Here is a 104,662-nt window from a genome sequence, read left to right on the forward strand (position 1 = left end):
TGGCGGATTATTATTTTCGACTTTTGCCGTATTACTAATCCTGCCTCTTATCTTTGCCTGGGCACAAGAAAAAACAACAACACAATCTGTTTCTTTAGATCCTGAAGACGAAGAAAGCATCCATTATATCTCATCATTAAATCCAAAAAATGAAAAATAACATTATACAATCGACCGCATTATTTTTTGTAGCCGTATTTTTTCTAACTAGTTGTAATAATAAGAAAGAAGAAGCTCCTGTTGCAGAATTAGAACCTAAAACAGAAACCATTTCTTTAGAGAAAGAAAAACTTACTACAGAGTTGCGTTTACCAGCCGAATTAACTGGTTTTCAACAAGTAGATTTGTACGCTAAAGTAAGTAGTTTTGTAAAATTACTAAAAGTAGATATTGGTACAAAAGTAAAAAAAGGACAACTTTTGATCGTTCTTGAAGCACCGGAAATCAGCTCTCAATTGGCTGCTGCCGAATCAAGACTAAAATCGATGGAAGCTATTTATGCGACAAGCAAAAGTACTTACAACCGTTTGTACGAAACGAGCAAAGTCGAAGGAACAATTTCTAAAAATGATCTGGAAATGGCAAACGGAAAGAAAAACTCAGATTATGCACAATATCAAGCCGCAGTTGCAGCCCACAAAGAAGTGTCGATTATGAGAGGTTATCTTGAAATTCGTGCTCCTTTTGACGGAGTTGTAGCAGCTAGAAACGTAAATTTAGGAACGTTTGTTGGTCCGGCAGGAAAAGGTTCTGATTTGCCTTTATTGACGATTCAGCAGCAAGATAAATTGCGTTTGGCGGTTTCGGTTCCTGAGCTTTACACAGGATATTTACACAACGGCGACGAAATGAGTTTTAATGTAAAATCATTACCGGAAACCTTCAAAGCTACAATTACAAGAATGTCCGGAGCTTTAGACCTAAAACTTCGTTCTGAACGCGTAGAAATGGACGTACACAATACACAAAAAAACTTATTGCCAGGAATGGTTGCCGAAGTGCTTTTACCGCTTAACGCAAAAGACAGTACATTTGTAATTCCAAAATCGGCATTGGTGAGTTCTGCTGAAGGTATGTATGTGATCAAAGTGATTGACCACAAAGCAACAAGAGTAAACGTAAAAAGAGGAAGAGAAATCGACGATAAAATTGAAATCTTCGGAGATTTGAACCTGAAAGATAAACTGGTAAAAATTGCCAGCGAAGAAACTAAAGAAGGCGATATCATAAACGAATAATACCGATTATGTATTCAATACAGTCTAATAAAAATTAGACTGTTTTCATACTATATCGGCATTAATAACCTGCGTTTAGTCTTCATTTTAGTGATTACCAAAAACTGTACGCTTAATGCGGCATTCTGAAATCTAATTTTAGAATGTGAATTAAATTCACCTTAAAGGACGATACTTGATATAGTATCGTCCTTTTTTTTGTTTTTTGTTTTTGCCACGAAGGCACTAAGACGCAAGTTTTTTTTGTAACGATTAAGCCTTTTTTGTCATTTCGATCCCGAAACTTCGGGAGTGAATGACAATAGAAGCTCGACAAAGATTGGCGATTTTGCATGCGTAGAATGGATTAAAATCCATCCCTACAATATGATCCGTTCCTCAGGAACTCTCTATAAAATTGCGTAGGAATAACTTATTTTATAGGTAGGTCCCGAGGCTTTAGGATTAATCCTTTGACACAAAAAGTAACCCAATATTGTCATTTCGAGGGACGAGAAATCTCCGTAAGAAGCTCGACAAAGATTGACGATTTAGCATGCGGAGTTACTTGCGAGGATTTCTCGTTCCTCGAAATGACAGGCTTTGTGGTTATATTCTTTTAAACTTTTGCTTAAATAAAAACTCTTAGAATTTTTAGGAGCTATTTCCTGCTATCATTCCGTGTCTGCAAAGATTTGTTAGTTGTCTTTGTAAAAAAACATTCGCGCAGATATATTTCCGCAACGATAGCGCGGATTTGCAATCCGTGCCCACAAAGTAATTTCTTCAAAATATAAATAAAAGATTAAAATTCTCGCTATACTTTTTATTTTTGTAAGAAAAAAGAACGTGTCGACAAAATACAAAGCAACAACAACTGAGGAAGCATATTTTATAACTATAACTGCTGTTGGATGGATAGATATATTTACAAGACTAAATCAGAAAAACATCTTAATAAATGCTTTAAAGTATTGTCAAGAAAATAAAGGTTTAGAAATTTATGCCTATAGTATTATGAGCAGCCATATTCATTTGCTTTGCAAAGGAACGAATGGTTTTGTATTATCTGATATTATTAGAGATTTTAAAAAATTTACATCAAAAAAAATAATACAAACTATAATAGATGAACCTGAAAGCAGAAGAGAATGGATGCTTGAATACTTTCAAAAGGCATGTGAGCATTTAAAAAAAGATCAGACTTATAAAGTCTGGCAAAATGGTTACCATGCAGAACATATTTACAGTAATAAATTTATTAAGCAAAAAATAGATTACATCCATAATAATCCTGTAAAAGATAAAACTGTTAGTTCAGCTGAAGATTATTATTTTAGTTCGGCAAGGAATTATTCAGGCTTAGAAAATGATTTAGATGTTGTTTTGGTAGATCTGTTTTGAAAAAAAATCTATAGCCTTCTAGAGAACATCATCGACAATTGAAATTTTTTGATTTGCATTGTGTCAAATCTTTGCGGGCACGGATTGCAAATCCGCGCTAACGATTGAAAGTAAATCTGCGCGATCGGATTACAATTAAACATAAAAAAATTGCTTCACTTGAAGATATTATCATTTCGTATTTATCAGAAGATCCCAAAAGAACAATTACAAATAAGGTTGTAAGAGCATTAAGTGGTGAAGATGATGTGAATAAAGTAAAAAAAGCTTTTCAAAAATTAAGAAAGCTTGAAAAAATTGTAGCAGTTAATGAAGAAGCATCCGCTTTTGATTTTGCTTATAAAATTAAATCTCTTACTATCTAACGTGTCCCCCCTAGCTATGCGAAGTTACACATCCCTATATTCCATTCTTATCTAGATTTGCAATGTCTCATTATAACAGGTATGAAGTCGGGAGACTTCAGACAGCATAAATAATTAAACTGGCAAAAACAAAAAAAATGCAAGACCAAAATTGATCTTGCATTTTTTGTAACTGATAAATAAAAATATCTTTTTATACGGTCTGACGCTCGTGTTTTCCTTCTTTAATTTCTTCCACCATTTTTTTATTGAAAGCGGGTAAATCATTTGGGTTTCGGCTGGTTACTAATCCATTGTCTACGACAACTTCTGAGTCTTCCCATTGCGCACCCGATAGCGCGGATTTGCAATCCGTGCCCGCAAAGTAATGAGTACATTATATTTCTAAGAACTAAAACCTCGAACTTAAAAAATCGAGGTTTTCTATTTTAAAAATCTTACTCCTCACCCCAAACGCTGTGCGAAGTCTCCCGACTTCGTACATATTCCTATATTCCATTCTTATCTAAATTTGCAATGTCTCATTGTAACGTGTATGAAGTCGGGAGACTTCACACAGCATAAATAATTAAACTGGCAAAAACAAAAAAAAATGCAAGACCAAAATTGATCTTGCATTTTTTATAACTTGATAAATAAAAATGTTTTTTACACTGTTTGACGCTCGTGTTTTCCTTCTTTAATTTCTTCCACCATTTTTTTATTAAAAGCGGGTAAATCATTTGGTTTTCGGCTGGTTACCAATCCATTGTCTACGACTACTTCTGAGTCTTCCCATTGCGCTCCGGCATTTTTTAAATCGTTTTTGACAGAGAAAAACGAAGTCACTTTTCGACCTTGTAAAACATCAGCATCTACCAGAATTTGTGGTCCATGACAAATAGCTGCTACTGGTTTTTTACTTTCAAAAAAGGAACGTACAAAATTTACTGCAGCTTCTTCTCTTCTCAATAAATCAGGGTTTATAACTCCTCCCGGAAGAACCAAAGCATCATAATCTGCTTCATTTGCCTGATCTAATACTACATCAACATTGTATTCTTTGCTCCAATTACCGTCTTTCCAGGATTTGATTGTTCCTGATTTCAGACTGATGATATCTGCATTCCAACCTTGCTCTTCAAGATAAGCTTTTGGTGATGATAATTCTGATTCTTCAAAACCGTCTGTGGCTAATATGGCTATATTCTTTTTCATAATTTTAAGTATTTAAAATGTTATTAATTTTGATTTAGTTAAAATTAATAATTTCATACAGGCAACGAAAACTGAACATGTTAAACCTTTCTTTAATAAAAGTTAATTAATTGAATTTCAAATTCATATGAAAAAATAAACTGAAATTATATAAGATTGATGTTAAATTGCTTAATTATTTTATAGGATGAAAACTAAGAAAATAATGTACTTAATAAAAAAACCCCGACCATTTTAAGATCGAGGTTTTTACATTATTTAATAATCCTAAAAGAAATTCTACTCTACGTCCAGATAAGGATTTAAAACCTCAGCTAATTCATTCAGCCAATAAAAGCTGTTTTGCAAATTGTCCATTTCATTTTGCAAGGTTGCATGTTGTCTCAAAGCTCCTAAAGCAAGAACATAATTTACTTGCCTGATCGATTTAGCCATTTCTTGTGGATCGATTGTGTTGTTGAAAAAATTCATAAGCCTGATTTCGGCTTCTTTTGAAATTGTGTTTGCACTCATAACTCTGTAATTTTAGGAAATATAAAACCCATATGGCTAAGGTGTCCTACACTTACAGAAGTGTTACGGTTGTTTCCAATACCGTCACCATACCACATGGGCAAAAGTTTTTTAGATGTCATGATTCTGTAAATTAGGAACGGCAAATATAACAAAAAAGCCTTGTAATCAAAGGGGTTTCTTATTAATGCTGAGGAATAATCGCGCAAAGACGCTAAGGCGCAAAGTTTTGATTCTGCGAATGTGTGAGATTACTTTTTAGAACATAAATCTTCTCATTAAACCTACTGCCCTAGCCCCGATGGTCCCGAAGACTCGGGAGAAAATCCTTTTGTGCCGGTCCCGAGGGTTCGGGAGCCACAAAAGATTGGAACGTACAGCGGGAAATAGCTGCTAAAAAAAATTAAACTTCAAAAATCAAAATTTCAAAAAAAAAGCTTTCATTTAAGTTTTGCTTTCATAAACCTTTCGACTTCGCTAAGGGTGACAATTGGGCTCTTCTTTTCCTACAAAATCGAATTTTAACAGCAATTGCGATAATTAATTGCTATTTTTGATTCTCTCTCTTTAAAAACGATTCATCAGGTAATTTCACTTTCATTTTTACTTGCTGATCAATACAAAAATCAACATTATATTATGAATGTTCTACTCATTGAGGATGATAAACGCATTAGCGAATTTATTATAAAAGGTCTGGAAGAAAACAATTTTACGGTGCATCTGGCTGAAACGGGCGAGATTGCCAGGGAATTAATTCAGGACAATACCTGGGATATTATCCTGATGGATATTATGCTTCCGGGAATTGATGGTATTCAGCTAACGAAATTAATGCGTTTCAAGAAAATTCATACTCCTATATTAATGCTCAGTGCATTGAGCGATACTGATGATAAAGTAAATGCGCTGGATTCTGGTGCAGATGATTATTTGGTTAAGCCTTTTCATTTTAAAGAATTGATTTCGAGAGTAAACGCATTAACCCGAAGAACCAAATTTAATTATGATAATGAAGAGACTTTATATTCTATAGGAAGTTTAACCATAAATCCTGAGGAACATAAGGTTACAGAAAATGATGCATTGATCGATTTGTCGCCAAGAGAATATAAATTGCTGCTTTTTTTATTAGAAAACCGAAATAAGGTGATGTCAAGAACGCAGATTTTAAATGCGGTTTGGGGCATTAATTATGACAATAACACAAATGTTGTCGATGTATACATTTCTTATCTGAGAAACAAAATCGAGCAAAACCATAAATTCATCCATACCATAAAAGGAACGGGATATATGCTTAAAGAATAGTTATGAAAATACGCAACAGATTTACCTTAATATCTTCTTTGACTTTTAGCATTGTATTTGTCATTGCTTCTATCATCACGTATTTTTCTTTCTACAGCTATTCTGAAAAAATTATTTATAATGAGCTTCAAAAAACGTGTTTACTGACGGGGATTTTTTATCTGGAAAAAGATGAATTGCCTCAAAACCAACATTTGATAATTGGTCAGCAATTTAAAGAAAATTCACTTGAAATTATAACGCGCGTTTACAACAAGAAAAATCAGATTGTATATGGCGAAAAACAGGTTGATGCCAATATAAATGCAGAAAAACTGGATTACATAAGAAAGAACCGAAAGCTTAATTTTAAATCGAATCATCATTTTTATTTCGGGAGTTATTATCATGACAATCAGGGAGATTTTGTAGTTTTTGTTAAAAAGAATGATCAGGAATTTAAAACTATTACCAATAGATTAATGATTATCATGATTTTGGTTCTCATTACCGGATTAATCACGATATATATTGTGAGCCGTTTACTTTCTAATCTGGCGTATAGTCCGATAAAAAATATTATTAATCAGGTGAACGAGATCGAGGCTTCGTCGCTGGATCGTCATATTGTTTCGCCCAATACAAAAGATGATATTCAGGAATTAATAGAAACGTATAACAATTTGTTTAAACGACTTTCGGATACTTTTATCATTCAGAAGAACTTTATCAATTATGTATCGCACGAATTTAAAACGCCTTTGACCGCTATTTCCGGAAATCTGGAAGTATTTGCCCAAAAAGACAGAACAAGTGCCGAATATAAAGAAATGTCTGAAAAAGTATTAGAAAATGTATATCAAATCGAAGATACTATGAATACGCTTATGATGCTTTCCGGATTAAGGGACAATACTGAACTTAATGAAATTTTCAGGGTCGACGAATTGGTTTGGGATATCAACGATCAATTACCGGATGTTTATAAACTAAAGAATTCTCAGATTCAAATTGCAATCGAAATCAAGAATGATAAACTGCTTTCTATAAAAGGAAACAGCAACGAAATTAAAATTGCCTTATACAATATTATAGAAAATGCCGTAAAATACTCGAACGGAAATCCTATAAAGATAAGTTTACTGCAACAAGATAATCAGCTTAAAATTGTAATCGAAGATCACGGAACCGGAATTAGCGAAGAGGACTTAAAATTTATCAAACAAACCTTTTACAGGGGCAAAAATGTCAATGATATAAAAGGCAGTGGCGTGGGACTTTCTCTGGCTAATATTATATTTAAACAAAATAATATTGATTTTGCCATTGCTTCCAGAAAAGACGAAGGAACTACGGTTACTTTATTATTCCCTAAACTCTAATCGTTTTCTAATGTTGCTCTAACCGCTTTATAACATACATCAAATTACCACTTAATATGCCGCAGGTAGCTTTGCATCATATTAAAACACCTTAATTTGAAACGTATACTTTTAACCCTTCTCGTTATTGTAACACACAAAAGTGTGGCACAAAATGCAACAATAAACGATACAATTGTTCTTTCCCGAACTCAGGCCGAGGCTTTATTTCTGGACAAGAACCTTTCTATAATTTCTGAAAAACTAAATATCGACATTGCCGATGCTCAGGTTATTCAGGCAAAATTATGGCCAAATCCTACACTTACTATTGGCGAAATCAACCTTTGGCACAATGCTACAGCGGGAGAAGTTCCTGCTTTATGGGGCAATTTTGGTAAAACAACCCAAGTTACCGCAGAGCTGGAACAGCTTGTTCAGACTGCCGGAAAGCGAAAAAAGATGATTGCCATGGAAAAAGTTGGCGTAGATATCGCCAAAGAATACTTTAAAACCTTTTTGCGAAATCTAAAAATCGAGTTTAGAGGTAATCTTACTGAGCTTCAGTACACTCAGGCTCAGGAAGCGATTTACAAAAAACAGGTTTCTTCAATGCAGACCATGCTAAAAGGATATAGCAATCAGGTTTCGCAAGGTAACATTGGCAGAGGCGAATATATAAGACTAAAAGCATCTGAACTAAATTTCCTGAAAGAAATAAGCGATTTGCAAAAAGAAAATAACGCGCTGCAAAAAGAACTTAAAGTCTTAATGAACCTGCCTGCAACAAGTTTCATCAAACTTACGGATGAAGGTTTTGTTCCCGATCAAAAGAATATCGACAATATCAACTTAGGTAATCTTATGGCTTCGGCAGTAGAAAACCGACCTGATATGAAGGTTATCAAACTGGGAAATGACTACAACGAGAACAAATATAAGTACGAAAAAGCAATGCGAACACCAGATGTTACTCTTGGTATTAGCTATGACCGTGGTGCGAGTACGATGAACGATTTTGTAGGTCTTGGTTTTGCTTTAGATCTACCGTTTTTTAGTAGAAATCAAGGAAATATAAAAGCTGCAAAAGTTGCTATAGATCAGGGTAAATTATTGACTCAGGAGAAAACAATCAGTGTACAGGCAGAAGTATTACAAGCCTATGAAGACTTGATTGTTACCAAAAAATTATACGAAAGTGTCGATGCCAATTATGAAACCGATCTGGATAAACTTCTGGAAAGCTATCGTAAAAACTTTATGCAGCGAAACACAAGCATGTTAGAATATCTTGATTTTGTAGAAGCTTATCTTGAAAACAAATCAATACTGATAAATTCTAAAAAAGACCTTAATAAAAACCTGGAAGAATTGCGCTATATCGCTGGTGAGGAAATCAATTAAATCCTAACTGAAAATACGGCTCACATTATATGAAAATAATAACAAATACAATGAAGAAATTTATTTTACTCCCAATACTTGGGTTAATGCTCGTTTACGGATGTGGCAAAAAAGAAGAAACCAAAGATACAAAAGACGAAAAATTTTGTATTGACAAAGACCTGAAAGAAAAAATTACAATCGAAGCGGTACAAAAACGTGCTGTTAGCGAATCTATAAATCTTACCGGAAATATTACTTACAATGCAGATCACGTAGTTCAGTTTAATAGTCTTGTAGAAGGAATTATTACCAAAACTACATTCTCACTTGGTGATTATGTAAAAAAAGGGCAAGTTCTGGCAGAGATAAAAAGTACAGAACTAAACAGCATGCAATCAGAAAGTAAATCATTGCAATCTCAGATATCTGTAGCACAACGTCAGCTACAATCCAGCAAGTCAATGTTTGAGGACGGAATCGCGTCACAAAAAGACCTTATGCAGGCACAAAGCGAACTGGATGTTTTAAAATCTTCTCTTGAAAACGTAAAAGCAAATCTTGCAATGTTCAGTGCGAGCAGCGAAAGATCTGTTTTCCAGATAAAAGCTCCAACTGAAGGATATATTGTAGCAAAAAACATTAGCCCGGGAATGCAGATTACAGAAGGAAGTGAACCTTTGTTTACTATCTCTGACCTTAAGGAAATCTGGGTTTTGGTAAACGTATATACCAGTAATCTAAAAAATGTAACTCAAAATATGCTTGTAGATGTTACAACTCCAGCTTATCCGGGTGAGATTTTTAAAGGACAAATATCGATGCTTTCCAAAGTTTTTGATGCTGATGAACACGTTCTAAAAGCAAGAATTGTGATGGAAAATAAAAACTTAAAATTAAAACCGGGAATGACTGCCGATATCATTATCGATAAGAGCAAAGGCGGAGAAATGTTAGCTTCTGTTCCTGCAAAAGCAGCCATTTTTGATAACAATCGTGATTATATCCTGATTTACAAAGACGATTGTACGATCGAAACCAGAGAAATTAATCCTGTAATAAAAAATAACAACTGGATTTATTTTGATAAAGGAGTTAAAGAAGGTGAAATGGTAATTACTAAAAACCATTTGCTAATTCACGAAAGATTAAAAAACTAATTATCCCTAAAAACGGATAAATACAAGACAAGACATGAAAAAATTTGTACAAGGTCTGGTTGCTTTCTCGTTAAAAAACTCGCTTATAGTTTTTTTCCTGACAGCCATACTACTAGTCGCCGGAATAGTCAGCTATATCCATACGCCCATCGAAGCTTTTCCCGATGTAACGAATACCAGGGCAAGAATCATTACCCAGTGGCCGGGAAGAAGTGCCGAAGAAGTAGAAAAGTTCATCACACTTCCTATTTCAAAACAGATGAACACAATTCCTAAAAAAGCAGAAGTACGTTCTATTTCTCTTTTTGGATTATCTGTTGTTACCGTATTGTTTGATGATGATGTTGAAGATTTTTACGCACAGCAATATGCCTCAAATCGCCTAAACGGACTAGATCTTCCGGAAGGTGCAGATGTAGATATTGAACCGCCATCCGGTGCAACAGGCGAGATATTCAGGTATGTGATCAAAAGTGATTTGCCAATCAAAGAAATCAAGGCCATTCAGGATTGGGTGATCGAAAGAGAACTGATCTCTGTTCCCGGTGTTGCTGATGTGGTAAGTTTTGGTGGTGAAGAAAAAATCTTCGAAATCAAAATCAATCCTACGCAACTTGAAAACTATAATCTGTCTGCATTAGATGTTTATGAAGCCGTTTCTAAAAGTAACGTAAACGTTGGTGGAGATGTAATTCAGCGTGGCGATCAGGCTTACGTTGTAAGAGGTGTTGGACTTATCAATAAAGTAGAAGATATTGGTAATATTTTGATAGAAACCAAAGGTTCATCTCCAATATTGGTAAAACACGTAGCTGAAGTTACAATATCAGCCAAACCAAGATTAGGACAAGTAGGCCTAGATGGCGACGATGATGTTGTAGAAGGTATTGTAGTAATGTTACGCGGAGAAAATCCCGGTGAAGTTATCAAGAGACTTAAAGATCGTCTGACTGAACTTAACGAAAGAGTGCTGCCGGATAATGTGAAAATAATTCCATTTATCGACCGTACCAAATTGGTAGATACAACTGTAAAAACAGTAACAAAAAACCTTGTCGAAGGTATCGTATTGGTTTCCCTGATTGTATTTATTTTCCTTTATAACTGGAGAACATCCTTGATTGTGGCTTCTGTAATTCCGCTTTCTTTCTTGTTTGCGATTGTAATGTTGCGAATTCAGGGATTACCTGCGAATTTAATATCTATGGGAGCGCTGGATTTTGGGCTTCTGCTCGAAGGAACGCTGGTTATTGTCGAACAGGTCTTTGTGTCGCTCGAAAAGAAAGCGCATAAAGTAGGTATGGAACGCTTTAACAGTATGAGTAAAATGGGACTTATCAAGAAAAGTGTGGGCAGCGTAGCTACTTATATTTTCTTTGCCCTAATTATTTTGATTGTTGCCTTGATGCCAATTTTCTCTTTTACTAAAGTAGAAGGAAAAATGTTCTCTCCCCTGGCCTTTACATTAAGTTATGCATTATTAGGATCGTTGATTTTGTCCCTTACCTATGTTCCTGCAATGTGTAAAGTGATGTTGACAAAAAATATTGTAGAGAAAGAAAATATGATTTCGCGTTTCTTTAGAGTAAACCTTTTTAAATTATTTAAATGGAGTACAAAACATCGCAAAACAACCTTATATGCGTTCTTGATTTTACTGGCAGTATGTTGTGCCAAGTTTGCTTTTTATGGTTCAGAATTTATTCCGAAGCTGAATGAAGGAGCAATTTACGTAAGAGCCACTTTACCCAACAGTATCAATCTTGATGAAGCGGTGAGACTTACCAAAGAAATGAAAGGCAAAATAAGAAAATTTGAAGAAGTAAAATTTGTCCTGACACAAACCGGACGGCCAAATGACGGAACAGATCCAACCGGATTTTTTAATATCGAATTACATATCGAATTAAAACATCAGGACGAATGGAAACGGGACATCAGCAAAGAGGAATTGATTGCCGAAATCAAAAAAGAACTGGACGTATATCCCGGAATTGGGTTTGGGTTTAGCCAGCCTATTCAGGATAATGTCGAGGAATATGTTGCCGGAGTAAAAAGTCCGTTAGTAATTAAGATTTTTGGTAATGATCTTTTTCAACTGGAAGCCATGGCTGCAAAAGTTGCTAAATCGATCAAAGATGTAAAAGGAATTGAAGATATCAACGTTTATAAAAACATTGGTTTACCGGAATTAAGAATTCAGCTTGACGACGAAAAAATGGCGCGTTACGCCATTACAACCGCAGATGCACAAGCTGTAATCAGAATGACAATTGGAGGTCAGGCCGCAACTAAGTTTTATGATGACGAAAAGATCTTTGACATTACCTTACGTTTTGAAAAAGAATATCGTGACTCAAAAGAAAAAATCGAAGAAATTCTTATTCCGACAATGAATGGCAAAAAAGTTCCATTAAAAGAAATTGCTACTGTAGAATATAAAACAGGCCCAACCTTTATTTATCGTGAAGGAAACAGCCGATATATTGCCGTAGGATTTAGCATTGAAGGACGAGATTTAGGAAGTACAATCGATGAAGCTCAGAAAAAAGTAGCAGATGAAGTAAAACTTCCTAAAGAAAATGTAATGAAATGGGCAGGAGAATTCGAAAGTAAAGAAAGAGCTTCTAAACAATTAGCAATGATTGTTCCGGTAGTTTTAATTTTGATTTTATGTCTTTTATATTTCAATTTTGGTAATTTCAAAGATACATTAGTTGCCATTAGTGCGATGCCATACGCCTTTATTGGTGGTTTCTTATCATTATGGGTTACAGGAACCGTATTTGGGATATCAGCAGGAATTGGTTTTATTATTTTGTTCGGGGTCAGCGCAATTGACAGTATTGTCCTGATTGGGATGATTAGGGAAAATATGAGGTCAGGAATGCCTTTAAAAGAGGCTATTTCAGATGGTATTTACAGCAGGATTCGTCCTATTGTTATGATTGCCCTTATGGGATCATTAGGATTATTGCCTGCAGCATTATCTACAGGAATGGGTTCTGAAGTTCAAAAACCATTAGCCATAATGATTGTTGGGGGATTAATAACCTGCATGATTTTATCCATAATGGTATTGCCACAGGTATTTTATCTGGTATATCGTAAAAAAGACACGAACACAACAGATTCATAATTATCCTACTATTTTTTATATTAAAAAGCATCTTTAGACGTCAGGTTTAAAGGTGCTTTTTTCATGAATAACAGTAAATTACAAAAAAAACAAATAGCTGAGATTAAACATCTACCTTTGAAAAAAATATAAATGAATAAAGGCGGACCAATTATTATAATTGAAGATGATTTAGATGATCAGGAAATTTTAACTGATGTTTTTAAGGAACTTAATTATAAAAATGAAATTATCTTTTTTGCAGAAGGCGAAAAAGCATTAGAATATTTGACTTCTACACAAATTGAACCTTTTATCATTTTCTCTGATATCAATATGCCAAAACTAAGTGGCATGGAATTACGTGATAAAATTCATGAAAACGAAGATCTGAGACTTAAGTCAATCCCATACTTATTCTTTTCGACAAGCGCAGAACAAAAAAATGTTATTGATGCCTATTCAAAATCGATTCAGGGATTTTTTGTTAAACCCAGCGGTTATAACGAAATTAAAGATACAATTAAAATAATCGTAAGTTACTGGGAAACCTGTGTGTCACCAAATTATGTAAAGTAAATAACAAACATAAATTATTGTTTGATAATAAAAAGTTAAGAAACACCTTTAGACCTAACGTTTAAAGGTGTTTCTTAATTTTTGTAAAAGACGTTTCTGTAAAACACAATAAATTTGTAAAATCTCGTCTTTTATTTTAAATCCTTTTTAATTACCAGATACTTCAAATCTGTATCACCAACATTACTGATACCGTGCTCTACATTTGGCGGGCAATAAAAACTGGTATTAGGTCCGGCGACTACGGTCTTTCCGTCAAGATAGAATTGCGCCTTTCCTTCGAGAATGTAAAAAAGTTCTTCTTCAATATGATGATGTGGCGCGTGTGTAGATTTTCCAGGTTCAACAATACTCATTTTGAGTGTATTTTCCTGAGTAAAGTTTTTATCAGCAAACCAATATTGGTAACCTACTTTTGTTTTTGTCGCTTTGTCCAAATCAAAATGATTCACACAATTTTCAATGGTATATTTTACTTCGGGTGTATTTACTTCTTTTTTCTGCTGCTGAGATTGTACAGATTGTTGCACCATTATCATAACAATTGCAACCTTGATAGCTGTTGTTGTTTTCATTCTTTTTTTTGTAATAATACAAAAAAATACAATTGCTGTTTAAAATTATAATAATCTTGTAAAGGTGCATTATTCATTATAAATAAAACTTAAATTTTGAATTTCGTTTTGAATATATGTAGTTAACTACATATATTTGTACACAAATTATTTTTGACTGAAACGAAATAAATCAAAAGCTGAAAAATGAACAACAATACCAATCAAAACGCTAAAGAAAATATCATTAAAGTAGAAAAAGTTACAGATCATAACCAAATTGAAAACGCATTTGCAATTAGAAAACAGGTATTTGTAGAAGAACAGAATGTGTCTCCGGAGCGTGAATCGATGGATGATGAAGATGCCATACATTATTTGGCAACAGTAAATGGTGAACCAGCCGGAGCTGCAAGATATCGAAATATGGAAAAAGGCGCAAAAATTGAAAGAATTGCTGTTTTAAGCAGCTTTAGAGGAAAAAGGATTGGTGAAGCGATTCTGCTTAAAATATTAGACGATCTAAAAGACGAAAAGAAAGTTTATCTATATGCTCAGGTCAACGCAAGTCAATTTTACATTAAAAACGGGTTTAGACAAACTGACAATTATTTCCTGGATGCCGGAATCGAACATGTTGAAATGGATTTTATAAAATAAATATTAAAAACATTATTGATGATAAACCGGATTAAAATCCGGTCCTACAATATGAATCATTCCTCCGGAATTTTAAAATCTATTTGGATAATCATTAAAATGATTTAAAAGAGCCGTAGGCTTGAACTATATTGTAAGGCCGGATTTTAATCCGGTCTAATAGACGTTATTATACCGATTTCTATTACGAAATACTTAATGATTTTTTAAATTCTGACGGAGAAATTCCAGTACTCCGCATGATGAATTTATTAAAATGACTACTATCAATAAAACCTAAATCATTACTAATTTCAGAGAAAGTCAAATTGCTTTTGCTTAATTTTTCCGTAACTACTTTCAACTTTGTTTGTTCGATGTAATCCCTTAAAGTAATATTGAGATGGGTTTTAAAATATTCACCAATATAGTGGATAGAAACATTAAAGTGATTCGCCATTTCTTTTTTCTTCAATAAATGCGGATTGGCAATATTGGATCGAATGTAACTTAAGATCGTGTCAATTTTCAAAACTTCTGTAGTTTGAAAATTCAAATTACTTTCGTTTATACTGGCATTTCGCCTAATAATGTGAATCAGCGACATCATCAAACTTTTTATTATGATTTCGTTTTGCCCTTTTGGTCTTGCGACTTCTTCAAGGATTTTCAGAATAACCATTTCGCAAAAGGCTTTATCATCTTCAAGGAAAATCAAATTTCCGTTAATCTGATTGTGGTAATAAAATAATTTTTCGATTTCTTCTATTTCTTTTTTATTCGAAAAGAAATTAGGCAGAAAGCGTAAACAATGAAACTTTGTAGGCTTTAATGTTTTAAAGGAATGGTAATCCTTTGGCGTAAGTAAATAAATATCGTGCTTTTTATAATGATGATGAATCGAATTTAAAATATGATTTCCCGTTCCATATTCGATATATAACAATTCAAAAAAGTTATGTCGGTGAACTTCTTTTTTCCAGGTGAGTTCTTCGACCGAATAAATTTCGAAATCTTTATATATAAAAAAGGTGTTGTTCATAATCCTTAATTTTTACAAATATAACCGATATTTTTACATCAGTTAATAATATCGAACCTCTTTACTTTGCATCAGAATTAAAACCCAAAAACTATAATATGAACTCAGATACATTAAAAATAGGAATTCTTGGAATTGGTGGCATTGGTGGATTTGTTGGTGCTCCCCTAGCCAAAAGATATAAAGACAGTAATACAAAAATCATATTTATTTGCAGAGGCGAAACCAAAAACGCCATACAAAATCAAGGTTTATTATTTGAATCTAAAGGCAGTAAAGAAACTATATTTCCGGATTTAGTATCTGATAATTCGATAGAAATAGGAATTCTGGATGTTTTAATACTGACTTCTAAATCTTATTCTATAAAAGATATATTATCTATTTATAAAGATTGTATAAAACCTGAAACTACGATAATCACATTGCAAAATGTGGTGAATGCAAAAGAAATAATCCATGAGACTTTACCAAATGTTGGTAATATCATGCAAGGTTGTATTTATGTGGCTTCGAATGTAAAACAACCTGGACACGTTCAGCATGTTGGCGGACCGGGAAAAATATTCGTTGGAGGAAAAGAAAACAAACCTTTAATTGATTTATTAGTTTCCGGAGGTTTAGACATTACATATGTCCCAAATATCAACGAGATCTTATGGAAGAAATATCTTTTTGTTGCTCCCGTTGCAGCGATAACTTCAGCATATAAAGTGACATTTGGTCAACTTTTAGAAGATCAAAAACTAATGCATATTCTAGAAAATATGATGAGAGAAATTCAGTTACTTGCCAACAAAAACAATATTAGCTTAACAAATGAAGATATTGAAACGGCTAAAGATTTATTGACTAAATTTCCTTTTGAATCTAAATCATCCTTACAATTGGATTTCGAAAACCACAATCAAACCGAAAAACAATTCTTAGTAGATTACGTGATTGAAAACGCTAAAAAATATGGAATTGAAACTCCTTTTTATAATGGCGTGAATGAACAAATAAAAACGTCTTATAACGTTTCATAAATTATTTATTTTCAACCGGATTTTAATCTGGTTACGTTATGATTATTCGCATTTTTGTCATCCTGACGAAGGAAGGATCTCCGCAAGAAACTCGACAATCAAAATCGACAATCTTTGTAGCGCTACTAACGGAGATCCTTCCTTCAGGATGACAAGATTGCCTATAAATTAATATTTATCCCTTAAATTAATCATTATATCCTTAAAATACAGTTTATAAAAAGTGGAGATTGAAATAAATTATTCTCATTAACATGAAAACAAGAGTTTTATCTTAACTTTGTTCATCAACTTTAGTAAACTAATATCATGCAAGCAATTAACATCACAGCATATACCGAAGATGCATCTCAAATAGAAGCTGTAAAAGCTTTTATGAAAGCCCTAAAGATAAAATTCGAAATAGCAAATGTAAAGCCCTATGAATTATCTACTGAACAGCAAGAAATTTTAGACAGTCAAATTAATTCAGACAAAAGTTTATACACAGATGCTGAATTACTATATACTGATTTAAAAAAGAAATATGAATTATAAGGTTATCGTTTCTCCAATTGCATTAAAAAATATTGAAGAAGCTGTTGAGTATTATATTTTAAAAGCGACTAAAAAAGTAGCTTTAGATTTTCTTAATGATTATAAGAGTACTTATAAGGCTTTAAAAGTAAATCCGTTTTATCAATTTCATGATAATAATTATCGCTTTTTACCTTTTAAAAAATTTCCTTACATAGCTTTTTTCATTGTCGACGAATTATCAAAAACTGTTTTTCTGAATGCAATTTTTCACACTTCTCAACATCCTGAAAAATATCCCACAAAATAAAAATATTACATAGTTTAAAACTAAAAATCTCCTAAAAAACATATTTTCTCGCTTAGCCCCGATCGAAACGGCATCCTTTTATCCGCCGCGGCGGATAAAAGATATAGTGTAGAGCGGGACAAATGGTCTTAAAAACACGAAAATGATCTGCTCCTTAAAAAAATTAAAATCAAAGAAGGTCTTATTACTAAAGGCTTTTGGCGGATTTTAATACTTGTCTATACAACAATAAGAAAATATTATGACAAATTTATTTCATAATCAGAAAAACCGCCATACATTTGCCTAACGGTGTTAAACAATTTAATACTTAAATAAAATGGCTAGTAAAGATCGTATTTTAAGACAAAAAGAAGAGACAAGAAGTAACATTCTTGAGGCTGCTTATGCTATCGTGAAAGAAGAAGGATGGCAGGGTCTGAGTATGCGAAAAATTGCTGACAAGATTGAATATACGGCTCCTATCATTTATGAATACTTCTCGAATAAGGAAGCTATCCTTAATGAACTAACCGGAAAAGGTTTTATCAAGTTAGCGAAAGAACTTCAGGAAGCCCGAGATAAATTTGAAAAACCGGAAGAACAATTAGAAGCCATGTGGATGGCATATTGGGATTTCGCTTTTACAGATACTGAAATGTATCAGGTAATGTTTGGGGTGCAAATGAATTGTTGTTCTGACCGATGTTCTGCTGCCGAAGCACCTTATAAATTGTTTACTGCAGTAATTGGTGAAATAATGAAAAACAGCAACCCTACTGATGAAGTTATCAAACAAAAGTATTTTACTTTCTTCTCTGTAATACATGGTTTGATTGCAATTAATATCATCAACAAAAGCGAAATAATGGAAACTATCAACAATCAAATCCTAAAAGATGCGATTGGAGGAATCATAAAATCAATTCAATAAAAAAAATTTCATTTTAACTTAACAGTGATAAATGATTTAATAGGTAATTTAGCAGCTATTTTTTTACTACTTTACTTAACAGTGTTAGAAAATTTAATAGAGTAATATAAGGGGCTTTTTTTCCAGTTTTACTTAACAGTGATAAATAATTTAATACCGATTCTTAAATAGATTTGGAATGTACTGTTATTTGAATTTTTGCACAATTTTACTTAACAACGTTAGATAATTTAATATAATTAAATATGAATGCCGAGAATATCAGAATACCACAAAATTTAAACAATAAGAATGTCCAACAAATTAAAACCAATACAAAAATGAAAAATGTAATTATAACCAGCTTTATTCTGGCACTCGTGCTAAGCAGTTGTGCAGATAAGTCGCAGGCTCCGGCAGCTCCTGCGCCACCATTATTACCTGTTTTAGCGATCACAAGTGAAAACACTACTACAGATGCTGAATATCCTGCTTCGATACAAGGAACTGTAGATGTTGAAATTCGTCCTCAGGTAAGCGGAAACCTTGAAAGAGTTTTTGTAGACGAAGGTGCTTATGTAAGTAAAGGTCAAACTTTATTCAAAATAAACGAACGTCCGTTTCGTGAGCAATTAAACAATGCTTTAGCAAGTCTTCATGCTTATGAAGCCGCCCTAATCAACGCCAATTTAGAAGTTGATAAATTAACTCCTCTTGTACAAAACAAAGTGGTTTCAGATTATCAGTTAAAAACAGCTAAGGCTTCACAAAAAATTGCTGCTGCCAACATCGAACAAGCAAAAGCAATGGTAGGTTCTGCCAGAATTAATTTGGGATATACCAATGTTACGGCTCCAGTAAGTGGTTATATTGGAAGATTACCTAAAAAACAAGGAAGTTTAGTTTCTGCAAGTGATATTGAGCCATTGACAAACTTATCTGATGTGCATGAAGTTTTTGCTTATTTCTCTTTAGGAGAAACAGATTTCATCAACTTTAAAGCACAATATGCAGGAAACAGCCTTGGTGATAAATTAAAAAAATTACCTCCGGTTACTTTAATCCTTGCAGATAACAATGCTTATCCTCAAACAGGAAAAATTGATATGGTAGACGGTCAGTTTGATAAAACTACGGGTGCAATTACTTTAAGAGCTACTTTTCCTAATACTGGCGGTACTTTACGTTCTGGAAACACAGGAAAAATTCGTTTAGGCCTTCAACATGACGATGCTGTTTTGGTTCCTCAATCGGCTACTGTAGAAATGCAGGATAAAGTTTTTGTTTTCACAGTAAACAAAGAAAACAAAGTTACCAAAATGCCTATCACGGTTTCTGGTAAAAGCGGAACAAACTATTTAATTAAAGACGGTGTAAAATCCGGTGACCAAATTGTATTAAGCGGTATCGATAAACTACAGGACGGACAAGTGATTCAGCCTGAGAAATCATCGCCTGCAAAAGTTGCCCAAATAATTAATAAAAAATAATTTTTACGAAAATGTTCAAAATATTTATACAAAGACCTGTACTGGCAACCGTTATTTCCATTTTATTGGTAATATTAGGTATACTTGGTCTTACGAAGTTGCCCTTACAACAGTTTCCTGATATTGCGCCGCCATCGGTTTTGGTAACGGCAGTTTATCCCGGAGCTAACGCAGAAACGGTTTTACGTTCTGTGGCACCATCTCTGGAAGAGTCTATAAACGGTGTTGAAAACATGACTTACATGAGTTCTACAGCCAGTAATGACGGATCTCTTGCTATTACAGTTTTCTTTAAATTAGGAACGAATGCAGATCAGGCAGCGGTTAACGTGCAAAACAGAGTTGCTCAGGCAACGAGTCAATTGCCTGCAGAGGTGGTACAACAAGGTGTAACTACTGCAAAACAACAAAACAGTTTCATCATGGCAATTGGTATGTATACCGATGATGAGTCAAAATACGATCAGACTTTTGTTGCCAATTATGCACAAATCAATATTATTCCGGAGATCAAACGTATTCCCGGAGTTGGTTCTGCCAGTATTTTTGGAGGTGTAAAAGATTACTCCATGCGTGTTTGGTTAAATCCAACCCAAATGTCTACTTACAAAGTGACACCAAACGAAATCATGAGCGCTATTCAGGATAAAAGTTTGGAAGCTGCTCCGGGTAAATTTGGAGAACGAAGCAAAGAAGTTTTTGAATATGTAATTAAATACAAAGGAAAATTAACCAAACCTGAAGAATATGAAAACATTGCTATACGTTCTAATACTGACGGTTCAATACTTCGCCTCAAAGATGTAGCCAGAGTCGAACTTGGCGCTTACTCTTATAACAGTTTAACACGTTTAAATGGTAAAAAAGGAGTTGTAATAGGTATTATTCAGTTAGCAGGTTCTAACTCTAATGATATTCAGGTTGCGATTAACAAATTGATGGTGAAAGCCTCAAAAGATTTTCCAACAGGAATAAAACACAACATTTTCTATAGTACAAAAGTTGCCTTAGACCAGTCTATTGAGCAAGTTCAACATACTCTACTTGAAGCGTTTATATTAGTATTCATCGTAGTATTTATATTCCTTCAGGATTTTAGATCAACATTAATCCCGGCCATTGCTGTACCTGTAGCAATTTTAGGAACGTTCTTCTTCATGCAGTTATTCGGATTTTCGATCAACCTTCTTACGCTTTTCGCTTTAATTCTGGCGATTGGTATTGTGGTAGATGACGCGATTGTAGTCGTCGAAGCCGTGCATGCGAAAATGGAGCACAAACATTTGTCTCCAAAAGTAGCCACTCATGAAGCAATGCACGAAATAACGGGTGCTATTATCTCGATTACGCTGGTAATGGCTGCTGTATTCCTGCCGGTTGGTTTTATGGAAGGCTCAACAGGAGTTTTCTATCGTCAGTTTGCCTTTACAATGGCAATTGCAATTGTAATTTCGGCCGTAAACGCTTTAACTTTAAGTCCTGCACTTGCTGCATTGTTCTTAAAAGACAATCACTCGGCTCATGGAGATGCTCCTTATGAGAAAAAAGGATTTAAAGAGAAATTCTTTAACGGATTCAACAAAAGTTTCGATTCCCTTACCAACCGTTATGTTGGAGGTTTGAAATTCTTAATTCGTAGAAAATGGTTAAGTTTAGGAGGTTTAGCTTTAATTACTGTAGCAACTATCGTAATGGTAAAAACAACTCCTGCAGGATTTATCCCAACTGAAGATCAAGGATTTATTGCTATTGCAGTAAATACACCATCAGGAACATCACTTGACGGAACTCAAAAAGTAATGACCGAAGCTGAAAACACATTAAGAGGTTTAGATGCTTCCCGATTTGTAACAGCGATTTCTGGTTTCAACTTATTGACCAACTCTACAAGTCCATCTTCAGCCGTTGTTTTCGTATTGCTTAAACCAAATGAAGATCGTGGAGATGTTAAAAATATTGACGAAATCATGAATCAGGTTCGTGGTAAACTTGGAGCTATTTCCGGCGGAAGTTTCTTCGTATTTAGTTTCCCAACCGTTCCTGGATTTAGTAACGTTGAGGCTTTAGATTTAGTACTTCAGGATAAAACCGGAGGAAAACTGGATAAGTTTAGTGGAATTTCTCAAAATTTCATCGGAGAATTGATGAAACGTCCGGAAATTGCCGTAGCCTTTACCTCTTTCAAAGCTGATTATCCTCAATTACAATTGGATATTAATGATGAAAAAGCAGATCAGTTAGGCGTAAAAGTAAAAGACATTTTGCAAACCATGCAAACCTATTTTGGTAGCGCGCAAGCCTCTGACTTTAATAGATTTGGTAAATACTACCGAGTTGTAGTTCAGGCAGATATTGCTGACAGAGCTGATCCGTCATCAATTGACAGGGTTTTCGTGAAAAACAAAACAGGCGAAATGGTGCCAATAAATACCTTAGTAAAACTAACCCGTATTTATGGTTCAGAAACCGCTTCGAGATACAACTTGTTTAATTCAATTTCGATTAATGCAATCCCGAAACCAGGATTTAGTTCCGGAGATGCCATTAAAGCAATTCAGGAAGTAGCTGCACAACAATTACCTGCGGGTTATGGTTTTGAATTTTCAGGACAAACTCGTGAAGAGATTTCGTCCGGAGGTCAGTCAGCAACGATTTTCTTACTGTGTTTGATATTCATCTATTTCTTACTTGCTGCACAGTACGAAAGTTACATATTGCCATTGGCCGTAATCTTATCTATCCCTGCAGGTATATTTGGAGTATTCGTAGCTATTGGATTAACAGGAATTGAAAATAACATTTACGTGCAAGTTGCACTGGTAATGCTTATAGGTCTGCTCGCAAAAAATGCCATCTTGATTGTGGAGTTTGCGGTGCAAAAACGAAAATCAGGTCAGGCATTAGTAAGAGCGTCAATCGATGCAGCTAAACTGCGTCTGCGACCAATTATCATGACATCATTGGCTTTCGTAGTAGGATTAATCCCTATGATGAGCGCCAAAGGACCGTCAGCACAAGGTAACCACTCAATTAGTATTGGTGCCGCCGGAGGTATGATATCAGGAGTAATTCTAGGATTGTTTATCATCCCGGTTTTATTCATCATCTTCCAACATTTACAAGAAAAGGTTTCTGGAAAGCCAGTAGCCGTAATTCATAACGAAGAAAAATAAAAATGGAAAATTATATAACGACAATCCTCGTAGCCATTATCATGGGCGTTGGATACATATCCTATAAAATCTCAAGAGATCTAGAAACCAGAAAAGATACTTGTACAGAAATTTAATGACAACATATAAAATGAAAAATTATATAACCAAAATCGTGATGATCGCCATTTTGATCACGACTATAATATCCTGTAAAGTTTCGAAGGATATTGAAACTCCAAAAGATGCATTTCCTGAAAATTTCAGGAATGCATCGGTTTCAAAAGATACCACGAGTATTGCTGATGTGGAGTGGAAAAATTTCTTTACAGAAAAAGATATTATTGAGCTTATCGATAGCGCTGTAGCCAGAAATAATGACTTACAGATTGCTATTAAAAATATCGAAATTGCACAGTACAGATTCACGCAGTCAAAATGGGGCAATGTTCCTCAGGCAAATTTGTTTGTAAACGCAAGTACCAGTAATCCGTCTGACAATAGTTTTACGGGAATGAATTTAAATCAGGCATTAGGCCAAAAACATATTGACGATTATTCTGCCGGAGCATCTCTTACCTGGGAAGCTGATATCTGGGGGAAAATCCGCAATCAGAAAAAAGGCGCTTATGCAGGTTATCTTCAGTCAGAAGAAGTTAAAAAAGCTTTACAGACCAATATTGTAGCGAATGTTTCTAAAGGATATTACAATCTTTTAATGTTAGATGCACAATTAGAAATCGCCAGACAAAATTTAAAATTAAATGATAGTACAACCAACATCATTAAATTAAAATTCGATGCAGGTCAGGTAACTTCATTAGGAATTCAACAATCTGAAGCACAGAAATTAGTTTCGGCACAATTGATTCCTCAATTAGAGCAAAATATTGCCATTCAGGAAAATGCTTTAAGTGTTCTAACAGGATCATTCCCGAATTCTAAAACAAGAACAACTCGTTTAAGCGCTCTTGAAGTGAAGAACAACAATGCAATTGGAATTCCGTCTTCATTAGTAAGCAGAAGACCTGATGTAAAAAGTGCCGAATTAGCGCTTAAAGTAGCTAACGCAAACGTAGGAATCACAAAAGCAGATTTGTATCCGTCGCTTAAAATTACCGCTCAAGGCGGAGTAAATTCTTTCGAAACCAGTAGTTGGTTCAATATTCCGGCTTCATTGTTTGGAACCGTTGCCGGAGGTTTAACACAACCTTTACTGAACAACAAAAAAGTAAGAACCCAATATAATATTGCAGTTGCTGAAAGAGAAAAGGCAGTTATAAGCTTCAGACAATCAGTTTTGGTTGCCGTCAGCGAAGTATCTGATGCTCTGGTAAAAGTAGAAAAACTGCAACAACAAGAATCTTTTCTAAAAGAAAGAGTAAAAACATTACAACAAGCCATAAAAAATGCCAATTTGTTATTCAAAAATGGTATGGCTGAATATCTTGAGGTTTTATCAGCGCAAGCAAATTTATTGCAAAGTGAGCTGGAACTGGCCAATATAAAAAGAGAACAATTATCTGCCAATACCGATTTGTATCGCGCATTGGGCGGTGGTTGGAAATAATACCCGTACCCGTTAATTATTTATTTTTTGAGATGAAAACGCTGTGAGACTTTTAGTTTCATGGCGTTTTTTTATGATGTTGAGATATAGCACGCGGATGACACGGATTCGCTTCGCGAAAGCGCGGATTTACACGGGTTTTCTTTTACTCACAATAGATTTTGTCGTAATCTTGTCATCCTGACGAAGGAAGGATCACACAAGAAATGCCGCAAACTAAATAGCCAATCTTTGTAGAGTTCCGTGTGTATCCTTCCTCCGTCAGGATGAGAAAAAATGAGAAAAAAATCTGCGAATATCCGCGCTTTCGCGAAGCGAATCCGTGTCATCCGCGTACCATTTATTAAGCAATCCCAATATTTCAGTTTATTTTTTTATTTTTGATCAAATTACTTTTACGAACGAAAAATACCATTTCCTTAATTAAAATCAAATCCATGAAAAAAATCGCATGCATCGCACTTTTAGCAGTATTCTTTAGCAACTGTAAACAAAGCAATCCGGACGAAAAAGCAGCATCAGCAGAAAAACCAGTAGATACAGTTGCTGTTGTAAAAGAAGAAAAAGCAAAAAAAGCAGACGAAGATTGTAAAGACATTCAGGTAGAAATGGGATCCGGAAGAGAATGCATCGTAAAGACAACAGATCTAAATGCCGTTTATCAAGGTATTATCGCAAATAAAGAAGTCGAAGAAACAGAATTTTATCTGGCTACAATTCCAACCGAGAATAAATCTGTTACGATAAATAAAAACGGATTAATCTCAATAGATTATGAAATCACTAAAGATAAAGTGGCTATTGCTATGAATTATGAAGGTGGTGTTACCGAAGTAACGCTGGAAAAAATAAAAGATACCATCAAAAAAAGTATTTATCATTACGCTGATTAAACTCCATAAAAAATCTCCAATCTTTGTCGAGCTACTAGCGGAGATCCTTCCTCCGTTAGGATAACAAATAGTACGAGTACAAGATTGCGAGAAAAAACAATAAAAATCCGTTTTAAATCCGTGTTTTCGCTTTAGCGAATCCGCGTCATCCGCGTGCCATCATTCCGTATTATTTCTTTACTTTTGATAGTATATAATTATTCTCGACAATGACACTCAATCAAGATAAATACAGCAACGATTTAAAACTGAAATTTGAAAGCTACGCTCCTGTTTCGGCAACATCGTGGCAATTGATTGAAAACATAATAGACATAACCGCAATAAAAAAAGGAGAATTACTTTTAAGAAACGGACAAATTGCAAAAGAAATTCACTTTGTTGCAAAAGGTGCTTTGCGTGCTTTTATAACCGATGCAGAAGGAAATAGTTATAATAAAAACATCTTTCTCGAAGGCGATTTTGCAGGTTCAACAGTTTCATTAATTCAGCAAACTCCTTCAGAATTTTCAATTGAAGTACTCGAAGATTCCGTTTTGATTAATATCAATTACAAAAAATACAGAGAACTGATTTTTCAAAATGACGATTTAAAAAACTTCTACATTGCTTACTTAGAAAGAAATTGGGTAATCGAAAAAGAACAAAGAGAAATCTCGATCGTTATGGAAAATGCAACTGAGAGATATCTGGATCTCTTATCGAAACATCCTGATATTTCAGAAAGAATCGCATTACACCATATCGCATCGCATTTAGGAATCACTCCAACACAATTAAGCCGAATCAGAAAAACGCTCGAAAAAGATTTGTAAATCAACATATGTAACGTTTTTTGATAAAAGCTACAGCTATCTTTGCCTAATAATAGCATTGATATGAAAGATCCAAACCTCATCGAAGACAATATAAATAACCTTACCAGCTTGTGGCAAACTGTGGGAACTCCTTTCCTGTCCTATCATAAAAATGACCATTTTGAATATTGCAAAATCGAAAATTCCCAATGGCCCAATAAGCTGTGGCTGCGCAGAGATATTATTAAAAAAGATCTGCCGGATATTATCAAAACCATGCGAAATAATCCAGGTTTGGTTTTGCCATATTGGAATATCTTTGGAACAAAATCTTATGAAATACTTGACGCATATGGTTTTGAAATAAAAAGCGAACAAGTCGCAATGGCATTAAAATTAGATCAGGAATTTACATTGCAGCATAATCTTAGCTTTAAGAAAATTGATACCCAACAAGATGCCAAAATCTGGTCTGATTTATACCCGAATGCTTTTGGATATGTAATTAGCAAAGAAATCCTGATACATAATCATAAGAATGTTCATTTTTATCTGGTTTTTCATGAAAATCAGCCAATAGGAACTTTTATGCTTTTTCAAATCAAAACCAATATCGGTATTCATGGCGTTGGCGTCATCCCCGAAATGCGCCGAAAAGGCTTTGCCGAAGAAATCATGAAATTTGCCCTTAATCTTTCTATAGATTTAAAAGCTGAATATGCATTATTGCAAGCATCTGCAATGGGCGCAGCTATTTATACCAGATTAGGTTTTGAAGATTTGTTTATCATTAAAAATTATACTTTGAAGGCTGAGTGATGGCACGCAGATGACACGGATTCGCTTCGCGAAAGCGCGGATTAATACGGATTTTTTATGCTCATTTTATGTCATCCTGAGCGAAGTCGAAGAACGATAATCAAAATCTTCAATCTTTGTAGAGCTACTTGCGGAAATCCCTCGTTCCTCGGATGACAAACTGTATGGAAAATCGGTTTAAAAAATCTTCCTCCATACTCTTTCCTCCATACTCTTTCCTCCATACTCTTTCCTCTATTCTCTTTCCTCTTTCCTCTATTCTCTTTTTTCTATTCTCTTTCCTCTAATTCTCTAATTCTAAAACTTTGTCCTAAATGACCTTAAAATAGTCGCAAATAACTATTCCATACAAAAAATAACATTTGTAAGTTTGTAATACATTAACTAATAACCATTTAAAAACAAACCTATGAAAAAAGCAAAAATTATTTTTTGGATTACTACAATTATTATTTTTTTATTTGAAGGTGTTATGCCAGCTTTAACTTCGCAGAGCGAAATGGCAAAAGAAGGAATTAAGCATTTGGGATATCCTGAATATTTTGGTAACGCATTAGTCGTTTTTAAAATTTTGGGTGTATTGATATTGGTGATTCCACAGATTCCTAAAAACATAAAAGAATGGGCTTATGCTGGATTTGGTTTTGATTTTATCTTTGCATCTATTAGCCATTTTGCAGTTGACGGAGTTAATTTTCAATCCTTCTTTCCTTTAATTTTTCTGGTAATTCTCGCGATTTCATATACCTATTATCACAAAATTGAACGATATAAAAATATCGCTTTATAAATTTCAGAAACGATGATCGAAGTTTTTAAAACAAATGTTCAGGAAGTACATCAATCAAAAATGATTGTCGAGAAGCTTCTTGAGCATTTTCCAAACAGTTCCATTAATTTTGATTTGGAAGACTGTGATAAAATTTTGCGCATTCATAGTATGTCAATTTCGAACAAAATAATTATTGAGCTTCTTAATGCTCATGGCTTTCATTGCGAAGTACTTGTATAAGCAAAAAAAACACAATCACCTGATTTTTAAATTATTAAATTTAAAATTGTAAATTTATCCTGCTAATTACTAAACCAATAGAAAATGAATTTACCTGAAGGACATCAGACTATAATGCCTTATTTGATTTTAAAAAATGCAGCGCAATTTATCGAATTCACAAAAAAAGTTTTCGATTCAAAAGATTCTAACCAACAAGTTTTGCGGGATGACGGAACTATTATGCATGCCGAAATTATCCTGAACGGAAGTACTATTATGGTAACTGACGAAACAAAAGACTGGACAAGACAAACTGCTAATCTATTTGTTTATGTTCCTAATGCAGACGAAACGTATAAGAAGGCATTAGAAAATGGCGCAACAAACCTCATGGGATTAAGCGATCAGGATTACGGAAGAACTTGTGGTGTAACGGATCCTTATGGAAATGTTTGGTGGATAACCTCTGTGAGCTCCTAATTTCAATTTCAAAAAATCAACAACATGAAAACTAAACTTCAAAAAAATATTGTTGAAACGTTTAAAGAACTAAATGAAATCATCTCTTCTTTTTCTGAAGAAGAATTAAATACAGTTCCGTTTAAAGGAAGTTGGACTCCCGGTCAGGTTATACAACATATTATCCTGGGAAATTCCGGTTATACTGAATTGTTTGGAGGAAATACTAAAAAAACAATTCGAAAATATGACGAACATGTAAAAGAACTTGAAACTATTTTTCTCAATTTCAACACTAAAATGGATGCTCCAGATTTTCTAAAACCTGAAATTAAGAACTACAATAAAAATTCGCTGACTTTATCTCTTCTTAAAATAGAATCTGATCTCTTAGATACATCAGAAAACTGTGACCTAACGCTAACCTGTCTGGATTTTAATGTACCCGGTTTTGAAAATTTTACTATTTATGAATGGATCAATTTTGCACTTGTACACACTCAAAGACATACCAACCAACTGCATAAAATTAATCATTACATAACGACTTTATAAATTACAAACATTAAATCAGTTTTCAGTCTCAGTCTCAGTTTTTAGTCTCAGTATTTTGAACTTAAATAAAAAAGTCTCAGTTTTTAGTTTACGGATTTAATGTAAACTGAAAACTGAGACTGTAGACTTCCTTACTACTTATTAAACTTTTGTTCTTCCTGTAATTAATGAAATTACGAATAATACCAAAAATATAAAGAATAAAACTTTTGCAATTCCAGCAGCTCCGGCAGCAATTCCGCCAAAACCAAAAATTCCGGCTACTATAGCAAGAATTATAAATGTGACTGTCCATCTTAACATAATCGTGATTTTTTAATTTATATATATGACTTTTTACAAGTCTGATTTGTTTGTTACTCAAAGTTCTTTATTTAACAAGAAACTTTTTAACTCAAAACATCTTTTTCTTATCGCAATCAACTATAAATCAATTTTTTGACTTACTTTTATAATTCCCTCTTTTCTGTTACAAAATTCCCACACAAACGCTTTTGAGTTAATTTTTTGATCGATTGGATTAATTATGGCTATATCCATAAAGTAATTTTAGATAAAATTTTAGAGATAGAATATAATAGAATAAAAAGGTACATAAACATCTGGAATTAGCTACCCAGATTACCACAATTAATTATTATAAAAGCAGAAATATTACAAACGATGCTGTCCAGTACAAAATTGTGACAGCCTTATTGAAACTTAACGCCTTATTAACCGTATTAAAACAGAATCTAAATGAAAACGATCTCAAATAAATCAAAAATAGTTTTTCTATCTACATTTCCTCCAACACAATGTGGCATAGCAACATATACGCAGGATACTATAAAAGGAATAACAAATGTTTTTGGTAAATCCATAACTTGTCAGATTTGCGAATTGGTAGACAAACCTAAAGCAAACCCTACGCAGGCTTATACCTTAAACACAAAAGAAAAAGAAGAATATACGCTGGTTGCCGAGGAAATAAATAGTGATGAATCTGTGAAATTAGTACATATTCAACATGAATTTGGTTTATTTGGAGGGAACTATGGAGATTACTTATTAGATTTTTTAAATGTAATAAAAAAACCAGTTACCTATACTTTTCATAGTGTGATTCCAAATCCAAACAACGAATTAAAAACATTCGTAAAATTACTGCTTTCTTACAGCAATTCGGTTTTTGTGATGACCAATCAGTCAAAAGAAATTTTGATGAGAGATTATGATATCAAAGACGAAATTATTACTTGTGTACCTCACGGAACTCATATCGTAATTTATGAAGCGCCACAACAAGCAAAAGAAAAATTCAATATCCAGGACAGAAAAGTATTGTCAACTTTTGGTCTTTTAGGAGAAGGAAAAAATATAGAAACAGGTTTACAGGCTTTACCAAAAATCATCGAAAATACGCCAAACGCACTTTATTTAATCATTGGTAAAACACATCCAAATTTAATCGTTGATGGTGTAGATGCTTATCGTGATAAACTGGAAGGAATGGTAAATGATTTAAACCTGCAAAACCATGTACGTTTTATAAATGAATATCTGGATACAAATGAACTTTTAGAGTATTTGAAAGCTACAGATGTTTATTTATTCACATCAAAAGATCCAAATCAGGCCGTAAGCGGTACTTTTTCTTATGCAATGAGTTGCGCTTGTCCTATTGTTGCTTCAAAAATCCCGCATACTTTAGAAGTTTTAACTCCTGATTCAGGAATATTAGTTGATATTGGTAATGTAGATCAGTTTTCTGAAGCTGCCATCAAATTACTTTCAGATGACAATCTAAGGGAAGAAATGGGAATTAATGCTTTTAGAAAAATGCGTTCTTCATCTTGGGAAAATGCAGCCATAACACACATGAATACCTATAAACAACTGATTGATAATCCATCTGAAATAAAATTTAGTTATCCTTCAATTCAATTGTCACATATTAAAAGAATGACAACTGATTTAGGTATTATTCAGTTTAGTAAAATCTCAGTTCCGGATCTCGAATCAGGTTATACTTTAGATGATAATGCACGTGCTTTAATTGCTGTTTGCATGCATTATAAATTAACTCAGGACAAAGACGATTTAGCCTATATTTTAATTTATTTAGATTTTATTTTGCGCTGCCAACAGCCAAAAGGAGATTTTATCAACTATGTCGATCAGGAAAACCGCGAACATGTAGAACAAAATGCCGAAGTAAATCTGGAAGACTCTAATGCAAGAGCAATTTGGGCTTTAGGAACTGTAGTTGCAAACTCAAGTATTTTGCCGGAAGCGATTACTAAAAAAGCTTCTAAATGTTTATTGAACTCGTTAAAATGGGCAGAAAATATTCAATCTCCACGTTCTATTGGTTTTGCAACAAAAGGATTATACTTATACCATACTGAAATACCTAATCTATATGTAGCCGCGATTATTAATAAACTGAATGCTAAATTGCTTTCTATTTATGAAATCACCGCTACTAAAGACTGGAAATGGTTTGAAAACTATTTAACATACGGAAATGGTATTTTACCGGAATCAATGTTGTATGCTTATTTAACTACCAACAAACCTATTTATAAAAAAGTAGCATTAGATTCTCTTGACTTTTTAATGTCGAAAATGTTTATTGGTAAAAACTTCAAAGTGATTTCTAACGATGGATGGATGCATAGAAATGCTGAGGCAAAAGTAAATGAATACGGAGAACAGCCAATTGATGTTGCATACATGATTCAAACTCTGAATTCATTTTACAATGCATTTGGAACACCGGAATATAAGTCTAAAATGAAAACTGCCTTCAACTGGTTTTTAGGAAAAAATCATTTAGGCCAAATCATGTACAACCCAATTAGCGGCGGTGGTTATGACGGACTTGAAAAAGAAAACGTAAATCTAAACCAGGGTGCTGAATCAACAGTATGTTTCTTAACTGCGAGATTATTGATGGAAAACCTTAAAATATCCGAAATAAAAGTTATTCCGCTAATTAAACCTAAATCTGGAATTGCTATCAATTTATAAAGAGTAATTACACTGACTAAATATATTGAACCCTAAAAATCCCTTTTCTAAAGGGATTTTTTGTTTTTTAACAATTGCAACGCAACGTGGCTTTATTATAATTATTGTGTTTGATTATGTTAATTATATAAAGATGCAAAAAAGTTGTGTAAGATTTTTTCTGTAGTTATAAAGTAATTTTAATCTATAATAATCAAGGGGTATACAACCTTCTAAACAGTTGGTTTTGATGCATTAGATTTAACTTAAAACTATAGTATTTTGATACTTACTCTAAAAAATACATTCGCAGAAATAGGAAATGCAACCGTGTTTGCAAAGCAGTTTTTTAAGGAGGTTTTTGTACCGCCTTACGAAACGAAAGAGTTTTTGAAACAATGTTATGTTATTGGCTATAAATCACTGCCGCTTGTTGCCATAACCGGTTTTATTATGGGGTTGGTACTTACACTTCAGTCAAGACCAACTTTGGTAAAATTTGGTGCTGAATCATGGTTACCCGGAATGGTAGCGCTATCATTGATTAGAGAAATTGCACCAGTAATTACAGCGCTAATCTGTGCAGGAAAAATCTCGTCTGGAATTGGTGCCGAATTAGGTTCTATGAAAGTAACAGAACAAATTGATGCCATGGAAGTTTCAGCCATTAATCCTTATAACTATCTTGTAGTAACCAGAATTTTAGCCTGTACTTTAATGGTACCTATATTAGTTTTTTTTGCAGATGCTGTTGGTATCATAGGCGGTTATGTTGGTATTAATATTCATGGAGACGTAAATTTTTATCGTTATCTGACTCAAATCCTGCAATCACTTGAATTTTTGGATATCATTCCCGCAACTGTCAAAACATTTTTCTTCGGATTCTTTATCGGGATGATTGGATGCTATAAAGGTTTTAATGCTTCTAATGGAACTGAAAGTGTTGGTAAAGCAGCTAACTCTGCTGTGGTTACCGCTTCTCTAACCATTTTTATTATTGATATGGTCGCTGTTCAAATAACAGATTTATTTTTTTAAGATGATTAAGGAAAAAGAAAATACAGAACCCGCAAAAAAGTCTAAAAAACAAGATCCAATAATTGTGATCAAAGACTTGCATAAAACTTTTGGCAAAGACAACAAAGTCCTGCAAGGTGTTAGTCTTACCGTAAACAAAGGAGAAGATTTAGTAATCCTGGGACGTTCAGGATCAGGAAAATCTGTTACCATAAAATGTATTGTAGGTTTAATTGAACCTGATAAAGGTGAAATAAAAGTTTTTGATGAAAATGTATTAAACCTAAGTAAACCAGAACTAAATGTAATAAGAGTTCGAATTGGATTCTTGTTTCAAAGTGGTGCTTTATACGACTCAATGTCGGTTAGGGAAAATCTGGCTTTTACATTAAAAAAACATAAAAGAGACCTAACTCCTGAAGAAGTAGAAAGTGAAGTGATGGAAGCTCTGGATAATGTAGGATTGAGTGATGCGATTGATAAAATGCCATCTGAATTATCCGGAGGTATGCAAAAAAGAATTGGCTTAGCCAGGACTTTAATCCTAAAACCGGAAATCATTTTGTACGACGAACCTACTACGGGATTAGATACGATAACATCAAGAGAAATAAGCGAGTTAATTCTCGATATAAAACATAAACGCAAAACAACTTCGATCATTATTACCCATGATATGGCTTGTGCTAAACTTACAGCTGACAGAATCATGGTATTAAAAGACGGAGTTATACACGCAGAAGGAACATACGAAGAACTAGAAAAAGACGAAGACGAATGGGTTCGTTCTTTTTTTCAATAATACTAAAAATAAATAATTAGAAATCATGGATAAGCAATCTGGATATACTTGGAAATTAGGGATGTTTGTAACAATAGGTTTATTGCTTTTTATTATGGCAATCTATTTTATTGGGAAACAAAAAAATCTTTTTGGTTCAACATTCAACATCACATCGCAGTTTAAAACCGTGAGCGGTCTGGAGGTGGGAAATAATGTTCGTTTTTCAGGAATTAATATCGGTACGGTTGAAGAAATTCAATTAATAAACGATTCTTCTGTTGTAGTAAGAATGGTCATAAAAGATGAAGTTCGTGAATTTATTAAAACAGATGCGCGTGCAAGTATTGGTTCTGATGGTTTAATGGGCGACAAAGTACTGACGATTTCTCCGGGTGTAAAATCTACCAAAGTAATAGAAAACGGTGGTGCAATTGCTTCTGTAAACGGAATCGAAATGCAGGATTTAATGAAAAGCGTAAAGAAAAGTGTCGATAATGCTGCCGTAATAACTGATGAACTTGCCATTTTTAGCCATAGTATGAATACCGGAAATGGTGCATTGGCACGATTAGTACGCGATGATAAAATGGCAAACAGCGTTTCTAATACACTTTCTAATTTAGAATCCGGTACAAAAGGTTTCAGTGAAAATATGGAAGCTGCCAAAAGTAATTTTTTACTTAAAGGATACTTCAAGAAAAAAGAGAAAGAAAAAGAAAAGAAAAAAGAAGAGTTAAAAGAGCAAAAAGAAGAACAGCAGGAAAAGGCGGAAAAAGCAAAAGAAGAAAAGGCTAAGGCAGAGAAAGAAAAAGCAGAGAAAGCCAAAGAAGAAAAAGAAAAACTGGAAAAACAGAAAGCTGAAGATGCAAAAAAAGCTCAGTCTGAAAAAGGCAAATAATAATTAAAGCCAATGGTATGAAAAACTCATATAAAAATATAAGCCTTAAAATCTTAAAAATAACCGGAATAGTAATAGCAAGTATCTTGCTGTTACTATTTTTGATTCCGCTATTATTTCCCGGAACTGTTGCTGCCGAAGTAAAAAAAATTGCCAATGAACGTTTAGATACCAAACTTGATTTCTCTAAATCAAGACTTTCTTTTTTCACCCATTTCCCTTCATTAACTGTTTCCCTTGATGATTTATCACTCACCGGTTCAGCGCCGTTTAGCAATGATACATTACTAAAAGCAGAACAAGTGGCTTTTGGGATCAATTTAAAAAGACTGATTTTTGATAATGAAGTAAAGATTAATAAATTATATGTTTCTAAAGCCTTAATAAATATAATGGTCAACCAAAAAGGACAAGCCAATTATAATATTTATGTGGCTCCTGAAGATCGTGACAAAAAACCAGATGATCCTAATGCGCCTGAAGAAGGAACCGCTATTCGATTAGAACGAATTGACCTTGAAGATTGTCATGTAAAATACAATGATCGTTCAGCTAAAATTCTTGTAGATGCAAAGGGTTTTAATTATGTGGGAAAAGGAAATTTGAGCGAAGATATATTTGATTTGAATACCGATGCCAGAATTGATAATGTCGATTTTTATTACGACAGAACCGCTTATCTTAGAAAGAAAGAAGTCCGTGCTGATTTAATTACCAGAATTAATACACATGCGCTTTCATTTATTCTTCAAAAAAATGAATTAAAAATCAACAAATTACCTTTAAAGTTCACAGGGCTATTTACAATTTTAAGAGATGGCTATAAAATAAATATCAAAGCAGCATCTGAAAATACTACTCTAAAAGATTTATTTTCGGTTATGCCGCCGGAATATTTAACCTGGATGGAAGAAACAGAAATTTCCGGTAACAGTGATTTGCTTTTTACTTTTAAAGGGGATTATAATGTTGCCAAAAAACAAAAACCGGATTTAGCTTTTAATCTGAAAATTGATAAAGGAGCCATCAATTATCAAAATGCGCCTGCGCCATTAACCGATTTTCAGATGAATCTAAATGCTATTTTGCCTTCTCTTGATATCGAAAAGCTTTTAATTAATTTACAGACTTTTAAATTTAAAGTAGGAGAAAAAGATTATTTCACAGCCTATTTACGCAGTAAAGGTTTTAATGAAATGACTGTAGATGCCAGTGTAAAAGGTGCATTGGACTTAGCAACAGTTGACGCTGCATTGGGTTTGACGAGTATTGACTTAAAAGGTATTTTAAAAACAAATATTCAGGCAAAAGGTATTTTTAGTACCTCTAAAAAATTGTTTCCTAAAACAATTGGCGGAATTGCATTACACAATGGCTGGCTAAAAACGGACTCCTATCCTAACCCCATTACAAATATAACTTTTGTTGCCAATGTGCTTAATAAAGCCGGGACATTCAAGGATTTAATTGTTGCCGTTGCTCCTGCATCGTTTGTTTTTGAAGGAAACCCAATGTATGTAAACGCTACATTATCAGATTTTAGTGATCTGGCTTATAATGCTAAAATAAAGGGAGAACTTAATGTGGGACGCATTTATCAGGTTTTTTCACAAAAAGGGCTTGATGTTACGGGTTATGCCAAAGCTGATCTTTCGCTAAAAGGAAAACAAAGTTATGCTACAAACGGACAATATGATAAACTGGACAACAGAGGAACGATTATATTAAAAAACATCAAGGCGACATCAGAACTTTTTCCGAAATCATTTTTTATCAAACAGGGAAATTTCCGTTTTCAGAATGAAAAAATGTGGTTTGAAAAATTCAATGCGACTTACGGAAAATCAGATTTTGATATTAATGGATATCTCTTAAATACCATCAATTATTTTCTGGAATCACACGGAACTTTGAGCGGTAACTTCAACATGAAATCGAAGCTAATCAATGTAGATGAATTCATGGCGCTTAAAAAAGGCGAAAATAAAGATCGTAATCTTGAAGTAGAATATGCCAAAGAAGATCATCCGAAAATGAGCGGAGTTGTCATTGTGCCAAAAAATTTAAATGTTGCACTTACGGCCAATGCTGATAAAATAGAATATAACGGCTTAGTCTTAAACAAACTTAATGGTAAAATAGGGATCAATAAAGGAGGGTTTTATTTAGAAAATACCACTTTTGATATTATTGACTGTTTATTGGGAGTCGATGCAACTTATAAAGACGAATCGCCAACATCTGCACATTTTGATGCACATTTTACAGCCAAAGATTTCAGTGTTCAAAGAGCATATAAAGAGATTCCGATGTTTCATGATATGGTTACGGCTGCAGAAAAAGCACAGGGAATTATTTCGGTCGATTATAAAATCAAAGGTGATTTAGACGGAAATATGAGTCCAATTTATGCCTCTCTTGAAGGTGGCGGAAAATTGAATTTACGAGATGTAAAAGTCAAAGGCTTAAAATTATTTGACGGAATAAGCTCCCAAACAAAACAAAAAGGTTTAGATGATCCTAACCTGAAAGGAATCGAAATTAATTCTACTATCGATAATAATCTGATCCATATAGAAGATTTCACTTTTAGTGTTGCAAGTTTCAGGCCTACAATAAAAGGAACTACCAGTTTCGACGGATTATTAGATTTAAGAATGCGATTAGGATTGCCTCCTTTTGGTATCATTGGTTTTCCTATTGTTATTACAGGAACTCATGACGCTCCTAAAATTAAAATATTTAGTAAAACCGGTCAAAAAATCGATGATGCTGTTTACGATGAAAAAAACAATAAAGTAATTAAGAAAGAAAAAGTAAGTAAACAAAAAGCTAAGTAAAATGAAAACAAAAAAAACAAAAGGCAGCGGTGCTTTCGAAAAATTTGCCACGAATGTTTCTAAAGCTGCCGGAAGTACAACCGCTTTTATTGGTGCTTTTTTAATTGTAGTTGCCTGGGCAATTTCAGGTCCAATTTTCAATTACTCAGAAACCTGGCAACTGGTTATTAATACCGGAACTACGATTATTACTTTTCTGATGGTTTTCTTGATTCAGAAAGCACAAAATAAAGACTCACTTGCAATTCAGTTAAAATTAAACGAATTAGTTGCTTCAAACGAATATTCAAGCAATAGTCTGGTGGATATTGAAAGTATGACCGAAGAGGAAATGATAATTGTACAAAAATATTATCACAGACTTAGTGAGCTTGCTAAAAAAGATGAAAGTATCAGAAACTCTCATTCTATTGCAGAAGCACATGACTTACATGAACGTAAAGATAAAAACAGAACTAAATTACGCACTCGAAATATCACCAAAAAATGAAACTACGCTCATCTGAAACCTTTTGGCCTTTAAAAAGCGCCATGAGATACAGCTATCCGTCTATAAGTGAAGATCTAACCACTGAAATTCTAATCATTGGAGGAGGAATAACAGGTGCTTTAATAGCTTATAAGTTAATCACTGAAGGTAAGAAAGTAATAATGGTAGATCGTCGCGACATTGCCAACGGAAGTACTGCCGCAAGTACGGCTTTACTTCAATATGAAATCGATGTTTCATTGCATGAACTTATAAAAATACGCGGATCAGAATGTGCTGTTGATAGTTATAACAGTGGAAAAAAAGCCATTTTTGATTTAAGAAGTATTATCGATACTATAAAAAGTGACTGCCAGTTCGAGTTTAAAAAAAGTATTTACTATTGTTCCTTAAAAAAAGATATTCCGTTTTTGAGAAACGAATACAAATGCAGAAAAGAAAATGGATTTGATGTAAACTGGCTTGAAAGATGGCATCTTGAAAAAATGGGTTTGAATGCAGTTGCTGCCATAGAATCTCAAACGGCTGCCGTTATGGATCCGTATAGACTGGCTAATGATTTAATTCATTACTGCAAAAAAAAGGGAATGCAGGTTTTTGACCGTACCAATGTAACGTCAATCCAGAATCAAAAAGGAAAGTCTATAGCGCATACCGAAAATAAATTTACGATTACAGCAGAACATATTGTTCACTGCAGCGGTTATGAAAGTACAGAAACACTAACCGAAAAAGTGGTCGATTTAAAAAGCACATTTGTAATTGCTTCAGAAAGCCTGGAGGTTTTACCAACTGCTTTTAAAAATGCTATTTTTTGGGATACTTCCTCGCCTTATCTCTATTTTAGAGTAACTAACGATAACCGAATCATAATGGGCGGCGGCGATGAAGATTTTAAAGATGCTAAAAAAAGAGATAAGCTATTAGAGAAAAAAGAGCAATATTTATTGAGGCACTTTAGAAAAAAGTTCCCAAAAATCAATTTTAAACTCGATTATTCGTGGGCTGGAACTTTTGGAGAAACTAAAGATGGTTTACCTTATTTTGGCAAAGCAGAAGCTAATAAAAACGAACATTATGTACTGGCTTTTGGAGGAAACGGAATCACTTTTAGCGTTATAGGAATGAATTCTATTTTAGATTCAATCAATAATAAAAAGAATAAGGATTTAGAGTATTATCGTTTTGGACGTTAAAAGTTAGTTTGTAAGGTACTAAGTTGCTAAGATCCTAAGTTTTTTACTTAGTAGCTTAGCAACTCAAAATCTTAGCAACTTTATTTAATAATTAACTCCATCTGGATATTACAGCGCTTATAAGGTGTTGCTAAACCATATACCTTCTGGAAACCTAATTTATAATACAGGTTTATGGCAGGTTTTAAGATGGTGTTACTTTCAAGATAAATCTTCTCTGCTCCCATTTCTCTTGCGCTGTTTACTATCGCCTGACCTAATAAAAAGCCAATATTTTTGCCTTGTGCTTTTGGTGAAACTGCCATTTTTGCCATTTCAAAATCATACGCTGAATCTTTCATTTTTATAAGCGCACAAACTCCAACAGGTTCATTGCGATATAAGGCTACAAAAATTTTACCGCCTTTATCCAGGATATATTCCTTAGGATTATCTAACGCTTTATAATCTGCTTCTTCCATTTCGAAATAAGTCGAAATCCATTCAATGTTTAGTGATTTGAAGGCATCCAGATATTGAGGTTCAAAATCTACAATTTGCACATCTTCGCTTTCACGCTTTTTCTTTTCTTCGTTGACTCTTTTAAACAAACTTTTTTGTTCCAGTAAAAATTCCCATTCCTCAAGTGCTGCCCAAAGATTGTGGCTTGATTCCGCTATTAAACCATCAACAGCAGCTTCGACATCTTTTACCTGCAATTTCAATTCTTTAGAAAATTCTCGTCCCTGCGATGTCAAACCCACAATATTTCTGCGTTTATCATTGCTTTTTAGACTTTCTTCGATTAGTCCGGCAGTAATCATTTCCTGAATAATCTTACTTACAGATGGTTGTGAATGACCAATTTGAGTAGCAATTTCTGTAATGGTAATTTCTTGTTCTTCCATCAGCATATAAAAAACCGGAAACCATTTGGGGATAAAATTCATACCATATGATTTGTATATTTTAGCAGCATCATCAGTAATTATCGCTGTCATCAAACGTAAACGGCTTCCTAAAGCCACTTTACCTACTTTATTATAAAATTCCATATATAATCAATTACATAACTAGTTATACAAATATATGAAAAAAAATTAGTTACAAAATAACAAAGATTCAAAGAACAAAGTTTTTTTGTAAAGGTGCACTGCTGTACGTCTCTATAAGATCTTTGTCCCTTTGAATCTTTGCAACTTTGAACTTCTCCTTAAGCCGTTATAGCTAAAGGATTCAAATTGAATTTATATTCTTTTGGACTGCAGTTAAATTTTTGTTTGAATATTTTTGAGAAGTAACTTCTACTCGTAAAACCTATACAATACACAATTTCTGAGATGTTCAGGTCTGAAGTTCTAATTAGAATTTCGGCTTTTAAAACCCTCATATGTGTGATATAATCGTTTACGGTTCTATTGTGGATCATTTTGAAACCCTCCTGAAGTTTGTTTGGCGATAAACCTGATTTTTTGCTTAACGATTTGATTGTAAAAGCTTCTTCTGGATTGGCTTTTATAGCTTCAGAAAGTTCTTTGATTTCTTCCATTTCGCGTAAAGTCAGACAGTTTGTATCTTTTGAGAAAGAACATTGATCGTCTGTATGTTGTTGAATCTCCATTGCCAGAATAATTCTTAGAATTCCTTCTTTTAGAAGATTTCTAACGATTCCGGTTTGCGTAACGGCATTTAATTGTTCTATTTTTTCTGCGATTTTCAAATTATATGAACCTACATAAAAGAAATCCTGAGCGGCATTATTTTCAAAAAAAGTTTCTTTTACCATTTGGTTCAATGAATGCATTTGGTCTTGTACAGAATTTTGGGTTCCAACAATAATCAAAGTGAATTTTGTTTTTGTATCCTTTTCAAAAAACAAAACATTATCCTGTTTTTCTTTTGAAGTTACTATCGCAGTCTGAAAAGTCTTAAAAGCTCTTTCTTCGCCTGTCAAGCCAAAACTATGAGATAAATTTCCCTTAGAACAATAAGCAAAATATATTGGTGAAGACTTTACATTTATAATATCCATTCGAACATCTACAGAAAAAGTCATGTCGAATTGTACGTATGAAATATTATCATTGAAAGAAGCACCAACAATAGACCCTTTTGCAAAATTATTATTTGTTTCAAGTGTATATTCGTCTAAATCAAAAGTTACTTTTCCTCCAAAGTTTTTATTTAACTCTTCAAAAATATTTTGAGTTTTTTCTGTATTTATAGTAACTATTTTCATTTTGCAAGGATTTAAATTCTACTTAATTTCAGTGTAGATTTATAAAAAAAGAAAGTCCGTTTTGTGGTAACAGATTTGTAAAATCTACGGTTCAAAGTTCGCTCAATGATGCAGGAAAAATGTTATATAATTTTTCTAAATTGTTTTATAATTACTTCTGAGTTATGATTTTAACATTAAAAATTATTACCTTCCTATTATTACAAATCAATATATCATGAAAAGTTTTTCTTTCTCACCTATATCTAATGATGATGCTAACATTTTGATTCTGGGCACAATGCCGGGAACAAAGTCATTAGAACTAAATCAATATTATGGTCACAACCAGAATAATTTCTGGAAATTTATGTTTACTATTTTAAAAGAGGATTTTACGAAAGACTATGAAACAAGAAAATCCCTGTTGCAAAAAAACAAAATTGCAGTATGGGATGTTCTTCAATTTTGTGACAGGGTGGGCAGTTTAGACAGTGCCATAAAAAACGAAACAGCAAATGATTTCGAGACGTTTTTAAAACAACATCCTAATATTAAGACGATATTATTTAACGGACAAAAAGCCGCGGCTTTTTTCAAGAAGTATGTACATTTAAATAATCCGTATCGCCTAATTACTTTACCCTCTACAAGTCCCGCGAACGCCAGTAAAACTTATCAGTCTAAATTAGAAGAATGGCAGATTATTGCCAGTTTGATAAAAGATTGAAATTTTATAACATTTCGATTTTAAAATATAACATAAAATCCTACAATATCTCTAATTTTACTAAACACAAATAAAGCCATGAAAAAGAATAATCATGCAATTGAGGCTTTTTTTAAAATATAGATATTACTAAGAAAACTTTAATAAGTTTAATTATAAAGAGAACATTGGTTATGTTAGTTTATTTTTGGAAAAAAAGCTATTCTATTTTTTTAGGGTAGCTTTTGTTTTTTAATCCCCCTAAAAAAACAAAAAATTATGAAAATTCAAACCTATTACAATCATATACGATTTTATAATCCGCATCATTTTGTTTACTATCCCATTTTAACAATTTTCTTAGCAGCAAGTATTTACTTTGCTTTTACAACAAGCGACACGCTAATATGGTTGTTTATAAGCGTTGGGTTCATATTCTTGTTTTGTCTGGCCTTTATGCTTCGTCAGCATTATGCGCTAATTCTTCAAAACCGCATTGTAAGACTGGAACTTCGTTACCGTTATTTTACCCTTACCGGACAAAGGTTTGAAGAATTTGAATACAAATTAACTGATGATCAACTATTTGCCTTGCGTTTTGCACCAGACGATGAATTATTGCCACTTATAGAGGATGCTCTAAAAAATAATCTTACAGGCGATGCCATCAAAAAAGCAATCGTACATTGGAGAGCTGATTACAACAGGGTATAAATTTTAATAATTAAGCGATCTTTCGTTTAAAATTAAATACGATATATATTAAAAAACCAATTAGCCAGGCTCCTGTAACAACACTGAAAAAGATCGTTATAATAGAAGGATGAAGATAATTGGGTTCGTAAAATAATCGTTCTAAAGTATTGAACTTGTCTGTCAATGCTTTTCTGTCAAAATTATTCCTGATTTCATTTAATAATTCACCGTTGTGATTCTTAAAATACTCCACATCTTTTGTCAAATCTTTAGGAACAATAAAAGTCTCGATTTTGTATTTTCGCAATAATGTATCCAGTTTTTGAAAATTAGACAACAGCGAATCTTGCTTGTATTTATAAAGTAAATTATATCGTTTTACCGCAGCGTTATATTGTTGTTTCTCAATAGCCACACCATCAATAGGTTTATATAAAGCCTTATTTTCAAGAAATATACAAATATTTGGATCATATTCCGGATTCACCCTTTCACCCTTATAGATAATTTCGGTACTGTCTTTTATCACATTCTTTTTAATTACCCGCTCTAAAAGTTCCTTTTTTCCAAAACCAATACGATCCAAAATAGTACTCGTTGCAGCCGAAACTTTATTTAGATCTGCGGTAAGCATTTTCAGTGTATCAATACTATAATAAGTATAATCTACGCTGTAATATTCTCCAGAAACAAAAGTGCTGTCTGCCACCTCAATAACAGGATAAGGTTTTGGATACAAGATATTTTCTGGATTAAATAATTTCTGAGAGCTATATGAAGTATAATTATACAAAAAAGGACGCAAAACATTCAATAAAACTTTGTCCTGATTCAATTTTTTCTCAGATAATTCTGTTCTCATTTTTGCATTCAATCCAAAACTATAACTCACAAAAAATGAAAAACTAAAAAAAGAAATCAGCAATAATATGCCTCCAATTTTAAGCAAATTACCAAAAGAGTAATTTTGTTTTGAATGATTTTTTAGTAAAAATATCAGAAAGAAAAGTAAAAATAATCCCGTAACAAAAAAGTGCGAAATCGATACATCATCATAAAACTTAAACCTGTAAAACTCTGTATAAATGTCGATATTGCCAATTCCTTCAAACTTATAAAAGCCATATATAAAGTAGCCTAAATGAATCAATATTAATATTACAAAAGACTTTATCAGGTATTGTTTTAATTTTTTATCCATGTTCTATTTTAAGAAGTTACTCTCAAATATAGACAAAAATGATAAGATTGTGGTTGCGCATAAATATTGAACCAAAAAAAAGACGCACAGCAGTGCGTCTCAACATAAAATCTTTGTCCCTTTTACTCTGTACCTTTGAACCTTTAAGGCTTTCAAAAAAAACTATTTTAATTCAAAACCTTCCTTAACAATTTCTTTTTCAACCTTATCTATAAGTTTATTTGTTTTACCGCTTAATCGCTCTTTTTTCCAATCGCCTTTAGCATAAATAAGCATAGTAACGATAGCCGTGACAATAGTTGAAATTGGAAAAGCCCACCAAATACCAATTGGCCCCAAAGATGTATTGTGTGATAAAATATAAGCCAGCGGAAACTGTAAAACCCATTGCGAAACCAGTGTTAAAATCATAGGTAATGTTGTGTTGCCAACTGCTCTAAAAACACCTAATAAACACATTTGAAGTCCAAGAAATCCCCAGGAAAGACAAGTGATTCGTAAAAAAGTAGTTCCTCCTTCGATAACAGCAGGTTCATTTGGAACGAAAAAAGCAATTAAATGCGGTGCAAAAGCAAAAGCTATTAATCCAATTCCGGTTAATAAACCAAAACCTAAATACGCGCCTAATTTTGCTATTCTACCGGCACGAAGCATATTTCCGGCGCCAATATTTTGTCCTACTAAAGTTGCAATTGCCATCGAAAGTCCCAAAGCCGGAATCATAACGAGCTGAATCAAATTAGAACCCGCTCCGTAAGAAGCCACCGTAGTGGTTCCAAAATGTACAATCAAAAAAGTAATCGCTGTTAAACCAACTGCGCGCATCGACTGCTCGATAGAAGATGGGAAACCAATTTTAAATGCTTTTTTGATATGTTTGAAATCCGGTTTAAAATCTTTTAACTGTAAATGAATCCCATGTTTTCCTCTAAATAAAATGGCAAATCCTATAATAATTGCCAAACTCTGAGTTGATAAAGTAGCCAGAGCAGCTCCTTTTACTCCCATTGCCGGAATAAAATTCCACCCAAAAATAAACAACGGATCTAAAGCAAAATTCAAAATTACGGTTCCCAATACAATATAAACCGGCAAAGTAACACGACCAACACCACGCATTACAGATTGAAAAATCATAAAACTAAAACTAAAAACCAATCCGATAAAAGCAATTTGCATAAAGCCCAAAGCATCTTTATAAACTTCAGGAGTTACTTTTAGAATTTGCAGGAAATACGGACTCAGGAAATATCCAATAATCGATAAAACAATCGATGCCGAAATTACCATTAATAACGTTTGTGCCGCCACATGATTGACCATCTCCTGTTGTCCTGCACCAAAATATTGTGCAATAAGTATCGATCCGGCAATTGCCAAACCTGTTCCCAGAGCAATCGTCAGGAAAATAACCGGCGTACTTACAGAGACCGCAGCGACTGCATCTCCTCCTAAACGCCCCACCCAAAAAGCATCTACTAATTGATAGGCAGCTTGTAGTAAATTGGCAATCATAATAGGAACTGCCAATTTTAATAAGGAAGAAAGTATCGGACCTTCTAATAATTCGTTTTTATTCATTTTGTAAATTTTTCTTTAGCCATTAATTACACAAACTTCACTTATTCGTTTTCTGCTTATTCTTGCAGTAAGTAAGGATTTCGTTATAATTTGTGTAATTTCTGGCAACCTTTTTTATTCAATTAAAGCGTATCTAATTTATCTGCATAACCTTTGATTGTTTCTAAAGCTTCTGCTCTTTCTTTTGCAGAAAAAACAGCCAAAACCTCATCTTCTGCCCTATTCATTAAAATTCTAATATTCTTTGCTAAGTCAATTCCCTGATCCGTAAGACTTACGATATTCTTTCGTTTGTCGCTTTTATCTTTTTGAACCACAACCAGCGCTTTTTTTTCTAAAGCATTTACACTTCTTAAAATAGAAGATTTATCCCGCATTGTCATATCCGAAAGTTCCCTTTGAGAAAGGTTCTTACGCTGTAAAATCATAATTAAAGGAAGTTGTTCTAACTGCAGGTTTATGCCGGCTTCATTCATCAAGGCATTTGTATGACGAAAAATAGCACGTTTAATACGGTGAATCTGAAAGAAAAAACTCTCTGATATCTCCTGTTTGTATGTATTTAAGTCAGCTTCAAATTCTTTCATAAAGCAAAACTACAAAAAAGAGTGACATGTCAACTAATTTTAACAAAAATCTTAATTTATTGATATTCAGGTTAATTATTCAAATAATAAAGTCAATAAAGAGAAATGAATGATTTTTTTTGTTAACTTTAATTGTTAAAAATTTATCAATAAAATCTAAAAATAAGTCTCATGAAAAAATTATTTTATTTTTTGATAGTTTCCTTTTTCTACTCCACACTTCACGCACAGATTACTGCTGAAATACCTGTAGAAAAATCTTTACCAATTTTACAGACCAATTCAGATACACCTGTTCAGGATTATGATGCAGAAGATTTACCATGGCACGGGCGACGTTTTAAAGTTAGTGCGGGTGTATTTTTTCCTACCAATAATACCGAAGTAGAAGTAGGAAGCAATAATGGTAATTTTGGTAATCTAATAGATTTTGAAAATGATCTTGGCTTTAAAAAAAATACGGTTTCATTTGCCGGTGCTTTTGAATGGAGAATTTCAAGAAGATCAAGACTTGGCGCAGAATATTTTTATTTGAAACGAACAGCAACAAAAACACTTCAGAAAGAAATAGAATTTGGGGATCACACCTATCCAATTAATGCAACTGTTTCTGCTTTTCTGGACAATCAAATTTATCGCATTACATATGGTTATGCCTTTGTATCGAAACCTACTTATGAAATAGGAGCGCTTATAGGGGCGCATGTCATGTTTGCAGATGTTGGTTTAAAACTTGAAGGAGCGACTGCACAAGCTGAATACAGAGACAATTTTGATTTTACGGCTCCATTACCGGATCTGGGTATTTGGTCAGAGATTGTACTGGCAAAAAATTGGGGACTTTATGTAAATGCAAATTATTTTGCCCTTAAAGTCAATGATATCGACGGACGTATTTTAAGTTATAACGTATCGGTATTATACAATGTCTACAAAAATTTTAGTCTTACAGCGGGTTATACAGGATTAAATATTAGGGTTGATGTTGAGAAAGAAAGACTAAACGGTTTTTTTAAATGGGGATATAATGGTCCAACCGTAACCGCAACTTATGCGTTTGGAAATCATGTTAAGTTTTATAAACATTAATTTTTTTTTTTAAAGTTACTAAGTCTCTAAGTTGAAAAGATCTTGATAATAAACCAGAAACCTGAAACTTGAAAATAACAAACCCGATACCTTTCCGGAGATATCGGGTTTATTGCTCAAACTTAACTCTAAATAAACAAACTAACTTATTTTTGTATTGGAGTAAATTTTATAGCTGTTCCTCCTCCAGCTGCCAATTTAAGATTCAGTATTTTTTTACTGTTTACTTTTTGTTTTGAAATGGTAACAGGATATGGATTTGTCTTGTAATTTGCTCCTGTTCCGTCTGCATAAATTTCGGCTTCATACTCTTTTCCTTTATCTAAAAACGATAAATCTACTTTAAGATCCCTTGCAGAACTGTTTGTTATAGCTCCTAAATACCAGTTTTTTTCCTCCCAGTCTTTACGGACAATTGTCGTATACTCACCAATTTTAGAATCCAGCACTTTAGTATCTGACCAATTGCAAGGCACATCTTTTATAAATTGAAATTCAGGTTTGCCTTCATAATTCTCCGGTAAATCTGACGCCATTTGCAACGGACTGAAAATAATAACATACAATGCCAATTGGTTTGCCAAGGTGGTTTGTACTCTGGCTCCCGAAGGTGTTTTATAATCAAAATTAAAATTCCCGGGTGTATAATCAAAAGGCCCTGAAAGCATTCTGGTAAATGGCAAAGTTGTCAGATGTTCCGGCGTGTTTCCGCCATCTACAGACCAAGCGTTATATTCCTGTCCTCTTCCACCTTCCTGTGTCATAAAGTTTGGATATGTACGCTGCAATCCTGTTCCTTTTATAGGTTCGTGATTGTCGATCATGATATGATATTTGGCCGCAGTTTCCATCACTTTTCTGTAATGACGTGCTCCATATTGGCTATCGTGCCATTCTTTTTTATCTAAATATTTATTTACATAACCTGTTTTTACGGTATTTACGCCCATTTTCTGATACAATTTAAAAGCATCTTCTAGCTGGCTTTCGTAATGTTTGGTCGCTCCGGCAGTTTCGTGATGTCCTATTAAACGAACATTTTTGATTGCTGCATATTTTGTAATTTCTTCCAGATTAAAATCCGGATATGCTTTTACAAAACTAAACGAAGATCCATCTGCAGTCCAGTCTCCATCCCAGCCTTCGTTCCATCCTTCGACCAGAACGCCATCTAAATTATTTTTAGCCGCAAAATCTATATATTCTTTTGTGTTTTTAGTAGTTGCACCATGTTTTGGTCCTTGTCCCCAAGTATATTTTTCTAAATGCATTCCCCACCAGATTCCTATATATTTTGAAGGCGTAATCCAGGAAAGATCTTCAATTTTTGAAGGTTCATTTAGATTCAGCATAATCGCAGATGTTGCTACCTCGCCGGGAGTTTTACCTACTACAATAGTTCTCCACGGAGTTTTAAACGGAGTTTCAGCATATACTTTTACACCGTTTGCCCAAGGCACCAATTCGCTTTTATATTGTTTGTTATTTGTTTTTAATAACGTCATCGAGGTAAAATCAGTTAAATTGGCTTCGTGAATCGCCACAAATAATTTTTCTTTAGTCTCTAAAGTCGCCGGTGTATTGATCGTATCTGTTTTACTAACAGACGTTTTGCGATATGAACTTTCGTAATAACTGTTTTCGCGATGTACGGGAATCCACCAGACATCATTATCAGATTTAAAAGTAAACTGGGTAATCTCATTTGAGATTTCTACTTTATTTAAATGAGGCTGCTTTGGGAATTCGTATCGAAAACCAACACCATCATCAAAAACCCTGAAGATAATATCAACCAGACGTTCATCTCCTTTTGATTCTTTCAAATGCACGATTAGTTCATTGTGGTGATCTCTTACTTTTTTAAATTCACCCCAAGGCTGTTCCCAGGTTTCATCTGTTGATTTTTCTTCGGTAGAAACCACTTCAAAACCATCCGTCATTTTTTGGATTCCCTTAAATTCAAATCCTAATAAAGAAGGTTCTATAACTGATTTTCCGTTTGATGTAAAACTATATTGAGGCTGACCAGAAGGAGTTAATTCAAAAACTAATTCGGTATTTTTTCCGGGAGAATTTATTTTGTATGTTTTTTTAGTACTGCAGGCAAATAGTAAAATTGAAGCTAAAGCGATTAGACAGTATTTGTATTTTATGTTTTTCATTATTTAATTGTATTAATTACAACTCTTATTTAATTTCGTTTAGTAACTGTTTTGCTTTTGCCGGCTGCATAGAAACAAAATAATTAAAAGCCTGATCTAATTTTTTCTGGGCATCGGCATTGCCTTTCTTTTCTACTCGCAGTTTATACATTGCACTGATATCCGGAAAAACACTTTCGGTATTTTTAACCCCTGCAAATGCTTTTACTTTTTCGATATAGGTATAACCAAATTCTACTGTAGGTTCGAACATTGTTCCTTCTCCAAAGTCATTCCATGTAATGAGCTGCAGGTAATTTAGATTCGCATTTTTTGCCATAGAAAGCGTTTCATCAAGAGTAGCTCCATTATTGTGCTCAATTGTCCAGCCTATTGCAGCTCCGCCTCCGCCTTCGGCATAAAAATCTTTAAAACCGGGATACGCACTTCCCATTGCAACATTCAGCTTTGGTTTGTTATTCGTATAAAAATTAGTGAGATAGGTATTATTTTTATATACCCACGCATATTCTCCCGAAGCATTATCTCCAGCATCAGCAGATTCATTCCATAACGTTAAAAAAGTAGGTTTTGTGGTCAGCGTATTAAAAACGTTTGTCCATTCTGCCGGCGTTTGCAATACAATTGGCCCAAAATTCAGCAACAGCGGTTTTCCGTTTATTTTGATATAATTCTTATCATCAAAATAGTTATTTTGCAAATATGCCAAATCAGTTTTTGCAGCACCAGTGACAGAAATTGCTTTTCCTGCATTTACTACATTCGGCAAAAAGCGATCCTCATAAACAATGGCATATTCAAGCCCAACTTTGTCTAGCATGGAGATAAGCTCTTCTGTATTTTCTTTTACCATTCGATAATCGTTTACATCAAAAGTGCCATACCAATCGATCAGAACACCATCGATTCCTGAATATTTCATCAATAACAAATGATTTTCGATCACATTTTTATCACCTGAATGATAAGGTCCAATCATCGGATAATAATAAGACGCAATTTCCCTGCGATTGTTTGCGCCAATGTTGTTAGGATTTTTGTTGGCCATTGTCCAGTGATATCCCCATTTTTTATCGGTACTACTTTCATTGGTTTCAAACCAAGGCATATAATGAACATAAATTTTGGTGCTATTTGTTTTTTCAATCGCAACAGGTTCAATTGTTTCCGGTTCTGCAGGTATATCAGAATCTTTATTATCGCTGCTGCAACTTGTGGCGACTAAAATATTCAGGATCCCAAAAAACAATAATGTGATAGATCTTTTCATATTGTATTATTTATTTTTATGACTGGCTTGTGGTATTCTTGTTTTTTTACCACTGATTAAAAGGATTAAAAAGGATTTCTTATTTTATTTCCTAACAGTGTGATTCTATTATTTCACGCAGATTCAAAAAGATTTAAGCGAATTCTGCAGATTAATTGTAACTAAATCTAAATTGGATCTGCTTTAATCTGCAAAATCTGCGTGAAACTTTTTTTTAATCATTTTAATCCTCTAATCTGTGAATAAATTATCTCTCGCAGATTTGGCAGATTTAGCTGATTTTTTTTTTCACTGGTTTTAAAGATTTACAAAAAAATTTAATCCTTTTTAATCCTTTAATCTGTGGCTAAAATATTTCCCGCAGTTTCTGATAGATTGAAGCAAATCGTACAGATTTAATATTAATACATCAAAATTATATCTGCTTTAATCTGCAAAATCTGCGTTAAACTTTTTTTTAATCATTTTAATCCTCTAATCTGTGATAGAAAAAAATATAAAACATGTCAGCCTTCTACGACTAACCAACATAGAAGACTGACATTCATTAATCTAATACCCAGGATTCTGTACCAGATTTTTATTGGTAGTTAATACGGTACTCGGGATTGGGAAAATAGCCCTGTATTTTTCTGTTGGTCCTTTTTCCCACCATGATTGAAAGAAAGTTCCAAAACGGATGTTATCTGTTCTTCGTCTTCCTTCAAAAGTAAATTCCTTCAACAATTCTTTATCTATAAAATTAAGATCGATTGTGGTTGGCATTTCTTCTCCGGCGCGTGCTGTAATTTGCTGTATAAAAGGTTTTGCCAGATCTGCAGCTCCCATACGAACGTAACATTCGGCTTGCATCATTAAAATTTCGGCATAACGAATCAGGACAAAATCATGATCACGTTCCCATTGTTCCCCGGCTTTCATTTCGTATTTTCCTAAACGTACTCCCTGATTTTCTTTAGCATCAGCAACACTTGTCACTTCTTCAGTATAGGTAAGCGGTTCTCCGTTATCCATTACAATAACCTGACCTGTAGCCACATTAATCTGATCTCCGGCAACCATACATTTTCTTCTTTTATCTGTTTCAGCAAAAGCCGAATAAACTCCCGGTTGGGCACACATTCCGTTTGCACTCCACGGATAATCATTTCCTCCGGCAGAAATTGTTAATTTATGCAGATAATGACAAGACATTGAGTTCATATAATTACCTACTGTTCCTGCTTTTTGATCATAAGGAATGGCGAAAATTATCTCTGGAGATTTTTCGTTTTGTGTCGCAAAATTGGCGAAAAAATCAGGCGTTAAAGTATATCCCGTAACTTTCTGGCACATATTAATGCAATCCTGCCAACGTGCTGTACCAATAAATGCTTCAGAGTTGAGATACAATCTTGCTAATAAAGAATAGGCTACGTTTTTTGTGAATTTAGAATACACAATATTTGAATTTAAATGCGGAATTGCATCCAGTAACTCTTTCTCAACAAAATCATATACTTGTTTTCTGGTAGAATTTGATGGCAAAGAGGTGTCTTCAAAATTTACTACGATTGGCACATTGCCAAATAAATCCAGAAGATTATAGTAATAATATGCTCTCAGTGCTTTTAACTCTGCATAAATTGGTGCTTTTGCCGCATCTGTCAGGGATGATTTATCTACCTGATAAAGAATCGAATTAATTTTGGCAATTCCGGTATAATTATAACGCCATGCCGAAAGGATCAAGCGGTTATCTGTTTTCCAGGTATGTTTTTGTGCGTCCTGATATTGACCGCCATCGTACCAGTTTGTTCCTCTTGTTGGGATCGTAGCTTCATCTGATACCGTTTCATTTAAAAAGAATACATATTCAGAAGTTGGATAATTATTAGAAATTCCATCTGCAAATCCTCTTAACGAAGAATAAGCTCCGCCAACTAATGCATCAACTTCTTTTGGAGTATTCCCAAAATTTCCATCTTCAACTTTATCATATAAATCTTCATTTAAATTGGTACATGATATCGTAAAAAGCATGCTAATTAATATTGCCGCTGTTATTTTGATTTTCATTTTCTATATTTTTGAGTTAATCGCTTAGTTATTTAGCGTAAAATTTAATCCAACAGAAATGGTTGTTGGCCTAGGATAATTATTATATCTGTCAATTCCCGGAGCCGCTAATCCGGTTTCATCCAATTTTCCGGTTTGATTAATTCCGTCCTGCGCATTTAAGCCAATCTCAGGATCTACGCCTTTATAACTTGTAAATACAGCAAGGTTTTCTCCCATAAGGTATATTCTAAGCTTTGAGTTTTTATATTTTAAAGGCAAAGTATATCCTACAGAAACTGTTTGAAGCCTGAAGAAAGAAGCATCTTCGATCCAGTAACTGGAGTATTTTGGAGCAGATGTAATGCGGCTGCCAAGAAAATCATCCGGAACATTAAAAGTGGGTAATCTGTTAGGATCGTTCAACATCATGTTTGTGGCATTTAATGCTTTTTGACCAAACATTCCGTATCCTGAAACGCCAAGATCAAAATTTCCGTAAGTAAAATTCATTCCAACACCCATAGTCAAATCAGGCTGAATGTTTCCTAAATCTCTTTTATCGTCATCAACTAAAGCTGTATCCAGTACTTTGTCTCCGGCAGCATTGTAGTATAACATTTTTCCGTCAGCGCCAAGTCCTGCACTTTCAAAACCCCAGAAAGTTCCAACCGGATAACCTTCGGCAATAATTTGAGAATATTGTCCTGACATTCCCGCTAATCCGTGAAGAGAACCGCTGTAAATAACATCTGTTTTATAAGTAGGATTTGATAATTTTTCGATTTTTTGAACGTTGTGCCCTAAAGTCAAATTAGCATTCCATGAGAATTTATCTCCTTTGATAATATCAGCATTCAATGTAAGCTCCACTCCTTTATTCGACATTTCGCCAACGTTTGCCAACATTGTTCCTACTAAATATGGTGGCTGAGGCACTTCATAGGTATACAATAAATCATCTGTGTTTTTAGCATAATATTCGAATGAACCTGTAATTCTGTTGAATAAACTAAAATCAACACCTATGTTTAATTGTTTTGTGGATTCCCATTTTAAATCAGGATTCGGATTTTGTTTAGGCGAATAAGCTAAACTCCATGTCCCTGTAGTTGGATCATAGTAACTATCATTTCCAACTCCTAAGATCGAAAGCGATTTGTATTCCCCAATTCCGTCCTGATTTCCTGTAACTCCGTAACCAACTCTAAATTTAAGATTGTCCAGCCAGCCTTTTGTATTGCTCATAAATTCTTCGCTTGACACTTTCCAGGCAACAGAAGCAGATGGAAATGTTCCCCATTTATTGTTTTCACCAAAACGGCTTGAACCATCTCTTCTTACCGTACCGGTTAGCAAATATTTACCATCATACGAATAATTGGCACGCGCATAAAAAGAAACCAAATTTGATTTTCCTTTATAAGAATACACATCGCCTAAACGATAATTATATCCTGCACCAAGATTGTTATAACTAAAAGCATCTGTCACAAAACCACTGCGTTGTGCCCCAAAACCTTCATAGATATTCTCTAAATAAGAGTATCCGGCAAGAGCGCCAATAGTATGTTTATCTATTACTTTATTATAGTTTACATACAGTTCTCCTTGTGCATTTGCAAACTCTGTATATGTTTTTTGAGCGTAACCATTTTCAGTAATTCCTTCCAGAACTGCGTAACTTGGTTTATAAGTACTTCCTTTTACTGCATTGTGTTCATAGGATATATTGGCTACAGCAAGAAAATCTTTTAAAAACTTTACTTCAGTTTTAAAATAACCCAACAATCTGTGTCTTTCGTTATCGACCTTTCTATTGGTTAAAATTTCAACAGGATTTTCGTAAAGAGTTCCTGAAACCGATGAAAATTTTCCGTTAGCATCATACACCGGAATTGTTGGATTTAAATTATAAGAACGTTCAAAAATCCTGTAATCCAACGGATGCCATTTATCAACATTGGCAAATAAACCCATATCAAATTTCACCTCTTTATTATCTCCAAGATATTGATATGCATTAATGTTTCCGCTCAATCTTTCAAGACCTGTTGATTTTATAACCCCTTCATTATTCAGGTAAGAAAGTGAAGTTCTAAAACCACTGTCTGTTTTTCCGGAATTAATACTCAAAGTATGCGATTGAGAAATAGCCGTTTGCTGTAATGCTTTTTGCCAGTTTGTATTTCCGCCATAATCAACGGCATCAGTATTTCCTGTAGAACGAACATATGCTCTCCATTGGTTTGCTGATAAAAGATCTAAGTTATCTGTTACATAACCCACGCTTGATAATCCGCTGTAGGTTACAGAAACTCCTTTTGTACCGGATTTCGTTGTAATGATAATAACCCCGTTTGCTCCTCTTGAACCATATATGGCTGTTGCCGATGCATCTTTAAGGACGTCTACAGATTTAATATCTGATGGCTGAACAATATTGATATCTACACCAGCAATACCATCAACTACAATTAGCGGACTGTTGCTTGCTGTTAAGGATGTTCCTCCACGTAAACGTATCGTAGAACCTGCAGCCGGATCTCCAGAAGGACGAATGATATTAAGTCCCGCCACTTTTCCTTGTAAAACCTGCTCTGTAGAAGAAATGGTTCCTTTTACTAAATCATCTGATTTTAAACTTGAAATTGCTCCTGTTAAATCTGATTTTTTTTGTGTTCCGTACCCTACAGAAACCACCTGAACTTCAGCAAGCATATAACCGTCGTTTTGCAAACGAACATCAATATTTGGTTTTGTTGCTGCTGTTATGAGCACCTTTTGAGTAGTTGATCCAATAAAAGATACTTCTATATAACCACCTACAGCTACTGACAAGGAAAATTTTCCGTCAAAATCTGTTGTGGTTGCATTTCTTGTACCAACCTCGATTACGGTTGCACCCGGCAATACACTTCCTGTATTATCGTAAACAGTACCTGATACCTGCTTTTTTTCCTGAGCAAACATTCCTGCCGAAAGAAAAAGCATGAAAATCATGAATACCACATTTTTAGCAGTCCACATATAATGCAGGACCATTTTTTTATTTTTACTATTCATTAGAATTGATGTTTTAATTTGATCGTGAATTATTTGTCTAAAGTTTTAAGAGGGATCGTTGTATCCGAAATCGTTTTGTTTTTATTGTCTTTTACCAAAACATGTATTTCGTTTAAATTAGGAACATCCTTAAGCTCTGAAACCAAGTTGACAAATCCTTTTATCTCAGCCGTTCCTCCTGTAAATTCACCTGAAATTATTTTGGATCCCGCTGTAATGGTATAGATTAATTTGTTTACACCGGATTCATTATTTTTTCTTGACATTCCAAGAAAATCTTTTTGACTGATTTGTAAAGGGAAAAATCCAAAAACCGGAGGTGGCGGCGGCACATAAGCTCCTGCAAATAAAACCTGATCAGGAGTTGTTCCTGCCCAATTGTCTTTTACCATCAGGAATACTAAATTTTTCATTTCATAACCATCAGGTGTATTGTAATAGTCTTTAGGAACTAAATCCATTTTATAAAAACCGTTTCCTAAATCTTTTAATTTTGTTTTTTCTGCAATTTCAGGTTTCGAAGCTTCATACATTTGCTGCACATCCCAATCGTTTAATCCGCTATGTATGTGTACACTTGTTGCACCTGCAAACCCCGGAGCTAAATTCGCATTAAACAAAATGCTTACACCTTTATCAATTGTTGGTTTTGTAGGATAAGCTCTGATAAGCTCATTAGCCGTGTAAAAAGACGAAAAATCAGTATAAGTCATATTTGCCACTTCGCTTTGTTTTGATCCGTTTTTGTTTTTTAAACGAAACCAAAACCCGTCACTTGCTGCAATTTGAGCTACAGTTCTGGAAAAATATTCTGTTGGAGTTAAAGTAAAACTCCAGATTTTATCTTTTACGTGAGTCAGTTTGGCAAAATCAGAAGAGTTTTCCCAATGTCCTGCATCTGGTTCTGATGGTGACCAGATCCAGATATAAACATCTTCATTCTCTGCAAATGTGGTTGCAGACAAATCAAAGAACCAGGTTACTTTTTCATCATATTTGTATACCACAGGAAATGATGACATACTGCCCACCGATCCTGCAGTTTCTTGCGCCTGCAAAAAATTAGGAGCCATGATAAAGGCCAGTAAAATTGTATATATAAATTTTTTCATACTTAGATAATATTTATTTTTTTAACGCAATATGGGTTCGCAATTCTTAATTCCGTTTTATAATACGGAATCAATCCTGGCGGCTTCCTATTACTTTTTATTTAATAGCATTTAATTTAAATACATAAGTTACAAATGCAACACCTCCGGAAGTACGTGATAACTGGATTTCCATCTCACCGTTTTTCCCGGGAACTGATGATAATCTCAACTCGTCTGTTTTTTGTGTTTTTTGTGCATCGCTATACAAGTAGATTTTAATAGCGTTACCAGGATTTGTTGGCTGGAAGTCTGAACTTAGCTGCCAATATCCTTTTGGGGCAAATAAAGGAGGAACATTGCCTGTAACTTCATAACTCGTTGGGTTCTTCTTTTCATCTACGTTGAATTTTATTTTAAAATCTTCGTAGTTAAAATAAGTACTCAAGTTTTCTTCGCTTGGCTCGATCTTACTTGCTTTTGCAAAGTCATCGACCATTTTTAAATTTGTTAATCCCCAATTTCCATTTACTTTCTCATAAATAGTGATTGGTTCAACGTAGCTTCCGTCTTCTGTGTTATCGCAGGAAATTGCAAATAAACACATCATAACAGCTAACCAGTAAATACTTTTACATCTCATAAATTTTGGTTTTTGTTAGTTTTTTTATCCTTCTAAAAGAACAGCACGAAACTAGATGTTAAATAAATCTAAAAAAAAACATCTTTAAAAAATCAAGATAAAATCTCAACAATTTTACACTCAATTAATTAAAAATCAATGTTTTATAATATTTTTATATAAGCAAAAATCAAGACTCTGTTGAGATAAAAAAAGCATATAAATAATGGTAAAAATGACAATATGTAAATTAAAACAGATTATTTTTTCACTATACATATATTTAATTGGTTTTTATTGTATAATTGCAAGTTATTAGACTACTTTTAACAGTTCGAAACCACTTTCACCCCTTTATTTCCGCTTTTCCAGACAGATCACGAAATGAAACTGCCCGAATTTTTAAAAGTTGCCAATCATCAGCTCTTAAATTAATTTTGTAGTGAAGAACGAATTAACCCAAACAGAACTTTAACTTTTTTACCCTTAACCAAACCAAAACATGCGAAGAATAGTAATTCTGTATTTTTTCATTGCAGGTTTTTCTCTAACTGCGAAGGAGACAAATCCTGTTCTGGAAGAATTAGATAAGGTACTCCTTAAAAAGGATATTTACTTAAAACAGAAATATCGTAAAATAGAAACCTTAAAAAAAAACGTCTCAAAATTTACCTTAAGTCAAAACAGCGAAAAACTCTATGATAATTATATGTTGTTATTTGAAGAGTATAAATCGTTTAAATACGACTCAGCATATTATTATTTAGAACAGGCTAAGATTAAAGCCATAGTTTTAAAAGAGCCTAAATACCTTGCTAAAACCCGAATCAAGGAAGGCTTTGTATTATTGTCTTCAGGACTTTTTAAGGAAGCAATCGATACCCTGAATGTTATTGATGATAAAAAGCTTGACCAGAGAAACAAATTCGAGTTTTATTCTATAAAAGCACGTGCGTATTATGATTTAGCCGATTATAACCGGGATCAGCGTTTTAACATTCATTATGTACAACAAGGAAATCATTTCCTGCAAAAAGCTTTAGAATTAATTGGTACTAATACAAACGAATATTGGGCAGCAGAAAGCTTAAAACGCCTGAAACAGCAAGATTGGCGTGGTGCTGAATTTGCGTTTAGTTACTGGATTAATAACTATAAGCTGCCACCGGATTATTACGGAATTGCGACTTCGAGTCTTGGTTATATTTACTCAGAAAGAGGATATACTAAAAAAGCGATTGAATATCTCGCTCTTGCGGCTATTGCCGATGTTAAAAATGCGACCAAAGAAACCGTTGCGCTTAGAAATTTAGCGAATGAACTTTTTAAAATGGGGTATTTAGACAAAGCAAATGAGTATATAAATATTGCAATGGATGATGCTACTTTTTACAATGCAAGACATCGAAAAATTGAAATTTCATCTATTTTGCCCATTATCGAGAAAGCCCAACTGAACAATGTAAAAGACAAAAACGATAAACTGGAAAAGATTATTATTTTATTGACGATCTTGACATTGATTATTATTTTGTTCTCGATTATTATTTTCAAACAATTAAAAGAAAGAAATAAAGCCCGAAAAATAATGGCCTCGTCATATGCCCAGCTTCAGGAAATGAATATTAGCCTGAGCGAAGCAAATGCAATAAAAGAAGAATATATCACCTATTTTATCAAAGCAACTTCGGCATTTATTAATAAAATAGATCATCTTCAAAAAAGTACGCTTCATAAAATCATCACCAAGAAAACAGATGAAGTTATTGCGAGTTTAAAGCGTTATAATGTAAAGGAAGAACGCGAAAATCTCTTTCATCAATTTGATGAAATCTTTCTGAAGTTATTTCCAACTTTCGTGACTGATTTTAATCATTTATTTCCAAATGATCACAAATGCGTGGTTAAAAAAGGAGAACTTTTAAATACAGAACTCCGCATTTTTGCTTTGTACAGATTAGGAATTCAGGATAGTAGCCAGATGGCCGAATTTCTTGAACTTTCTGTAGCTACAATCTACACGTATAAAACCAGAATTAAAAGCAAATCAGATTTTAAAGATACTTTTGAAGAGAAGATTATGGCGATTAAAACGATTTAAAAAAAGGTTGCCAAATATTAAAGAATAAAAAAAATTGCCACGAATTACACTAATTTTCTCTAATTTTTATAGTATTAAAGAGATAAATAATTCATGTAATTCGTGGCAAAACAGTACTTTTCACTCTCTAATCTTTATTCTTCATTCTTTATTCTTTACTCTTTATTCTTTACTCTTTATTCTTTACTCTTTATTCTTTACTCTTTATTCTTTACTCTTTACTCTTTACTCTTTATTCTTTACTCTTTATTCTTTACTCTTTATTCTTTACTCTTTATTCTTTACTCTTTATTCTTTACTCTTTATTCTTTATTCTTTATTCTTTATTCTTTATTCTTTATTCTTTATTCTTTATTCTTTATTCTTTATTCTTTACTCCGAAGCTTCTAATTGCAGCACCACATTTTGATATCGTGTACTTAAAGAAAATAACTGCTCAGCAAAAATCATAATCGCCAGCGGAACAAAGAAAAACGAAATAAGGTCTTCCTGATATAAAAAATAAGTCGTTACTATGAATATACGTCCGTATTCGAGATAATAAATCCATTTTCTTTGTTCTAATAATGCACCGCAATTAATAAGCGTGATTAAAATTATAAATAAAACAAAGACCTTATCAACCAATTCTAAATAGGTAAAATAGTAGGTAAAAACGGTTAGAAACAAAGTACATAATCCCAACTGAACATAGAGATAATTCTTAAAACGAAGCCTTTGATGAGGATTCTCCTTATCCTGCAGGAACCTTTTTTCTAATATCGGCCTAATATCCTGATCCATATGAGCCGGGCTTCCAAAAACGGCTTTCCATTTTGCCTTAAAACCATCAGATCGTTTCCATAATTCATAGATTTCAAAGTAATAATGAAAATGCTGCCATAAGAAACTATAACTTTTTAGCGGATGTGTTAATCCGTATTTTGGCTTTTCTTCCTCCTCCTGGAAAGTCCCAAAAAGACGGTCCCAGAAAGTAAACATATCACCATAATTTTTATCTAAATATTTCTCATCAGAAGCATGATGAACACCATGAACTGATGGTGTTACAAAAACATATTCCAGCCATTTTATTTTACCAATAAGCTGGGTATGTGTAAAAAAGGAATAAGCTCCGTGAACAATAAGCATTGTAATAACCATCGAGGGATGAAAACCAACAAACGGAAGCACGCACCAAAACCCTGTTCTTACAATAGCCTGAAAAGTTGTAATTCTGGCTGCAGCAGTAAAATTAAATTCTTCGCTGTGATGATGTACTATATGTGCCGCCCAGAAAAAATTGACTTCATGACTCAATCTGTGATACCAATACCAAACGAAATCAGTGGCAAGAATCAGGGCAAACCAAATAAAAATGTTTATCGAAATATCAAAAATTCGATAATGATCGTATATCCAATAATACAATTGATAAAAACTCGCGGCGATGAATAAATTGATTAATCTTTCAGCAATACCAATACTAATATTCGAAACAGAGCTTTCATAATTGAAAATTTCCGGTCTTTTTCTACGCTGTGCTAACTTAAATTCCAAAAATAAAAAGAGGAAAAAAGCAGGCATTGCGAAGGCAAGAAAATTAATATGTTCCATTTTTAAAAATTACTTTTTTTTGATTTGTAAAAAACTCATAAATAACTCATTGTAATTTAAACGAAAAGATATTTTCATCAATCAATATTATTTTTTTCTATCAGAATAATATGAATCAATGAAAATAATCTCGCTCTCAATTTCTATCTAATACTTAATTCTGTTTGAACTTTGGCGCATCGAGTGCGACTTCTTTAACAGATTGTGTATCGGCTACTTTTTGTAAAGCAATAATGTAAGCAGCAATACGCGGCGTTACGTTATGTTTTGCTGCAACTCTAAAAACAGTCTCAAAACCTTTTTCTAAAATATCCTCTAAACGGGTATTAATCTGGTGAATTCTCCAGGACTCTAAAAGTGAGTTTTGAAGCCATTCGAAATAAGAAACCGTAACACCTCCAGCATTAGCTAAAATGTCAGGAACAACCAAAACATTATTATTGTGCAATATCTGATCAGCATCAGAAGAAACCGGTCCGTTTGCACCTTCGACTATAATTTTTGCTCGAATATCATTGGCGTTTTTTTGCGTAATAACATCTTCTTTGGCAGCAGGAATCAACACATCAACATCTAATAACAATAAATCTTCATGTTTGATGGCCACTGAGTTTGGATATCCTTTAATACTTTTATTATTCAGATTGTAATACAGGATTAATTCTGGAATATTTAATCCTTCAGGATTATAAAAAGCTTCATAAACATCGCTGACTGCTACTACTTTTAGTCCTTTTTCGAACAAAAACAAAGCCGAATGCAAACCCACATTTCCAAAACCCTGAATTGCAACACTGGATCTTGCAGGTCTTAGTTTTAGTTTTTGAAGTGCCAGCAGTGTAATAATACTTACACCTCTTCCGGTTGCTTCTACCCTACCTAAAGATCCTCCTGAATGCAAATGTTTTCCCGTTACAACAGCATGAATTGTTTTACCATGAACTAAGGAGAATTCATCCATTAACCAGCCCATTTCGTCAGGACCAGTTCCCATGTCCGGAGCGGGAACATCTTTTTCAGGTCCAAAAATATCCGATAATGCTTTTGTATACGCTCTGGTAATTTTTTCTAATTCTGTTTTCGAAAGTGTTCTTGGGTCACAAATGATTCCGCCTTTTGCGCCTCCAAACGGAATTCCTGTAACGGCAGATTTCCAGGTCATCCAGGCCGCAAGAGCTTTTACCTCATCCAGGTTTACTGCGCTATCATAACGAATTCCTCCTTTTGACGGACCTAAAGCCGTATTGTGAATCACACGATATCCTTCGAAATTTTGTTGGTTACCATTATCCAGCGTAATAGAAAAATTAACGACGATTTGTTTTTCTGGTCGTTGCAGTTTCTGCCTTATTGATTCATCTAAATTTAAAATATCTGCAGCGATATTAAAGCGATCAATCATGGATTGAAAAGGGTTCTGTTTTATTAATTCTGTACTCATGATATATATTTTTTTGAAATTTGGGTTTATTGTATTTAGAAATTGATCTATAAAAAGGCTTCCTCACAAAAGCATTTTTATTAATTTTTAATAATTAAAGCAATTGCAACATGGAATTTTCATGAGACAGCATTGCATCATAATGTTTGTATTTCTATTTGATCTCATTTCATTAATTTTTTAATAGTTCTAAAAAAAAGCCTTTCATGGTGCATGAAAGGCTAAAAAAAAAATAACTAACAAGTACTTTCTCTAATTAACGCCATTTCATCGCATCGCTCTTCATGCAACACATCGTGAAGCTGCACATAAACGGGATGATATTTGGACTATAGTTTTTCATTGTTAATGCAAATCTATAAATATAATTTATAAATTCTATAGAATTAGTCGAGTTTATTTTTAATATTATAAAAAATAACACAAAACACCTTTAAAACCAATACTTTAAAAGATAAAAAAAATTAATTAAATTGTGAAATAACAATTAAAATAATAGAAATTAAGGCCAGGAAGATTCCAATAAAATTGATTTTAGATAATTTTTCCTTAAAAAAAAGCAAACCAACAAGACTTCCTAAAATGATAACGCCCATATTCATTCCGGCAAAAACTGTCGAAGGATTATCGGCGAAAGCCTTATGCGCTTTTAAGTAAAACAGAATATTGCCGAAGTTAAAAACGCCAACCAAAACTCCAAAAATCAAATTTTTAGGTTCTAAATTTACTTTTTTAATGGCCATTTCATAAATAGAAATCAAAATCGCTACAACACAAGAAATGCAAAAAACAACAAATAAAGATGTTGGATAAGGTAAAGTTGTATAAAGTGCAATTTGTTTAAAAAGGATGTCAATAACTCCAAAACCAATTAAAACGGCAGCTGGAAAAAACCATTTATTTTGCGTGTTTCCGGATTGTTTTCTTAAGATGAATAAAAGTGCCAGAAAACCAATTACAATCCCAATGACTTTATAAGTATTAAATTCTTCCTTAAAAATAAGCCAGGCGGCAAGTATGGGGATAAATAATGATAATCGCTGAGCAGCATCCGTTTTTACAATTCCCATATGTTTTATAGAAGCTACCAGCGAAAGAAAAACAAAAGGCAACAGAAACCCAATTGCAATATAAATGTTCCAGAGTGCATTAGCATTCACTTCTGCCAGATTTGGGTTATATGTAAAATAACAAAGCGCGAGGGCAGTCACATAATTAAGCGCTACGATTTGTGTTGGATTGCCATTGTATTTTCGGGTTATTTTGAAAATTACACCTACTATTACACTACAAAGAATACTTAAAACAAGAAACAGCATAGAATTAAATTTTGAACACAAAAATAGTGTTTAAACTCCTTTGGTTTTATTTTTTTACCGCAAATCATGCAATGTTTTTTTGATTTAGCGATGTTTAATAAAAACACAAAGTTCGTAAAGCAGGTTCAACACAAAGCTTTGTAAACTTAGCTTTCCCAATATACCAATAAGTAAAAAACCTTGGCGAGCTTAGCGGTAAAAACTCTCATTTTAAAAAATCAATCACTTTTAAGCCAACCAGTAATGCTCATTCTGGTATTTTGAGTAACCAGGACTTCATGAACCAATTCGTTGCTTTTAAAGAAAACCGTTTTACCCTGAGTAGGTGAAATTTTTTGGTTATTATTTTCCTGATGAATCATCAGCTCTCCTCCATCGCTTTCCTGCCAATTGCTGTTGAGATAGCTAATCATAGAATATTTTCGGCTTGGATTATTTTTAAACTGATCTAAATGTTTCAAATAAAAATCTCCGGTTTCGTATAGTGAATAATGAAATTCGTAGCCTGTAATTCCTGTATAACAACTTTGATTGAGATAGATAATGAAAGCATCAATTTTTTCAAAAAATTCATTTTCAAATACATTATTATGCTTTTTATCTAACCAATATATAGAATCACTTCTGATAGCTCCATCGTAAGACAATTTCTCTGAATTTCCAATTCCTGCTGTCACCAATAAGCTTTTCTGATTTAAATCAATTAAATTTTGTTTTAAATGATTTGCCAGTTCAGGACTTAAAAAATGTTCTGATATACCCACTTTATTTTCAATATAACTCGCAATCAGATCTTCGAAACTATTTTCCATTTTTGTTTTGGGAAAACTGCAAATACAGCCAACGTAGCAAGGTAGACGAAATAAAACTGGTAATGCCCTTTTTTGAAATAATAAACCCGACAGTCCCGAAGCCTCGGGATTAAAAACCTGTCGGGTTTGGTATATAAGACATAAGCCTTAATTAATAATTTACAATTTACTAATATAACTTCCGTACATATCTTTAAACTGATGTCCTTGTGCAAAACGATCTTTGCTTAATTTTTTATATTCTACCAATCCCCATAAAATAAATTCTTTCATGAAATATTGGTCTTTTTTATCTAATTGTGGCTGGTATTTTTTTAATAAAGTATCTAAAGGTGTCACTTCGTCTAATATGTTTTGATATTCCTCATCTGATGCATCATCTAATAACTCAAAACCACTTTCGGCAAAAAACCATTCTATTAAATCAGAATAGGCTGTTTTTTCTCCTTGCTTTTCTAATTTTTCAATCTTTGGTAAAAGCGTTGGAAATAAAGTTCGAATGGCTGACCCAATTAAATTCTGAGCAACGGCTGCTGCTCCCTCCTGCTCTCCTTCGTAAACCAATTCTACTTTTCCGGTAATAGCAGGAATAATCCCGATAAAATCAGACAAACGCAGTGTCGTTTTGTCTAATCCGGCTTTTAAAGCGCGACGTTCTGCAGTACTCATTAAATTCTCGAAAGCCGTAATACTCATTCTCGCACTTACTCCGCTTTTATTATCAATGTACTCACTATCACGAGCTTCAAAACTTATTTGTTCCAGGATATCTTTGGCTAAACTTGGTACATGAACCAGTTTATGCTGTGTTTCGTCTAACTTCGCTTCCTGCTCTGTAATTGTTCTGGCAATTGCAACGCTTTCAGGATAATGGGTTAAAATTTGAGAACCAATTCTATCTTTTAGTGGCGTTACGATGCTTCCTCTATTAGTATAATCTTCAGGGTTTGCTGTAAATATAAATTGCATATCCAGCGGCATTCTTAATTTAAATCCTCTTATCTGAATATCACCTTCCTGCAAAATATTAAATAATGCTACCTGAATTCTAGCTTGTAAATCAGGTAATTCGTTGATCACGAAAATACAGCGGTTCGCTCTCGGGATCATCCCAAAGTGAATTACACGATCATCTGCATAAGATAATTTAAGATTTGCAGCTTTAATTGGATCAACATCTCCTATTAAATCAGCTACGGTAACATCCGGAGTTGCTAATTTCTCAAAGAAACGCTCATTTCTATGCAACCACGAAATTGGAGTTTCATCTCCTTTTTCTGCAATTAGATCCCTTGCAAATCGAGAAATCGGATTTAAAGGATCGTCATTGATTTCAGATCCTTCAACAAACGGAATATATTCATCTAATAATTCGACCATTTTACGTGCCAAACGTGTTTTCGCCTGACCACGAAGTCCCAATAAATTAATATTATGGCGAGATAAAATCGCTCGTTCCAATTCTGGAATTACAGTATTCTCGAAACCATGAACGCCTTCAAAAACAGGCTTACCCGACTTTATTTTCTCACGAAGATTATTTCGTAATTCGTCTTTGATACTTATACTTTTATATCCTGCTGCTTTTAATTGTCCTAATGTGTTTATATTTTTTATTTCCATTTTTATTGAAATATCTATGTTGTTATATTTTTATTGTGTTAGACGCATTTCTGTACGTCTCCGAAATACGTTATTTATAAAACATTCTATTAAACGCATAGCTGAGTGTCTAATTCGGGCGTGTCAGCATTTAAAAAAGGGCCTAATATACTTTGCGCTCAAGAGACCCTTTCTTAAATGCCGTCGGGCTATCCGCGCTACTTCGGTAGCCTGCTTCTATCCCTCACGCAAACCCGTGTTGTTCAATAGAATTTTATTTTCAAATTTTATCATTATTAGACCTAACAGGCTTTAAAAAACTGTTAGGGCTTTGCGTAAAAAAATGCCAATCTTTGGTTAGACGCACTGCTTTGCGTCTCTACGATATACGTTGTGTATGCGTTGTCTAAAAAATTATTTCCAAATCATCATTTTCAATATTCCCATAGACGCACTGCTTTGCACCTCTACAATGAAAACTGAGACTGAGACTGAAAACTACCTAACTCTTTTCTTCCTATTTGTTTCATAATCCTCAAAAATCATTTCTCCTAAACCTTTAAGTCCGGTATAAAATGCTTTTCCCTGATTCGCTTCCGTAAAATGATTTACAAAACGCTGCAAATACGGATCGTTTGCTATCATAAAGGTAGTAATTGGTATGTGCAATTTTCTGGCTTGTTGTGCTTGTGTGTAGCATTTATCTACAATATATTCGTCGAGTCCGTTACTGTTCATATAATAAGAACCGTCACGCTCGCGAACACAACTTGGTTTCCCATCGGTAATCATAAAAATTTGCTTGTTGGTATTTCGTTTTCTACGCAAAATATCCATTGCCAATTGCAAACCTGCAACGGTATTCGTATGATAAGGACCAACTTGCAAATATGGTAAATCTTTAATTGGGATTGTCCAGGCATCGTTCCCGAAAACTAAAATATCAAGTGTGTCTTTTGGATAACGCGTTGTGATTAATTCAGCCAGCGCCATCGCCACTTTTTTGGCCGGAGTAATTCTGTCTTCGCCATACAAAATCATACTGTGACTGATATCGATCATCAAAACGGTACTCATTTGAGCTTTGTACTGTGTTTCTTCTACTACCAAATCATTTTCGGTAAGCATAAAACTTTCTACGCCATTATTGATTTGGGCATTTCGTAAACTTTCAGTTAGCGAAATACGCTCTAAACCGTCTCCAAAATTAAATTCTCGAAATTCACCGGTATGTTCATCACCATTTCCGGCATGTTTTGTTTTGTGATTTCCGGTTCCGGAACGCTTTAAATTTCCGAAGATTTGATCTAATGCTTGTTGACGAATCGCACGTTCTGTTTTGGCAGTGATTCCAAAACCTCCCGTTCCATCCTCTTTAACCTCGTCTTTTATGTAACCTTTCTTTTTTAAATCTTCGATAAAATCATCGATTGTGTAGTTTTCGTCGGTAAGTTTATATTCTTTATCCAACTCCCGAAGCCAGTCTATAGCTTCATCAAAATCGCCCGAAGTATGGGTGATCAGCTCTTTGAAAATGCCAAAAAGTTTATCAAACGGAGACTGAAATGGGGCTTCGTATGTCTTAAAATAAAAACCTTTTTTAAATTCGTTTTTCATAATTCTAAAATTAAGCTATTTTAGAATTACGAAAAAAGAAACGTTTATTAATTTTTAGTTAAAATATTGAAATAAAACACGTTGAAATTCCTTATAAATTTAGCAATTATTCAAACTTTCCGTCGACATAATACCAGGCACTATTTTCGAATTTAAAAGTAGAAAATTCATAATGAACCTGAGGCTGATTGTTTGAATCCAGGAAATATGCCTTAAACTCTACTGTGTTTTCAGTAAAACTTAAAATCTCCAGTTTTTGCCATTTATTGCTTGTTGCCCACTTTAAAATTTCAGCTTTCGAATACTGTTTTCGTTCAGAAACATAAGTGGTTTCTAAAAGATAATCGGCATTATGAGTTGCATATCCGGAATATCTTGAACGCATTAAAGCCAAAGCTGTTGGTGCTTTTTGATTGTTTTCAAGATACAATCCGCAGCAATCTTTAAACAGTAAACCGGTATCGCAAAAGCACTTATTATTCTCCATCAACTTGCTCTTCGCCGTTAATCTTAACGTGTAACTGATTTAATAAAACCTGATATCTGCTAATTTCTCTTAGATCCTCATCTTCTTCGGCATGATCCAGCATTTCATCTAAAGTTTCGTTCACTTCCAGCAATTTGTTATTGGCTTCTCTATCATTTTTTGCAGCAATTAAATCAATAATTTCCTGTACACTTACTTTTAAATCTTCGAATTTCATATTTTATTATTTTTTTTCGCCACGAATTTCACGAATTAACACGAATTAATTTTTTAAAAATTTGTGTTAAATACAGATTAAAAATTAGTGCTAATTCGTGAAATTGGTGGCAAACTCGTTTTTACTTCTCTTCCTTTTTGTCTTCGTTGAACTTTTTAATGATTTCTTTTAGCTTTTCTTTTCTTGCAATTTCAGCCTGTTTTACTTTGTTTTGGGCTTTGTGCAATTTGTCGTTGTGCTTTTTGATATTCCTTTCGTTGTTGCGTCCCATTATATTTCTCTTTTAATTTCTTCTAACGTTTTCTCGGTATAAATTAATTCAGTGATAATTTGCTTTCGCAAATCGTCTATGTCTTCATAATCAAAATGCTTTGCCCATGAAGTTAATTGCTGTAAATTTCTAACTTGTTTGATTCGTTTTGTAGTTTCAAAACTAGTTCTTAAAACAGGTTTTCCATCATATTCCGGATTCTTTTTATGTTGATACGTTACGGTATTATTGTCAAAATCGGCCTGAATGTAATATAGTTTTTCTTCGGCATTGTCTGGATAAAACTCGTTCCAGGCTGCAAAACCTATTTTAGTTTTCAATTCGGTTTCCGGTTCGCGGGCTATTAATCTCCATTTACTGTTTGCGAGTCTTCCCCAATGGTTTGAAACGCGATACATTCCGGTTTCTGTATAATAATAGGTACTTCCGGCTTTGCTTACAAACTGTTTCTTTAAACCTTCTATTTCATTTGGCAGCACTTCATGAAAAACACAAAAGGTATTTTTGAACGAATTAGGATGTGGCTTGAAGTTTTTTTGCATGTGCAAATATACTCAGATTGTCTAAAACTCCCTAAAACAAACATAAATTGATTAACTTTGTACCTTCAATTTTAAAATAAAAAGATCATGTCTAAAGATTCACAAGAGAAAATGTTGCAAAAAGGAGTTTATACAGGCATCATGGAGAAAGATGAAAACAACAATTATTTTTGTGGTGAATATCTTTTAGATTATAAAATCGCACACGCTAATCATACTTTAGGTGAATTGATTACTATTAAATCTGTGATAGAAAATCCAAGCGATATTAGTTATGATAAATATCCAAAAAAATCTAAGAACTTTCATAAGGCAAATCAAAAATCTGAGGATAAGTAAGATTTTGTTTCAGGTTGAAATGAGAATTTAACCACAAAGAACACTAAGATTTATATCTCATATTACGTTCAAAAAACACAAACTTCGCAAAGCTGGTTCAATACTTAGCTTTGCGAATTTTTGTTTTATTAAATTCGTAAAAAAATACTTTGCGCCTCTGCGTCTTTGCGTGATTGAATTTTAAGTTTTATTAAGTATAGCATTGAGAATTTCGCGCAAAGACGCAAAGTCGCAAAGCTAGATTAATACAAAGCTTTGTGAACTCTGTGTTTTTTTTTAAGCTATTCATAAAAAACTTTGCATGCTCTGTGGTAAAAACTTTTAAAACTAAATATCTTATGAATACTGAAACTCTAGCCCCGATAGAAGTGGAAATCCTTTTGTGCTGGGGTTCAGCACAAAAGATTAGAACGAATAGCGGGAAATAGCTCCTTATTATTAATCAAATAAGAAATATTACTCTTGGCATTCAAAATCAAAACTTTAGATATTTTCAGAATATTTTTTGCATCAAAACTAAAAAGTTAAAAAAAAGTGTACCTTTGCAAAAAATTTGTCTTTTGAACAATTAATTTCAATTTCAAACTAATAGACAAGTAGTTACCTTATTTATGAAAAAAATAGTTGAATACCGCAAGTTACTAAACGTAGACAAAACTGCAGAGTTAAAAGATTTAAAAACAATCTATCGTAATGCGATGAAAGAATCTCATCCTGATAAATTTCAAGGTGATGATGCAGGTTTGAAAGAAGCAGAAGAAAAAAGTAAGGCTATCATTGAGGCTTATCACTTTTTGGTAAGCATTAATCCTGAGACGATTAAGGCTAATTTACCAGAATACACAGAGACTATCGCAACTTCATCAATTACTGATTATAAATTTGTTGAAGGTCGTTTGATCATCGATTTCTCTAACGGAAGTGTTTATGAATACATTAGTGTTCCTAAAGCAACTTACGTAAAAATGGTAAATGCTGATTCTCCTGGAAGATTCGCAAAAAGACACATTCTTAACTCTTTTACCTGGAGAAAGAAAACAAATCAAGAATAGATTTACACTAAAATATTTACTAAAGCACTCTCTTACCAGAGTGCTTTTTTTATGCGTAAAAATTAGAAAATTATCTATTTAGATTCATAATAACGATATAATTAAGAGTTTTAAATCAAATCAGATCAATAAACACGCTGATTACATGCGAATTAACCTAAAAAAAACTATAACAAAATTTTAGGTTACAAAATTCTTTATGTTTTATAATTTTAGATACTTTTGTTGCACAAATCAATTAACTAATTAATTTTTTATAATGAAAAAAATACTTTTTTTACTAACTGCTTCTGTAGCGATTATTTCATGCAGCAAAGTTAAAGACGGAGAATACCTAATTACAGGAACTGCAACAGGTATTGAAAACGGAAAAACAATCATTCTTCAAGGTCAGGATCCTACTACAAAGATGGCAGTATCTCTTGACACAGTAAAAGTTGAAAACGGAAAATTCGAAATAAAAGGAAAAGTAACAGAACCAGCATTTCATACTTTAATCCTTCAGGGTGCTAACGGACCTATCCCATTTATATTAGAAACTGGAGAAATTAGCATTGCTATTGATAAAGACAGTATTCATAAATCTAAAGTTTCAGGAACTTACAACAATGATGAGTATGTAAAATTCAATGAGGATTTAACTAAAACTCAAAAAAGTTTAGTTGATTTTCAGAAAAAAAATACTCAAAAAATGCAACAAGCTCAACAAGCTCAAGATACAGCAACTATCAACGGTTTGATGAAACAATACATGACGCTACAAACTGAAGTTCAGGAAAACTCTAAAAAGAAATATTTAGCTTACGCTGAAAGTCACCCAAAAGCTTACATCTCTGCTTTGATTATTCAAAGTATGATCGCTGATCCAACTGCTGATATTAAAAAAACTGAAAGCTTATACAATGCTTTAGATGAGTCTTTGAAAAACAGTACTCCTGGAAAAGAAATTAAAGCAAAATTAGGTCAAGCAAAAATGCCTGCAGTTGGTGCGTCAGCAGCTCCTGTTGGTAGCCCTAACTGAAGAGCAGATTTTTCAGCTCCTAATCCGGAAGGAAAAGTAGTATCGCTTAAACAAAGTTTAGGTAAAGTTACTATCGTTGATTTCTGGGCTTCATGGTGCGGACCATGCAGAAAGGAAAACCCTAATGTTGTAGCTATTTATAAAGAACTACACTCAAAAGGATTAAATATTATTGGTGTTTCTCTAGATAAAGAAAAAAGCAAGTGGACTGAAGCTATCGCAAAAGATGGTTTAACATGGACACACGTTTCTAACTTAAAATTCTGGGAGGAGCCAATTGCTAAACAATACGGAGTAGAATCTATTCCGGCAACTTTTATTCTTGATGCATCAGGAAAAGTGGTTGCGCAAGACTTAAGAGGTCCTGAATTGAAAGCAAAAATATTAGAGCTTTTAGCCAAATAATATCAATTTTAAGAATAAAAAAAATCTCCCTAGTGGAGATTTTTTTTTGTTTAATTCTATAAATAAATTGAAGAATAGTTTGAGATTCAATTTTAGTGTATGAACATCAAAGACTTTTATAATTTTTTATAAGTGACAAATACTATTTATTAAAACAATACAATAGCAGCCCTAAAAAACCAACTTAAAGAGATTCTAATTATAAACATCAGTTTCTGGATTATCCTTTTGAAAATCTATTGTAAAAAATGTGAAGCAGATCTATTTATGTTGTTAAACTTTTATGATTCATCAGGAAAATTGGCTGATCCGGACTTAAGAACACCAAATTAAAAACAAAAAACGCCTAACAAATACTAAGGAATAATCTTATATTTTTAAAAACTTTAAAAAAATATTCCTACGAGAGGTTTTTTATTTTATTCAATTCCAACGAATTAAAAAATAACTTTAAAATAACTTAAAATTAAGTTCATTTTTTGTTTGTAAACATGAAAAACGTTCCTATATTTGCAACCGCTTAGAACAACAAAGCGCACTAACGCTGAGATCGGGGAGATACTCAAGCGGCCAACGAGGGCAGACTGTAAATCTGCTGTGAAAACTTCGCAGGTTCGAATCCTGCTCTCCCCACTAAAAGTCCTAATGAAAATTAGGACTTTTTTTATGGATAAAATTTAATACTAAAAATTCTAATTCAAAAAATGCTTCTGCTGATTTTGTATTACATTGATTAACACATCTACATTTAATTTATTCAAATGGACAGTATAAAAAAATCGGAACACGATTACTCCTGTTCCGATTTAATTCACTCATTTTTTTGACACTTCTTAAAAAAATTCAATCAGTACCGATTGAGTTTTCTATGCTATCGTATATTTTTTTTCTGTTACAGTAGTGGTAGTTTCACTTGTTACACTATCTACAAATCGCCATTCAGCTTCAGAACCAGATGACGTAAATTTAAGATACGTATATCCTCGCTTATACAAATTTGCATATTCTAAATCATCTATAAGTACTGTAAATGCCTGTGCTAACTCTATCGCTTTTGAAGGGTCTGAGCTAATTCCAAGATAAGCTTCCAGTCCTGGTGATGAAACAGAACTACAGGCTATTTCAGTTCCTATATGATTTCCCTTCATATCAGTAAGTTTCCCCATCCATGCATTATGAGTATCTCCGGCTAAAACCACAACATTTTTCCCGGAAAGCATGGCGTACAGTTGTTCTCTTTCTGCAAAATAACCATCCCAGGCATCTAGATTATACGGCAAAGTTGTTGTAACTCTCGCAATTTCCTGAGCTGTTAAAGAAGGGTCATTTTGTTTATGTCTCATTTTAATAACAACAAGTGCAGAGATTGCACTAATAAGAGCTTGCATGGTCGCTGGCTGCGCACTTCCAAAATGATCTACTTCTGCCAAAACCTGGTTCAAAAGCAGCAGCAACTCTGCAGGAATCAGCATTTTTGTCATCAGGATCTGCTGGCCTAATACTTTCCATTTAGCAGTATCTGCACTGATCTGTGATCCCAGCCATGTCATTTGTTCGGTTCCAATTAATTTTCTGCTCGTGCTTAACAGATCCGTTTTAAATTTTGTCTGATCAAAATTTCCGCCATTATCAATATAATCAGCATAACTCATTTGCTTATCCCTTGCTATAACTCTGGTATCCATCATATAAAGTGAAAGAATATTACCGAAATTAAAACTTCTGTAAATTCTAAGATCTTTTCCTGTTTTAAGCGGAATATATTCACTGTAGGCTTGAAAAGCAGCCATTTTTCTCATCTGAAAATCTCCTTCGGCCGGCTGATGGTTTTCTGCACCGGATTTATAAGAATCATTAGCAAACTCATGGTCATCCCAAACACATATAAAAGGTTTTTTCTGATGAAGAAGCTGAAGATTTTTATCTCCTCTATATTGTCTGTATCGTTCTCTGTAATCACTGAGACTTGTAATCTCCCTGGCTGGTTTATGTTCTCTTCCCAGTGGATTGGTAAAAGGATTTGTTCCATACTGTCCTGGTGCATATTCGTATATATAATCTCCAAGATGAACCACAACATCAGCATCAGAAGAAGCAATCGCTCCATACACATTAAAAAGTCCTGCCGGAAAATTAGAACAGGAAACAACAGCTAATTTAATATCATTTACACTATCTGTTTTAGACGGCAGAGTGCGTGTTTCTCCGGTAATAGTAACCTGTTTGGTTTTGGCATTATAAAATCTATAATAATATTTTGTATTAGAAGAAATATTCTGAACATCTACCGCTATTGTAAAATCATTCATTGAAGATGCTCCCGCCTGCCCTTTTCTTGTTACTTCAGAAAATGCGGCATCCTTACTTATCTCCCAGGTAATTTCAGCATCTGCACCTGCTGAATATCTCGTCCATATAATCACTCCGGTTTCAGTAGGGTCAAAACTGGCTACTCCTGTCTCAAACCCTTCATTTTTCATTCCATCCGGAGCACCGCTGTTATCTGTATTATCATCGTCATTGCAGCTTTCAATAAGTGGGGCGATGAAAATTCCTCCAGCAACCAATAAAGAGTTTCTAAGAAATCTTCTTCTGCTTAAATCATTGTTATTTTCCATAAAAAAATTTTTATATCAAAAAAACGATTTAATATTATAAAGCAAGTTATGGCATTTTTAACATTACCTTTTATTAATATTAATAATCTATTTACTATAATAAATTATTAATATTTCTTGATTTTTTCATACTTAGTTTAAACTTTTTTACTACCCAGGACTTAATAAATCAAAGAACATCTAATGGATACTTTGCGTACTGCACAAGATAATTTCGAGATAAAATATAAGTTAAAGGACGAAGCAGCAAGTTTACTATAAGTTTTATAATATTCAAGTGCCAACCATCTTCTACACGCTCAAAACAATAGATTTAGCTATTCGTTACTAATAAATACATTTTGTTAACAATGTGTTAACATTACGGACTTTAATTGTTATAATTTTGCCAAAAACTAAACTGTAACAAAAGACAAAAAATGAAAAAAATTATTTTTATTTTGATTATTTTTCTATCAGCCCTTGGTCACGCTCAGGTAACGAGCTCAGCGATGTCAGGGAATGTTAGATCAAACAAGGGGGAAGCTCTTCCTGGGGCAACTGTTGAAATTATTCACAAACCAACAGGAACAAAGTACTTTTCCACAACTGATTTTGATGGTGGATATGCTGCACAAGGTCTAAGACCAGGAGGTCCTTACACTATTAAAGTAACCTATATTGGCTACAAAACAACAGAAATAACTGATATTAATGTCGGTTTAGGTAATAACGTTACTGTAAATGTTAAAATAGACGAAGAACAAAATGCTCTTCAGGAGGTTGTAGTTTCAACAAAATCAAAAGGAAACTTTAATAAAGGAAGAACTGGTGCTTCGCAACAGTTTTCAAATAGAGAAATTGTTGCAGTTCCAGTATTAGGGGCCCGTTCAATTAACTCTGTTACAAAATATAATGCCAATGCCGGAGCAAATGGAACTTTTGGTGGTCAGGATTCAAGATTAAATAACTTTACAATTGACGGTTCTGTATTCAATAACGGATTTGGTCTGGGATCAGATTCACAAGCTGGAGGTAGAACTGGTTCTACTGCAATTTCATTAGACGCAATCGAACAATTACAGGTAAATATTGCTCCTTATGATATTCGTCAATCCGGATTTTTAGGTTCAGGTATCAACGCTGTAACAAGAAGTGGAACAAATGAATTTGAAGGATCTGTTTATACTTCTACAAGAAGCAATAAAAAAGATTTTATTGGTACACATGCAGGTGCTGTAACAATCAAACCGGGTAAGTTTGAAGAAAAAATATTAGGAGCACGATTTGGAGCACCAATTATCAAAGATAAATTATTCTTCTTCGGAAACTTTGAAACTATTGACAATACAAGCCCTGCTACGAACTTTACTTCTACAGGCTCTCCAAATCCAAGCGGTCAGAATTCTCTTCCTACATACACGGAAATGCAGACTCTTTCTAACTTCATGCAGGAAAAATTTGGATACACTACAGGTCCATGGGAAAACTATGATTCATCAAAAGAATCAAAAAAATTCTTAACCAGAATTGACTGGAATATCAACGATAATCATAAGCTTACAGCTCGTTATGTATATCACGATTCCTCTTCTGATCAGTTAACTTCTAACTCTAACTCATTAGGTTTTGGTAACAGAACAAATAGCGGATTAGCAATGTCTTTTCAAAATAGTGGATATACTATTTTAGATAACACCAGATCTATCGTATTAGAATTGAACAGTAAATTAAGCAATTCATGGTACAATAACTTCATTGGAGGTTATGATAAACAAATTGAAGACAGAGGTTTAATTGGTGGCGGTTTATTCCCTACAATTGATATTAAACAAGGTGCTGCTACTTATATTTCAGTTGGTTTGGATCCTTTTACTCAAGGAAACAAACTTTCTTACTCAACACTTCACTTTACAGATAATTTAACAAAAACTATCGGAAAACACTCTTTAGTATTTGGTGCTAATTTTGAATATTTCAAATCAAGCAACTTATTCTTCTCAGGATCAAACGGGGTTTACGTTTTTAACTCTTTAGCTGATTTTTACACTGCTGCAAATCAATCTTTAGCAAACGGTGGTGCTCCATCTAGTGTAACTCTTACTTCTCCTGCTCGTTTTCAGTACAAATATTCTGCTTTACCAGGAGGTGCTGAACCAATGCAAATACTAAAATCTAACAAATTAGATTTGTATGCTCAGGATGAAATGAAATTAAGCGACAAATTTAAATTAACTGTTGGTTTAAGAGCTTCAAGAGTTTGGTATGCGGATACAGCATTAGAAAACCCTACAGTTACAGCTATGACATTTGCTAATGGCGAAAAATTTAATACTGGTACAATGCCGGATGCAGCAATCTTATTCGAACCAAGAGTTGGTTTCAACCTTGACTTAAACGGAGATGCATCAACAATTGTTCGTGGAGGTTCTGGAATATTTACTGGTAGATCTCCAGGTGTATATTTATCAAATCAAATTGGAAACAACGGTGTTCTTACAGGTGTTGTAGATGTTAGTGGTGCTGCTTTAGTGGCAGGAGGATATGGTTTTACAGCAAATCCTTCAAAATACTTTACTCCGGCTACACCAACTGCTCCATCAACTTTTGACTTGTCATTTAATGAGAAAAAATTCAAATCTCCTCAGGTTTGGAAAACAACAATGGCGGTAGATCAAAAACTTCCTTTTGGATTTACATTCACAGCTGAAGGAATACTTCAAAAGAATATCAATGCTATCAATTATTACAATGCTAACTTCGATGGTCCTGTTGGAACATTTAGTGGTACTGATAACAGACCAAGATATTCACGTAATGATAACGGAACACGTGTAAATGATAACGTTTCAAATGGTATTGTTTTAGCAAACACTGACGACGGATATTTTTATTCTACCACTTTTAAATTAGAATACCCTTATCAAAAAGGTCTTTGGGGATCATTCGCCTATACACACTCTAATGCTACAGACTTAATGTCTCCAGGATCAGTTGCTTCAGGTTCATGGACAAGTGCAAGATCTGTAAACGGAAATAACAACCTTGAAGTTTCTAATTCAAATAACAATACTCCAAATCGTTTAGTTGGAGTTATAGGTTACAGAATTGAATATGGTAAAACTCTTGGAGGTGCAACTTCTATCAACTTGGGTTATATTGGAGAACAAGCTAGTCCATTTACTTACTCATATAGTGGAGATATGAATGGAGACAGAGTCAATGGTAATGATTTACTATATGTACCAAATAGCGCAACAGAACTTCGTTTTGCTCCTCTTACAGTAACAAGTTCTCCTGCAGGTGGCCCTGTTACTACAAAAATTTATACAGAAGATGAACAAAGAGCCGCATTTGATGCTTACATTAATCAGGACAAATACCTTCGTACAAGAAGAGGACAATACGTTCAGAGAAATGAGTCTACTTTACCAATGTTACACAGATTAGATTTATCTGTTACTCAGGATATATACATCAAAATCAAAGGTAAAAAGAACAGTTTTCAATTTAGAGCTGATATCCTGAACTTTACAAACATGATCAATAAAGATTGGGGAATTTCACAAAGAGCTACAAATCCAAACGTTTTAGCTTTCTCTTCTGCGACAACGGGTAATGTGCCAATTTATACAATTGCAACACAAACTGATCCTGATGGAACAAGATATTTAATTAAAAACACTTACCAAAAAAATTCATCAACATCTGATGTTTGGCAAGCGCAATTTACACTTAGATATACATTTGGTAATTAATTATCTTAGGTTCTAAGTAATAAATAAAATATGAAAAACGGCATTAACTTTTAGTTTAATGCCGTTTTTTTTATAACATATAGTCTTGTCTTCTAGTACTTGTACTACCCGATTAGTTCAAATTCAATCTTATTTTATTAAAAGCTATATAACCCAAAAATCAACAATCTATTTTTTACACTAAAAAAAATTAATTATCTTTTTATTTTTTTAAGGTTCTATTACATCTATTTACTTAATTTCTATTTAATGAATATTCTTATTTTTGGCGCTTCAGGCAGCGGCGTAACCACAACTGGAAAAATTTTAGCCCAAAAATTAAACAGCGACTATTTTGACAGTGACGATTATTTTTGGAAATCTTCAAAAATACCTTTTACAGAAAGATATGATGTTGAAGAAAGAAATAATAGGATAAAAAAAGATCTTCTAAATTCTAAAAGCTGGATTTTAGGAGGCTCTGTTTTCGAATGGGGAGAAAATGTTTTTCCTGATTTTGATTTGGTTGTTTTTTTATGGCTCCCTGCCGACCTGCGAATTGAAAGGCTTAAAAAAAGAGAATTTGAAAGATATGGCAACATTATCCATACTGAACCTGAGCGAATTTTAAAATTTAAAAAATTCATTGAGTGGGCAGCAGACTATGATAAAAAGTCCGGTATTGCAAATCGAAATTTTTACGCTCATAAAAAATGGATGAAATCATTAAAATATCCCATTTTAAAAATTGAAGGTGATTTGAGTATCGAGGAGCGCATCCATATGATTTTATTTAAGATTAAAATGATTTCTTAAAAGACATGTTTCAATATTGGAGTCTCTTAAAATCCAGTTTTTTATACTATTATTCAATATCTATTGCAAGTATTTTAAAATTCATATTGCACAAAACAGCTGGCATATCTTTTTCGATTTTGATCTTAATGACTTCAAAAAAACGGATAATCAGTATAACCTCTTGCTTCACCCCCTCCAAATAAAGTATGATTATCTGAAATTTTGTTTAAGCTGAAATTTTGTTTTACTCTGGCAGGATAATCAGGATTGGTTAAAAAATTTCTTCCAAAACCAATTAAATCAACTAAATTATCTTCAAGTAAATTTTCACCTTCATCAGGAGTTTTATTACCTGTCGCAATAATCGTATTTTTAAATATATCCCTAAGTTTAACCCTAAAATCAATTGGAATTTGAGGTGCATCATCCCAATCTGCCTCACAAAGATGTATATAAGCAACATCTAGTTTGCTTAATTCAGCTGCGGCAAGCATTATGGTTTCTAAAATTTCAGGATCATTCATATCCTTAAAGCTTATAAAGGGCGAAAGTCTTATTCCTGTCTTTTCTTTTCCTATTGCATTTGCAACTGCACCTGAGATTTCAATTAGCAGGCGAATTCTATTTTCCATTGTGCCTCCGTACTCATCTGTTCTTTTATTACTGTTGCTTCGTAAAAACTGATCGATTAAATACCCATTTGCACCATGAATCTCGACACCATCAAATCCGGCCTCAATAGCATTTTCTGCTCCTTGTACAAATTGTTTAATTACGGTATCTATCTCAGTTTTGGTCATTTCTCTGGGTTCTTCTACCGGAACAAAAGTTGCATCTCCGTTTGGAGCACCGTCAAAAATATAAACACTGGTATTTTGGGCTGTTAATGCCGAAGGAGCCAAAGGCTGCAAACCGTTAACTTTTGAACTGCTGATTCTGCCAACATGCCACAATTGAAGAAATATTTTACTTCCCTTTTTATGAACAGCATCTGTGGTTAATTTCCAGCCTTTAATTTGTTCAGCACTGTAAATTCCGGGCGTCCTGGCATAACCTTTCCCTTGTTGAGATATCTGGGCTGCTTCTGTAATTATGATACCAGCTGAACTTCTTTGTGCATAATATTCAGCCATTAAGGCGTTTGGTATATCACCGGGCTGCGAGGCTCTTGAACGGGTCATGGGAGCCATTAAAAAACGGTTTTCTAATTGAATTCCGTTTAATTTATATTGTTGAAATAATTTCTGATACTTCATCTTGATTATTATTTTAATAGGGTTATTTTTAATTTTGTTTTTAAAATCAAATAGATAACGCTTTTGTCTGAATCATTCACGTATGATGCTTTTATCCTCATAAGCCATTTGGGCAATCTCATCTTTTCGTCTAAAACTAACACCTTTATGAAGTTGTATATAAGTAATAATTTCTGTTGCTGCTGCAACCATTTGCGGTGTCCCACCTATGCGATCGTGAAAACTTATTGACATTTGTCTGCGTTTTTTTTCAGATTCTTTATAAAGCTGATCGAATTCCATAATAACCTGACGCACAAACTGATCTGCGCTAAAATTCTTTCCTTCAATCAAAACAATATCGTTACAGCGAATCGTGTATGGAACCACAGCAAAATCATTTCCTTTTACTTTTATTAAAAACGGTTCATCGCGGCTTAAGTCATCAATATGATATTTAAAACCCAGTTCCTGCAAAATTTCCAGTGTATTGGTGCCACGTCTGAGCCAATTGGCATTATACCCAACAGGTTCAAAACCGGTTACTTTTTTAATAGCATCGGCACCATCTTTTATAAACTTTTTTTCTGTTTCATATGGCATCGAATATTCCGTTGCCCAATCCATTCCGTGAGCCGCAGCTTCGTGTCCTCTTGCTACAATCTCTTTGGCAAGTTCCGGATTTTTTAATACTGCAGAACCCACCATATGTGAGGTCACTTTGATCCCAAACTTATCCCAGTTGTCCAGCATTCTGGGAATTCCTTCCTTATATCCATACTGATACCAGGATTCGCCGGGAAGATCAATAAATCCTTTCTGCATGTTTTGCGGAAACGGACTTTCAGCATTTACAGGCTGTCCTCCTGCTTCAAACTGCATCGAAACGGATACGACCAAACGTGATCCGTCAGCCCATTTCGCATCCGGATTTTTATTCGTGAATCCTTTGTCTATTTTGAGATCGCTTGCTGACAATGTGTTTAAAGGCAGTAAGCCAGCTAAACCAGCCAGACCCGCCTGCTTAATAAATGTTCTTCTGTCTTTCATCTTATTGCTATTTTATTTCAGCGCTTTTTCAATAATTAATGTCTCTTCATACAATGAAAATTTCGAAATCAGATTATTTTCTACTGTAATATGAATTGCCAGCGGCATCTTAAAATGTTTACCTGTTTTCTTTACCGTTCTTTCTATAGTACCAAATACAGCTACTTCATTTCCTTGCAGTAAAAAGGACTGAGCTTCCAGCTTTTCGCTTCCATCAATAAAATAACCGAAGAGCGTTTTAAATAACGCTGCAACTTCTGCGCGTTTAGAACGATGTCCTGTCCAGGGCATGTATTTAGATTCGAAAATATACCAGTCAACATTTTCTGCAACCATTGAGGCAATCTTGTCCGGATTTTTTGCCCCAACATATTCAAAGAATTTATCAACAGTTTGTTTTGTCTGAAGTTCTTTCTCAGAATATTCTTGTGCCTGTACTGAAAAACCAAGTAGCAGCATTAACGCTATTAATTTTATTTTTGATAACATTATAAGTTCTTTCATAATAATCAATTTTAATTGTGATTTGCTTTACCGCTTAAAAATGAAGCTGCATGGTAACTCCGGTAAAGAATATATTTTTACCGGTACCGGATGCTTTGATATAATCTTCTGCTTTAAACCAGGTTGCTTCAAGTCTGAAATAAAGATATTGATTGGGTTCCCAGACGATTTCGCTTTCCAGCTGATTTCCTATTTTCTTTTCTGTTGTAGTATCTCCGGGATAAATTAATGATGTGTTGGGAGCATAAATTCCGTCGTAGCCGCTGTATCTCCAAAACATATCATAATCAATAATCCAATCTATATTTTTGGCAACTTCAAAACTCAAAGAAGGGTGAAAATCAATTAAATTGGAAGGCCCAATTACTGATGCAAGTCCAAAATAGGCGCCTCTTGGAAAAAGCGGATTAAAAGTCTGCAGACTTGAATCGCCTTCTTTTTTGTCTCCGCTAATTACTTCAGTTTTAAAGCCTATTTCCGGACGAAACTTTACCTCATTAAAACGATAACCTCCATTAATAGAAGCCGTCCAGGCATTAATGCTCTTTTCTGCCACATCTCCAAATTGAAAAATGACTTCACCATCATAACGCCAATTCTTAGTTTTCCCCCAAATGCGGGTTCCTAATGAATGTCTTTTTTCTTTTCCTGCTGCATCATTAAAAGCTGCATTTGCTCTTTGATATCCCAAATAATACACATCGATATTTTTGACGATTGGTACTTTATTAAAGACAAAATAACTCCCCCACAGTTGTCTGTCTTTATTCGATTCATCGTCAAAAATACCATCGTGCGCCACTACATAATGAGTGTAAAACAAATCAGCTGTTAAATTTTCCCCGCCTATGATTGCTTTTAGTCCATCAAAAGACTGCCTGTTATTGGGCCCTTCCCTAACCGCAACCAAACGTTGTGATCCGTAAGTGAGTTCCTGCCTTCCTGCTCTTAAAATAAATCTCTTACTGCCTTCGTTTATGATATCAAAATCAGCAAAAGCCTGATGTACTTCAAGCGGATTTTGCTCAACAGGATTCGGATCAATTCTTCCGTCTGCCGTACTGCTTTGTACCTGAACAAAAGTCCTGAAGTACTTTCCGGCATGAAAATCGGCGTGAAACAAATATCTTCCTAAAACATACCCATCGTTATCCTGCGGACCGTCTCCCCAATTTTCATTTTTAGCATAGAAATATTGAAACCGCATATCGCCCCCAAAACTGATATAGGTATTTTTAGAAGAAGAAACCGGCAGGAATTTCATTGTTTTATACCAATCATTGCTTACTGTATCATGCTCCAGAAAACTATAATTTTCATCGAAACGAAGTGATTTAAAATCAGGATAGCGCTGTGCAAATCCTGATATTGAAATCAATAAAACCAGTAATAGTATCTTGTTTTTCATAAATAAAATTTTAAACATTACCAGCTTGTTTACTGTTATTTAGCTGCGTTTTGTTTGATATCCTTGTACGCATTTGGAATATTGAAATTAAAATGCAGCCAGTTAAAAAGTTCATACCCTTTATCGAATTCCTTCATGGTTACCGTTGCTTTGGTTTCGTCTAAAGTGAGTCCTTTTTTTACTGCTTTTTCAACATTAGTCTGTAAAGCAGTAACATAATCGATTGTATATTTGATTCCGGCTTTATTAGTAATACGTCCGTGTCCGGGAACTACAATATCTTTATCAGAAATCATATTGTAAATTTATTCAGGTTTTGAACCGGTTCTAAAAAATACCCGTCAAAAAGCCACGGAATAGCCGGGCTTTCGGCAATAAAAGGATTTCCTGCCCATAATACATTACCAGAAGCTGATTTGAGATATACAAAAAGATCTGCCGGAGACTGTGCCGTTCCCACATTGATGATTTCTACAATTTTGCCGCCGCCTAAATCTAGTTTCAAACTTTGATTTACAGCAATCGTAAGATCAGCGGGACGATACACACTTTGCTCTATCCCGCGGTCTTTTCCAAAAAGCATGATCATAAATTGTTTGATTCCCTCGTAATTTTTAGCAAGGTTTTCTTTGCAGAATTCGTTTTGTATTAAAATAGTTTCTTTTGGAAGCAGATAATTTCCAAAACAGTGATCTCCGTGATCACTTGTATTTACAGCATAAACAATAGGTTTTTGGGTAACAGAACGAATTAATTTATACAATTGGTCATACAACCTTTTGCTTAACATAGTTTCGATTAGCAAAACTCCTTTCTCTCCCACAATAAAACCCGCAGAAGTTGCCTGCGGAATTCCTTTTGTAGTTTCGGTTTCAGTTGTTGATGGTGATACGGCATAAACATTTTCAGCTATTTTATGAAGCTGTAATGTTACTTTATTGGCATCCCAAATTGGAACTTCGGGTGGCATAGGCATTTGCGCATACGTATTTTGTGTCGAAAAAAAAGCGACTGCAAAAAGTATAGCTACTAAAATGGTTTTATAATTTTTCATAGTTTAATATTATAATGTTTTAAAAATTTGCCCACGGATTGAACGGATGAAACAGATTTTCGCAGATGAACTATAAAAAAATCAGTATCAATCTGCTTAAATCCGCGTCATCTGCGTGCAATTCTCATTTCATTTATGGTGCTATTATCTCTGATAACCGCCAAAGTATTTTACAGGAGACCAATCCGGAATTATGGCAGGAATCTGCGGGTTTAGTTCTTTATATGCTGCAGAAGCGTAAACAATTTTACCATTTACAACTGTGAGTACCGATTCGATTTTACGAACATCATCCGGTTTAACCGAAAAATAATCGTCTGATAAAATTGCCATATCGGCGTACATTCCTTTTATTAATTTTCCTTTGTCTTTTTCTTCGCCGGAAAACCATGCACTTCCTGAAGTGTATAATTGTAAAGCAGTGAATTTATCCAAAGTCTGATCTTTAGGCCAGAACTGCATACCACCAATTGTTTTTCCTGTAAGGAGCCAATGCAGTGACATCCATGGATTGAATGTTGAAATTCTGGTTGCATCTGTCCCTGCTCCAACCGGAATGCCCAATTCTAGCATTTTTTTAATTGGAGGAAGCTGTGTTTTTGGAGCTCCGTACAATTTATTATACAATTCTCCCTGATAATACATTCTAAACTGCACTGCAATACCGCCGCCTAATTTTTTGACACGATCCAGTTCTGATGGTGTAATGGTTTCTGCATGATCAAAGAACCAGCGTAATCCGTTAAACGGAATTTCCTTATTTACTTTTTCAAAAACATTCAGCATTCTGTCGATAGATTCTCCGTAAGTTGCATGAAGTCTGAAAGGCCATTTGTTTTTAGCTAATAATCGAATAATGGGTTCCAGATCTTTTTCCATTTCATCAGATAATACGATTCTGGGTTCCAGAAAATTTTCGAAATCAGCCGCCGAAGCCACAATATTTTCTCCGGCACCTTCTTCGACATAACCATTTGCCACAATCAGATTGTCATTTTTATTGATTTGAGTTTCTGCAACCCATTTCTCATAATCTTGTAATTCCCTGCCTTTTTGCTGCGCAAATAGATAATAGGAAATTCTAAGACTCAGTTTATTTTGTTTTGCTAGTTCAAGTGAAGTAACATAGTCTGCCGGAAAGTTTTGACTTCCGCCGGCAGCATCAATTATACTTGTAAGTCCAAAACGGTTGAGTTCGTGATTATACTGGATCGAACTATTCAAACGCTCTTCAGGTGTTAGCTTTGTTGTAAGTCCCAAAGTCATATAAATTGCTTTTGGCGTTTCCTTCGCATACATTAAACCTGTTAAATTTCCTTTGGCATCCTGTTCCAGAACACTTCCTTCGTATTTAGTATCTTTTGTATACCCCAGAACTTCGATTCCTTTTTTGTTTAGAAAAGCTTTTCCGTACAAATAGGTAATAAATACTGGTTTATCAGGAACAGCAGCATTTATTTCATCAATTGTTGGCTGTCTTTTTTCTTCAAACTGAAATTCGTTCCAGCCGCCAATTACCTTGGTCCAAACACCATCCGGAGTTCTTGCTGCTTGTTCTTTCAGCATTTCCATAGCTCGTTTTAAGGTTTTTACACCATCCCAGCGCAACTCAGAGTTGTAGTTTAGACCTTCCCGAATAACATGCATATGACTGTCGTTAAGTCCCGGAATTACCGTTTTTCCTTTAGCATCAACTAATTTTGTTTCCGAAGATTTATACGCAGCAACTATATTTTTCTCTGTTCCGGTATCCAGAATAATTCCGTCTTTTATTGCAATTGCCTGAACAAATTCTCCTTGTTTCTGCATTGTTGCAATTTTTCCGTTGTAGATAATCAGATCTGCTTTTTGCTGGGCCTGAGCTAGAAGCCCAGCAAAAAGTGATACTGATAACAATAATTTTTTCATGATTTTAGTTATTTAGCCAGGAAAAAGGCAAGTAAATCTTTTTGTACCTGTGCTGTGTTTTCCTGAACAAGCCAGTGACCTGATCCTGCAATTTTAGATTCGGATACATTTTCTGCCACTAATTTGGAATGCTCTTTTAAGAAAGCTGCGGCAAAATATTCTCCTCCCATAGCCAATAATGGCATTTTAAGTTTTGTTTTTGCAAAAACCAGATTGTCTTTTCCGTCTTGTGGAAAAGCTCCAAACCATTTAAAACTTGATTTTGCACCATCTTTAACAGAATATGCCCTGATAAATTCAGCTGTTTCCTCAGCTGTAAAAGCATCTTTCACGTGCCCTACTACTGGCCAAAAACTCGTTAAAAATTCTTTTTCCTTCCCGCTCACAATATCTCCTGAAGCTGGCCATGCAAAAAATCCAAACCACCATGCAGAAGCTGAAACTTGCGACCAAACTGGTTCTATACCAGGAAGCAAGGCATCCATTAAGGCTACTTTTTTAACTTCGCTTCCGTATTGTGCCGCATAAGCATAAGCCACCATAAGTCCGATATCGTGTCCTGCCAGATTTATATTATTATAGCCTAATTTTTTTACCAGTTCGTGAATATCTGATGCCATTGTTTTTTTGTCGTAACCACCTTCTGGTTTATCCGATTCGCCAACACCTCTTAAATCCGGAGCGATTACAGTAAAATGTTTCGATAATTCTGGCAATAAACGATTCCACATATACCAGTTCTGACCAAATCCGTGTACTAAAACAAGCGGATCTCCTTTACCGCCTATAACGTAATGAATTTTGATTCCGTTTACATCAGCAGTAGCATGTTTAAAATTTGAAGGCGGGTTTGCAGGTTCAGCCTGAGCCGTTTCAGTAGATGCTGCAGGTTTTGATTCCGTAACAGAAGTTTCTTCTGCTTTTTTATTGCAGGAAATTAAAGTTAACAACAGAATTCCAAAGGTCAATAAATGGGTTGTGCTATTTTTAAAGTTTAAAAATGCAGTTTTTAATAAATTCTTTTTCATGATTTTTAATTTAATTGGTTAATAAATAATTGGTTATTATAAATATTATACAGGCAATTTTGCGATCCATTCTTGTATGTAGACGGCAATTTCCTGCCAGCCGGGCTGATTTAAGACAAAATGGTTTCTTTCTGGAAAAACCTTAAAATCCGTAATTGAATTTTTATGAGTATATTTTTTGTAATTGGAATAATTGAGTGATTCCGGAATAGTATGATCTGTCGAACCTGCAATGATTAGCAATGGTTCATGCGGCGCATGAAAATCTACTTTTGCGGCTGATGTTATGGTATCGCGAACGATTAATTTAGATTCAGGAATAACGGAGTCGCAATAGGCTTTATCCTGCCACTCTTCGGGCATTCCGTTTGTAAATGCATATTGCCACTGACTAAAACTCATTAAGAAAGTTTTTTTTGCAGAGGTAAAAAAACCAAGCGGTCCCCATCCGGCTTTTAAAAATGAAAATTTAAAGGTCATGATTCCTTGAGGAGGAACTGAATGAATGGCAATTGCAGCCGATGCCAAATTACGCTGCAGGAGTATCTGTGCAGTAAGTCCTCCAATAGAGTGACCAATAATAATGGGCTTTTGAGGAAGGTTTTTAGCAATGTCCTCAAAATATTCGATTAATTGAGTTAAACGCAGACTCGCAATTTGAGGGTCTGGATGGCGATCGCGTAAAACAGTTGCAGGGGCATCTTTATACGGCCAGGCTGGAGCGAGAGTTTTAAAGCCTTTACTTTCAAAAAAGACTTTCCATTCATCCCAGCATCTGTGGCTTACAAATGCACCTGTAATAAAAAGTATTGTAGTAGGGTGTTCAGTCTGCATAATACATGTTTTAATGTTTATGCCAAAGTCTAAACTAAAACCGAACCTTTTTTATAACCAACTACAAATCAATTAATTATAATTATTTATGAAATTCTGAACAACTATATTTCGTCGTACAACGAAAATAAAGCAACTTAATATCGTTTATGAAGTTGTGAAATGTGAGATGTAGTTTAAATCACATTTAGTTTTATGACGTATATTACTTTTAACAGTCAACTTCTCAGTTTTTTAAAAATGACTTCTCTTTATGCCTAATTTCTGCATTCTTGAGGCTAATGTTGTGGGTGGCAATCCTAATATTTCTGATGCTCCGCCTGTTCCTCTAATTCTTCCGTTACATTTTTCGAGAACATTTATAATATGTTCTCTTTCATTTTCCTGAATCGTTTTAAAATACCATTCATTTGACTGGTTGTTTATTTTAACTTCATCAAAAGCCGGAAGCGGAATGTGTTCAATAGTATCTGTTTTTGCTAAAAGAATGCTTCTTTCAATAAGATTTTCAAGTTCCCGAATATTTCCCGGCCATTGGTATGCTAAAAGGCTTTTTAAAGCGTTTTCTGATATTTCCGTCACATTTTTTCCCGTTTTAGAACTATAGACAGCAATAAAATGACGGGCAAGTAATCCTATATCTTCTTTACGTTCACGCAATGGCGGCAGCTGAATAGGAAATACATTTAACCTGTAATACAGATCCAGCCTGAAACGGCCATCGGCAACTTCTTTTTCAAGATTACAGTTGGTAGCTGCAATGATACGCACGTTTATTTTTATAGAAGTATTTCCTCCAACGCGTTCAATTTCTTTTTCCTGAATGGCACGCAGTAGTTTCGCCTGCATTTCTAAAGGCATATCGCCAATTTCGTCTAAAAATAATGTACCGTTATCTGCTTGTTCAAACTTGCCTATTCGTCTTTCTGCCGCACCTGTAAAAGATCCTTTTTCATGTCCGAATAATTCAGATTCTATAAGACTTGGAGGCAATGCAGAACAGTTGATTTTTACAAAAGGCTGATTTTTTCTATTTGAGAGCTCACGGATACTATGCGCAATACTTTCTTTTCCGGTGCCGCTTTCTCCGGTAATCAAAACGGTTGTGTCTGCAGGAGCGACCTGCAAAATATGATCAAATATTTTTAGCAGAACAGGACTTTTTCCTACGATAGATTCAAAACCTGCAATTTTTATATTTTTCTTTGTATTGTGATTTACAGCAGAAGAATCTTTTTGGTTTGCTTTTTTATCATGACCAATTAAATTTTCAATTGCATAAATTAAAGGTTCCTGAAGTCTGTCGCATAATGTTAGGTGATTTTTATTGTAATTATTAGGCTGTCTGCTGAAAAAAGACAAATAGAGTCCGCCATTTTCAGTAAGTGATAAAGGTGCGGGCAGCATGAGATTGGATTTCATATTCATTGAATTTGCAAACATCTTTTTAATTGGTGTTTTATCGCAAATTTTTATAAAATCCTGATCATTATAGAAAGTAGCTTGTGTTTCGACTTTGCTTTTACTTCTTAACTCATTTATTTCAGATTCTTTTAAGGCGGTAATATTCTGCAATTCTTCAATTCCTATTCTTTGATATTCGTGTAAACCAGTTCTGGCATAACCTAAAACTTTGTTGGATAATTTATTGTCCATATAAAAAACAGCCATTACAAGATCAAAAGAAATAAGAGACTGTAAGGCCGTAATAATATTAAGCACCCTGTCATCCCATGTATCGCTTTTGGCTACAATTGTTTTTAATTCTTTTTGAAACAAAAGCTCTTTTCGAATCGAAGATTCAATTCCGTGTTGCTGATGGTATTCCGCAATTTCAATTGTTATTAATAAATCTTTTTCTCTGAAAGGTTTTACCAGAAAACCATAAGGATGAGTCAATTTAGCTTTGCTTAAAACTTCCTGATTAGAATTAGCAGAAAGATAAATAAAAGGAATATTGTCTTCTTTCAATATTTCGGCAAGATCAATACCGGTTTCTTTTCCTGAAAGAAAAATATCCAAAAGAACCAATTCTGGTTTTTCCTGAGCAATATAATACCTGGCATCTGATACAGAACGTGCCATTCCAACAATAGTATGTCCCGCTTTTTTCAGCATTAATCGCAAATGATTCGCCTCAACGAACTGATCTTCAACAATGAGAATTTTTAGTGGTTTAGCCATTTTAAAATCAGGTTAATTAGAATTATTTTCATTGAAAATGAATTCCAGGGTTATTTTAGTTCCGTTTGAACTTGTAATTAAAAACTTTCCATCGATGTCTGCAGAAAGTCCATGCATTAACTTTATTCCTAATGAAGGATTGTTATAAGGATCAAAATCAGGTGGAAGCCCAATACCATTATCTTGAATTATTAATGCATACTTATTATTTTCTACGGCTTTAAGTGAAATACTAATAACTCCGTTTTTATGATCCGGGAAAGCGTATTTAATAGCATTTGTAACTGCTTCGTTAAAAATCAGCCCAATTGGAATTGAATGTGACAAAGGAAGATTAAAACTGTCTATTTGTAAAATAATTCGGATTGTATTTCTGATTTCAAATGAATCTTTTAGATATTCTGTTAATTCGAAGATGTAAGATGGCATATCAATTATAGATAAGCTCTCTGACTGATACAATTTTTGATGAATTAAAGACATCGCCTGAATCCTGTTCTGACTGTCGTTAATGGCCTGAACCGCTTCTTCATTTGTTAAAAATTCTGTTTGACTTGCCAAAAGACCAACAACCATATGAAGGTTATTTTTTATTCTATGATGAATTTCTCTAAGCAGCCATTCTTTTTCAACGATCATTTTTTGCAGTGCACTATTTTTTTTATTGATTTCGTTTTGTTGTGTTTCGAGAATCTTGTTTGTTTTCTTCTTAAACATAAAACTTTTATAAAGTAATCCAAGAATTATAAGTAAAAGGAAAACAAAAGTTATCATGGAATTACGTAAAAATACCTCGTTTTTAAGTTTGCTTTGCTGCAATAAGGTTTTATTTTTAAGCTTGATAATATCCATGCTTTTCTTTTCTGTTTCATAAATGATATTCAGTCTGGAGGAAATAGGATAAATATCATTTTCTTTAAGATTAGCTGCTTTATAGAAAAATATCGCTCTTTTTAGTGAATTTAGAGCGTTGTGAAAATCTGAGATTGAAAAATACAATTCGCTAATTTCTCTGTAGCAGTCACCGCTTCTTTTATTGTTTCCGGACTTTTCAAATAGAGATGCGGCCTTAAAAATAGGAACTAATCTCTCTTCTATTGGTGCATCGGTACGCATTTTAGCTGACCAGACCATTACCCACGCTTCACCCAAATCATCTGTTTGATTTGTTTTACTTAACACCTCTATCGCTTTTCTGGCGTTGACTTCTATCATTGGATTGTTATTTCTCAACTCCTGCACCATGGAAAGTTGTAGATAACATTTACCAGAATAAATATTAGAATGAATGGACTGGCTTATCCAAAGAGCATCTTCAGCATATTGAAATGCCTTTGCTAATGTTTTAGGATTATTATAAGAAGCTTCGTACCAATCACTTATTTTTAATAAAATTTTGACTTTATCGATATTACTTTGTAATCCGCTTAACAATCTCTCTGCTTTTCTTACTTGCTGTTCAGTATAAGGAGGTTCATTATCAAAATCATTTTCGGAATCCAGCAGATTTTTATCTGCCGTTTCAACTTGATTTTTGTTTGTAAAAAAAGTCAATGCGTTTACTTCTCCAAATGTAAAATATACAAGGAGAAGCAGAACTATTCTGTATTTATTAGAGAGCATTTTCTTAAGGATTAAACTGGCTCTACGAAGGTATTGATAATTATGTATTGAAATTTAAAACATTCAAAAATTGACTGCCAACGAAATATCGTTGGAGGTCATTTTTTGAATGTGGTAACATTTTTAGTTTATACCAAAATCATGTCACATTTTGTTTAAAAAACTAAAAACTCAGTAAAATAGTGGCATAACGAGCTTAGGTTTGAATATAAAGCTACTCGATTTTTTAATTAAACTTTGCCCTAAATTTTAAAGGTGTCTCGTTTGTCTTGTTTCTAAACAATTTACTAAAACTTTGAAGATGCTCAAAGCCTAATTCATAAGCAATTTCAGAAACGGATAAATCAGTATTAGAAAGCTTTTCTTTTGCTTTTTCGATCAGTTTGTCATGAATATGCTGTTGCGCATTCTGTCCTGTCAAAGCTCTCAGCATATCACTGAGATAACCGGAAGTTATAGCCAGACTATCTGCTAAATTTTGCACGGTTGGAATTCCTTGATACGATTTTTTTTCATCATCAAAATGGTCATTCAGTAATTGTTCAAATTTCTGCAGCAAAGTATTGTTTATTGTTTTACGGGTAATAAATTGACGCTTATAAAAACGCTGTGCGTAATTCAATAATAACTCAATTTGGGATAAAACTACATCCTGGCTTAGCTCATCTATTCTGTTTGATAATTCCTCTTCGATGTTTCTTAAAAGACCTAAAATAATTTCTTTTTCTTTTTCAGACAAATGCAGGGCTTCATTAACTGAATAAGAAAAGAATTCATATTTCTTTATTTTTACAGCCAAAGGTGAATTCAAAAAAAAGTCAGGATGTATTAAAATTGCTGCTTCCCTTCCACTGCATCCGGGTTCTCTTGATTCGTTTTCATCTTGAGCCAAAATCTGATTAGGTGCCGCAAAAAAAAGACCTCCCTCATTATAGTCAAAATGAGTTTGACCATACCGAAGTAAACCTCCTATATTAGGGCGGAAGGCTATTTTGTAATAGCTTAGAATATGGCTTTCAGATGGAGGGACGAAAGAAAGCGTTGAATCTATACCATTGAGAACCGTAATCAAAGGATGCTGCGGAGGCGGTCCACCAAAAGCTTTTAGACCTTCTGCAAGGGATGCGAATTTACGTGGAATGCTATTTTTTTTCGCCATTATATTATTTTTGATAGTACAAATTAAGAAAATAAAAAAGCAACAGAATCTATCTGTTGCCTAATTTTCATTTTATTTAACCTTGGGCAGCTACTGCGACATCTTGCCATTCTTCCCAGACTTTGATACGATCTGAATAAGTCTGGCGAATCTCGTTCAGGTTATTACTGCCTAAAAACAGTCTTAATGGCGGCTGTTCAGTATCTACTAACTGTAAAATAGCTTTGGCAGTGGCGTCTGGATTACCTCTTTCTAATTTGCCCATGTTTTCGAAAACCATATTTCTTAATGATTCATATTGAGGGAAATTTTCAGAAAATTTAAGTGAATTTTCGCTTCCAAATTCTGTTGCGTAAGCTCCCGGTTCAATAATGGTAACATTGATACTAAAAGGTTTAACTTCAATAGCTAAACTTTCGTAGATGGCTTCAAATGCCCATTTAGAAGAGCAATAATATCCAATTAAAGGAACTACATAATGTCCTAAACTGCTTGAAGTTCCTAAAATATGCCCAAAACCCTGCTCACGCAAAATTGGCAGAACTGCCTGAATAACAGCAACCGGACCTAATACGTTTGTTTCATACATAGCACGAATTTCATCAGCTTTGGCTTCTTCAATTGTTCCTACCAATGAATAACCTGCATTGTTAATCACAATATCCAGTCTCCCAAAATACTCATGTGCCGTTTTTACGGCATTCTGCACCTGCTCAGTTTTAGTAACATCTAAAGGTAAAATTAAAACATTGTCACCATATTTATCTTTTAAATCCGAAATGCTGTCTACATTTCTTGCAGTCGCGGCTACTTTATCACCTCGTTCCAGTGCCGCTTCTGTCCATACCCTTCCAAAACCTCGGGAACTACCCGTTATAAACCATATCTTAGGTTTGTTTGTGTTTACATTTGTCATAATAATTATTTATTTGAATTAATATGACAAAATTGATAAATACCTGTTTTAAAATTTTAGTCGTAATGTGGAATTTTGTAACCTAAACGAGGATTGAAGTTGATATCTCTTTTTAAGACAAGAAGCAAATACAATATTCCTGTACGTTTTCTCAATTTTTATGTTTTTATCTTTATGAAATTAAACTAAAGAAATCCCTCACACCCTAAATAATTTCATTACTATTGAGATATAATGCGCATTTTACTTTCTTTCGATTTCTCCATTTATAAATTTCAACTTTACTATCTGGCAAATTTTTGAAACAACTTTTTATACTCTCAAATATCCAATAAAAAAGGCTGCTCCATAATTATGAAGCAACCTCTTATATTTTGTAAAGAGATCTCTAATTCAAATTCTAGTATAAATAATTCAGAGCTGTAACATCATTAGCATTGAATGCTCCAGTTTCATTTGAACCAAAACATGCTCTCATATAAGATGTTGCATCATATCCTGAAGGTGTTCCCGGAATCTGAATTGCTCCAACTCCAGCTGTTCCCTCGTTTGAATTCTGTCCACAGCTTTGACGGCTGAACCAGTCTGTATGACGTAAACCAATACAGTGACCTATTTCGTGTGCAGCAACATGCGCATTTACACCTGTAGAATAAGTATCTAACCCAGAATATAATGTAACTGAATTATAAGGTGCTCCTCCTGAAGGAAAACCTGCTACTCCACCTGCTGATCCAGTCTGTCTTCTTACAACAATGTTTGCACCTGAAGTACTTGAACTAAAAGTCAGCGTGAAATTAATAGATAATCCTAAATTATTATATCTGTTTATTGCAGCCTGCAATCCAGCGCGCATATTTGTACTTAAAGCTGTTGTACCAGTTCCTGTTAATCCAACAACTTTAATTGTTTTTGGAGCCGAAACTAAATTAGTAGTGCGGTATTGTTCTGTAGTAATACCTCCATGAAGATCCATTTTATTTAATTGATCTTGCGTTACTATAATATCTCCTTCTACTAAGAATGCATCTTCGGTAGTACCATCTAGCTTAGCATTTTTAATAACCTGTACATCAGTATTATTAAGTGAAAGTGAGCTAATTTTATTTAACACATCCTGTGTTACTTTAAGAGATCCTTGATCTGACTGAACTGTTTCATCTTCTTTATTACACGAGAAAAGTGTAAGCGCCATAAATGATAAGGCCAAAATTGATTTAATTTTTTTCATAATAGGTTTTTTTGGTTGTTTAATTAAATTGATAAATTAGGGGTCTTTACAAAATATTGTAATATTTGTCATCAAATTTATATAATTTTTAATCTTAAAATACTTATAAAATAACAATTTAACAAATTTAACATTTTTTGTTATATTATTTTATAAATGTTTTTAATAATAATTATCTGATTATTACGGCAAGCCCAGTAAAATCAATAATCTAATAAAAATCAGTTCATTAGACTTAAACATCAGTATTATGAAATTTTATTGTGTTTTAGACTGAGTTAAAAATGTTTTTTAGGTTTTTATATATAATTCAAAGAGAAAAATGGAGTTATAAAAAAGAAAAAATCTAATAAATGTTGGCAGATTTACATGAAATAAAAACTAGTAAAATATTTACAAATATTTTAATAACTTTGGTCAACCTACAAGAGATAAATATTTATAATAGAAATGATTAAATACAAATTTTATCTTTACAATTGCCCTAACATCTACAATAAATGAAGACACGAATTACATTTCTCTTTTTCATGATAACAGCAATTAGTTTTTCACAAAGTGCTGAAAAGTGGAAACAATACATAAAAAAAGAGAATGAAAGAAAATCTGAAAAATATTATTTTACATCTTTAGAAAATGCTCATTACAACAAATACAAGATTGTAAAAAAACTTGACAGTACTTTTTGTATTGTTGAGAATAAAAGTTTAAAATCTAATCAATCTTTTAAAAAAAATATTCCAGTCAATAACTTATGGAAATTACCATCAAATTTTTCAAATCATAACGAGGATAAACAGTACATAATAGCAACTGACACTATTAAAGCTTTAATTACTGAACTGAAATCAATAAACATATCTGATATCAAAATAATAAACAACCATCTTCTAATGATAAAATGCGATTCAAAAAAAATTACTGATGAGATTATAACCATGAACAGTGTATCAGCTATTTCGCAAGAAGTAATGCAACCAAAAGTTGAATCTAAAATAATAGATCAAAATTTTAGTATCAATTCTATAAATAAAGCCAATGTCAATTTTCCTATTTTAACAGGCAAGAATCAAATTGTATCTATCAAAGACGATCTTTTTGATGTAAATGATATTGATCTGTTAAATAAGCACATTCCCTCGATAATAGAATCCTATACTGTGTCGAGCCACGCAACCGATATGGCTACAATAGTTTCCGGATTAGGAAATAGTTCTGTATTAGGAAAAGGAGTCGTTCAAAAGGCCAAAATACAATCTTCTGACTTTTCGAATATTTATCCTGATGAAGTAGCAACGTTACAAGGTGCCGTAACTCAAAATCATTCTTACGGAACAGTGATAGAGAATTTTTATGGTTCACTTGCTAATGCCTATGACGCCCAATTATTCATAAATCCTGATTTGACACATTGCTTTTCTTCTGGCAATACAGGACTTCAGGGTTACAACTCTATTACGGGTAATTTCAAGCAATCCAAAAATAGTATCGTATTAGGATGTATTGACCAAAATCAAGTAATTATGCCTTTCTCATCAAAAGGTCCAGCTTATGATGGCCGAATAAAGCCAGAATTAGTAGCTTATAGTACGCAAGGAACTTCAAATTCTACCGCATTAGCTACAGGAATTATTACTCTTATGAAACAACATTATAAGACAATAAACAATACCTCATTGACAAATGCCTTGACAAAAGCAATTTTAATTAATAGTGCAAAAGATTTAGGCAACAAAGGCCCTGATTTTACCTATGGATATGGTAATATCAATGCTGATAAAAGTTTAAAAACTATCAGCGAAAATAGAATCATTACTGGTAATTTGATAACTGGCCAGACAAATTCACATGCGATTGTGTTACCGGTAAATGCTCAAAACTTAAAAATCACGTTAGTCTGGAACGATTTACCTGCCGAAATCAACAGTAATATAAGTTTGGTAAACGATTTGGATATCGAAGTCATTTCGCCCGACGCAACCACTTTTTTACCATGGATTCTGAATCCTGATATTCCCCAACAACTAGCTGTAAGAGGGAAAGATAAAATTAATACTATAGAGCAAGTTACTATCGAAAAACCTGAATTCGGATCTTATACGATTAATGTTATTGGTTCATACCTGTCGAATACTTCTCAAGAATACAGCATCGCTTACGAATATGAATTAAAAAATACATTTGAATGGAATTATCCTGTTACTAATGACAATTTTCCCTATGATGGTAAAACTATTTCTCCTTTTAAATGGAATTCTTCATTTTCTGATATCATGGGACAACTGTCTATTAGTTACAATAATGGACAAACCTGGGAAATTATCGCAAATGGTATTGATCTGAATAGTGAACAATTTACTTATATTCCCAAAGAACAAAAATTTTCAAAAGCTAAATTAAAAATGATCATTGATAATACAGATTATATTTCGGATAGCTTTACGATTTCATATGATCTACATATAAGTACCAGCTTAGTTTGTGATGGCACAACAGAAATTAATTGGGACAAACCTGCCGATGTTTCCTTATTTAATATTTATCAACTCACAGGAGATTATTTAGAGTTTAAAGAACAAACAACAAAGACTAATTATACCTACACTGATGGCAAAATTTACACTGTTATTCCTGTACTCGATACTAGCGAAGGAATAAAAAGCGAGTCAACATTACAGTATATTCAAAACTCAAATTGTTATTTCGAGTTGGCTTTCGCAGAAGTTTACGAAGAAAACAAAGTAAAAGTTAACACCAGTCTTTTCAGTTTGCACAATATTAAAAGAATTGAGTTAGTAAAAATAACAAATGACACTGAAGATATTATTAGTACAATAAATGATATCAGTTCAAAAACATTTTCTTTTATAGATACTGTACCTATAAAAGGCAGTAACAAATATAAAATAAATATAATTTTAGAAAACAATAATATAATAAGCTCTCTAATTCTTGATACAAATTATTTAGGCAATACTTTGTTTTTTGTACACCCAACGTTATTACACAAAAATGAAGAACTAAATATTGAAACCCAAAAAGAGCAAACTGCCATTTTCTATTTGTACAATAGTAATGGACAAAATACTATAACTTCCCCATTACTTTCTAAAACTACTAACGTTAATCTCAGAAATACTTCCTCAGGAATTTATATCTACAAGATAATTACAAGCTTAGGCGAAATTCAAACAGGAAAAATTGCAGTATTTTAATACCATATAATGATTTTGGCGTTTCCCTCCGGGTCGGGCTGTCCGCTAAATCTTTTGCGGAAGGTTTTGGGTAAGGCTTCGCCAGGTGTTTATGGACCGCAAAAGGATATCGCTTCCATCCCTAACGCAATTCCAGGGTAAACAGGGGATTTATTTTGGCATGTATTTTTTCATCTAACAATTGAAAATCGGAACTATTATAACCTAAAAAATCCGCATCATTTAGGTGATGGGGATTTTTTAAAGCAAATTCGTTTTCGATAGTTGCCGGATTGCGGTATAATTGCGGTTTTTTATAAAAACAAAAAACCCTGATTCTTTCGAAACAGGGTTTTAAAAAGAAAGGCGACGACATACTCTCCCACATAACTGCAGTACCATCTGCGCAGGCGGGCTTAACTACTCTGTTCGGGATGGGAAGAGGTGAGCCCCGCCGCAATAACCACCTTAAGGTCGTTTTTGCAATGGGTAACCAGATTAACTGATCAACATTACATAATATCTTAACATACTGAGATAAAGAAAAGTATTTTTATTTATTATTTTTAGAAAGTTTCTTCTCCCCGATTTGCATCGGGGAGAAAAGGGTGTACATAAGCTTACGGATTATTAGTACTACTCGACTATGACATTACTGCCTTTACATCTATAGCCTATCAACGTGGTCATCTTCCACGATCCTTAAAAGAAATCTCATCTTGTGGTGGGTTTCGCGCTTATATGCTTTCAGCGCTTATCCCTTCCAAACGTAGCTACTCTGCGGTGCCCCTGGCGGGACAACAGATACACTAGAGGTTTGTCCAATTCGGTCCTCTCGTACTAGAATCAGATCCACTCAAATTTCTAACGCCCACAGTAGATAGAGACCGAACTGTCTCACGACGTTCTGAACCCAGCTCGCGTGCCACTTTAATGGGCGAACAGCCCAACCCTTGGGACCTTCTCCAGCCCCAGGATGTGACGAGCCGACATCGAGGTGCCAAACCCCCCCGTCGATATGAGCTCTTGGGGGAGATCAGCCTGTTATCCCCGGCGTACCTTTTATCCTTTGAGCGATGGCCCTTCCATGCGGAACCACCGGATCACTATGCTCTACTTTCGTACCTGATCGACCTGTATGTCTCTCAGTCAAGCTCCCTTATGCCATTGCACTCTACGCACGGTTACCAAGCGTACTGAGGGAACCTTTAGAAGCCTCCGTTACTCTTTTGGAGGCGACCACCCCAGTCAAACTACCCACCAAGCAATGTCCCCCGATACTCGGGGTTAGGCCTCAGATAAACAAAGGGTTGTATTTCAACAATGACTCCACAACGCCTGGCGACGCCACTTCACAGTCTCCAACCTATCCTACACATCATTTATCCAAGGTCAATACTAAGCTATAGTAAAGGTGCACAGGGTCTTTTCGTCCCACTGCGGGTAAACGGCATCTTCACCGTTACTACAATTTCACCGAGCTCATGGCTGAGACAGTGTCCAGATCGTTACACCATTCGTGCAGGTCGGAACTTACCCGACAAGGAATTTCGCTACCTTAGGACCGTTATAGTTACGGCCGCCGTTTACTGGGGCTTCAATTCAATGCTTCTCCGAAGATAACATCTCCTCTTAACCTTCCAGCACCGGGCAGGTGTCAGGCCCTATACTTCATCTTACGATTTTGCAGAGCCCTGTGTTTTTGATAAACAGTCGCCTGGACCTCTTCACTGCGGCCCCCATTGCTGGGGGCGACCTTTCTCCCGAAGTTACAGGTCTATTTTGCCTAATTCCTTAGCCATGAATCTCTCGAGCACCTTAGGATTCTCTCCTCAACTACCTGTGTCGGTTTACGGTACTGGTACTAATTACCTGAAGTTTAGAGGTTTTTCTTGGAAGCCCTTAGGCGCACTATCTCTTTGTCCGAAGACTCCGAGTACTATCGTATTTCCCCAAGACGCGTGGATTTGCCTGCGCATCTTATAGGTAGGTACTTCAACGAACTATTCCGTCAGTTCGCGGCGCTTTCATCACTCCGTCACCCCATCACAGTAATTAGTAGTACGGGAATATTAACCCGTTAGCCATCGACTGTCCCTTTCGGGTTCGCCTTAGGACCAGACTAACCCACAGCTGATTAGCATAGCTGTGGAAACCTTAGTTTTTCGGTGTGCGGGTTTCTCGCCCGCATTATCGTTACTTATGCCTACATTTTCTTTTCTAACCAGTCCAGCATACCTTACGATACACCTTCAACCCTGTTAGAATGCTCCCCTACCACTTAGAGTAAACTCTAAATCCATAGCTTCGGTAATATACTTATGCCCGATTATTATCCATGCTCGTCCGCTCGACTAGTGAGCTGTTACGCACTCTTTAAATGAATGGCTGCTTCCAAGCCAACATCCTAGCTGTCTGGGCAGACAAACCTCGTTCTTTCAACTTAGTATATATTTGGGGACCTTAGCTGATGGTCTGGGTTCTTTCCCTCTCGGACTTGGACCTTAGCACCCAAGCCCTCACTGCTGTGAAACATTATATAGCATTCGGAGTTTGTCAGGAATTGGTAGGCGGTGAAGCCCCCGCATCCAATCAGTAGCTCTACCTCTATATAACTTTATGCACAGCGCTGCACCTAAATGCATTTCGGGGAGTACGAGCTATTTCCGAGTTTGATTGGCCTTTCACCCCTACCCACAGGTCATCCGAAGACTTTTCAACGTCAACCGGTTCGGTCCTCCACTGTGTGTTACCACAGCTTCAACCTGCCCATGGGTAGATCACACGGTTTCGCGTCTAACACTACTGACTAAAGCGCCCTATTCAGACTCGCTTTCGCTACGGATCCGTGGCTTAACCACTTAACCTTGCCAGCAACGTTAACTCGTAGGCTCATTATGCAAAAGGCACGCCGTCACCCCACGAAAGGGCTCCGACCGCTTGTAAGCGTATGGTTTCAGGATCTATTTCACTCCGTTATTCACGGTTCTTTTCACCTTTCCCTCACGGTACTGGTTCACTATCGGTCTCTCAGGAGTATTTAGCCTTAGCGGATGGTCCCGCCAAATTCAGACAGGGTTTCACGTGCCCCGCCCTACTCAGGATACCACTATCTATTATACTCGTTACCCATACGGGACTATCACCCTCTATGGTGTCACTTTCCAGTAACTTCCGGTTCCTTGTACATAAAATGTCGTGGTCCTACAACCCCAACATTGCCGTAACAACATTGGTTTGGGCTAATCCGCGTTCGCTCGCCACTACTTACGGAATCACTTTTGTTTTCTTCTCCTCCGCCTACTTAGATGTTTCAGTTCAGCGGGTTTGCCCACCTATCGGTGTACTATGTCTTCAACATAGTGGGTTGCCCCATTCAGGTATCTGCGGATCAATCGGTGTGTGCCCGTCCCCGCAGCTTTTCGCAGCTTATCACGCCTTTCATCGCCTCTGAGAGCCAAGGCATCCCCCATACGCCCTTATTTTGCTTATTGTACCAATCATAAAATCAATTATGACCGTTTTTTTTTGTCTTTTATTATTTGTATTACTACTATAACAAAAAACGCTTTCTACTTTTTATTATTTTCTTATCTCAATATGTCAATGAACTTTTATTTACTATATTTATAGTAAATCAGTGGAGAATAACGGAGTCGAACCGTTGACCTCCTGCGTGCAAGGCAGGCGCTCTAGCCAGCTGAGCTAATCCCCCATTTCTTAAATCTTAGATTATAGAATTCAGATTTTAGATTTCTAATTCTTCTCTAATTTCTTTGGTGAATTCCAACTTCCAGAATTTCCTTTTTTTAAGTTAAATAGTAGTCCCGGGCAGACTCGAACTGCCGACCCCTACATTATCAGTGTAGTACTCTAACCAGCTGAGCTACGAGACTCTGTTTTACTTAAAATTTATTATTTGAACTAACAGCAAGAGTAAAATAGCCTTAAAATTATAATCCCATAAAGCTTCTTCTTTTTTCCCCAGCGTGTGTTTCCACTAACACTCAGGGCTCTAGAAAGGAGGTGTTCCAGCCGCACCTTCCGGTACGGCTACCTTGTTACGACTTAGCCCTAGTTACCAGTTTTACCCTAGGCAGCTCCTTGCGGTCACCGACTTCAGGCACCCCCAGCTTCCATGGCTTGACGGGCGGTGTGTACAAGGCCCGGGAACGTATTCACCGGATCATGGCTGATATCCGATTACTAGCGATTCCAGCTTCACGGAGTCGAGTTGCAGACTCCGATCCGAACTGTGACCGGTTTTATAGATTCGCTCCTGGTCGCCCAGTGGCTGCTCTCTGTACCGGCCATTGTAGCACGTGTGTAGCCCAAGGCGTAAGGGCCGTGATGATTTGACGTCATCCCCACCTTCCTCACAGTTTGCACTGGCAGTCTTGTTAGAGTTCCCGACATGACTCGCTGGCAACTAACAACAGGGGTTGCGCTCGTTATAGGACTTAACCTGACACCTCACGGCACGAGCTGACGACAACCATGCAGCACCTTGTAAATTGTCTTGCGAAAGTTCTGTTTCCAAAACGGTCAATCTACATTTAAGCCTTGGTAAGGTTCCTCGCGTATCATCGAATTAAACCACATGCTCCACCGCTTGTGCGGGCCCCCGTCAATTCCTTTGAGTTTCATTCTTGCGAACGTACTCCCCAGGTGGGATACTTATCACTTTCGCTTAGCCACTGAGATTGCTCCCAACAGCTAGTATCCATCGTTTACGGCGTGGACTACCAGGGTATCTAATCCTGTTCGCTACCCACGCTTTCGTCCATCAGCGTCAATCCATTAGTAGTAACCTGCCTTCGCAATTGGTATTCCATGTAATCTCTAAGCATTTCACCGCTACACTACATATTCTAGTTACTTCCTAATAATTCAAGTTTAACAGTATCAATGGCCGTTCCACCGTTGAGCGATGGGCTTTCACCACTGACTTATTAAACCGCCTACGGACCCTTTAAACCCAATGATTCCGGATAACGCTTGGATCCTCCGTATTACCGCGGCTGCTGGCACGGAGTTAGCCGATCCTTATTCTTACGATACCGTCAAGCTGCTACACGTAGCAGTGTTTCTTCTCGTATAAAAGCAGTTTACAATCCATAGGACCGTCATCCTGCACGCGGCATGGCTGGATCAGGCTTGCGCCCATTGTCCAATATTCCTCACTGCTGCCTCCCGTAGGAGTCTGGTCCGTGTCTCAGTACCAGTGTGGGGGATCTCCCTCTCAGGACCCCTACCCATCGTAGCCTTGGTAAGCCGTTACCTTACCAACTAGCTAATGGGACGCATGCTCATCTTTTACCGTTGTGACTTTAATTATAAAATGATGCCATTTCATAATACTATGAGGTATTAATCCAAATTTCTCTGGGCTATCCCTCTGTAAAAGGTAGATTGCATACGCGTTACGCACCCGTGCGCCGGTCTCTACTTCCGAAGAAGCATACCCCTCGACTTGCATGTGTTAAGCCTGCCGCTAGCGTTCATCCTGAGCCAGGATCAAACTCTTCATCGTATATTGTTGATCTTAAT

Annotated in this window: 84 protein-coding genes, 3 tRNA genes, 3 rRNA genes and 2 pseudogenes (1 of these 92 running past the window's edge); 44 read left to right on the forward strand and 48 right to left on the reverse strand. The window is 34.4% G+C overall.

All coding sequences use genetic code 11. The features are described from left to right. From RC62_RS00210 to RC62_RS00225, 4 genes are all read left to right on the forward strand, one after another. Nucleotides 1-160, forward strand: the 3' portion of a protein-coding gene (locus RC62_RS00210; protein WP_055091436.1) for an efflux RND transporter permease subunit. Its footprint begins 3,125 nt before the window's first position; 160 of the gene's 3,285 nt are visible here — the last part of the coding sequence; its start codon lies beyond the left edge, outside the window; its stop codon occupies nt 158-160. Further along, nucleotides 150-1,238, forward strand: coding sequence for an efflux RND transporter periplasmic adaptor subunit (locus RC62_RS00215; RefSeq protein WP_055091438.1), 1,089 nt, complete (start codon nt 150-152; stop codon nt 1,236-1,238). Before RC62_RS00210 ends, RC62_RS00215 begins: the two co-directional genes overlap by 11 nt. An 828-nt stretch (nt 1,239-2,066) precedes the next feature. Beyond that, the gene (locus RC62_RS00220) at nt 2,067-2,621 is read left to right on the forward strand and encodes an REP-associated tyrosine transposase (protein WP_055091440.1); all 555 of its coding nucleotides are present in this window, start codon (nt 2,067-2,069) and stop codon (nt 2,619-2,621) included. A gap of 104 nt (nt 2,622-2,725) precedes the next feature. Beyond that, a complete protein-coding gene (locus tag RC62_RS00225; RefSeq protein ID WP_055091442.1) occupies nt 2,726-2,986 on the forward strand; it encodes a hypothetical protein in 261 nt (86 codons plus the stop codon). A 193-nt stretch (nt 2,987-3,179) separates the two neighbouring features. Here the strand turns inward: RC62_RS00225 and RC62_RS22575 are convergent. The 4 genes and pseudogenes from RC62_RS22575 to RC62_RS23155 form a co-directional block, all read right to left on the reverse strand. Then, nucleotides 3,180-3,320: pseudogene (locus RC62_RS22575) on the reverse strand (DJ-1/PfpI family protein); the annotation flags it as partial. A gap of 314 nt (nt 3,321-3,634) precedes the next feature. After that, nucleotides 3,635-4,183, reverse strand: coding sequence for a type 1 glutamine amidotransferase domain-containing protein (locus tag RC62_RS00230; protein WP_055091444.1), 549 nt, complete (start codon nt 4,181-4,183; stop codon nt 3,635-3,637). 279 nt (nt 4,184-4,462) lie between these two features. Further along, nucleotides 4,463-4,696, reverse strand: coding sequence for a hypothetical protein (locus RC62_RS00235; protein WP_055091446.1), 234 nt, complete (start codon nt 4,694-4,696; stop codon nt 4,463-4,465). Beyond that, entirely contained in the window at nt 4,693-4,818 is a 126-nt protein-coding gene (locus tag RC62_RS23155; RefSeq protein WP_262494053.1) for a hypothetical protein, read from the reverse strand. Before RC62_RS23155 ends, RC62_RS00235 begins: the two co-directional genes overlap by 4 nt. Before the next feature lie 517 nt (nt 4,819-5,335). On the opposite strand from RC62_RS23155, the gene RC62_RS00240 reads away from it, so the two are divergent. The 6 genes from RC62_RS00240 (at nt 5,336) to RC62_RS00265 (ending at nt 13,587) form a co-directional block, all read left to right on the forward strand. Then, nucleotides 5,336-6,007 (forward strand): response regulator transcription factor, encoded by a 672-nt coding sequence (locus tag RC62_RS00240; protein ID WP_055091448.1) that lies wholly within the window; start codon nt 5,336-5,338, stop codon nt 6,005-6,007. 2 nt (nt 6,008-6,009) lie between these two features. Then, a complete protein-coding gene (locus tag RC62_RS00245) occupies nt 6,010-7,368 on the forward strand; it encodes a sensor histidine kinase (protein WP_055091450.1) in 1,359 nt (452 codons plus the stop codon). A 96-nt stretch (nt 7,369-7,464) separates the two neighbouring features. Further along, nucleotides 7,465-8,751, forward strand: coding sequence for a TolC family protein (locus tag RC62_RS00250; protein ID WP_055091452.1), 1,287 nt, complete (start codon nt 7,465-7,467; stop codon nt 8,749-8,751). A 50-nt stretch (nt 8,752-8,801) separates the two neighbouring features. After that, complete coding sequence (locus tag RC62_RS00255) at nt 8,802-9,890, forward strand: efflux RND transporter periplasmic adaptor subunit (protein WP_082421186.1); 1,089 nt, start codon at nt 8,802-8,804, stop codon at nt 9,888-9,890. A 34-nt stretch (nt 9,891-9,924) separates the two neighbouring features. After that, nucleotides 9,925-13,029, forward strand: a complete 3,105-nt coding sequence (locus RC62_RS00260; RefSeq protein WP_055091457.1) for an efflux RND transporter permease subunit — start codon at nt 9,925-9,927, stop codon at nt 13,027-13,029. Nucleotides 13,030-13,161: 132 nt separating this feature from the next. Then, complete coding sequence (locus RC62_RS00265; RefSeq protein ID WP_055091459.1) at nt 13,162-13,587, forward strand: response regulator; 426 nt, start codon at nt 13,162-13,164, stop codon at nt 13,585-13,587. 131 nt (nt 13,588-13,718) lie between these two features. Here RC62_RS00265 and RC62_RS00270 read toward each other — a convergent pair whose 3' ends face one another. Further along, nucleotides 13,719-14,162 carry a cupin domain-containing protein gene (locus tag RC62_RS00270; RefSeq protein ID WP_055091461.1) on the reverse strand — a complete coding sequence of 148 codons (444 nt, stop codon included), beginning with the start codon at nt 14,160-14,162 and terminating at the stop codon, nt 13,719-13,721. A 186-nt stretch (nt 14,163-14,348) separates the two neighbouring features. Here RC62_RS00270 and RC62_RS00275 point away from each other — a divergent pair, with 186 nt between their 5' ends. After that, nucleotides 14,349-14,801, forward strand: a complete 453-nt coding sequence (locus RC62_RS00275) for a GNAT family N-acetyltransferase (protein WP_055091462.1) — start codon at nt 14,349-14,351, stop codon at nt 14,799-14,801. A gap of 184 nt (nt 14,802-14,985) precedes the next feature. On the opposite strand, the gene RC62_RS00280 is transcribed toward RC62_RS00275, so the two are convergent. Beyond that, nucleotides 14,986-15,822 carry an AraC family transcriptional regulator gene (locus tag RC62_RS00280; RefSeq protein WP_055091465.1) on the reverse strand — a complete coding sequence of 279 codons (837 nt, stop codon included), beginning with the start codon at nt 15,820-15,822 and terminating at the stop codon, nt 14,986-14,988. 98 nt (nt 15,823-15,920) lie between these two features. Between RC62_RS00280 and RC62_RS00285 the strand changes: the two genes are divergently transcribed. The 14 genes from RC62_RS00285 to RC62_RS00350 all read left to right on the forward strand — a co-directional run bounded on the left by RC62_RS00285 (nt 15,921) and on the right by RC62_RS00350 (nt 29,297). Further along, nucleotides 15,921-16,850, forward strand: a complete 930-nt coding sequence (locus tag RC62_RS00285; protein WP_055091466.1) for a ketopantoate reductase family protein — start codon at nt 15,921-15,923, stop codon at nt 16,848-16,850. Nucleotides 16,851-17,159: 309 nt separating this feature from the next. Then, entirely contained in the window at nt 17,160-17,387 is a 228-nt protein-coding gene (locus RC62_RS00290) for a DUF2683 family protein (protein WP_055091469.1), read from the forward strand. After that, a complete protein-coding gene (locus RC62_RS00295) occupies nt 17,377-17,676 on the forward strand; it encodes a type II toxin-antitoxin system RelE/ParE family toxin (protein WP_055091471.1) in 300 nt (99 codons plus the stop codon). Before RC62_RS00290 ends, RC62_RS00295 begins: the two co-directional genes overlap by 11 nt. Nucleotides 17,677-17,995: 319 nt before the next feature. After that, a complete protein-coding gene (locus tag RC62_RS00300) occupies nt 17,996-18,589 on the forward strand; it encodes a TetR/AcrR family transcriptional regulator (RefSeq protein ID WP_055091473.1) in 594 nt (197 codons plus the stop codon). A gap of 245 nt (nt 18,590-18,834) precedes the next feature. After that, nucleotides 18,835-20,058 (forward strand): efflux RND transporter periplasmic adaptor subunit, encoded by a 1,224-nt coding sequence (locus RC62_RS00305; RefSeq protein ID WP_055091475.1) that lies wholly within the window; start codon nt 18,835-18,837, stop codon nt 20,056-20,058. 11 nt (nt 20,059-20,069) lie between these two features. Continuing rightward, the gene (locus tag RC62_RS00310) at nt 20,070-23,231 is read left to right on the forward strand and encodes an efflux RND transporter permease subunit (RefSeq protein ID WP_055091478.1); all 3,162 of its coding nucleotides are present in this window, start codon (nt 20,070-20,072) and stop codon (nt 23,229-23,231) included. A 130-nt stretch (nt 23,232-23,361) separates the two neighbouring features. Next, nucleotides 23,362-24,780 (forward strand): TolC family protein, encoded by a 1,419-nt coding sequence (locus tag RC62_RS00315; protein WP_055091480.1) that lies wholly within the window; start codon nt 23,362-23,364, stop codon nt 24,778-24,780. A gap of 437 nt (nt 24,781-25,217) precedes the next feature. Beyond that, the gene (locus RC62_RS00320; protein WP_055091483.1) at nt 25,218-25,673 is read left to right on the forward strand and encodes a hypothetical protein; all 456 of its coding nucleotides are present in this window, start codon (nt 25,218-25,220) and stop codon (nt 25,671-25,673) included. A 209-nt stretch (nt 25,674-25,882) separates the two neighbouring features. Further along, on the forward strand, nt 25,883-26,488 hold the full coding sequence (locus RC62_RS00325; protein WP_055091485.1) for a Crp/Fnr family transcriptional regulator: 606 nt from the start codon (nt 25,883-25,885) through the stop codon (nt 26,486-26,488). Between the two features lie 63 nt (nt 26,489-26,551). After that, nucleotides 26,552-27,289, forward strand: a complete 738-nt coding sequence (locus RC62_RS00330; RefSeq protein WP_055091486.1) for a GNAT family N-acetyltransferase — start codon at nt 26,552-26,554, stop codon at nt 27,287-27,289. Between the two features lie 409 nt (nt 27,290-27,698). Beyond that, nucleotides 27,699-28,079 (forward strand): DoxX family protein, encoded by a 381-nt coding sequence (locus RC62_RS00335; protein WP_055091488.1) that lies wholly within the window; start codon nt 27,699-27,701, stop codon nt 28,077-28,079. Between the two features lie 12 nt (nt 28,080-28,091). Next, nucleotides 28,092-28,301, forward strand: a complete 210-nt coding sequence (locus tag RC62_RS00340; RefSeq protein WP_055091489.1) for a hypothetical protein — start codon at nt 28,092-28,094, stop codon at nt 28,299-28,301. Between the two features lie 84 nt (nt 28,302-28,385). Then, nucleotides 28,386-28,763: a VOC family protein gene (locus RC62_RS00345; RefSeq protein ID WP_055091491.1), complete on the forward strand. Its 378-nt coding sequence runs from the start codon at nt 28,386-28,388 to the stop codon at nt 28,761-28,763. Between the two features lie 24 nt (nt 28,764-28,787). Next, nucleotides 28,788-29,297: a DinB family protein gene (locus RC62_RS00350; protein ID WP_055091493.1), complete on the forward strand. Its 510-nt coding sequence runs from the start codon at nt 28,788-28,790 to the stop codon at nt 29,295-29,297. 141 nt (nt 29,298-29,438) lie between these two features. Here the strand turns inward: RC62_RS00350 and RC62_RS22580 are convergent, their stop codons facing one another. After that, nucleotides 29,439-29,600, reverse strand: a complete 162-nt coding sequence (locus tag RC62_RS22580) for a DUF1328 family protein (protein ID WP_082421183.1) — start codon at nt 29,598-29,600, stop codon at nt 29,439-29,441. A 435-nt stretch (nt 29,601-30,035) separates the two neighbouring features. Here RC62_RS22580 and RC62_RS00355 point away from each other — a divergent pair, with 435 nt between their 5' ends. From RC62_RS00355 to RC62_RS00385, 7 genes are all read left to right on the forward strand, one after another. Further along, complete coding sequence (locus RC62_RS00355; RefSeq protein WP_055091495.1) at nt 30,036-32,312, forward strand: glycosyltransferase; 2,277 nt, start codon at nt 30,036-30,038, stop codon at nt 32,310-32,312. A 261-nt stretch (nt 32,313-32,573) separates the two neighbouring features. Next, on the forward strand, nt 32,574-33,332 hold the full coding sequence (locus RC62_RS00360) for an MlaE family ABC transporter permease (protein WP_055091497.1): 759 nt from the start codon (nt 32,574-32,576) through the stop codon (nt 33,330-33,332). 1 nt (nt 33,333) lies between these two features. After that, a complete protein-coding gene (locus tag RC62_RS00365; RefSeq protein ID WP_055091499.1) occupies nt 33,334-34,113 on the forward strand; it encodes an ABC transporter ATP-binding protein in 780 nt (259 codons plus the stop codon). Nucleotides 34,114-34,138: 25 nt separating this feature from the next. Beyond that, a complete protein-coding gene (locus tag RC62_RS00370; protein ID WP_055091501.1) occupies nt 34,139-34,993 on the forward strand; it encodes an MlaD family protein in 855 nt (284 codons plus the stop codon). A gap of 17 nt (nt 34,994-35,010) precedes the next feature. After that, nucleotides 35,011-37,833: an AsmA family protein gene (locus tag RC62_RS00375; protein WP_055091507.1), complete on the forward strand. Its 2,823-nt coding sequence runs from the start codon at nt 35,011-35,013 to the stop codon at nt 37,831-37,833. Nucleotide 37,834: 1 nt separating this feature from the next. Beyond that, the gene (locus RC62_RS00380) at nt 37,835-38,323 is read left to right on the forward strand and encodes a low affinity iron permease family protein (RefSeq protein ID WP_055091508.1); all 489 of its coding nucleotides are present in this window, start codon (nt 37,835-37,837) and stop codon (nt 38,321-38,323) included. Next, the gene (locus RC62_RS00385; RefSeq protein WP_055091510.1) at nt 38,320-39,519 is read left to right on the forward strand and encodes an NAD(P)/FAD-dependent oxidoreductase; all 1,200 of its coding nucleotides are present in this window, start codon (nt 38,320-38,322) and stop codon (nt 39,517-39,519) included. The genes RC62_RS00380 and RC62_RS00385 overlap by 4 nt, the downstream gene beginning before the upstream one ends. An 80-nt stretch (nt 39,520-39,599) precedes the next feature. On the opposite strand, the gene RC62_RS00390 is transcribed toward RC62_RS00385, so the two are convergent. Together RC62_RS00390 and RC62_RS00395 are read right to left on the reverse strand one after the other, a co-directional pair. Beyond that, nucleotides 39,600-40,553 (reverse strand): bifunctional helix-turn-helix transcriptional regulator/GNAT family N-acetyltransferase, encoded by a 954-nt coding sequence (locus RC62_RS00390; protein WP_055091512.1) that lies wholly within the window; start codon nt 40,551-40,553, stop codon nt 39,600-39,602. 158 nt (nt 40,554-40,711) lie between these two features. Beyond that, nucleotides 40,712-41,737, reverse strand: coding sequence for a helix-turn-helix domain-containing protein (locus tag RC62_RS00395; protein ID WP_055091514.1), 1,026 nt, complete (start codon nt 41,735-41,737; stop codon nt 40,712-40,714). Between the two features lie 217 nt (nt 41,738-41,954). On the opposite strand from RC62_RS00395, the gene RC62_RS00400 reads away from it, so the two are divergent. Both RC62_RS00400 and RC62_RS00405 read left to right on the forward strand, forming a co-directional pair. Next, nucleotides 41,955-42,446 carry a DNA-deoxyinosine glycosylase gene (locus RC62_RS00400; RefSeq protein WP_055091516.1) on the forward strand — a complete coding sequence of 164 codons (492 nt, stop codon included), beginning with the start codon at nt 41,955-41,957 and terminating at the stop codon, nt 42,444-42,446. A gap of 258 nt (nt 42,447-42,704) precedes the next feature. Then, nucleotides 42,705-43,139: a DUF6526 family protein gene (locus RC62_RS00405; RefSeq protein ID WP_055091518.1), complete on the forward strand. Its 435-nt coding sequence runs from the start codon at nt 42,705-42,707 to the stop codon at nt 43,137-43,139. Nucleotides 43,140-43,149: 10 nt separating this feature from the next. Here the strand turns inward: RC62_RS00405 and RC62_RS00410 are convergent, their stop codons facing one another. The 3 genes from RC62_RS00410 to RC62_RS00420 form a co-directional block, all read right to left on the reverse strand. Continuing rightward, entirely contained in the window at nt 43,150-44,322 is a 1,173-nt protein-coding gene (locus RC62_RS00410; protein WP_055091521.1) for a hypothetical protein, read from the reverse strand. A 162-nt stretch (nt 44,323-44,484) separates the two neighbouring features. Then, nucleotides 44,485-45,903, reverse strand: coding sequence for an MATE family efflux transporter (locus RC62_RS00415; protein WP_055091523.1), 1,419 nt, complete (start codon nt 45,901-45,903; stop codon nt 44,485-44,487). 122 nt (nt 45,904-46,025) lie between these two features. Continuing rightward, complete coding sequence (locus RC62_RS00420) at nt 46,026-46,490, reverse strand: MarR family winged helix-turn-helix transcriptional regulator (protein ID WP_055091525.1); 465 nt, start codon at nt 46,488-46,490, stop codon at nt 46,026-46,028. 171 nt (nt 46,491-46,661) lie between these two features. Here RC62_RS00420 and RC62_RS00425 point away from each other — a divergent pair, with 171 nt between their 5' ends. Beyond that, nucleotides 46,662-47,579: a hypothetical protein gene (locus RC62_RS00425; RefSeq protein ID WP_055091527.1), complete on the forward strand. Its 918-nt coding sequence runs from the start codon at nt 46,662-46,664 to the stop codon at nt 47,577-47,579. Nucleotides 47,580-47,725: 146 nt separating this feature from the next. Here RC62_RS00425 and RC62_RS00430 read toward each other — a convergent pair whose 3' ends face one another. From RC62_RS00430 to RC62_RS00455, 6 genes are all read right to left on the reverse strand, one after another. Next, complete coding sequence (locus tag RC62_RS00430; RefSeq protein ID WP_055091530.1) at nt 47,726-49,744, reverse strand: glycoside hydrolase family 97 protein; 2,019 nt, start codon at nt 49,742-49,744, stop codon at nt 47,726-47,728. A gap of 25 nt (nt 49,745-49,769) precedes the next feature. Continuing rightward, nucleotides 49,770-51,014: a glycoside hydrolase family 71/99-like protein gene (locus RC62_RS00435; RefSeq protein WP_055091532.1), complete on the reverse strand. Its 1,245-nt coding sequence runs from the start codon at nt 51,012-51,014 to the stop codon at nt 49,770-49,772. A gap of 552 nt (nt 51,015-51,566) precedes the next feature. After that, nucleotides 51,567-53,072, reverse strand: coding sequence for a RagB/SusD family nutrient uptake outer membrane protein (locus RC62_RS00440; RefSeq protein ID WP_055091534.1), 1,506 nt, complete (start codon nt 53,070-53,072; stop codon nt 51,567-51,569). A gap of 24 nt (nt 53,073-53,096) precedes the next feature. Beyond that, complete coding sequence (locus RC62_RS00445; RefSeq protein WP_082421184.1) at nt 53,097-56,117, reverse strand: SusC/RagA family TonB-linked outer membrane protein; 3,021 nt, start codon at nt 56,115-56,117, stop codon at nt 53,097-53,099. Between the two features lie 29 nt (nt 56,118-56,146). Beyond that, nucleotides 56,147-57,229 (reverse strand): hypothetical protein, encoded by a 1,083-nt coding sequence (locus tag RC62_RS00450; RefSeq protein WP_055091536.1) that lies wholly within the window; start codon nt 57,227-57,229, stop codon nt 56,147-56,149. Nucleotides 57,230-57,326: 97 nt separating this feature from the next. Continuing rightward, on the reverse strand, nt 57,327-57,851 hold the full coding sequence (locus RC62_RS00455) for a DUF5004 domain-containing protein (RefSeq protein WP_055091538.1): 525 nt from the start codon (nt 57,849-57,851) through the stop codon (nt 57,327-57,329). A 481-nt stretch (nt 57,852-58,332) separates the two neighbouring features. On the opposite strand from RC62_RS00455, the gene RC62_RS00460 reads away from it, so the two are divergent. Next, complete coding sequence (locus RC62_RS00460; protein ID WP_055091540.1) at nt 58,333-59,931, forward strand: DUF6377 domain-containing protein; 1,599 nt, start codon at nt 58,333-58,335, stop codon at nt 59,929-59,931. 372 nt (nt 59,932-60,303) lie between these two features. On the opposite strand, the gene RC62_RS00465 is transcribed toward RC62_RS00460, so the two are convergent. The 10 genes from RC62_RS00465 to RC62_RS00505 all read right to left on the reverse strand — a co-directional run bounded on the left by RC62_RS00465 (nt 60,304) and on the right by RC62_RS00505 (nt 69,835). After that, entirely contained in the window at nt 60,304-61,527 is a 1,224-nt protein-coding gene (locus tag RC62_RS00465) for a sterol desaturase family protein (protein WP_055091543.1), read from the reverse strand. 154 nt (nt 61,528-61,681) lie between these two features. Beyond that, complete coding sequence (locus tag RC62_RS00470; protein WP_245176754.1) at nt 61,682-62,968, reverse strand: Glu/Leu/Phe/Val family dehydrogenase; 1,287 nt, start codon at nt 62,966-62,968, stop codon at nt 61,682-61,684. A 464-nt stretch (nt 62,969-63,432) separates the two neighbouring features. Beyond that, on the reverse strand, nt 63,433-64,287 hold the full coding sequence (locus RC62_RS00475) for an EamA family transporter (RefSeq protein WP_055091547.1): 855 nt from the start codon (nt 64,285-64,287) through the stop codon (nt 63,433-63,435). A gap of 218 nt (nt 64,288-64,505) precedes the next feature. Then, the gene (locus tag RC62_RS00480) at nt 64,506-65,099 is read right to left on the reverse strand and encodes a 2OG-Fe(II) oxygenase (protein WP_055091550.1); all 594 of its coding nucleotides are present in this window, start codon (nt 65,097-65,099) and stop codon (nt 64,506-64,508) included. A gap of 159 nt (nt 65,100-65,258) precedes the next feature. Next, complete coding sequence (locus RC62_RS00485; RefSeq protein ID WP_055091552.1) at nt 65,259-66,722, reverse strand: AAA family ATPase; 1,464 nt, start codon at nt 66,720-66,722, stop codon at nt 65,259-65,261. A 477-nt stretch (nt 66,723-67,199) separates the two neighbouring features. Next, nucleotides 67,200-68,318, reverse strand: coding sequence for a vWA domain-containing protein (locus RC62_RS00490; protein WP_055091554.1), 1,119 nt, complete (start codon nt 68,316-68,318; stop codon nt 67,200-67,202). Between the two features lie 106 nt (nt 68,319-68,424). Beyond that, entirely contained in the window at nt 68,425-68,805 is a 381-nt protein-coding gene (locus RC62_RS00495; protein ID WP_055091556.1) for a YchJ family protein, read from the reverse strand. Continuing rightward, the gene (locus RC62_RS00500; protein ID WP_055091558.1) at nt 68,795-69,022 is read right to left on the reverse strand and encodes a hypothetical protein; all 228 of its coding nucleotides are present in this window, start codon (nt 69,020-69,022) and stop codon (nt 68,795-68,797) included. The genes RC62_RS00495 and RC62_RS00500 overlap by 11 nt, the downstream gene beginning before the upstream one ends. A gap of 121 nt (nt 69,023-69,143) precedes the next feature. Next, complete coding sequence (locus RC62_RS22960) at nt 69,144-69,293, reverse strand: hypothetical protein (RefSeq protein WP_099708336.1); 150 nt, start codon at nt 69,291-69,293, stop codon at nt 69,144-69,146. Continuing rightward, the gene (locus tag RC62_RS00505; RefSeq protein WP_055091560.1) at nt 69,293-69,835 is read right to left on the reverse strand and encodes a hypothetical protein; all 543 of its coding nucleotides are present in this window, start codon (nt 69,833-69,835) and stop codon (nt 69,293-69,295) included. The genes RC62_RS22960 and RC62_RS00505 overlap by 1 nt, the downstream gene beginning before the upstream one ends. A gap of 87 nt (nt 69,836-69,922) precedes the next feature. Between RC62_RS00505 and RC62_RS00510 the strand changes: the two genes are divergently transcribed. The 5 genes and pseudogenes from RC62_RS00510 (at nt 69,923) to RC62_RS00525 (ending at nt 73,285) form a co-directional block, all read left to right on the forward strand. Continuing rightward, entirely contained in the window at nt 69,923-70,174 is a 252-nt protein-coding gene (locus RC62_RS00510) for a hypothetical protein (protein WP_055091562.1), read from the forward strand. Between the two features lie 611 nt (nt 70,175-70,785). After that, nucleotides 70,786-71,226 carry a KTSC domain-containing protein gene (locus RC62_RS00515; RefSeq protein WP_041515768.1) on the forward strand — a complete coding sequence of 147 codons (441 nt, stop codon included), beginning with the start codon at nt 70,786-70,788 and terminating at the stop codon, nt 71,224-71,226. A 259-nt stretch (nt 71,227-71,485) separates the two neighbouring features. After that, a complete protein-coding gene (locus RC62_RS00520) occupies nt 71,486-72,247 on the forward strand; it encodes a DUF4369 domain-containing protein (RefSeq protein WP_055091564.1) in 762 nt (253 codons plus the stop codon). Between the two features lie 18 nt (nt 72,248-72,265). Further along, nucleotides 72,266-72,652, forward strand: a pseudogene (locus RC62_RS23220) (peroxiredoxin family protein); the annotation flags it as partial. A gap of 552 nt (nt 72,653-73,204) precedes the next feature. Then, nucleotides 73,205-73,285: transfer RNA gene (locus RC62_RS00525), tRNA-Tyr, on the forward strand. A 233-nt stretch (nt 73,286-73,518) separates the two neighbouring features. On the opposite strand, the gene RC62_RS00530 is transcribed toward RC62_RS00525, so the two are convergent. Next, nucleotides 73,519-75,270, reverse strand: a complete 1,752-nt coding sequence (locus tag RC62_RS00530) for an alkaline phosphatase D family protein (RefSeq protein ID WP_055091566.1) — start codon at nt 75,268-75,270, stop codon at nt 73,519-73,521. 419 nt (nt 75,271-75,689) lie between these two features. Between RC62_RS00530 and RC62_RS00535 the strand changes: the two genes are divergently transcribed. Together RC62_RS00535 and RC62_RS00540 are read left to right on the forward strand one after the other, a co-directional pair. After that, nucleotides 75,690-79,007, forward strand: coding sequence for a TonB-dependent receptor (locus tag RC62_RS00535; protein ID WP_055091568.1), 3,318 nt, complete (start codon nt 75,690-75,692; stop codon nt 79,005-79,007). 249 nt (nt 79,008-79,256) lie between these two features. Continuing rightward, nucleotides 79,257-79,802: an AAA family ATPase gene (locus RC62_RS00540; protein WP_055091570.1), complete on the forward strand. Its 546-nt coding sequence runs from the start codon at nt 79,257-79,259 to the stop codon at nt 79,800-79,802. A 134-nt stretch (nt 79,803-79,936) separates the two neighbouring features. Here the strand turns inward: RC62_RS00540 and RC62_RS00545 are convergent, their stop codons facing one another. From RC62_RS00545 to RC62_RS00610, 14 genes are all read right to left on the reverse strand, one after another. After that, nucleotides 79,937-81,040, reverse strand: a complete 1,104-nt coding sequence (locus RC62_RS00545; RefSeq protein WP_055091572.1) for an alkene reductase — start codon at nt 81,038-81,040, stop codon at nt 79,937-79,939. A 72-nt stretch (nt 81,041-81,112) separates the two neighbouring features. Then, entirely contained in the window at nt 81,113-82,069 is a 957-nt protein-coding gene (locus RC62_RS00550; protein ID WP_055091574.1) for a polysaccharide deacetylase family protein, read from the reverse strand. Nucleotides 82,070-82,081: 12 nt separating this feature from the next. Next, nucleotides 82,082-82,573 (reverse strand): nuclear transport factor 2 family protein, encoded by a 492-nt coding sequence (locus tag RC62_RS00555; protein ID WP_055091576.1) that lies wholly within the window; start codon nt 82,571-82,573, stop codon nt 82,082-82,084. Between the two features lie 34 nt (nt 82,574-82,607). Next, complete coding sequence (locus RC62_RS00560; RefSeq protein ID WP_055091578.1) at nt 82,608-83,981, reverse strand: alginate export family protein; 1,374 nt, start codon at nt 83,979-83,981, stop codon at nt 82,608-82,610. 35 nt (nt 83,982-84,016) lie between these two features. Next, nucleotides 84,017-84,277, reverse strand: a complete 261-nt coding sequence (locus tag RC62_RS00565; protein WP_055091580.1) for a hypothetical protein — start codon at nt 84,275-84,277, stop codon at nt 84,017-84,019. Continuing rightward, a complete protein-coding gene (locus tag RC62_RS00570) occupies nt 84,274-85,035 on the reverse strand; it encodes an MBL fold metallo-hydrolase (protein ID WP_055091584.1) in 762 nt (253 codons plus the stop codon). Before RC62_RS00570 ends, RC62_RS00565 begins: the two co-directional genes overlap by 4 nt. A gap of 144 nt (nt 85,036-85,179) precedes the next feature. Beyond that, nucleotides 85,180-86,943: an amidohydrolase gene (locus tag RC62_RS00575; protein ID WP_055091586.1), complete on the reverse strand. Its 1,764-nt coding sequence runs from the start codon at nt 86,941-86,943 to the stop codon at nt 85,180-85,182. An 8-nt stretch (nt 86,944-86,951) separates the two neighbouring features. Beyond that, the gene (locus RC62_RS00580; protein WP_055091588.1) at nt 86,952-87,971 is read right to left on the reverse strand and encodes an alpha/beta fold hydrolase; all 1,020 of its coding nucleotides are present in this window, start codon (nt 87,969-87,971) and stop codon (nt 86,952-86,954) included. A 45-nt stretch (nt 87,972-88,016) separates the two neighbouring features. Then, the gene (locus RC62_RS00585; protein ID WP_055091591.1) at nt 88,017-88,805 is read right to left on the reverse strand and encodes an alpha/beta hydrolase; all 789 of its coding nucleotides are present in this window, start codon (nt 88,803-88,805) and stop codon (nt 88,017-88,019) included. 234 nt (nt 88,806-89,039) lie between these two features. Next, entirely contained in the window at nt 89,040-90,989 is a 1,950-nt protein-coding gene (locus RC62_RS00590; RefSeq protein ID WP_055091593.1) for a sigma 54-interacting response regulator, read from the reverse strand. 12 nt (nt 90,990-91,001) lie between these two features. Then, nucleotides 91,002-92,612 (reverse strand): sensor histidine kinase, encoded by a 1,611-nt coding sequence (locus tag RC62_RS00595; RefSeq protein ID WP_055091596.1) that lies wholly within the window; start codon nt 92,610-92,612, stop codon nt 91,002-91,004. Nucleotides 92,613-92,838: 226 nt separating this feature from the next. Further along, nucleotides 92,839-93,771, reverse strand: a complete 933-nt coding sequence (locus RC62_RS00600; RefSeq protein ID WP_055091599.1) for a helix-turn-helix domain-containing protein — start codon at nt 93,769-93,771, stop codon at nt 92,839-92,841. 76 nt (nt 93,772-93,847) lie between these two features. Beyond that, nucleotides 93,848-94,687, reverse strand: coding sequence for an SDR family NAD(P)-dependent oxidoreductase (locus RC62_RS00605; protein WP_055091600.1), 840 nt, complete (start codon nt 94,685-94,687; stop codon nt 93,848-93,850). 400 nt (nt 94,688-95,087) lie between these two features. Further along, nucleotides 95,088-95,918 carry a M57 family metalloprotease gene (locus RC62_RS00610; RefSeq protein WP_055091602.1) on the reverse strand — a complete coding sequence of 277 codons (831 nt, stop codon included), beginning with the start codon at nt 95,916-95,918 and terminating at the stop codon, nt 95,088-95,090. A gap of 500 nt (nt 95,919-96,418) precedes the next feature. Here RC62_RS00610 and RC62_RS00615 point away from each other — a divergent pair, with 500 nt between their 5' ends. Then, nucleotides 96,419-99,133 (forward strand): S8 family serine peptidase, encoded by a 2,715-nt coding sequence (locus RC62_RS00615; protein ID WP_055091604.1) that lies wholly within the window; start codon nt 96,419-96,421, stop codon nt 99,131-99,133. Nucleotides 99,134-99,473: 340 nt separating this feature from the next. On the opposite strand, the gene rrf is transcribed toward RC62_RS00615, so the two are convergent. The 5 genes from rrf to RC62_RS00640 form a co-directional block, all read right to left on the reverse strand. Next, nucleotides 99,474-99,583 (reverse strand): 5S ribosomal RNA (gene rrf / locus RC62_RS00620). 139 nt (nt 99,584-99,722) lie between these two features. Further along, nucleotides 99,723-102,606, reverse strand: a 23S ribosomal RNA gene (locus tag RC62_RS00625). Between the two features lie 147 nt (nt 102,607-102,753). Then, nucleotides 102,754-102,827: transfer RNA gene (locus RC62_RS00630), tRNA-Ala, on the reverse strand. A gap of 107 nt (nt 102,828-102,934) precedes the next feature. After that, nucleotides 102,935-103,008, reverse strand: a tRNA-Ile gene (locus RC62_RS00635). Between the two features lie 123 nt (nt 103,009-103,131). Further along, nucleotides 103,132-104,645 (reverse strand): 16S ribosomal RNA (locus RC62_RS00640). Together the 16S, 23S and 5S rRNA genes with 2 tRNA genes alongside form the textbook arrangement of a ribosomal RNA operon. Nucleotides 104,646-104,662: the final 17 nt, after the last annotated feature.

Origin of the sequence: Flavobacterium aquidurense (genome assembly GCF_001404985.1) — a bacterium.
GTDB lineage: Bacteria > Bacteroidota > Bacteroidia > Flavobacteriales > Flavobacteriaceae > Flavobacterium > Flavobacterium aquidurense_B.

Bases quoted from the DNA above. Each gene is read 5' to 3' on its own strand.
- RC62_RS00215 (WP_055091438.1), top strand. From the start codon at position 150: ATGAAAAATAACATTATACAATCGACCGCATTATTTTTTGTAGCCGTA.
- RC62_RS00230 (WP_055091444.1), bottom strand. From the start codon at position 4,183: ATGAAAAAGAATATAGCCATATTAGCCACAGACGGTTTTGAAGAATCA.
- RC62_RS00235 (WP_055091446.1), bottom strand. From the start codon at position 4,696: ATGAGTGCAAACACAATTTCAAAAGAAGCCGAAATCAGGCTTATGAAT.
- RC62_RS23155 (WP_262494053.1), bottom strand. From the start codon at position 4,818: ATGACATCTAAAAAACTTTTGCCCATGTGGTATGGTGACGGTATTGGA.
- RC62_RS00240 (WP_055091448.1), top strand. From the start codon at position 5,336: ATGAATGTTCTACTCATTGAGGATGATAAACGCATTAGCGAATTTATT.
- RC62_RS00245 (WP_055091450.1), top strand. From the start codon at position 6,010: ATGAAAATACGCAACAGATTTACCTTAATATCTTCTTTGACTTTTAGC.
- RC62_RS00255 (WP_082421186.1), top strand. From the start codon at position 8,802: ATGAAGAAATTTATTTTACTCCCAATACTTGGGTTAATGCTCGTTTAC.
- RC62_RS00260 (WP_055091457.1), top strand. From the start codon at position 9,925: ATGAAAAAATTTGTACAAGGTCTGGTTGCTTTCTCGTTAAAAAACTCG.
- RC62_RS00265 (WP_055091459.1), top strand. From the start codon at position 13,162: ATGAATAAAGGCGGACCAATTATTATAATTGAAGATGATTTAGATGAT.
- RC62_RS00270 (WP_055091461.1), bottom strand. From the start codon at position 14,162: ATGAAAACAACAACAGCTATCAAGGTTGCAATTGTTATGATAATGGTG.
- RC62_RS00275 (WP_055091462.1), top strand. From the start codon at position 14,349: ATGAACAACAATACCAATCAAAACGCTAAAGAAAATATCATTAAAGTA.
- RC62_RS00280 (WP_055091465.1), bottom strand. From the start codon at position 15,822: ATGAACAACACCTTTTTTATATATAAAGATTTCGAAATTTATTCGGTC.
- RC62_RS00285 (WP_055091466.1), top strand. From the start codon at position 15,921: ATGAACTCAGATACATTAAAAATAGGAATTCTTGGAATTGGTGGCATT.
- RC62_RS00290 (WP_055091469.1), top strand. From the start codon at position 17,160: ATGCAAGCAATTAACATCACAGCATATACCGAAGATGCATCTCAAATA.
- RC62_RS00295 (WP_055091471.1), top strand. From the start codon at position 17,377: ATGAATTATAAGGTTATCGTTTCTCCAATTGCATTAAAAAATATTGAA.
- RC62_RS00300 (WP_055091473.1), top strand. From the start codon at position 17,996: ATGGCTAGTAAAGATCGTATTTTAAGACAAAAAGAAGAGACAAGAAGT.
- RC62_RS00305 (WP_055091475.1), top strand. From the start codon at position 18,835: ATGAATGCCGAGAATATCAGAATACCACAAAATTTAAACAATAAGAAT.
- RC62_RS00310 (WP_055091478.1), top strand. From the start codon at position 20,070: ATGTTCAAAATATTTATACAAAGACCTGTACTGGCAACCGTTATTTCC.
- RC62_RS00315 (WP_055091480.1), top strand. From the start codon at position 23,362: ATGAAAAATTATATAACCAAAATCGTGATGATCGCCATTTTGATCACG.
- RC62_RS00320 (WP_055091483.1), top strand. From the start codon at position 25,218: ATGAAAAAAATCGCATGCATCGCACTTTTAGCAGTATTCTTTAGCAAC.
- RC62_RS00325 (WP_055091485.1), top strand. From the start codon at position 25,883: ATGACACTCAATCAAGATAAATACAGCAACGATTTAAAACTGAAATTT.
- RC62_RS00330 (WP_055091486.1), top strand. From the start codon at position 26,552: ATGAAAGATCCAAACCTCATCGAAGACAATATAAATAACCTTACCAGC.
- RC62_RS00335 (WP_055091488.1), top strand. From the start codon at position 27,699: ATGAAAAAAGCAAAAATTATTTTTTGGATTACTACAATTATTATTTTT.
- RC62_RS00340 (WP_055091489.1), top strand. From the start codon at position 28,092: ATGATCGAAGTTTTTAAAACAAATGTTCAGGAAGTACATCAATCAAAA.
- RC62_RS00345 (WP_055091491.1), top strand. From the start codon at position 28,386: ATGAATTTACCTGAAGGACATCAGACTATAATGCCTTATTTGATTTTA.
- RC62_RS00350 (WP_055091493.1), top strand. From the start codon at position 28,788: ATGAAAACTAAACTTCAAAAAAATATTGTTGAAACGTTTAAAGAACTA.
- RC62_RS22580 (WP_082421183.1), bottom strand. From the start codon at position 29,600: ATGTTAAGATGGACAGTCACATTTATAATTCTTGCTATAGTAGCCGGA.
- RC62_RS00355 (WP_055091495.1), top strand. From the start codon at position 30,036: ATGAAAACGATCTCAAATAAATCAAAAATAGTTTTTCTATCTACATTT.
- RC62_RS00365 (WP_055091499.1), top strand. From the start codon at position 33,334: ATGATTAAGGAAAAAGAAAATACAGAACCCGCAAAAAAGTCTAAAAAA.
- RC62_RS00370 (WP_055091501.1), top strand. From the start codon at position 34,139: ATGGATAAGCAATCTGGATATACTTGGAAATTAGGGATGTTTGTAACA.
- RC62_RS00375 (WP_055091507.1), top strand. From the start codon at position 35,011: ATGAAAAACTCATATAAAAATATAAGCCTTAAAATCTTAAAAATAACC.
- RC62_RS00380 (WP_055091508.1), top strand. From the start codon at position 37,835: ATGAAAACAAAAAAAACAAAAGGCAGCGGTGCTTTCGAAAAATTTGCC.
- RC62_RS00385 (WP_055091510.1), top strand. From the start codon at position 38,320: ATGAAACTACGCTCATCTGAAACCTTTTGGCCTTTAAAAAGCGCCATG.
- RC62_RS00390 (WP_055091512.1), bottom strand. From the start codon at position 40,553: ATGGAATTTTATAATAAAGTAGGTAAAGTGGCTTTAGGAAGCCGTTTA.
- RC62_RS00395 (WP_055091514.1), bottom strand. From the start codon at position 41,737: ATGAAAATAGTTACTATAAATACAGAAAAAACTCAAAATATTTTTGAA.
- RC62_RS00400 (WP_055091516.1), top strand. From the start codon at position 41,955: ATGAAAAGTTTTTCTTTCTCACCTATATCTAATGATGATGCTAACATT.
- RC62_RS00405 (WP_055091518.1), top strand. From the start codon at position 42,705: ATGAAAATTCAAACCTATTACAATCATATACGATTTTATAATCCGCAT.
- RC62_RS00410 (WP_055091521.1), bottom strand. From the start codon at position 44,322: ATGGATAAAAAATTAAAACAATACCTGATAAAGTCTTTTGTAATATTA.
- RC62_RS00415 (WP_055091523.1), bottom strand. From the start codon at position 45,903: ATGAATAAAAACGAATTATTAGAAGGTCCGATACTTTCTTCCTTATTA.
- RC62_RS00420 (WP_055091525.1), bottom strand. From the start codon at position 46,490: ATGAAAGAATTTGAAGCTGACTTAAATACATACAAACAGGAGATATCA.
- RC62_RS00425 (WP_055091527.1), top strand. From the start codon at position 46,662: ATGAAAAAATTATTTTATTTTTTGATAGTTTCCTTTTTCTACTCCACA.
- RC62_RS00430 (WP_055091530.1), bottom strand. From the start codon at position 49,744: ATGAAAAACATAAAATACAAATACTGTCTAATCGCTTTAGCTTCAATT.
- RC62_RS00435 (WP_055091532.1), bottom strand. From the start codon at position 51,014: ATGAAAAGATCTATCACATTATTGTTTTTTGGGATCCTGAATATTTTA.
- RC62_RS00440 (WP_055091534.1), bottom strand. From the start codon at position 53,072: ATGAAAATCAAAATAACAGCGGCAATATTAATTAGCATGCTTTTTACG.
- RC62_RS00445 (WP_082421184.1), bottom strand. From the start codon at position 56,117: ATGAATAGTAAAAATAAAAAAATGGTCCTGCATTATATGTGGACTGCT.
- RC62_RS00450 (WP_055091536.1), bottom strand. From the start codon at position 57,229: ATGAAAAAATTTATATATACAATTTTACTGGCCTTTATCATGGCTCCT.
- RC62_RS00455 (WP_055091538.1), bottom strand. From the start codon at position 57,851: ATGAGATGTAAAAGTATTTACTGGTTAGCTGTTATGATGTGTTTATTT.
- RC62_RS00460 (WP_055091540.1), top strand. From the start codon at position 58,333: ATGCGAAGAATAGTAATTCTGTATTTTTTCATTGCAGGTTTTTCTCTA.
- RC62_RS00465 (WP_055091543.1), bottom strand. From the start codon at position 61,527: ATGGAACATATTAATTTTCTTGCCTTCGCAATGCCTGCTTTTTTCCTC.
- RC62_RS00470 (WP_245176754.1), bottom strand. From the start codon at position 62,968: ATGAGTACAGAATTAATAAAACAGAACCCTTTTCAATCCATGATTGAT.
- RC62_RS00475 (WP_055091547.1), bottom strand. From the start codon at position 64,287: ATGCTGTTTCTTGTTTTAAGTATTCTTTGTAGTGTAATAGTAGGTGTA.
- RC62_RS00480 (WP_055091550.1), bottom strand. From the start codon at position 65,099: ATGGAAAATAGTTTCGAAGATCTGATTGCGAGTTATATTGAAAATAAA.
- RC62_RS00485 (WP_055091552.1), bottom strand. From the start codon at position 66,722: ATGGAAATAAAAAATATAAACACATTAGGACAATTAAAAGCAGCAGGA.
- RC62_RS00490 (WP_055091554.1), bottom strand. From the start codon at position 68,318: ATGAAAAACGAATTTAAAAAAGGTTTTTATTTTAAGACATACGAAGCC.
- RC62_RS00495 (WP_055091556.1), bottom strand. From the start codon at position 68,805: ATGGAGAATAATAAGTGCTTTTGCGATACCGGTTTACTGTTTAAAGAT.
- RC62_RS00500 (WP_055091558.1), bottom strand. From the start codon at position 69,022: ATGAAATTCGAAGATTTAAAAGTAAGTGTACAGGAAATTATTGATTTA.
- RC62_RS22960 (WP_099708336.1), bottom strand. From the start codon at position 69,293: ATGGGACGCAACAACGAAAGGAATATCAAAAAGCACAACGACAAATTG.
- RC62_RS00505 (WP_055091560.1), bottom strand. From the start codon at position 69,835: ATGCAAAAAAACTTCAAGCCACATCCTAATTCGTTCAAAAATACCTTT.
- RC62_RS00510 (WP_055091562.1), top strand. From the start codon at position 69,923: ATGTCTAAAGATTCACAAGAGAAAATGTTGCAAAAAGGAGTTTATACA.
- RC62_RS00515 (WP_041515768.1), top strand. From the start codon at position 70,786: ATGAAAAAAATAGTTGAATACCGCAAGTTACTAAACGTAGACAAAACT.
- RC62_RS00520 (WP_055091564.1), top strand. From the start codon at position 71,486: ATGAAAAAAATACTTTTTTTACTAACTGCTTCTGTAGCGATTATTTCA.
- RC62_RS00530 (WP_055091566.1), bottom strand. From the start codon at position 75,270: ATGGAAAATAACAATGATTTAAGCAGAAGAAGATTTCTTAGAAACTCT.
- RC62_RS00535 (WP_055091568.1), top strand. From the start codon at position 75,690: ATGAAAAAAATTATTTTTATTTTGATTATTTTTCTATCAGCCCTTGGT.
- RC62_RS00540 (WP_055091570.1), top strand. From the start codon at position 79,257: ATGAATATTCTTATTTTTGGCGCTTCAGGCAGCGGCGTAACCACAACT.
- RC62_RS00545 (WP_055091572.1), bottom strand. From the start codon at position 81,040: ATGAAGTATCAGAAATTATTTCAACAATATAAATTAAACGGAATTCAA.
- RC62_RS00550 (WP_055091574.1), bottom strand. From the start codon at position 82,069: ATGAAAGACAGAAGAACATTTATTAAGCAGGCGGGTCTGGCTGGTTTA.
- RC62_RS00555 (WP_055091576.1), bottom strand. From the start codon at position 82,573: ATGAAAGAACTTATAATGTTATCAAAAATAAAATTAATAGCGTTAATG.
- RC62_RS00560 (WP_055091578.1), bottom strand. From the start codon at position 83,981: ATGAAAAACAAGATACTATTACTGGTTTTATTGATTTCAATATCAGGA.
- RC62_RS00565 (WP_055091580.1), bottom strand. From the start codon at position 84,277: ATGATTTCTGATAAAGATATTGTAGTTCCCGGACACGGACGTATTACT.
- RC62_RS00570 (WP_055091584.1), bottom strand. From the start codon at position 85,035: ATGAAAAATTATAAAACCATTTTAGTAGCTATACTTTTTGCAGTCGCT.
- RC62_RS00575 (WP_055091586.1), bottom strand. From the start codon at position 86,943: ATGAAAAAATTATTGTTATCAGTATCACTTTTTGCTGGGCTTCTAGCT.
- RC62_RS00580 (WP_055091588.1), bottom strand. From the start codon at position 87,971: ATGAAAAAGAATTTATTAAAAACTGCATTTTTAAACTTTAAAAATAGC.
- RC62_RS00585 (WP_055091591.1), bottom strand. From the start codon at position 88,805: ATGCAGACTGAACACCCTACTACAATACTTTTTATTACAGGTGCATTT.
- RC62_RS00590 (WP_055091593.1), bottom strand. From the start codon at position 90,989: ATGGCTAAACCACTAAAAATTCTCATTGTTGAAGATCAGTTCGTTGAG.
- RC62_RS00595 (WP_055091596.1), bottom strand. From the start codon at position 92,612: ATGCTCTCTAATAAATACAGAATAGTTCTGCTTCTCCTTGTATATTTT.
- RC62_RS00600 (WP_055091599.1), bottom strand. From the start codon at position 93,771: ATGGCGAAAAAAAATAGCATTCCACGTAAATTCGCATCCCTTGCAGAA.
- RC62_RS00605 (WP_055091600.1), bottom strand. From the start codon at position 94,687: ATGACAAATGTAAACACAAACAAACCTAAGATATGGTTTATAACGGGT.
- RC62_RS00610 (WP_055091602.1), bottom strand. From the start codon at position 95,918: ATGAAAAAAATTAAATCAATTTTGGCCTTATCATTTATGGCGCTTACA.
- RC62_RS00615 (WP_055091604.1), top strand. From the start codon at position 96,419: ATGAAGACACGAATTACATTTCTCTTTTTCATGATAACAGCAATTAGT.